This window comes from Streptomyces sp. NPDC031121 (assembly GCF_055570615.1).
The window spans coordinates 64,353-159,858 of sequence record NZ_JBVIGV010000017.1; the positions used below are offsets into that span (position 1 = coordinate 64,353).

A 95,506-nucleotide genomic window follows, 5' to 3' on the forward strand; every position below is an offset into this window, starting at 1 on the left:
AGGCACCGACCTGTCCCACCACAGCCCCGAACACCTTGTCCCCGTCGCCGGCCAGCTCAACCGCCGCCCACGCAAAACGCTCGGCTGGGAAACCCCAGCCGAGCGTCTGACTGCAACAGGTGCCAGGAAATGCTGGACAGCGCTACCTGTGAGGCCCTGGTTCAGCCGCCGGACTCGCCTGCGTGCGGGCTGAGGACATCGGTCCCGACCAGCACGAACAGCAGGATGCCCAGCAGGATCCGGTAGATCACGAACGGCATGAAGGACTTCGTTGTGATGAACTTCATGAACCACGCGATCACCGCGTAGCCGACGAGGAAGGCCACGACCGTGGCGAAGATCGTCTGGCCCCAGGCGACGTGACCCTCGCCCAAGGCCTCCAGCTCCATGCCGCCCGAGGCGAGCACGGCGGGGATCGCGAGCAGGAAGGAGTAGCGGGCCGCCGCCTCGCGCGTGTAGCCCATCAGCAGGCCGCCGGAGATCGTCGCGCCGGACCGGGAGACGCCCGGCACCAGCGCCATCGCCTGGCACACGCCGAAGATCAGGCCGTCCCGGACGCCCAGCTCCCGCAGCGTCTTGCGCTCGCGCACCGCCCGGTGCCGGCCGCCCTCCTCGTCACGGGCCGCGAGCCGGTCGGCGATGCCGAGGACAACACCCATCACGATCAGGGTGGTCGCCGTCAGCCGCAGGTCGCGGAACGGGCCCTCGATCTGGTCCTTGAGGGTGAGCCCGAGCACGCCGATCGGAATCGAGCCCACGATGACGAGCCAGCCCATCACGGCGTCCTGCTCCGAGCGCAGCGACTTGGTGTAGAGGGACCGGAACCACGTGGAGACGATCTTCGCGATGTCCTTGCGGAAGTAGATCAGCACCGCGGCCTCGGTGCCGATCTGCGTGATCGCCGTGAACGCCGCCCCCGGGTCCTCCCATCCGGCGAACGCGGCGGTCAGCCGGAGGTGGGCGCTGGAGGAGATCGGCAGGAACTCCGTCAACCCTTGGACGAGACCGAGGATTAGGGATTCGAACCAGGTCATGTCGGCGTCGCTCGTCCTTGTATTCGTCGTGCTCGTCGGACAGTTCGGTCAGATGCTAGTGCTGCTGCCCGGGAAGGTTTCCCGGTCACCGCATCAGGCCCCGGAGACGCCTGCTCCCACCACGGGAGCCTGCGCCGGGACGGGCTCCTCGGCCGGCCGCCCGGCGGGGGCCGCCAGGCGCCGCCGCCCCCGCCACCCGACGACCGCCGCGGCCGCCACGGAGACGGCGATGAACGCGAACGAGAGCAGGAAGGCGGGGGAGTCGGGGCTGTCCGCGCTGGCGCCCGCGATCACGTATGCGGCCGTGTTGGGCACCACGCCGAGGGCGGTCGCGGACAGGAAGGGCAGCCAGCCGCAGCGCGACATCGCCGCGCAGTAGTTGGCGGCCGCGAACGGCAGGCCGGGGAAGATGCGCACCGCGAGCACCGACCGGAAGCCGTGGCGGGCCAACTGGTCGTCGGCCGCCCGCAGCCAGCGGCCGCGCATCAGCGGGCGCAGCGCGTCCCTCCCCAGAACCCGGCCCATGCCGAAGGAGATCCCGGCGCCGATCACCGAGCCGGCCACCGCCGCGGGCAGCCCGAGCGGGACGCCGAAGAGCGCGCCGGCGGCGAGGTTCAGCAGGGGCCGCGGCACCAGCGCCGCCGTGCCGAGCCCGTACGCGACCGCGAACAGCACCGCGGCGGCGCCCACCGGGAGGCCCGGCGGCCAGCCCTGCGACAGCAGGCGCTGCGGCTCGTAGACCAGCACGCAGCCCCCGGCCGCGGCGAGCAGCACCACGAGCAGGGACAGCCGCGTCCACGGCGCGAGGAGGAGGGACATCCGGCGAGACTAACCGAGGCAGGCGGCGCCCCGCCGTAATCCGGGTCTCATGCGGAGGAACACCCGGTGACCGCGAGGTGGCCGCCGGGTGTTGCGCCGCAGGAGACCCCTCCGCCGACAGGCCGCGGTGACGGGGAAATCCGTTCGACGGGGGCGCCCGCCGTCCGGCAGGATCGCGGCATGTCCCGGTCCGCCTTCACCGCAGCGCCGCCCGCAGTCGCGGACGCGTCGAAGGCCGCCCTCCCGCCCCTCGGCGCGAAGACCGCCGTGATCGACGGCGCACGAAGCTGACCCTTCCCGGACAGTCCGGCGGACCCCGCAGGGGGAGGGTCGGCCCGCCCAGGGGTCCCGTCCCGGCCGCGGCCGGCGGCGAGAAGAGCGAACGACCCGGGAAGAGACACCATGGCCAAGACGGCCTTCGTACGCACCAAGCCGCACCTCAACATCGGCACCATGGGCCACGTCGGCCACGGCAAGACCACCCTGACCGCCGCCATCACCAAGGTCCTCGCCCGGCGCGGCGGAGCCTCCTTCGTGCCCCCCGACCGCATCGACCGCGCCCCCGAGGAGGCCCGGCGCGGCATCACCATCGACCTCGCACACGTCGAGTACGAGACCGACACCCGCCACTACGCCCACACCGACATGCCCGGCCACGCCGACTACGTCAAGAACATGGCCGCCGGCGCCGCCCGGCTCGACGGCGCGATCCTCGTCGTCTCCGCCCGCGACGGCGTCATGCCGCAGACCGCCGAGCACGTCCTCCTCGCCCGGCAGCTCGGCGTCGACCACGTCGTCGTCGCCCTGAGCAAGGCCGACGCCGCCGCCCCGGAGCTCGCCGACCGCGTCGAGCCGGAGGTGCGCGAGCTGCTCACCGCCCACGGCTACGGCGGCGACACGGCACCCGTCGTACGGGTCTCCGCGCTCCGGGCGCTGGAGGGCGACCCGAGGTGGACCGCGGCCGTCGAGGCGCTGCTCGACGCGGTCGACACCTACGTGCCGGTGCCCGTGCGGTCCACGGACGCGCCCTTCCTGCTGCCCGTGGCGAACGTGCTCACCGTCACGGGCCGCGGGACGGTCGTCACCGGCGTCGTGGAGCGCGGCCGGATCCGCCCCGGAGACCGGGTCGCCGTGCTCGGCGGCGACGGCCGGCCCGTCGAGACCGTCGTCACCGGCCTGGAGGCCTTCGGCAGGCCGATGGAGTCCGCCGAGGCCGGCGACACCGCGGCCCTGCTGCTGCGCGGGGTGCCGCGCGCGGCGGTGCGCCGCGGCCACGTGGTGGCCGCGCCCGGGAGCGTGGAGCCGCGGCGGCGCTTCACCGCGCGGGTGTACGTGCTGTCCGCGCGCGAGGGCGGCCGGCGGACCCCGTGGGCGACGGGGTACCGGCCGCAGTTCCACATCCGGACCGCGGACGTCGTCGGCGCCGTGGACCTGGGCGGGGCCGCGGCCGCCCACCCCGGGCAGACGGCCGCCATGGCCGTCGAGCTCGGGCGGGGCCTGCCGCTGGCGCCGGGCCTGGGCTTCGCCGTCCGCGAGGGCGGGCGGACCGTCGGCGCGGGCACGGTCGCCACCGTGCTCGACTGACGGACCCCGCCGCGCCGGCGGTGCGCGGGGTGCGCCAGACTGCCTGACCGACGGCACGGACGAGGCGAAGGGGCGGGCGATGAGCGGCACGGACGGCACGGGCGGAGGCACGGCACTGGTGCTGGGCGGCGGCGGCCTCACCGGCGTGGGCTGGGAGTGCGGGGTGCTGTACGGCCTCGCCGAGGCGGGCGTGGACCTCGCCCGGGCCGACCTCGTCGTCGGAACCTCGGCGGGCTCCCTCGTCGGCGCCCAGCTCGCCTCCGGGCTGCTCACCCCGCGGGAGCTGTACGAGCGCCAGCTCGCCGACCCGGCCGGCGAGACCGCCGCCAGGGTCGGCGCCGGCCTCCTCGCCCGGTACGCCGCCGCGATGCTGCGCTCTCGCGACGCGGCGGCCTACCGGCGCCGCATCGGAGCCATGGCGCTGGCCGCCGACACCGGAGGGGAGGCGGCGCGCCGCCGCGTGTTCGAGGAGCGGCTCGCCTCGCACGAGTGGCCCGAGCGGCGCCGGCTCGTCGTCACCGCCGTCGACGCCCTGACCGGCGAGCCGGCCGCCTTCGACCGGGACGGCGAAGCCGGGCTGGTCGACGCCGTCGCGGCCAGCTGCGCCGTGCCCGGCGTCTGGCCGCCCGTGACGGTGGGAAAGCGACGCTTCGTCGACGGCGGGATCCGCTCCGCGGTCAACGCCGACCTGGCCGCCGGGCACGAACGGGTCGTCATCCTCGCCCCGCTCACCCTCGGCTCCCGACTGGTCCCCTCGCCTGCCTCGCAGGCCGAACGGCTGCGGCGGGACGGCGCCCGCGTCCTGCTGGTCACCCCGTCGGCCGCGGCCCGCCGGGCCATCGGGCGGAACGTCCTCGATCCGGCCCGTCGCGCCCCGGCCGCCCGGGCGGGGTACGCCCAGGCCGCCGAGCACGCGGCCGAGGCCGCCGCGGTGTGGAACCCCTGACCGCCGGCGCGGACGGGCGGCGGCAGGCGCCGGGCGTACCGGCCGGCCGCCTGCCGGACAATGGTGCGGTGAGCGACGAGCAGATCCCGGTGGTCCGGGCCGTGGGGCAGGGCACCGCCAAGCTGATGCCGGACGTCGACCGGGACCGGGCGTGGCTGCTGACCGTCGACGGCGCCCCCCAGTCGTACGTCGACCTCGACGACCCGGAGCACCTGGAGTTCGAGTACGCCCGCCGCATCGCGCACGTCCTGGACTGCGCCGCGGAGCCGGGCCGCCCGCTGGACCTGGTGCACCTCGGCGGCGGCGCCCTGACGCTGCCGCGCTACGCGGCGGCCACCCGCCCCGGATCCCGGCAGTGCGTCGTGGAGTTCGACGCCGGGCTGGCCGCGCTGGTGGCGGAGCACCTGCCGCTGCCCGCCGGATCAGGCGTGACGGTGTACGTCGACGACGCGCGGGCGTGGCTGGACGCGGCGCCCGCGGACAGCGCGGACGTCCTCGTCGCGGACGTGTTCGGCGGCTCGCGGGTGCCGGCGCAGTTGACGTCCGTCGAGTACGCGCGCGGGGCGGCGCGGGTCCTGCGGCCCGGCGGGGTGTACGCGGCGAACCTGGCGGACGGGGCGCCGTTCGACTTCCTCCGCGGCCAGCTGGCCAACTTCCGCGCCGCGTTCGACCGGGTGGCGCTGATCGCCGAGCCGGGCGTCCTGCGCGGCCGCCGGTTCGGCAACGCCGTCCTGCTCGCCTCCGACCGGGAACTCCCCCTCGCCGCGCTGGCCCGGCGGTGCGCCGCCGACGCCTTCCCCGCACGCGTGGAGGACGGGCCCGCGCTGGAGCGGTTCGTACGCGGCGCCCTGCCGGTCGCCGACGCGGACGCCGTCGCCTCGCCCGAACCGCCCGACGGGGCGTTCGGCATCGGCTGAGCGCGGCCCGCCCCGAGGCCGGTCAGCGCGCGGCGGCCGCGCTGCCCAGACCCCCGTCGCGCACCCCGTCCGGCTGCGGGGCCGCCTCCGGAGCGGGGGCGGGCAGCGAGCCCGCCTTCGGGCGCGAGGGCCGGCGCGTCATCCGGCGGACGTCGGGCACCGCGAGGACCGCGGCGGTGACCGCCACGACCAGGACGGCGCAGCCCCACAGCGCGTTCGTACGGCCGAAGGCCGCCTCCGCGGGCCCTGCCAGGGCCGTCGCCAGCGGCAGCATCGACACCGAGCCGAACCAGTCGTACGCGGAGACCCGGGAGAACTTGTCCTCCGGGATCTCCTGGTGCATCGTCGCCATCCAGTTCACGCCGAAGACCTCGATGGCCGCGCCGCTGACGAACATCACCGCGCACAGGCCCCACACGGGCAGCGGCACGGCGAGCCCGGCCGACGGCAGCGCCAGCGGGAACACGCACAGGGTGCCCACCAGCAGCAGCCGGCGCGGCTTCCACACCATCATCAGGACGGCGCCGGCGAGGGTGCCGACCCCGAACAGGGCGAGCGCCAGACCCCAGGGGGCGGGGCCGCCCAGCTGGTCGCGGGCCACGAGCGGCCCGTACACGGCCTCCGCCGCACCGACGACGGCAACGACCACGGAGAACTGGAGCACGATGCTCCACAGCCAGGGCCGGGTCCGGAACTCCACCCAGCCCTCGCGCAGGTCGGCCAGCAGGCCGCCGCCGGGGGCCCGTTCGGCGACGCGGCCGACGTCGAGGGCGGCGCGCAGGGCGCCGGCGAGCGCGAATGCGGCCGCGTCGACGGCGAGGACCCAGCCGGGGCCCATAGCGGCGATCATCGCCCCGCCCAGGGCGGCCCCGCCGATGCCGGCGCCGTTCATCGCCATCCGGAAGAGGGCGAAGGCGCGGTTCGCGTGCTCGCCGGAGACACTCGACAGCAGCATGCCCTCGGCGGCCGGGTTGAAAAAGGCCGTGCCGGTGCCGCAGAGCGCGGTGAGCAGCATCATCTGCCACAGCTGCGGCGTCCCCGCGAGCACGAGGACGGCGAAGGCGGCCTGCGAGGCGCAGTTGAGGGCGTTGGCCGCCACCATCACGCGGTGGCGCGGCAGCCGGTCGGCGACGGCGCCGCCGATCAGCAGGAACAGCACCAGGGGCACGGTGCGGGCCGCCGCAACCAGGCCGACGTCGCCCCCGGAGCCCCCCGCCTCCAGGACGGCGAACGCCGAGGCGATGAGCGCCCCGTGGCTGCCGAGGTTGGTGATGACGGCCGCGCCCGTCAGCAGCGTGTAGTTGCGGCCGGCCCAGGCGGGCCTGCGGCGCCGCGGGACCGGCGCGGACGGGGCGGGAGGGGTGGCGGGAGAACTCACCCTGGGACTATCCACGCCCCGGGCCGGGATGCCAAACGGATATCCCGCCCGGGACGGACGCCGCGCCCGGGCCCGCCAGGGCGCCCGCGGCCGGCGCCGGCCGGATCGGCCCGGATCAGCCCACGGTTCCGGTGCCGTGCAGGCGGACCGAGCTGAGGACCTTGTCCATCGTCTCCTGCGGGACCTCGCCCTCGACGCCGACGGAGGTGAAGAGGATCCAGCTGGAGAAGTCGCCGTTCGCGGTCTTGAAGCTGAACGCGACGGACTTGCCGTCGCGGGAGCACTTGTTCTCCTTGGGCACGCCGAGCGCTGTCGCGGTCGCCATGTGGCCCTTGAGGCCCGAGGACGTCGTGTACTCCTTGGGGTCGGAGACCTTCACCGTCCCCTTCGGGGCCTTCTGCGCGAACGCGGCGAACGCCCAGTTGCCGGCCTCGTTGCGGACGGCCTCCGCGGTGTCCTTGGCGCCCTGGCCGCCCTTGGTGCCGCTGCCGGCCAGCTCGGTCTTCTCCTCGCGGCCGTCCTTGTCTGAGTCGATCTTGCACCAGTCCTCCTTGAGGAAGGCCGGCGCGGAGAAGCTGATGATCGGCTTGCCGTCGTTCTTCACCTCGTCGGTGAAGCTGGCGATGACGCCGGGGTTCGCGACGTTCCACTCCGGCGGCACGTCGAAGGCGGTGCCGTACTTGGGGTTGACCACGACCTTCCAGCCCGGGATCACCGGCTGGGCGTCGCCGCCGCCGCGCGGGTTCGCACCCGTCGGTGCCGGCTCGCTCGAGGCCGGGGCGGGGGCCGAGGAGGAGGCTGCGGGCTTTCCGTCCGCCTCGTTGCTCGTCCCGTCGTCCCGGGTGAGGACGAACGCCCCCGTCGCGGCCGCCGCGACGACCACCGCGGATGCGGCGACGATCGCGACGGTCTTGGTGGAGAGGCCGCCGCCCCCGCCGCTCGGCGGTGCCGGAACGGCCTGCTGGGGCTGCGTCCACGGCTGTGCCGGCTGGCCGGGCTGGCCCGGCGCCTGGTATCCCGCCTGCGGGTATCCGTATCCGGGCTGCTGCTGATACGGGTTCGGCTGCTGTCCCGGCGGCTGCTGGTACGGGTTCTGTTGCGCGTCCTGAGGGTTGGGCTGTCCCCCGGGCGGCTGCTGCTGTCCTGGCCACATGGCCGACAACCATAGTGGGAGGCACCGTCACCGGGAACGGCCGCCCCCGGCAAGAGGTCTGGTCAAGCGGGTCTACTCGCGGGTAACATCGCGGCCCATGAGCGCAGACCAGATGAACGTGGGCGAACTGCTCGCCGCGACCGTGCCCATGGCCAAGACCCTGAACCTCCAGTTCCTGGAGACCACCCCGGAGCGCGCGGTCGTCCGGCTGCCGGACCAGCCCGACTACCACAACCACGTGGGCGGCCCGCACGCCGGCGCCATGTTCACACTGGCCGAGTCCGCCAGCGGCGCCATCGTGCTCGCCGCCTTCGGCGACCAGCTCTCGCGCGCCGTGCCCCTCGCGGTGAAGGCCGAGATCGCCTACAAGAAGCTGGCCAAGGGCGTCGTCACCGCCACCGCGACGCTGGGCCGCCCGGCCGCCGAGGTCGTCGCCGAACTCGACGCCGGAGGCCGCCCCGAATTCCCCGTCGCCGTCGCCATCCAGCGCGAGGACGAGGCCGTGACCGGGGAGATGACCGTCGTGTGGACCCTGCGCCCCAACGCATGACCACACCTCCCAGGGGGAATGAGTGGGGCCGCGCCTGCCGGGCGCGGCCCCACTCGCGTCTCCCGGGCCCCGCACCCGCCCGGCCGCCGGAGCCCGCCCGTGCCCCGGCTGCGGCGCCGCGGACACCGACGACAGGGGAGCCCCCATGGCAGGCAGAGCCAAGATCGACATCAGTCTCGATGCGGAACTCGTGGTCGAGGTGATGGTCCTCGCCGGGGTCGCCTCACCGCAGGACGCGGTCGAGGCCGTCGTACGCGACTACATCGCCCGCGGACACCGCACCGAGGCGCGCGTCCAGGTGCACGACGAGCCCCGGTGCACCCCCGACCCCCTCGTGCAGCCGCCGCAGGGCTGAAACTCCGCCCCGCACCTGCGCGTCCCGCCCGGCCCGCGGCCCGTACGGCGCCACAGTGGCCCCGGGAGCGGTCCGGCGCGGGCCGCTCCCGCCGACCGGAGCCGCAGGGAGCACCATGAGCGAGGCCGTGTCATGAGCGGGGCCCCCTCCCGGCGTTCGGCGCTGCGGCTCCTCGGCGCCCTCGGCGCGGCGGGCGCGGCGGCATTCGGCGCGGGAGGCTGCGGAGCCCCGCTGCCGCCCGGCGCCACCGTCCGTACGGCCGCCCGTACCGCCCCCGCCCCGGCGGCGGGCGCAGGCACCGGGGCGGGGGCCGGGCGGCCGGGCAGCGCCGCCCGGGTCGAGGCGCTGCTGGAGCGGCTCACGCTGGAGGAGAAGACCGCCCTCCTGCACGGCGCCCCCGACCCCGCCACGCGTGGACCGGCCGGCCACCTGCCGGGCGTACCGCGCCTGGGCATCCCGCCGCTGCGGTTCGCCGAGGGACCCGCCGGGGTGCGGGCGGCCGGGCCGGCCACCGCCCTGCCCGCGCCCGTCGTCCTGGCCTCCGCCTTCGACCCGGCGCTCGCCCGCGAGTACGGCCGCACCCTCGGCCGCGAGGGCCGCGCCCTCGGCCGGGACGTCCTGCTCGCCCCCACCGCCCACCTCATCCGCAGCCCCTTCGCCGGCCGGAACGCCGAGGCCTTCTCCGAGGACCCGCGGCTGACCGCCGACCTGGTCGCCGAAATGGTCCGCGGCATCCAGGACGAGGGCCTCGTCGCCGCCGTCGGGCGCTTCGCCCCCGCCACCCGCGAGCAGGGCCGGCACACCGCCGACGCCGTCGCCGGCGAACGCACCCTGCACGAGAGCGCGCTGCGCGGCTTCGAAGCGGCCGCCGCCGCCGGGGCCGGCGCCGTCGTGGCCGCACCGCACAAGGTCAACGGCACCCGCGCCTGCGAGAGCAGGGCACTCCTGGAGGACGTCCTGCGCGGCCGCTGGGGCTTCGGCGGCTGGGTGCTCTCCCACCGGGACGCCTCCCACGGCACCGTCGCCGCCATCGGCGCCGGCCTCGACATGGAGATGCCCGACGGGACCCGCTTCGGAGCCCCGCTGGTGGAGGCCGTCCGCGCCGGCACCGTCGCCGAGGCCTCCGTCGACCGGGCGGTGCGGCGGATCCTGACCGTCATGGACCGGTTCGGCCACCTCGACGGCCGTCCCGCCGCACGGCCCGCCCGCGACGCCGCGGCCGGGGCGCGGTTCGCGCGCCGGGTCGCCACAGCGGGCGCCGTCCTGCTCCGCAACGAGCACGGCACCCTGCCGCTGTCCGGAGCCGCGGCCCGCTCCCTCGCCGTCATCGGGCCCACCGTGCGGATGCCGTCCGCCGGCGGGGGAGGCAGCCCCCACGGGGCAGCGTCCCCGCTCACCGCACTCACCCGGCGCGCCGGCCACGGGGCCTCGGTGGTCCACGCCGTCGGCGAGGACGTCCACGGCCGGCCGCTCCCCGCGGGCCTGCTGGCCCCGCCCGCCGCGCTCGACGACCGATGGGTCGCCGCCGGGCACACCTGGAGCCACGAGGGCCGCTTCACGCTCGCCGAGGACGACGAATGGACCGTCCTCGTCCACTACTCGGGCGAGCGGCCGACCGTCCGCCTCGACGGCGAGGAACTCTTCCCGCTCCGGCAGGGCGCCGCCGAGCACGACGCGGGCGGGCTGCCGGCCACCGCGCCCGACGGGCTCGCCCTCCGCCGCCGCACCGTCGCCCTGCGGGCGGGCGGGCACCGGCTGTCCGTCACCGCCCGGGGCGGCGCCCGCGGGCAGCGCTTCCGGCTGCGCCACACCACGGGCGCGACACGGGCCGCCGACGTCGCCGAGGCGGTGCGCCTCGCGAAGTCCGCCCGCGGCGTCGTCCTGTTCGCCCACGAGGACACCGCCGAGGGCGCGGACCGCACCTCGCTGGGCCTGCCCGGCGGACAGGCCGCCCTCATCGAGGCGGTCGCCGCGGCGAACCCGCGCACCGCGGTCGTCCTGAACACGCCCTCGGCCACGGCCATGCCGTGGCTGGCCCGCACCGGCGCGGTCCTCCAGATGTACCACCCGGGCCAGGAGGGCGCGGAGGCCGCCGCGGCCGTCCTCTTCGGCGACACCGACCCCGGCGGGCGGCTCACCCAGACCTTCCCGGCCGACGGACGCCGGATCCCGGCGGCCGGGGACCCGCAGCGCCCCGCGACCGGCGGGCGGGAGGAGCACACGGAGGGCGTCCACACCGGCCACCGCTGGTACGACGCGCAGCGGGTGGCGCCGCTGTTCCCCTTCGGGCACGGGCTGTCGTACACCTCCTGGGAGTACGCGGACCTCGCGGTCCGGCCCGAGGGCGGCGGGCTGCGCGTGGAGTTCACCGTCCGCAACACCGGCCGCCGCACGGGCACCGACGTGGCCCAGGTGTACGTCGGCCCCTCGCCCCGGCTCGCGCTCGACCAGCCGGTGCGCACCCTGGCCGGCTACCGGCGCCTCACCCTCGGGCCGGGGCAGTCCGAGCGGGTCGCCGTCGCCGTGGACGAGCGGGCCCTGTCCTGCTGGGATCCGGAGAAGCACGGGTGGGTCCTCGGGACCGGCCGGCGGGAGGTCTTCGCGGGCCGCTCCTCGCGCGACCTGCCGCTGCGGGCGAGGGCGGCCGTCCGGAGCGGATAGGCTGCCCGTTCGGCGCGTCACCGGGGACGCGCCGGTACGCAAACGGGAGGACGCACCGGTGCACATCCAGGAATGGCTGGAGCAGATTCCGGCGGTGGCCATCTATCTCCTGGTCGGGGTGGTCATCGGGCTGGAGAGCCTCGGCATCCCGCTGCCGGGGGAGATCATCCTCGTCAGCTCGGCGCTGCTCGCCTCACAGCACGGGGAGATCGACCCGCTGGTGCTGGGCATCTGCGCCACCACCGGAGCGATCGTCGGCGACTCGATCGGCTACGCGATCGGCCGCCGCGGAGGCAAGCCGCTGCTGGAACGGCTCGGGAAGCGGTTCCCGAAGCACTTCGGGCCCGCGCAGGTCGCCATGGCGGAGCGCTCGTTCCAGAAGTGGGGCATGTGGGCCGTCTTCTTCGGCCGGTTCGTGGCCCTGCTGCGGATCTTCGCCGGGCCGCTGGCCGGCGTGCTGCACATGCCGTACTGGAAGTTCCTGATCGCCAACGTCTTCGGCGGCATCCTGTGGGCGGGCGGCACCACGGCCGTCGTCTACTACGTCGGCATCGTCGCCGAGGCGTGGCTGAAGCGGTTCTCCTGGCTGGGCCTCGTGCTCGCGGTGCTGGTCGGCCTCACCTCGATGATCGTCATCAGGCGGCGCGCCGCGAAGGCGGCCGCCCAGGCTCCGGCGCCGGAGGCTTCGGGGGAGCCCGCGCAGCCCGAGCCGGCGGCCGCCGGCCGCTGACGCCGGCCGCGGCGGAGCAGGCGGGCCGTCCGCGCCCGCCGGCTCCGCCGGGGATCACGCGCCCGGGGCGACGGAGGCGCGGTGCTGCTGCGCCAGCTCGCGGTACATCGCCGCGTTGAGCCGGATGCCCTCGCGCTCCTCGGCGGTCAGCTCCCGCCGCACCTTGGCGGGGACACCCGCGACGAGCGAGCCAGGCGGGACCACCATGCCCTGCGGTACGAGCGCCTGCGCGGCGACCAGCGAGCCGGCGCCGATGACCGCGCCGTTCAGGACGGTCGCGCCCATGCCGATCAGGCAGTCGTCCTCGACGGTGCAGCCGTGGACGACCGCGTTGTGGCCGATGGACACGCGCTCGCCGACGGTGACGGGGAACCCGGGATCCACGTGCAGCGTGCAGTTGTCCTGCACGTTGCTGTCGGCGCCGAGGACGATCGGCCCGCAGTCGGCGCGCAGCACCGCCGAGTACCAGATGCTCGCGCCCGGCCCGAGCACGACATCGCCGACCACGACGGAGGTCGGCGCCGTGAAGGCGCCGGGGTCGATCTGCGGGCTCTTGCCCCCGACGCCCGCGACGAGTGCCCCGCCCGGGGTGTGGTCCGCGTGTTCCGCCATGTTCTCTTCCTCAGTCCTGGGTGGTACGGCCGCCCGCGGGCGGCGCGCCCGGTGGATCCGACGTGTCGCGCCAGGGGCACCGTAGGCCATGCCCGCCGTCCGGCCGGCGATGGGGTGAAGATCACGGCGCGGCCGGGGCCCCGGGCACGCTACGGTGACCCGGTGCCGAAGAACCAGAACACGTTCTCATCGCTGACCGCCCTGCGCCGCCGCCTCGCCGGCCGCGCGGCGCACGCCGCCTGGCGCTGGATGCAGCAGGCAGGCGCCGTCACCGCGCAGACCCCGGGACGGCTCCGCTTCGGGGCGATCGGGCACGGCACGCGGCTCGCGTTCCCCCAGGGCACCGTCTTCGGAGAGCCGTGGATCCGGCTGGGGGACCACTGCATCGTCGCCGAACAGGTCACCCTCACCGCCGGGATGCTGCCCGGCCTCGACCTGGGCGCGGAGCCCGTCCTCGTCATCGGCGACGGCGTGGTGCTCGGCCGCGACAGCCACGTCATAGCCGACAGCCGCATCACCATCGGGAACGACACGTTCTGCGGGCCCGGCGTGTACATCACCTCCACGAACCACAGCTACGACGACCCGAACGAGCCGGTCGGCCGGCAGTGGCCGCGCAGCGCGCCCGTCGAGATCGGGCCCGGCTGCTGGCTCGGCACCGGCGCGGTGGTCCTGCCCGGCGCCAAGCTGGGCAGGAACGTCGTCGTCGCCGCCGGCTCGGTGGTCCGCGGTGAGGTGCCCGACCACGCGGTCGTCGCGGGGGCCCCCGCCCGCATCGTCCGCCGGTGGACCGAGGAGGCGGGCTGGCAGCCACCGCTGCGCACACCGGCCCCGGTGCCGATCCCCGACGGCGTCACCCCCGGCCAGCTCCGCGCGCTCGCCGAGCTGGCCGAGGCCGAGCAGCGCACGGCCGAGGCCGCCGCCGGCGAGCCGGCCGCGGGGTGAGCAGCACTATCCGGCGGCCAGGAGAACCGTTCCTGCGAGGGCGAGGCCGGCGCCGGCCGCCTGGACCGCGCGCAGCCGCTCCCGGAGCACGGCGTACGCGGCGAGCGCCGTGACCACCGGGTACAGCGAGGAGAGCACGGCGGCGACGGTGACCGGGCCGTTCTGGGCGGCCACGGAGTACGTGCCGTTGGCGGCGACGTCGGCGAGCCCGACGAAGGCGAGCGCGGGCAGCAGCCGCCACAGCGTCCGCGGCCCGGTGCCCTCCGGGAGCGCGGGGGAGCCGCGCCGCACCTGCACCCACAGGGCCGCGCCGCCGGCGGCCACGTTCACGACGCGCTGCACGAACAGGGCGAGGAACAGGCCGGCGACGTTCGTCGACGCGTGCGAGATCAGGGCCATCACGGCGCCGAACCCGAAGGCCGCGACCAGGGTCAGCACCACCGCCCGGCGCTGCACCGGCGCGCCGCGCAGCTCGGGGCCGCCCGCGAGTACGATGCCGACGACGGCGATGGCGATCCCGGCGAACTGGCCCGCCCCCGGCTCCTCGCCCAGCGCCAGCCCGACGCCGACCGGGACGACCACGCCGAGCGAGCCGAGTGGCGAGACCACGCCCATCGGACCGAGGGCGAGAGCCTTGTAGAAGCTGAGCATCGCGACCGGCCCCACCAGGCCGGCGGCGACCGCGAACCACAGCTGCGGCCCGGCCTCCCGCCAGGCGGCGGTCCCCAGGACGACCGCGCCGAGGGCCAGCACGGCGAGGACCTGCGACGCGACGACCACCGTCAGCGCCGGCAGCCGACGGGTGAGCAGCCCGCCCCCGAAGTCGGCGAGTCCCCACAGCACGGCTGTGGCCAAGGCGAAGAGGGCGGTCATGGGCGGGGCCTCGCAGTACAGTGCGGTGAACGCGGAGTGCAGCGTCTGATACGCCGCACGATAGTTCATCCTGTTGGACTGCGGCATCCAGGATATTGGACGGAACGTGTCGGATCTCGAACAGCTCACCCACGCCCTCGCCCGCAACCTCCGGTACTGGCGCGGCGAGCGGGGCTTCACCCTGGAGGCGCTGGCCGCCCGCGCGGGGGTCAGCCGCGGCATGATCATCCAGATCGAGCAGGCCCGTACGAACCCCAGCGTCGGCACCACGGTCAAGCTCGCCGACGCCCTCGGGGTCAGCATCACCACCCTCCTGGACCGGGACCGCACCCCCCAGGTGCACGTGGTGCTCCCGGGGCAGGGCGTACGCATGTGGTCCACTGAGGCGGGCAGCCGCGCCAGCATGCTCCTCGGCGACGACCGGCGCGGACCGGTCGAGATGTGGAGCTACCGCCTGGAGCCCGGCGAGGCCGCCGACTCCGACCCGCACCCGGCCGGAACCTTCGAGATGCTCCACGTCACCGCGGGCGAGCTGAGCCTCGTCGTCGCCGACGAGCGGTACGCGGTGCCCGCGGGCGGCGCCGTCTCCTTCGAGGCCAACGCCCCCCACTCCTACCGCAACGAGGGCGGCGTACCCGTGGAGATGACCCTCGCCGTCTCGATCCCGCCCGTCGCCGGGCCATGACGGCCGGGCCGGGCTACGCCCGCAGCGCCGATCTCGATCGCGGGGCACCGGTCCATGACCATGTCCAGCCCCGCCGCGCGGGTGCGGGCGAACGCCGCCTCGTCCACCACGCCCAACTGGAACCACACGGCGTCCGCGCCCGCGGCGACGGCCTCGTCCGCGACCCGACCCGCCAGGGAGCTGTTGACGAACACGTCCACCACGTCGACCTTGAACGGGATCTCCGCGAGCGAGGCGTACCCCTGCTCGCCGTGCACGGTCTCGGCCTTCGGGTGCACGGGCACCACCCGCTTGCCGAACCGCCGCAGCTCCCGCGCCACCCCGTAGGCGGCCCGGCCGGTGTTGTTGGACAGGCCCACCACGGCCCAGGTGTCGCCGAGCTCGGTGAGGATCCTGCGGATGGTTGTCGGGTCGCCGTACACGGATGCGCCTCCTGTGCGATGCCTGCCGGTCACGGCCGCCGACGGGCCGCACCCGCACAACGGCCGGGAGGCCCGCCCGATTCCCCGCGCCACCGGCGCGGGGACGCAGGGCCGGCCGGCGGTGCCCCGGGTGGTGGCCTCGGACCGCCTCCGGGCACGGCTTAGGGTGGAGCGGTGAAGTCAGACCAGTACGCGACGGTGGCCCGCGAGGGCGTGCACGAGAGCGAGATCAACCGCTCGCGCTTCCTGTGCTCGCTCGCCCCCGCGGCGACCGAGCGGGAGGCGCAGGACTTCGTCGCCCGCATCCGCCGCGAGCACCCCGCCGCCACGCACAACTGCTACGCGTACGTCATCGGCGCCGACGCCGCCGTCCAGAAGGCCAGCGACGACGGCGAGCCCGGCGGCACCGCCGGCGTCCCGATGCTCCAGATGCTGATGCGTCGCGACATCCGGTACGCGGTCGCCGTCGTCACCCGCTACTACGGCGGCGTCAAGCTCGGCGCCGGCGGGCTCATCCGGGCCTACGGCGGGGTCGTCGGGGAGGCCCTCGACGAGCTCGGCACCGTCACCCGCCGCCGCTACCGGCTGGCCACCGTCACCGTCGACCACCAGCGCGCCGGCAAGACCCAGAACGACCTGCGCTCCACCGGGCGGACCGTCGTCGGGCTGCGCTACGGCGCCGCCGTCGAGATCGAGGTCGCCCTGCCCGAGGCGGACCTGCCCGCCTTCGAGGCCTGGCTCGCCGACACCACCGCCGGCACGGCCGTGCTCACCCTCGGCGGGGAGACGTACGCCGCCTGACACCGGGCCCGCGGACCCCGCGAGGGCGGTTCGCCCCGATTGAGACGTTCGTCTCACCGCCCTGCCCGACCACCCCCGAACGGCGGTCCGGGCCGCGGGCGAGGCGTTAGCGTAGGGGGGCCCATCGGAGGGGTCCATCCGGCGGGTTCATCGGCAGCGGGCGACCAGGGGGACGGACGGGCATGCGGTGCGCAACGGCCGGCGGAGCCGCCGAGTGAGGCTCCTGCACACCTCGGACTGGCACCTCGGCCGGTCCTTCCACCGCGTCAACATGCTCGCCGCGCAAGCCGCGTTCATCGACCACCTCGTGGACACCGTCCGCGAGCACCGCGTCGACGCCGTCCTCGTCGCCGGCGACGTCTACGACCGGGCCGTGCCCCCGCTGCCCGCCGTCGAGCTGTTCGACCGCGCCCTCCACCGGCTCGCCGACCTCGGCGTACCCACCGTGATGATCTCCGGCAACCACGACTCCGCCCGCCGCCTCGGCGTCGGCGCCGGACTCATCGGCCGGGCCGGCATCCACCTCAGGACCGACCCCGAGGGCTGCGCCGACCCGGTCCTCCTGGCAGACGAGCACGGCGACGTCGCCGTCTACGGGCTGCCCTACCTGGAGCCGGCCCTCGTCAAGGACACCGTCGGCGCCGCGAAGGCCGGCCACGAGGCCGTGCTCGGCGCGGCCATGGACCGCGTCCGCGCCGACCTCGCCGGGCGGTCCGCCGGCACCCGCTCCGTCGTCCTCGCCCACGCCTTCGTCACCGGCGGGCAGGCCAGTGACAGCGAACGCGACATCGCCGTCGGAGGCGTCGAGGCCGTCCCGGCCTCCGTCTTCGACGGGGTCGACTACGCGGCCCTCGGCCACCTGCACGGCTGCCAGACCATCGGCGAACGCATCCGCTACTCCGGTTCCCCCCTCGCCTACTCCTTCTCCGAGGCCGACCACCGCAAGAGCACCTGGCTCATCGAGCTCGGGCCCGCCGGCGAGATCACCGCCGAGCGCGTCGACACCCCCGTGCCCCGGCCCCTCGCCCGGCTCCGCGGACGGCTCGACGACCTCCTCGACGACCCCGCGCACACCGTGCACGAGCACTCCTGGATCGAGGCCGTCCTCACCGACCCCGTCCGCCCCGACGACCCCATGGCCCGCCTCACCGCCCGCTTCCCCCACACCCTCAGCCTCGCCTTCGACCCCGAGGGCCGCGAGGAGGACGGCGGCGCCACCTACGCCCAGCGGCTGCGGGGCCGCACCGACCAGGAGATCGCCGAGGACTTCGTCGCCCACGTCCGCGGCGGCGCCCCCGACGAAGCGGAGCGCGCCGTCCTGCGCGACGCCTTCGAGGACGTCCGCACCGCGGCCGCCGCCGGCGGGCAGGAGGCCCGCCGGTGAGGCTCCACCAGCTCCGCATCACCGCCTTCGGGCCGTTCGCCGCACCCCAGGAGGTCGACTTCGACGCCCTGTCCGGCGCGGGCATCTTCCTGCTGCACGGACCCACCGGAGCCGGCAAGACCTCCGTCCTCGACGCCGTCTGCTACGCCCTGTACGGGGCCGTGCCCGGCGCCCGCCAGGCCCCCGGCACCACCCTGCGCAGCGACCACGCCGACCCCGGCACCCCCACCGAGGTCACCCTGGAGTTCACCGCCGGCGGCCGCCGCCTGGAGATCACGCGGCGCCCCGAGCAGGACCGGCCGAAGAAGCGGGGCACCGGCACCACCCGCGACAAGGCGCAGAGCCTGCTCCGCGAGTACGACGGCCGGCAGTGGACCGGGCTGAGCAGGTCCCACCAGGAGATAGGCGAAGAGGTCGAGCAGCTGCTCGGCATGAGCCGCGAGCAGTTCTGCCAGGTCGTCCTCCTCCCTCAGGGCGAGTTCGCCAGGTTCCTGCGGGCCGACGAGAACGCACGCGGCCGCCTCCTCGGCCGGCTCTTCGACACCCGCCGCTTCGCCGCCGTCGAAACCCTGCTCGCCGAGCGCCGCCGCGCCGCCGAGGCCCAGGTCCGCGCCGGCGACGAGAAGGTCCTCGGCACCGCCCAGCGGATCGCCCAGGCCGCCGGCGACTGCGCCGACCTGCGCGCCCGACCGCTGCCCGGCCTGCAGCCCGGCGACCCGGGCCTGGCCGAGGCCGTCCGCGCCTGGGCGGCCGTCGCCCGCTGCTCCGCCCGCGAGCGCCTCGCCGTCGCCGAATACGCACTCGCCGCGGCCGAGGGCCGGCACGCCGCCGCCCGCCGGGCCGCCGAGGAGGCCCGCGAACTCGACCGGCTCCAGCGCCGGCACGCCGAGACGGCCCGCCGGGCCGCCCTCCTGGAGCAGGCCGCCCCCGAACGGCAGCACGTCCGCGACCTCCTCGACCGGGCCGCCCGCGCCGCCCTGGTCGCGCCCGCGCTCGACCTGCGCGAGGCCGCCTCCGCGGCCTGCCGGGCCGCCGCCGCGGCCGAGGCCGCCGCCCGCACCGAACTCCCCGCCTCCCTCGCCGGGGCGGGCGCCGAGCAGCTCGCCGCCGTCGAGCAGCGGCTCCGCGAGGACCTCGGGGCGCTGGGCGCCGCCCGCCGCGCCGAGCAGCGCTCCGCCGAGACCGCCCGCGAACGGGCCGTCCTGGAGCGCGAGGCCCGCGACGCCGAGGAGCAGCTGCGCGAATCCGCCGAGTGGCTCGACCGCTGGGAGGAGACCCGTACCGCCCTGGCCGCCCGCGTCGACGCCGCACAGCAGGCCGCCACCCTCGCCGAGCAGCTCGCCGGCCGGCTGGAGCCCGCCCGGCTGCACCTGAACGCCGCCCGGCGCCGCGACGCCCTGGACGAGGACGCCCGGCGCACCGACGCCGCACTCCTCACGGCGCGCGAGGAGTCCGCCGCGGCACGCGAACGCTGGCTGGAGCTCAAGGAGGCCCGCCTCCGCGGCATCGCCGCCGAACTCGCCGGCGCGCTCGTGCCCGGCGAGCCCTGCACCGTCTGCGGTGCGGCCGAGCACCCCGCACCGGCCCGCCCCGCCCCCGGGCACGTGGACCGGGCAGCCGAGGACGCCGCCCACACCCGCTACGAGCAGGCCGAGGAGCACCGCGCCGCGCTGGAGCGGGAGCGCGCCGCCGTCCGGCAGGCCCGCGCCGAGGCCGCGGCCGCCGCCGGCGACGCCACCACTGCCGAACTCCTCGCACTCACCCGGGACCTCGGCTCCCGGCACGCCACCGCCCACGCCGCCGCCGCGGGTCTGCACGCGGCCCGCGAGGAGCTGGCCCGCGCCGAGCGCGAGCACACCGCGCGCGCCGCCGACCGGCTCGAAGCGGAACGCCGCGCCGCCGCCCGGGCCTCCCGGCGTGAGGCCCTCGACCGCGAACACGCCGCCCTCGAAGCCGAACTGGCCCTCGTACGCGGCGACGCCCCCACCGTCGCGGCCCGCGCCGGCCTCCTGGAGGGCCGGGTCCGCATGGTCACCGCGGCCGCGGCGGCGCTGCGCCGGTCCGAGGCGGCCGCCGCCCGGCTGAAGGAGGCCGACGGCCAGCTCGCCGACGCCGCCTTCAAAGCCGGCTTCGACACCGTCGCGGACGCGGCCGCCGCCGTCCTCCCGGACCACGAGCGCAGCGCGCTGCGGCACCGGCTCGACGCGTGGCAGGCCGAGGAGGCGACGCTGGCCGACCGGCGCGCCGAAAGCGACACCGCCGCCGCGGCCGCCCTCCCGCCCGCCGACCCCGCCGGCGCCGAAGCGGAGGCCGAGCGGGCCGCGGCCCGGCTCCGCACCTCCGCGTCCGCCTTCGACGCGGCCCGGACGCGGTGCGCCGAACTGGACCGGCTCTCCCGCCAGGCCGACCTCGAACTGCGCGCCCTCGGCCCGCTGCGGGAGGCGTACGAGCGGGTCGCCCGGCTGGCGGCGCTGACCGCGGGCACCTCCGCGGACAACGAGCGGAAGATGCGGCTGGAGGCGTACGTCCTGGCCGCGCGCCTGGAGCAGGTCGCGGCCGCCGCGTCGGTACGGCTGCTGCGCATGTCGGGCGGCCGCTACACCCTCGTCCACTCCGACGCCAAGGCGAGCGGACGCGGCCGCTCCGGCCTCGGCCTCCACGTGGTGGACGCCTGGACCGGCCGCGAACGCGACACCGCCACCCTGTCGGGCGGCGAGACCTTCTTCGCCTCGCTCGCCCTCGCCCTCGGACTGGCCGACGTCGTCACCGACGAGGCAGGCGGCGTACGCCTCGACACCCTCTTCATCGACGAGGGCTTCGGCAGCCTCGACGACCAGGCCCTCGACGAGGTCCTCGACGTCCTGGACTCGCTGCGCGAACGCGACCGCAGCGTCGGCATCGTCAGCCACGTCGCCGACCTGCGCACCCGCGTCCAGGCCCAGCTGGAGGTCGTCAAACAGCGCGGCGGCTCGGCGGTCCGCCACCACACGGCGACCGTCACGGACTGAGCGGGCGGCGGGGCAGCGGAGAGGAGTACACCACACTGGTCGTGACCGAGCCGAGCCCGGAGATCCGGCCCGCCACCTCCTCCAGATGCCCCATCGAGCGGGCGGCGACCTTCAGTACGAAGCAGTCGTCGCCCGTGACATGGTGCGCCTCGAGGATCTCCGGGGTGGCCTCCAGCAGATCGTGGAACGGCTTGTAGTTGCCGTGCGGGTAGCGCAGCCGGACCAGCGCCAGAATGGACTTCCCCAGCTTCTCGGGGTCCACCACCGCCGTGTACCCGGTGATCACCCCCGCCTCCTCCAGGCGGCGCACCCGCTCCGTGACGGCGCTCGCGGACATCGACACCGCCCGGGCGAGCTCGGCGAAGCTGGCGCGGCCGTCCTCCTGGAGGGCCGCGAGGATGCGCCAGTCCGTGGCGTCAGGGGAATACTCGGTCATGGGGCACATTTAGCAGGGGAATCCGCGGCAGAACAAGGGGAGGGCCGGGGAAAGTCCCTTCCGCGGTGATCATTCGCGGCCGTAGATTCCTGTCCATGACGACGACACCGAAGCCCGCCGCCGACGCCGCCGACGCCGCCACCTCCGACGCCCAGTCGGCCGCCGCGCCTGCGAACCCCGTCCTGCGGGTTCCCCCGGCGGCGCCCGCCGCGGCCGCCGCCTACTTCGCCGCCGGCCTCGCCTTCCACGCGGACGTGGCCGACGTCGCCGCCGCCTTCCGCGCCCACCGCGAGGAGGGCGCGGACCTCGGCTTCCAGCTGGTCGACTCCCGCTCCACCGCGGCCTGGGACCAGGCGCACATCCCGGGCGCCGTCCACCTGCCCACGGCGCTCATCCCCGAGCAGGCCGAGCGCGTCCTCGACAAGTCCGTGCCCGTGGTCACGTACTGCTGGGGCCCCGGCTGCAACGGCGCCACCCGCTCCGCCCTCGCCCTGGCCCGACTCGGCTTCCAGGTCAAGGAGATGCTCGGCGGCATCGAGTACTGGATCCGCGAGGGCTTCGAGGTCGGGACCTGGCAGGGCCCGCAGCAGCGGGCCGAGGCCGACCCCCTGACCGCGCCGACCGCCGCGGACAACTGCGGCTGCTGAGCCGCCCGCCCCCCCGCCGGGAAGTGCCGGGAACGGGGCCGCCGATCACGCCGGCGGCCCCCGGCCGCTACAGGCGGGACAGCTCCTCCACCAGGTCGTCCAGGCCCAGCGAGCCCTGCGAAAGCGCCGCCATGTGCCACGCCTTCAGGTCGAACGCATCGCCGTGCGCGGCGCGGGCGTTGTCCCGGCCCAGGAGCCAGGCGCGCTCGCCCAGCTTGTAGCCGATCGCCTGCCCCGGCATCGACAGGTAGCGCGTCACCTCGCTCTCGATGAACTCCGCCGACCGGCTGTTGTGCAGCATGAAGAACTCCTGCGCCAGTTCCACCGTCCACCGCTCGCCCGGGTGGAACGGCGAGTCGGCCGGGATCTCCAGGCCCAGGTGCATGCCGATGTCCACGATGACCCGCGCCGCGCGCATCATCTGGCAGTCCAGGTAGCCCAGGCGCTGCTCGGCGTCCTTGAAGTAGCCCAGCTCGTCCATCAGGCGCTCCGCGTACAGCGCCCAGCCCTCGACGTTTGCGCTGACCATGCCGACGCCCGCCTGGTAGCGGGAGAGCCGGTCGGCGACGTGCGTCCACTGCGCCAGCTGCAGGTGGTGGCCCGGAACGCCCTCGTGGTACCAGGTGGAGACCAGGTCGTACACGGGGAAGCGGGTCTGCCCCATCGTCGGCAGCCAGGTCCGGCCGGGGCGCGAGAAGTCCTCGGACGGATTGGTGTAGTACGGGGCCGCCGCCCCGCCCGGCGGCGCGATCATCGACTCGACCCGCTTGACCCGCTCGGCGAGTTCGAAGTGGGTGCCGTCCAGGTTCTCGACGGCCTCGTCCATCAGGCCCTGCAGCCAGGCCCTGACCTCCTCGACGCCCTCGATGTGGGTGCCGTGCTCGTCCAGGTGCCGCAGCGCCTCCCACGGGCCCGCGCCCGGCAGGATCCTGCCCGCCTCGGTCTTCATCTCGGCGAGCAGCCGGTGGTACTCCGACCAGCCGTACGCGTACGCCTCGTCCAGGTCGAGGTCGGTGCCGTTGTAGTAGCGCGACCAGCGGGCGTACCGCTCGCGGCCCACCGGGTCGGGCGCTCCCGCGATCGCCGGGGCATACACCCGCACCATCCACGCCTTCAGGCCGGCCACGGCGGCCGTCGCGACGGAGGCCGCCTCCGCCAGCTCGGCGCGCAGCGCCTCGGGGCCGCCGGCCGCGAACTCGCCGAAGAAGCCCGGGGCGCCGTCCCCGTCCTCGCCGGCCCAGGTGGCGAGCTGGTCGATGAACGTGGCAGTGGCGCGCGGACCGGCGTACAGACCGCGGTCCAGGCCCAGTTGCAGGCACTCCCGGTAGCCGCCCAGGGCCGCCGGGACCGCCCGTAGGCGCCGGGCGATCGCGGCCCAGTCCTCTTCCGTGTCCGACGGGGTCAGCGTGAAGACCTCCCGGACGGCGTGCGCGGGGGAGTGGATGTTGCTGACCGCGCGCAGGTCCTCGTCCGCCTCGTACACCGCGAGCTCGGCGGTGAGGCGCTCCCGCAGGAGGCGGGCGCAGCGCCGTTCGGCGTCGCTGTCCGCGCCGGGCAGCCGCTCGGCGGCGTCGAGGCGGGCGAGGGTCGTGCGGGCCAGGTCGGCCACGGCCGCGCGGCCGGCCGGGGAGAAGTCCGGGAGCCGGTGGGAGCTCGACGCGGCGCCGAGGTAGGTGCCGGTGATCGGGTCGAGTTCGATGAGGTCGTCGACGTAGGCGTCGGCGACCTGTCGCGGCAGCCTGGACGGGACATCGCTGCGGAGGGTGTCTGACATGCGGACATCTTCGTACGGGGGGCGGCCCTGCGTCACCAGCGTTCGCTGTGGGCCTGTGGACTTCGGCCCGTCGCGCCACGGCCGTGCGCCCGGATCGCCCGCGGGGGCTGCCCCCGCGGACACCGGGGTCGGCTGCCCCGCGGACACCGGGGTCGGCTGTATGCCGGGCGCCCGGCCGCGGTGCGGCCCGGTCAGTCCGCGGACCGCTGCTGCGCCTGCGGGAGCGCGGCTGCGGCGCGGGACTCCAGCCGGGCGGTGATCACCAGGGTGCCGTCCTCGACCTGGTAGTCGAGGGGCAGCCCGAGGCCGCGCATCGCCGCGACCATGCCCGTGTTGGAGGCCTGGGTGACGGCGTAGACGCTGCCGCACCCCGCCTCGACGGCCATCGCGACGAGCCGCCGCAGCAGTTCGGAGCCGATCCCGCGGCGCTGCCACTCGTCCTCGATCAGCAGGGCGACCTCGGTTTCGTCCCCGTCCCACAGCAGGTGGCCGAGGGCGATCAGCCTGCCGGAGGCAGTGGTCGCGGCCAAGGTGCGGCCGAAGCGGGGGCCGAGCAGGTGGTCGAGGTAGCGGTCGGCGTCCGAGACCGGCCCGTGGTAGCGCAGGCCGAGTGTGCGTTCGGAGCAGCGGTCGTGCATGGCGCGGGCGGCGGCAAGGTCGGAGCCGTCGGCGCGGCGCACCGTGATCTCGTTGCCCTCGGGCAGCGTGAGGACGTCCTGGCTGCGGGGGACGCGCGGGCCGAGCCGGGCGTCGAGGTCGACCAGGGCGCGGGCACGGGCGAACTCCGTCGGGGTGAAGGGAAGGTGGGGCCGCTCCACGGTGATGGCCCCTCCCGAGGGATCCCGCAGCCGCATGACGGTGGACTCCAGGACCCCCTCGGGCGGCACGTCGGCGTCCGCGTTGGGGCGCCCGGACAGAGTGGTCGCGGGGACGGAGTGGATGGTGCAGCGTCCGAGCAGCCGGCGCAGCGACAGCGGCAGTTCGGCGGCGTCGAGGGCGGTGCGGGTGGCGAGGGCGAGCAGCCGGGTCGGCGGGTCGACCAGGTCGTGGGCGTCGGCCCGCTCGATCCAGGTGTCGCGGCCGCCGGCGGCCGCGACGGCTCGTGCCAGGCCGGCGGACGGCAGCCGGCCGGGCGCGCGCAGCAGGAACTCGTCGACGGTGCCGCCCTCTGGCAGCGGGTGCGTCTGAAGGGTGAGGATGTCCACGCCGGCCCGCGCGAGCGCCGTGCACAGCGCGGCCAGGCTGCCGGGCTCGTCGCGCACGGTGGTCCGCATCCGCCACAGCGCGGCCGCGGCCGGGGCGGGCGCGTGCGAAGCGGCGGCAGGGTCGCCGTGCGCCCCCGCGGGCCCCGTATCGGAGGGCGCCGTGCTCGCGGGGGGCGGTGCGTGGCCGTGGCGTCGCGCCCACCAGGTGTGGAACGCCGCCGTCGCGACGAGCGCCGCGGCCGAGGCGACGAGCAGGGCGGGCCCGCTCGGGCCGTGCACGACCAGGTTGGCGATGCCGTCGGCGACCGCGACGGCGCAGAACAGTGCGGCCAGCTCGACGGCGTCGCGGCGCCAGTGGTGGTGGCGGTGGTGGGGGCGGTGGTGGGAGCGGGCGGAGGCGGAAAGCTGTTCAGTCATGCACGCCACTGTGGCGGAGGGGTGTTGCGTGATCACGAACGGTCTGTGTCCGCCTGGTTAAGTGTCCATCTGGCCGATTTCGCCCTGTTTTCGGGGCGGTCGGCCCGTCCCTGCTGCCGGTCTCAGCGCGTCGGGCGGCCGTTGGTCCGTACGGTGTCCAGGACCACCCGGGCGACCAGAGCGGGGTCGTCGTTCATCGGGACGTGGCCGCAGCCGCGCAGCCGCACCAGCCGCGCGTCGCGGACGACGTGCTTGGCCCGCACCCCCTGGCGGGGCAGGAGCAGCCGATCCCGCGAACCCCAGGCGATGGTGACCGGAACGCCCGGCACGTCGTCGGTGAAGCGCACCGAGCGGCCAGCCGCCAGAGTCTCCTCGAATCCGGTGGCCTGCCGCAGGGCCAGCGTCTCGGCGACCACCGCCTCCGGCGAACGGCGCGCGGGGCGGGCGTAGATGGTGCCGGTGAGCGCGGTCCGGCCGGCGGCGCTGTGGGAGAGGCGCTCCAGCGTCGACAGCGGCAGGGCCATCGCGCCGACCCGCATCGCCCGCAGGGTGGCGAAGGCGTACCGGCGCTCGGCCTCGGTCCAGAAGCCGGCCGGGGAGAGCGCCGTCACCGAACGGGCCAGGCTGTCGCGGCCCATTTCCAGCGCGAGGAGTCCGCCGAGGGAGTTGCCGACCACGTGCGGGCGGTCGGCGCCCAGCACCGAGCAGAGTGAGCCGAGGGCGGCGGCGACCGTCGGCAGGTCGTAGGGGACGCCCTCCGGCAGGGGCTCGGAGGTGCCGAAGCCGGGGAGGTCGACGGCGATGACGTCGTGCTCGGCGGCCAGGATGTCGGTCACCGGCTCCCAGGCCTGGAGGTGGTGACCGATGCCGTGCAGCAGGAGGAGCGGTTCGCCGGAGCCCTTGCGCTCGTAGGCGACGGAGGCGGTGCGGGGGCCCAGCGGCGTGTCGACCGGGAAGGAAACCGTGGCGGTCATGCTGCTCCTCGTCGGGGGGAGACGCGTGTGAGACGGGCTGTCAGTAATGACTACGTCATGATTACCGTCCGGTAAGGCGTCACTACAAGCCTGTGGCGCGGGCGTGTCGGAGCGGGCCTGCAGGCCGGCCGGTCGGAGGGCGGCCAGGGCGCGAGTCGGCGCTGGACGCCCGGCGGGGGCGGCTCGGGACGAGCGCGAACATCGCATGAACGGCGTGATGCGAATGCCCGGTCTGCCCGGGAAAGGGGGGACCATTGGTCTTGACCAAGGTGCCGCACCGCCCTATGGTCGCAGGGATAGTGCAAGAACCTTTAATAAACAAGGGCGCGGAACTGCCGCTGGAACACGGCGATTGCAGCGATGGCAGGAGGAGTGAGGGTGGGGACCACGCAGCTGGAAACGGTGCCGGAGCCGAAGTACTGGCACCTCAAGACCGTCCTGAGCGAGGCACTCGACCGCGACTTCGCCGTCGGTGAGGTCCTGCCGAACGAGCGGGACCTCGCCGCCCGCTTCGGCGTGGCCCGCGCGACCCTGCGCCAGGCCCTGGAGCAGCTCGAACTCGAGGGCCGCCTCCAGCGCCGCCGCGGAGTCGGCACCACCGTCGCCCCGCCGCGGGTCGGCGTCGCCGTCGGCGGAGCCCGCCAGAGCTGGCCCGGCGAGGGCGCGGACGGCTGGGAGGCCGTCGACGCCGCCGAGGCGCTCCCGCCCGCAGCGGTGGCCGGCCTCCTCGGCACCGCCGCCGAGCAGCCCGTCCACACCGTACGGCGGACCCGCGTCACGCACGGCCAGTCCGTCGCCGCCGAGCTGATGTACGTCCCCGCCGCCTCCGTGCCCGGCCTGGCCGCCATCGACGCCCCGGCCGGAGCGGCCCGCGCCCGCGCCGTCCTGCGCGAACTCCAGCGGCTCATCCTGGACGGCCAGGACCGCTCCGTCGAGCTCGGCTCGGCCCGCGCCGACGACGCCAAGGAACTGGACCGCCTGCCCGGCGCCCCCGTCCTCGTGGTCACCACCCGCTACTTCACCGCCGCCGGAACGGCCGCCGTCTCCGTCGCCACGTACCGCGCCGACACCTGCCGCCTCACCTTCGGCGACTCGGGCGTCGAGATCACCCACGAGGACCGCGCCGCCTCCTGACCCCACGCGGCCCCGGGGGGGGGGGGGGGGAGGGGGGGGGGGGGGGGGGGGGGGGGGGGGGGGGGGGGGGGGGGGGGAGGGGGGGGGGACGAACCTCCCACCCCCCCCCCCCCCCCCCCCCCCCCCCCCCCCCCCCCCCCCCCCCCCCCCCCCCCCCCCCCTCCCCCCCCCCCCCCCGGGGCCGGGGGAGCACCGCGACCGCGGGACCGGGATCGGGAGTGTGACGGGGGAGGGGAGGCAGGAGGGGAGGGCGGTACAGGCGACGGGGCGCCGCGCGGCGGCCCGCCGGCAGCTCAGCGGCGGCGGGAGGTCACGGACTTCTCCACGGCGAACAGCTCCTCCTCGACCTGGTCCAGCGCCAGCCGCAGGGCACCGGTCGCCACCGCGGCCTCGCCGAGCAGGGACTGTGCGACCCGCGGCGGACGCAGGCAGTAGCGCTCCAGCTCCCGTCGCAGCGGGTCCAGGACGCCGTCCAGTCCGGCGGCCCAGCCGCCCACGACCACCAGCTCGGGGTCCATGGCCAGCACCAGCGCGGCCACGTCGTGTACGAGCCGCTGGATGAAGCGGTCCACCGCGGCCACTGCCTGCTCGTCCCCGCGCTGGGCCATGGCGAACACCTCGGCCACGGCCTGCTCGTCCAACGGGTGCAGCGGCTCGCCCGTCGTCGAGAGCAGTTTCTCGGGCGTCACTTCCCGCCCCAGCAGATGCAGCGCACCGATCTCGCCCGCCGCCCCGCCGTACCCGCGGTGCAGCCGTCCGCCGATCAGCGAACCAGCCCCCGGGCTGAGGCCGGCCATCACGAACACCATGTCGTCGGTGTCCTGCGCCGCCCCCTTCCAGTGCTCGGCGAGCGCCGCCGCATTCGCGTCGTTCTCCACCTGCACCGGACAGCGGAACGACCTCCGCAGCCGCTCGCCGAGCGGCAGCCCCGTCCACCCCGGCAGGGCCGTGCCCAGGCGCACGGTGCCGTCCGCCTCGACGATCCCCGGACTGCCCACGCCGACCGCCCGCAGCGAGTCCCGGGGCACCCCGGCCCTCCGCAGCAGATCGGCCACCGCCGCACGGACCCTGTCGAGCCGCTCGTCCGCCGGCGCCGTCTCGGCGACGTCCTTCGTACCGGCCCCGATCACCCGGCCGTCCAGCCCGGACAGCAGCACCGCGATCCGGTGCGAGCCGATCTCGATGCCGAGCAGATGCCCCGCCTCCGCCCGGAACCGGAAGCGGCGGGCAGGCCGCCCCTGGCGCCTGGCACCCTCCTCGGCCTCCGCCTCCACAACGAGCCCCGTGCCCATCAGCTGCTCCACGACGCCCTCGACGGTCGGCCGGGAGAGCCCGGTCACCCGCGTGAGATCGGTGAGCGTCGGCGACTGCGCGGCCCGCAGCGCGCGCAGCACCACGGCCGAGTTGATCCGCCGGAGCAGAGAGGGATCCCCGCCGGTCAGCTGCCCCAACGTCGTTTCCTCCCAGCCGGCGAGCCTGTCAGCCGGATCGTACTGCCCGCCCGCGGCAGCGGCGAGAAGCGCCCCCTGGCCGCACCCCGCGGAGGGCGGCTCCGCCCTCTCAGGCCGGGGCGACGAACCCCGACTCGTACGCCGCGATCACCGCCTGCGTCCGGTCCCGCGCCCCCAGCTTCGCGAGCACCGCACTCACATGGGACTTCACGGTCTCGGCCCCCACGAACATCTCGGCCGCGATCTCCGCGTTCGTCATCCCCCGCGCCATCCGCCGCAGCACTTCCTCCTCCCTCTCCGTCAATGCCGCCCGCTCCAGCCGGGCCCGCGCCGGACTCGTGCCGTACTCCGCGGCGAGCGACCGCACCGCCGCAGGGAAGAGGAGGGTCTCCCCTTCCGCGACCAGCCGCACCGCGTGCACGATCTCGGACGGTCGGGCCCGCTTCAGCAGGAACCCGTCTGCCCCCGCCCGCAGCGCCCGGTACACGTACTCGTCGTTCTCGAAGGTCGTCACCACGAGGATCTTCGGCGGTTCGTCAATACTCTTCAGCACCGCCTTGGTCGCCTCGATGCCGTCCAGCAGCGGCATCCGCACGTCCATGGCCACCACGTCCGGCCGGAGCTGCCGCACCAGCGGGATCACGGCCGCCCCGTCCGCGGCCTCGCCGACCACCTCGATGTCGGGTTGGGCGTCCAGCACAGCGCGCAGACCCGCGCGCACCAGCGGCTCGTCGTCGACGAGCAGAACCGTGACAGACATCCGCTCAGCCTATGCCCTTCAACGGCAGCCGTGCCCTGACCCTCCACCGCCCTGCATGCGGACCCGTGTCGGCGGTCCCGCCGAGCAGGGCCGCCCGCTGCCGTATCCCCCGCAGCCCGCTCCCTGTCCCGCTGGTGCCCGGCCCGGCCGCCTCCGTGTCGGCCGACAGCGGGTTGGTCACCTCCAACTCAAGTCCTCCCTTCTTCGCCTCCACCCGGACCCGCACCGGAACCGGTCCGCAGTGGCGCAGGACGTTCGTCAGCGCCTCCTGCAGGATCCGGTACGCCTCCTGGGAAACGGGCTCCGGCAGCGACTCCAGCGGCCCGGCCAATTCCGCGTCCACCTCCGCACCCGAGGCCCGCGTGGACTCCAGCAGCCGGCTGGCATCCGCGAGGGTGGGGCGCTGGGACGGCCGGGACCCCGAATGCCGCAGCACCACCAGCACGCGCTCCAGGTCCTCCAGGGCGGCGCGGCCCGTCTCCTCGATCGCGCTCAACGCCCGCTCTGTGAAAGCAGGATCACCCGCAGCGCGCGCCGCGCCAGCCTGCACCACCGCGACTGTCAGCGCGTGCCCGATCGTGTCGTGCAGCTCCCGCGCGATCCGCGTGCGCTCCAGCAGCTGCTCGGTCCGCTCTTCCAGAACGGACAGCCGGTCCGCGGCCGACGGCCCCAACAGCCGCACCGCGACGAGAGTGACCAGGTCGCCCATCAGGTGCACCACCGTGACCAGCGCCAGCGGAGGCAGCGGGACGAGCAGGGCGGCCAGCCAGCGCGGCGGCAGCACCGGCAGCACCTCCGCGTTCTCCAAGGGGAAGCCGAAGGCGAGGGCAAGCAGTTCGACGGTGGCCATCGCGAGGACGACGGTCGCGAACATCGCTGCGGCCGCAAGCAGCATGCGCACCTCCAGCCACAGGACCGTCCGCCACCGGTCCCCCCACCGCTTCGACGGGGACGCCGATATGGTGCCTTCGCCGGAGCTCCATTCGTCGGGTGTGAGCAGGAAGCGGGCCTGCAGGCCCTCGGCCATCCGCACCCGCGGCAGCAGACCGAGCGGCGCGATCACCAGGGCGGGAACCCACAGGTGCCGCGGGTCTATGAACCCCCACAGCGCCACCAGCAGCAGGGGCACGCACAGGTGCAACCAGCGCGAGTAGGTGAGCGGTTGGAGAGGCGCCCTGATCAGTCGGTTCATGGCCCCCATCGTGTCAGCGGGCAGGCACGCGGCTCCTCCCCCGCACGGGGGAGACGGTCCCCCCGCGCGGGGGAGGATCGAGGACGCCGGCCGCGGCGAACCTTGAGGCATGAACACGATCCACATACGGGCCCTGACCAAGGAATACGGCGCGAAGACCGCCGTGGACAAGCTCACCTTCGATGTCCTTCCCGGCCGGGTGACGGGCTTCCTCGGCCCCAACGGCGCCGGGAAGTCGACCACCCTCCGGCTCCTGCTGGGCCTTGACCGGGCGACGTCCGGCACGGCCACCGTCGGCGGCCACCGATACACCGACCTCGAACAACCCCTCCTGCGCGTCGGTGCCCTGCTCGACGCCCACGCCGCGCACGGCTCGCGGACCGCCCGCAGCCACCTGCGCGCCCTGGCGGCAGCCAACCGCATCCCGGGGCGACGAGTGGAGGAGGTACTGGAGCGGACCGGTATCGCGCCCGCCGCCGGCCGGAGGATCAAGACGTACTCGCTGGGGATGCGGCAGCGGCTCGGCATAGCGGCCGCCCTCCTCGGCGACCCCGGCGTCATCCTGCTCGACGAGCCCGCCAACGGCCTCGACCCGGAGGGCATCATCTGGATCCGGGAGCTGATGCGCGGCCTCGCCGCAGAGGGCCGGACCGTGCTCGTCTCCAGCCACCTGATGTCGGAGACCGCAGCCTTCGCCGACCACCTCGTCATCCTGGGCCGGGGCAGGCTGCTCGCCGATACTCCGACTGCGGCGTTCATCGAGGAGCGCAGCACGCCGCGCGTCCGGCTGCGGACCTCGGAGCCGGGCCGCCTGCGGGCGGCGCTCGCCGAAGCCGGCCTGGATCCGGTGGAGGGCGCGGGCCACTGGACCGTCGAAGGGGCCCGGGCGGAACGGATCGGAGCACTCGCAGCACGCGAGGGCATACCCGTGCTCGAACTGGCCGACGAGCAGGTCTCGCTGGAGCAGGCCTACCTCGACCTCACCGCGGACCATGCGGAATTCACCGCCGCCCACTGACACCGCCATCCCTACACCAGAGGAGACCTGCCGTGTACGGAACCGCCCTTCCCACCCGCCCCGCCCTACAGGCGGAATGGATCAAGATACGGTCGCTGCGGGGCACCGTCGGGGCCTTGGCCGCGATATTCGTCACCACTGTCGGCATTCAGGCGCTGTCCGCAGCCGCAGGCACCGTGGAGGACGGCAGCCTCGGCGAGGACCCCCTGTTCGCCGCCTTCTTCGGCATCAACTTCGGCCAGATCGCGGCCATAGCCTTCGGCGCGAGCGTCTTCGCCGCCGAGTTCCACAACGGCGGACTGCGCGTATCCCTCACCTCTGTTCCGAACCGCACGCGGTTCTACCTCTCCAAAGCGGCAGTGGCCGCCGCCCTGGCCCTTGCCGTCGGATCGGCCGCTGGGCTCGCCTCCTTCGCGGCCGTCCAGGCACTCGGCGGGGCGTCCGCGCCGGGATGGGGCACACCCGGCGCGGGCCGGGCCATCGTCGGCAGCGGCCTCTACCTGATGGGGATGGCCCTGTTCGCGGCCGGCCTCACAGCGGTCCTGCGCAGCGGGACTCTCGTTCTGGGCCTGCTCATACCGCTGATACTCGTCGTCTCCTTCGTCGTCGGCGGGCTCGTGGGAGGACCGGCGCAGTATCTGCCCGACCGCGCCGGGCAGATGGTGCTGCGGGGCGTGGAGCACGGGGCACTCGGTCCGTGGACCGGGCTGGGTGTGAGTGCGCTGTGGGCGCTCGCCGCGCTGACGGCGGGCTGGCTGGCGATCCGCCGTCGGGACGCCTGACAGGACGTGACGGCACGCCAGTTGTCAGTGGCGGCTCGGATACTGACGGGATGACCACGGCAGAGCATCTCGAGATCATCGACCGGCTCCGCGCGCAGGGGTTTTCGGAGGCCAGGGTGCGGTCCGGGGCCGTGACCAGCGGGCCCGGCTACCACCTGGCCGAGCTCGGCCCGAGCCGCTGGTACGGCGACGAGGACGCGGCCGACCGCGCGGCGCACGAGGACCAGCTGGCCGCGGAGTACGGGGCGCTGGTCCGGCGGCTGGAGGAGCGCTGGGGGGCCTCCGACGTGTTCAGCCTGGCCGGGCTGCGGCTGAAGGAGGACGGCGGGGAAACCGCCGAGCCCTGGCGGGAGATAGGCGACACCGCCGACCACCTGCACCTGTGGCGGGCCGGGGACCGGTGGGTCGCCGTGTACGCGGCCCACTGGGGGGCCGACCACTCGCCGCAGCTGATGGCGGCAATCACCGTCGTCGACCCGCCCTAGCCAGGGGCAGGGGCGTCCTGCGGAGACTCCGGGTTCCGCTGCTCGGTGGCGTGTCTTGCCAGTTCGGCCCGGAGGTCGTCCGGGGAGAGCGCCAGCAGTTCGGCGATCGACCGGTTCCAGGAGTCGGCCGCCTGCTCCACCGCCGACCGGAAGCCCCGCCGCACCGGGCGCCCGGCCACCGCCAAGGCGATGGCGGCGACCGGCCGCAGCAGCCAGCGCCCGCGCACGGTGAGGGTGACGTCCACCTGCCAGCGTCCGCCCTCCGCCCGCTGCGGCCGCAGAGACAGACGCGCCTTGCACAGCGGGTGCTGGAGCCGGGCCGTCGCCGGGGCCCGCGCCGCGGGCGCGGTGCCGGAGAGGGGCCCGGTCGCCGCCCACCATGCGGCCAGGTCGAGTCGCGCCTGTCCCGACCCGCGGCGCAGCGCCCCCGATCCCTCCGGGCCCCGCACCCGGCCTTCGACCTCCAGCAGCCGCGGCCGGTCGGGGGTGCGCAGTCGCAGAGCCATCCACGCCGTCGCATCGTCGGAGACGAGGCGCTGTTCCAGGGCGATCGCGCTGTGGCGCTGCCACTCGCGGACGAGCACGGTCACCTGGTCCGTGGTACCGGACGGCCCGGCCTCCGACAGCTCGTACCGCGCGCCGGGCCGCAGATGCCGCCCCTTGACCAGCCGCAGGTCCGGGACCGGCTGCCCGTCGTCCAGGACGATCCCGTGCCCCTCGGCCCGGGTGGAGGCGGTGAAGTCGAGGACCAGTTGCGTGAGCGCCTGGAGTCGGCGGGGTTCCAGGGCGAGGACGGATACGGAGTGTCGGAGTACGGTCATATGGCCCTCCCCGCGGTGGCCGCAGGTACCGGCCGTGCTCGTCTGTCCGACGTCGGTGTCGTCACACCCTACGTGTGTGCCTCGTCGCCGGGTGCGGGGGATGCTGCGGCGGCGCGGAGGCGGGCGAACTCCGCGGCCATGGTCTCCGCCGTCCAGTGCGCGTTGAGGCCGCTCGGGTTGGGGAGGGCCCAGATGCGGGTGCGGCCGATGGTCCGCTCCTGCGGGCCGATGAGGGCCCTGCGCTCCCCGAAAGCGGTGCGGTAGGCGGTGACGCCGACGACGGCCAGCCACTGCGGGCGGAGCCGTTCGACCTTGGCGGTGAGGATCCGGCCGCCCTCGACGAGCTCCTGCGCGGTCAGTTCGTCGGCGCGGGCCGTGGCCCGGGCGACGACGTTCGTGATGCCGAGCCGGTAGGCCGGCAGCTCCTCCTGCTCCGCCGGGGCCAGGCGGCGCGGGGTGAAGCCGGACAGGTGCAGGACCGGCCAGAAGCGGTTGCCGGGGCGGGCGAAGTGGTGGCCCGTCGCGGCGGAGAGGAGACCGGGGTTGATGCCGCAGAACAGCACGCGCAGGCCGCCCGCGACCACGTCGGGAACGACGCGGTCGCGGGCGGCCTGGAGCTCCTCCGGGGTCAGAGGATCGACCCCGGGGCGTACCCGGCGGCCTCCGGGTACTGCTTGGCGATCTCCTCGACGCGGGCGGCGATCGTCGCGACCTGGTCGCCGGCGGCCCCCGTGAAGGACAGCTTGTCGGCCATCAGGGCGTCGAGCTGGGCGCGGTCCAGCGGCATCCGGTCGTCGGCGGCCAGCTTGTCCAGCAGCTCGTTGCGCTCGGCGCCCTGCTCGCGCATGGCGAGCGCGGAGGCGACTGCGTGCTCCTTGATGACCTCGTGGGCGGCCTCGCGGCCGACGCCCGCCCGCACCGCGCCCATCAGGACCTTGGTGGTCGCGAGGAACGGCAGGTAGCGGTCCAGCTCGCGGGCGACCACGGCGGGGAAGGCGCCGAACTCGTCGAGGACCGTCAGGAAGGTCTCCAGCAGGCCGTCGAACGCGAAGAACGCGTCCGGGAGCGCCACGCGGCGGACCACGGAGCAGGACACGTCGCCCTCGTTCCACTGGTCGCCGGCGAGTTCGCCGGTCATCGAGGCGTAGCCGCGCAGGATGACCATCAGGCCGTTCACGCGCTCGCAGGAGCGGGTGTTCATCTTGTGCGGCATCGCGGAGGAGCCGACCTGGCCCGGCTTGAAGCCCTCGGTGACGAGCTCGTGGCCCGCCATGAGCCGGATCGTCTTCGCGATCGAGGACGGCGCCGCGGCCAGCTGGACGAGCGCGGTGACCACGTCGTAGTCGAGGGAACGGGGGTAGACCTGGCCGACCGAGGTGAAGGCCTGGGCGAAGCCGAGGTGGGCGGCGATCCGCTGCTCCAGGTCGGCGAGCTTCGCGGCGTCGCCGCCGAGGAGGTCCAGCATGTCCTGGGCGGTGCCGACCGGGCCCTTGATCCCGCGCAGCGGGTAGCGGCCGATCAGGTCCTCCAGGCGGTCGAACGCGACCAGCAGCTCGTCGGCCGCCGTGGCGAACCGCTTGCCGAGGGTGGTCGCCTGGGCGGCCACGTTGTGGGAGCGGCCGGCCATGACCAGCTCGGCGTGCTCGCCGGCCAGCCGGCCCAGGCGGGCAAGGACGGCGACGGTGCGGTCGCGGGCCAGTTCGAGGGAGAGCCGGATCTGGAGCTGCTCGACGTTCTCGGTCAGGTCGCGGGAGGTCATGCCCTTGTGGACGTGCTCGTGGCCGGCGAGGGCATTGAACTCCTCGATGCGGGCCTTCACGTCGTGCCGGGTGACCTTCTCGCGCTCGGCGATCGAGGCGAGGTCGACGTCCTCCAGGACGCGCTCGTAGTCGGCGAGGGCGGCGTCGGGGACGTCGATGCCGAGGTCCTTCTGGGCGCGCAGCACGGCGAGCCACAGCCGCCGCTCCAGCGTGACCTTGTACTCGGGGGACCACAGGACGGCGAGCTCCGGGGAAGCGTAGCGGCCGGCCAGGACATTGGGGATGCGGGGCTTGGCTGTCACGTAAAGGGATTCTACTTGGGCGGGTGCTGTGCGTTTACGCAGGTCGCGACCCCGTCCCTGTTTGTGGCTTGCTACGAGGGCCGCTCGGCCGGGACCGCCTCGTACGGCAGCAGCTCCGGCCGCTTCGCGGGCCGGCCGTCCCCGGAGGAGCGGCCCGTCAGCCGGCGGCCGATCCACGGCAGCAGGTGCTGCCGGGCGAAGCCGAGGTCCTGCGCGCGGCGGGCCGCCCAGCCGGGGAGCACCGCGGGCGGCAGGCCCGCCCGCCAGTCCTCCTCGGCCGGCAGGCCCAGGGACTGCCACACCGCCTCGGCGACCCTGCGGTGCCCCTCCGCCGTCAGGTGCAGCCGGTCGACGTCCCACATGCGGGGGTCGCCGAGGACCTCCGCGCCGTACAGGTCGACGACGACGGCGCCGTGCCGGGCGGCGAGCTCCTCCACGATGCCGAAGAGCTGCTCCATCCGCGGGCGGAACCGCTCCATCACCGGGCCGTTCCGGCCGGGGGAGCGCATCAGCACCAGCGTCCGGCACGAGGGGGCCAGGATACCGACGGCCTCTTCGAGGCGGCCGCGGACCCGGCCCATGTCGACCTTGGGCCGCAGGGCGTCGTTGAGGCCGCCGACGAGGGTCACCACGTCCGCCCGCATCGCCGCCGCGGCCGGGGCCTGCTCCGCGGCGATCTGGCCGATCAGCTTCCCCCGGACCGCGAGGTTCGCGTAGCGGAAGCCGGGCTCGCGCGCCGCGAGGCGGGCGGCCAGCAGGTCCGCCCATCCCCGGTAGGAGCCGTCCGGCAGCAGGTCGGACATCCCCTCGGTGAAGGAGTCGCCGACCGCGACGAAGCTGGTGTAAGACGCATTGATCCCCATGGCGATGCGAGCCTACCGCGCGGTAGCCCCGGGGTGCCGGGCACCCCGGGGCCGGGACGGGCTCGGGCTCAGGCCGACGCGGGGCGGCCGAACAGCTCGCGCAGGACGTCCTCCATCGTCACCAGGCCGGCCATCGCCCCGTCCGTGCCGAGGACCGCCGCCAGGTGCGTCCGGCTGCGCCGCATCGCGGTGAGCACGTCGTCCAGCGGGGTGTCCGCCCGGACCTGGGCGATGGCGCGCAGCGCCGCCACCGGGAACGGCTGGTCCCGCTCCGGCCCGTCCGCGTCGAGCGCGTCCTTGACGTGCAGGTAGCCCAGGATCCGGGCCTGCGCGTCGACCACCGGGAAGCGGGAGTAGCCGGAGGAGGCCGACAGCGCCTCCAGCCCCGCCGGGGTGATGCCCAGCTCGGCAGCGACGACCCGGTCCGACGGCAGGACGACGTCCGTGACGGGTCGTCGGCCGAGCTCCAGGGCGTCGTGCAGGCGCTCGCTCGCCCGGTCGTCGATCAGGCCGGCCTCGCTGGAGTCCCTGACGATCTGGGCCAGCTCGTCGTCGGAGAACGTCGCCGACACCTCGTTCTTGGCGTCGACCCGCAGCAGCCGCAGCAGCAGGTTCGCGAAGGCGTTGATCGCGAAGATCACCGGGCGGAGCGCCCGGGTCAGCGCGACCAGCGGCGGCCCGAGGAGCAGGGCCGTCCGTACCGGCTCGGACAGGGCCACGTTCTTCGGGAGCATCTCCCCGAAGAGCATGTGCAGGTACGTCGCCAGAGTGAGCGCGATCACGAACGAGATCGCGTGGACCAGTCCGGACGGCACTCCGACGAGTTCGAAGAGCGGCTCCAGCAGGTGCGCGATGGCGGGCTCGGCCACCGCGCCGAGCACCAGGGTGCACAGCGTGATGCCCAGCTGGGCCGCGGCCATCAGCGCCGACACGTGCTCCAGGCCCCACAGGACGGACCGGGCCCGCCGGTCGCCCTGCTCCGCGTGCGGCTCGATCTGGCTGCGCCGGACCGAGATCAGGGCGAACTCGGCGCCGACGAAGAAGGCGTTCACGACGAGGGTCGCGAGGCCGATCAGGAGTTGCAGCAGGGTCATCGCGCGGTCTCCCCGCCCTCGTCGCCCGCGGCGTCGCGGGTGTCGTCCGGTGCGTGCAGCAGGACCCGCGCGGCCCTGCGCCCGCTCGCGTCGACCACGTCGAGCCGCCAGCCGTCGAGGTCCAGGCTGTCGCCGACGGCGGGGATCCGGCCGAGGCCGGTCGCCATCAGTCCGGCCAGCGTCTCGTACGGGCCGTCCGGCACGCGCAGTCCTATCCGCCGCAGCTGGTCGGTGCGGGCGGAGCCGTCCGCCGAGTACAGCTCGCGCCCGGCGCCGTCCCGGCCGGCCGGGGCCAGGTCGGGTGTCTCGTGCGGGTCGTGCTCGTCGCGGACCTCGCCGACGACCTCCTCGACGATGTCCTCCAGGGTGGCCACTCCGGCCGTTCCCCCGTACTCGTCGATGACGACGGCCATCGTCTGCTTACCGGACAGCCGGTCCAGCAGCCGGTCCACGGTCAGGGACTCCGGTACGAAGAGGGGGGCGCGCAGCAGCTGCGAGACGGGGCGGCGGTGCCGCTCCTCGGCCGGCAGGGCGAGGACGTCCTTGATGTGGACCGTTCCCACCACGGAGTCGAGGCTGCCCCGGTAGACCGGGAAGCGCGACAGCCCGGTCGCCAGGGTCGCGTTGGCCACGTCCTCGGCGGTGGTCTGCACGTCCAGGGCGGTGACCTGGACGCGGGGGGTCATCACGTTCTCCGCGGTCAGGTCGGCCAGGTTGAGGGTCCGTACGAACAGCTCGGCGGTGTCGCGCTCCAGCGCGCCCGCCTTCGCCGAGTGCCGGGCCAGCGCCACCAGCTCCTGCGGGGTGCGGGCGGAGGCCAGCTCCTCGGCCGGCTCCATGCCGAGCCGGTGCACCATGTGGTTCGCGGTGGTGTTGAGGTGGCTGATGAACGGCCGGAAGATCCGGCTGAAGACCCGCTGCATCGTCGCCACCCGCTTGGCCACGGCCAGCGGGGAGGAGATCGCCCAGTTCTTCGGCACCAGCTCGCCGACCACCATCAGCACGACGGTCGAGACGGCCGTGCCGAGGACGAACGCGGTGGAGGAGGCGGCGCCGGGCGGCAGGCCCATCGCCTCGAAGGGGCCGCGGAGCAGGGCGGCGATGGACGGCTCGGAGATCATGCCGATGATCAGGCCGGTCACGGTGATGCCGAGCTGCGCACCGGAGAGCTGGAAGGTCAGGCTGCGGACGGCGGACAGGGCGCTGTCGGCGCCGCGCTCGCCGCGCTCGACGGCGCGCTCGAGTTCGCTGCGCTCGACGGTGGTCAGCGAGAACTCGGCCGCCACGAACACCCCGCAGGCAAGGCAGAGCAGCAGCGCCACGACGAGCAGGAGCACTTCGGTCATCGGTCCGTCACCTCCGTCCCATGATCGGCCAGGAGGAGGGGCAGCGCGCGATGTCGGCTACTGGGGGGCTCGCCCATGGGCGGACGCTCACACCTTTCGTCGGGAGTGCCGGTCGGAACGGGCCGGGTCGGCGGTTCGTCCGAGCCGCCGACCGGGCGGGCAGCCAGGGCCGCGGCTCTGCCACCATGGTAAAGGACCGGCAAAGTGGCGCGGCTGCCCGTGTACGGGGGCCTGCGCGCGGGGCGGCCGGCACGGGCAGGCCGCCCCCGCCTCAGGCCGTCGGCGCCCCGCCCGCGGGTGCCGCCGGGCCGGGCGCCCAGGCGGCCCGGAAGCCCTCCGCGGACCAGGTGCCCGACAGCGCCGGCGCCAGCCAGGTCGGCGCCGCCGCCCGGAACTCCGCCGGGGGGAGCGCCCCGGACCGCTCCGGGACCGCGCCGAGCAGCGGGAGCCCGGAGGAGGACGGCAGGTCGGCCAGGTTGCAGCGGCAGGCCAGGTCGGGGGCGGCGGGCCAGCTGCCCACCACGACGCCGAGTGCGGACAGCCCGCGGGTCCGCAGCGCCTCCGCCGTCAGCGTCGTGGAGTTCAGGGTGCCGAGCGCCGCCGGGGCGACGACCAGCACCGGAGCCCCGAGCAGCGCCGCCGCGTCGGCCAGGGTGCGCCCCGCCTCGTCGAAGCGGACCAGCAGCCCACCCGCGCCCTCCACCAGCACCAGGTCGTGCGAGGCGGCGAGCTTGTCCGCGGCCTCCGCGACCTCCTCGGGCGCGACGGCCGCCATCCCTGCCCGCCGGGCGGCGGTGTCCGGAGCGAGCGGCTCCGGGTACCGGGCCAGTTCGACGGCCGTCACCTGCGGGCCGGCCAGCCGGGCCGCCTCCGCGGCATCTCCCGGAACGCCCGGCTCCAGACCGGTCTGGGCGGGCTTGAGGACGGCCACGGAACGCCCCTCGGCGGCCGCCGCCGCGGCGACGGCCGCGGTGACCACCGTCTTGCCGATCTCCGTGCCCGTCCCGGACACCACGATCACGCCCATCTCAGCCCTCCCCGGCCGCAGCGCACACGGCGCGGCAGATGCGCGCCACATCGGCGTCGTCCGTCACGAACGGCGGCATCGTGTACACGAGGTCGCGGAAGGGCCGCAGCCAGACGCCCTCGCGCACCGCCGCCGCCGTCGCGGCCGCCATGTCCACCTCGTGGTCCAGCCGGACCACGCCGATCGCGCCCAGGACCCGTACGTCGAGGACGCCAGGCAGCGCCCGGGCCGGGGCCAGCCCCTCCAGCAGCCCGGCCTCGATCCGCTTGACCTCCCGCTGCCAGTCCTGGCCGAGGAGCAGCTCGACCGAGGCCAGCGCCACCGAGGCGGCCAGCGGGTTGCCCATGAACGTCGGCCCGTGGGCCAGGACCGGGACCTCGCCGCGGGAGATCCCGGACGCCACCCGCTCCGTGCACAGCGTGGCCGCGAGCGTGAGGTAGCCGCCGGTCAGGGACTTGCCCAGGCACATCACGTCGGGCGTGATGCCCGCGTGGTCCGCGGCGAACAGGGCGCCGGTGCGCCCGAAGCCCGTCGCGATCTCGTCCAGGACGAGCAGGACGTCGTACTCGTCGCACAGCTCGCGCAGGACGCGCAGGTAGCCGGGGTTGTGGAAGCGCATGCCGCCCGCGCCCTGGACCACCGGCTCCACGATGACGGCGGCCAGCTCGTCGGCGTGTGCCGCGACCAGGGACCGCAGGTGGTCCGCGTACGCCGGGTCGACGGGGGCGTCGAACCCGGCCGGCGGGACGTCCGCGAAGACCTGGCGCGGCAGGACGCCGGACCACAGCCCGTGCATGCCGCCCTCGGGGTCGCAGACGGCCATCGGCGTCCACGTGTCCCCGTGGTAGCCGCCGCGCCAGGTCATCAGCCTGGTCTTGCCGCGGCGGCCCAGCGAGCGCCAGTACTGCAGGCACATCTTGGCCGCGACCTCGACCGAGACGGAGCCGGAGTCGGCGAGGAAGACGTGCTCCAGGCCCTCCGGGGTGATCTCGACGAGCTTCGCGGCCAGCCGGACGGCGGGCTCGTGGGTGAGCCCGCCGAACATCACGTGCGCCATGCGGCCGAGCTGGTCGGCCGCGGCCTTGTTGAGCACCGGGTGGTTGTAGCCGTGGATGGCCGACCACCAGGAGGACATGCCGTCGACCAGCTCGTCGCGGCCGTGCGCCGGCTGCGCGAGGCGCAGCCGGACACCCGAGGCGGAGGAGACGACGAGCGGCTCCTGGCGCCCCGGCATCGGCCCGTACGGGTGCCAGACGTGCTGCCGGTCCAGCGCGAGCAGCTCGCCGGCCGTCAGCGGGGGGTGCCGGTCAGGCATTGGGCGCGAGGTCCGTCCCGGCGCCCCGGCGGCGCACCGCGACCAGGTCCGGGCGCACCGCGCCGGGCTCCGCCTGGGCGGGCTCGGCGGGCGAGGCCTCGGCGGCGTGCGCGTGGCCCGAGCAGCCTCCGCAGGCCGAGCCACAGCCGGCTTCGGCGGGCGCGGAACCGCACGGCCCGTGCCCGGCCGCGGCCGGCGCGGCGGCAGCGGCAGCGGCGACGTCCGCGCGGTGCGCGGGCAGGCTCGACGTGCCGGCGCCCTCCACCGTGAAGCCGGCGTCCGCGATCATGTCGAGGTCGGCCTGGCCGGCCTGGCCCTCGCTGGTGAGGTAGTCGCCGAGGAAGATCGAGTTCACCAGGTGCAGCGCCAGCGGCTGCATGGTGCGCAGGTGGACCTCGCGGCCGCCCGCGAGGCGGACCTCGACGTCCGGGCAGACGAACCGGACCATCGCGAGGATCCGCAGGCAGCGCTGCGGGGTGAGGTTCCACTCCTCGGCCAGCGGGGTGCCCTCGAACGGGATCAGGAAGTTCACCGGAACCGAGTCCGGGTCGAGGTCGCGCAGCGAGAAGACGACGTCGACCAGGTCCTCGTCGCTCTCGCCCATGCCCGCGATGAGGCCGGAGCAGGCGGACAGGCCGGCGGCGTGCGCCTTCTGCACGGTGTCGACGCGGTCCGCGTAGGTGTGCGTCTTGGTGATCTTCCCGTACGTGGCCTCGGACGTGTTGAGGTTGTGGTTGTAGGCGTCGGCCCCGGCCTCCTTCAGCCGCTCGGCCTGGCCGTCGGAGAGCAGGCCGAGGCAGGCGCAGACCTCGACGCCGTCGTTCTGCTCCTTGATCGCCTCGATGGTCTTGCCGACGCGCTCCACGTCCCGGTCCGTCGGGCCGCGGCCGCTCGCCACCAGGCACACGCGCTTGGCGCCGCCCGCGATGCCGGCCGCCGCGGCCGCCGAGGCCTCGTCCGGCTTCAGCCACGTGTACTTGAGGATCTCCGCCTTCGACCCGAGGCGCTGCGAGCAGTAGGAGCAGTCCTCGGGGCAGAGCCCCGACTTCAGGTTGACGAGGTAGTTCAGCTTGACCCGGCGCCCGAACCACTGGCGGCGCACCTTGCCGGCCGCGGCCACCACGTCGAGCAGTTCGTCGTCGGAGGTCGCCAGCACGGCGAGCGCCTCTTCGCGGGTCGGCAGCTCGCGCCGCAGCCCCTTGTCCACCAGGGTGTTCAGCAGGTCCATGACGCCGATCCTGGACCACGTGAGCACTCCCGGCCAAGGAGAGATCGCACAACATGGCCGGAACGGAGTGTGTGTATCGCCACACCTGGCACTCGAGTCGCGGCCGCTAGGGTCGGGCATCGTCTGTGGACAGCCGACAAACCGCGAGGACCCGCATGCCCCAGCCCAGCCGCGAGGCCGACGCCTCCGCCGACGTGTTCGCCTGGATCGACGAGGCCGAGCGGGCCCGTGAGCAGGCCGGACTGGTGCGGACCCTGCGGCCCCGCAGCGCCGGCTCGCCCCTGCTGGACCTCGCGAGCAACGACTACCTCGGCCTGTCCCGGCACCCGGAGACCGTCCGCGGCGCGTGCGCGGCGGCCGAGCAGTGGGGGGCGGGAGCCACTGGATCGCGCCTGGTGACCGGTACGACCGAGCTTCATGCCGAGCTCGAGCGGGAGCTCGCCGGCTTCTGCGGGTTCGAGGCCGCGCTGGTGCTGTCCTCGGGGTACGCGGCCAACCTGGCGGCCGTCACCGCGCTCGGCGGCCGGGGCGCGCTCGTCGCCTCCGACTCCGGCAACCACGCCTCGATCGTCGACGGGTGCCGCCTCTCCCGCGCCGAGACCGCGGTGGTTCCGCATGCCGATCCGGAGGCCGCCCGCAAGACGCTCGCCGCGCACACCGGCCGCGCCCTTCTGGTCACCGACTCCGTGTTCTCCGTGGACGGGGACGCCGCCCCGCTCGCCGGGTACGCCGAGGTCTGCCGGGCTGCCGGCGCGGCCCTCGTCGTGGACGACGCGCACGGGCTCGGCGTCCTGGGCGACGGGGGCCGGGGAGCCCTGCACGCGGCAGGGCTGGCGGGGGCGCCGGGGGTGGTCGCAACGCTGACCCTCTCGAAGTCCCTGGGCAGCCAGGGCGGGGCCGTCCTCGGCCCGGCCAAGGTCATCCGGCACCTGGTCAACACGGCCCGCACCTTCATCTTCGACACCGGGCTCGCGCCGGCCGCCGCGGGCGGGGCGCTGGCGGCGCTGCGGCTGCTGCGCCGCGAACCGGAGCGGGCCGCCCGGGCCCGCGAGGTGGCCGCGCTGCTGCACGGGCGGCTCACCGCGGCCGGCCTGGCCTCGGCCCGGCCCGACGCCGCCGTGGTGTCCGTACGGGCCCCCTCGGCGCCGGCGGCCCTGCAGTGGGCCGCCGACTGCCGGGAGGCCGGGCTGTCCGTGGGGTGCTTCCGGCCGCCGTCGGTTCCGGACGGCGTCTCGCGGCTGCGGCTGACCGCCCGCGCCGATCTCACGGGGGAGGAGATCGAGCGGGCCGTCGCGGTGATCCTGCGGACCGCCCCCGAGGGGGCGGCGGACCTGCCGTAGCGGCGGAGCCGCCGGGCCCGGTTCCGGTCAGGCGGGCCCGTACGCCCCTACGCAGGCGAGGAAGCCGTTCCAGGCGGGTCCGGTGAAGAGCACCGCCGGGCCGTCCGTCCGCTTGGAGTCGCGGACGGCCAGGAGGCCGCCGGAGAGCAAGGCCGTTTCCACGCAGTTGTTCATTCCGGTGCTGCGGCTGCTCCGCCGCCACGTCGCGCTGGTCAGAAGTCCGCCTGTGGAGAGGGGGGTTGCGGACACGGGGTGCCTCCTTACGCGCCGTCAGCCAGTGAGCTGATGAGATCCGACGAGTCTTCGGGCGGGAGGGCGTGCGCCTGGATGGTGCGGAACGCGGCGCTGTACGCCTCGAGGTCTTCCTTCCGCTCCAGATAGAGGCTACTCGTCAAATGGTCGAGGACCACCACATCCAGATCGGCGATGTTCGGAAATGAGAAAATGACGAACGGTCCTGTCAGGCCGAGATGACCCCCCACGCTGAACGGCAGCACCTGGAGCCGCACTTGGGGCAGGCGCGCCACCGCCACCAGGTGCCTCAGCTGCGCCGCCATCACCCCCGGCCCCCCGATCTGCCGCCGCAGCACCGCCTCGTCGAGCACCGCGCTCAGCTCCAGCGGCGGATCTGCCCGCAGCACCGCCTGCCGGGCCAGCCGTACGTCGACCAGCGCGTCCACCTTCGGCTCCGGCAGCCCGCCGAGGGCGGCCCGCGTGACCGCACGTGCGTATTCCGCGGTCTGGAGCAGCCCCGGCACGACGGACAGCTCCACCGTCCGGGCCGAGCGGGCGCCGGCCTCGAGGCTGATGAAGTCCCGGTACTCCTGCGGCAGGAGGCCCCGGTAGTCGTGCCACCACTGCCGCTCCCGGCCGGTGCCGCCGCCCGGGCCCGGGCCGGCCGCCGAGACCGACAGCGCCTCCAGCAGAGCCCGCTGCTCGGGGCGGACGGCGTCCCCGTACGCGTCGAGCAGCAGCCGGATGTCCTCCGGTTTCACGCCACTGCGGCCCGTCTCGATGCGGCTGATTTTCGACTGGTGCCACCCCACGATCCGGGCGGCCTCGCCGCTGGTCAGTCCCGTGCGGTCGCGCAGCGCGCGCAGTTCCTCTCCGAGCTTGCGCCGACGCACCGCGGGGCCATGCTGCATACCCGCCTCCTTCCACCGGCACAGCTCGCACCAGTCTGCCGTCCGAATACGCTCTTCCGTAGCAGAGTTCACCGCATTGGGCGACAGATATATGCGGATCTCGGGTGAACGGCGGCAGCGGCGGGACGATGGGTGGCACTCTGGCGTCCAGCACAGATCCGGGGCGGTGACGCCCCGGTGGGAAAGGGACCGTCGCCATGGCAGACCACCAGGAAGCATCCGTCACTCTGCCGAGCGAACCCGCCTCGGTCGCCGCCGCCCGCCGCCACGTCGCCGAGGTGCTCGCCGAATGGGGGCTGCCCGACGGCGCCGACACCGCCGACAGCGTCCGGCTGATCGTGTCCGAGCTGGCCACCAACGCCGTGCAGCACACCTTCGGGCAGTCGCCCACCTTCACGGTCGAGCTCCGCCTGGAGCGCGAGGAGTGGCTCCGCATCGGGGTCACCGACAGCCACCCCCGGTGGCCCCGGCGGCTGCCCGCCGCCGTCCAGCAGGACAACGGCCGCGGCATGGTGATCATCCGCTGGCTCACCGCGGAGGCGGGCGGCCGGCTCTCGGTCAGCCCCACCGAGGACGGCGGCAAGACCGTATGGATCGCCCTGCCCTGGCCGGTCGGGGCCCACGCCCCGGCCGGCGGGGGCAGCCGCTGAACGGCCCGCGCCCGAACCGGGCACCCGCCCGAAACACGCGTTAACGCAGCGGTAAAACACCGGCCCTAGCGTGGGCCGCCGTCGGCCGGTTCCGCCAACGACCGCCCAACCCCCGGCAAAGGGGCGGTGGTCGGGGCGGAAAGCCTCCGCCGCCTTCGGGAAAGAGCCGACCGGCTGGGGAAAGCACCGGTCAACACCGGCGGTGCGGACCGCTACCGTCGTCCGGCGCCGTCCGCACCTCCCGGAAGCTTGGTGATCACGCATGCACCTGACACCCCACGAGCAGGAGAGGCTGCTCATCCACGTGGCCGCCGACGTGGCCGCGCGGCGCAGGGCGCGCGGGGTGCTCCTCAACCACCCCGAGGCGGTCGCGCTGATCACCGTGCACGTCCTCGAAGGGGCGCGCGACGGGCGGACCGTGGCGGAGCTGATGGCCTCCGGCCGGACCGTCCTCGGCCGTGCCGACGTGATGGAGGGCATCGCCGAGATGATCCCCGACGTCCAGGTCGAGGCGACCTTCCCGGACGGCACCAAGCTCGTCACCGTCCACGACCCGATCGTCTGAGAGGCCCGCAGAGTGATCCCCGGCGAGATCGTCCACGGCGACGGCCCGGTCCTCTTCAACGAGGGCCGCCCCGTCACCCGCCTCACCGTCCTCAACGCCGCCGACCGGCCCGTCCAGGTCGGCTCCCACTACCACTTCGCCGAGGCCAACCCCGGCCTCCGGTTCGACCGTACGGCCGCCCGCGGACTCCGCCTCGACGTGCCCGCCGGCACCGCCGTCCGCTTCGAGCCCGGCATCCCGGTCGAGGTGGCGCTCGTCCCCCTCGGCGGGCTGCGCACCGTGCCGGGGCTGCGCGGGGAGACCGGGGGGCCGCTCGATGGGTGAGCTCGGGCGCGCCGCCTACGCGGACCTCTTCGGACCCACCGCCGGCGACCGGATCCGGCTGGCCGACACCGACCTGTTCGTCGAGATCGAGCAGGACCTCGCGGGCGGCCCCGGACGCTCCGGCGACGAGGCGGTCTTCGGCGGGGGCAAGGTGATCCGCGAGTCCATGGGCCAGGCCCGCACGACGCGCGCCGAGGGCGCCCCCGACACGGTGATCACCGGCGCGGTCGTCCTGGACCACTGGGGGATCGTCAAGGCCGACGTCGGCATCCGCGACGGCCGGATCTGCGGCATCGGCAAGGCCGGCAACCCGGACACCATGGACGGCGTCGACCCGGCCCTGGTCATCGGCCCCGAGACGGAGGTCGTCGCAGGCAACGGCAGGATCCTCACGGCGGGCGCCGTCGACGCCCACGTCCACTTCATCTCCCCGACCCTCGCCGACGAGGCCCTCGCCTCCGGCGTCACCACCCTCGTCGGCGGCGGCACCGGGCCCGCCGAGGGCACCAAGGCCACCACCGTCACCCCCGGATCCTGGCACCTCGCCCGGATGTTCGCCGCCCTGGAGGCGTACCCGGTCAACATCGGCCTGCTCGGCAAGGGCAACACCACCTCCCGCGAGGCCCTGCACGCGCAGCTGCGCGGCGGCGCGGTCGGCTTCAAGATCCACGAGGACTGGGGGGCCACGCCCGCCGCGATCGACACCTGCCTCGGCGTCTGCGAGGAGACCGGCGCCCAGGTCGCCCTGCACACCGACACCCTCAACGAGGCCGGCTTCGTCGCCGACACCCTCGCCGCGATCGCCGGCCGGACCGTCCACGCCTACCACACCGAGGGCGCGGGCGGCGGGCACGCACCGGACATCATCACCGTGGTGTCCGAGCCGTACGTGCTGCCCAGCTCCACCAATCCCACGCGCCCGCACACCGCCAACACGGTCGAGGAGCACCTCGACATGCTGATGGTCTGCCACCACCTCAACCCGGCCGTCCCCGAGGACCTGGCCTTCGCCGAGTCCCGCATCCGGCCCTCGACGATCGCCGCCGAGGACGTCCTGCACGACCTCGGGGCCATCTCGATCATCTCCTCGGACTCCCAGGCCATGGGCCGGATCGGCGAGGTCGTGATGCGCACCTGGCAGACCGCGCACGTGATGAAGCGGCGCCGCGGCTTCCTCCCCGGCGACGGGCCCGCCGACAACCACCGCGCCCGCCGGTACGTGGCCAAGTACACGATCAACCCGGCGATCGCCCAGGGCATCGCCCGCGAGGTCGGCTCCGTCGAGACCGGCAAACTCGCCGACCTGGTCCTGTGGCGGCCCGCCTTCTTCGGCGTCAAACCCGACACCGTCATCAAGGGCGGGCAGATCGCCTACGCGCAGATGGGCGACGCCAACGCCTCCATCCCCACCCCCCAGCCCGTGCTGCCCCGCCCCATGTACGGCGCCCACGGCCGCGCCCCCGCCCTCAACTCACTCAACTTCACCGCGCAGGCCGCACTCGACGACGCCCTGCCCGAACGCCTCGGCCTCGGCAAGCGCTTCGCGGCTGTCGACAGCACCCGCACGACCGGCAAGGCCGACATGCGGAACAACGACGCCCTGCCGCGTGTCGAGGTCGACGCCGACACCTTCACCGTGACGATCGACGGCGAGGCGGTCGAGCCGGCACCGGTGGCGGAACTGCCCATGGCCCAGCGGTACTTCCTCTTCTGATGGGCGGCCTCGCAGCCCTGCTCGTCCTCGCCGACGGCCGTTTTCCCGCCGGAGGGCACGCCCACTCCGGCGGCGCCGAGGCCGCCTGCAAGGCGGGCCGCATCCGCGACGCCGCCTCCCTGGAGGAGTACTGCCGCGGCCGCCTGCACACGGCCGGGATCACCTCCGCCGGCCTCGCCGCGGCCGCCGCCCTCGGCCTCGACACCGCGCTCCTCGACGCGGCCGCCGACGCCCGCACCCCCGCGCCCGCCCTGCGCACCGCGGCCCGCCGGCTCGGCCGGCAGCTCCTGCGCGCCGCGCGCGCCACCTGGCCCTGCGCCGAACTCGACGCGCTGGCCGCGGCGTTCCCCCGCGGTGCCCACCAGCCGGTTGTCCTGGGCGCCACCGCGCGGGCGGCCGGGCTCGGGCCCGCCGAGGCCGCGCACGTGGCGGCGTACGAGAGCATCAGCGGGCCCGCGACCGCGGCGGTGCGGCTGCTCGGCCTGGACCCGTTCCAGGCGAGCGGTGTGCTCGCGCGCCTCGCCGGCGAGGCCGACGCCGTGGCCGGCCGCGCCGAGGCGGCCGCACGCGCCGCGCAGACCGAAGGCCCCGGCGCCCTGCCCGCCGCCTCCTCGCCCCTGCTGGAGATCACCGCGCAGGCCCACGCCGCCTGGCCGGTCCGGCTGTTCGCCTCCTGACCCCTTCCCGCCACGCTCCCCGGAGACCGTATGCACCTCGACCACGGCACCGCCTACCCCGAGCGCCACACCCTCGGCGCCGGGCCCCTCCGCACGGACGGCTCCCGCCGCGCCCTGCGCATCGGGCTCGGCGGACCCGTCGGCTCCGGCAAGACGGCGACGGTGGCCGCGCTGTGCCGGGCCCTGCGCGCCGAGCTGTCCATGGCCGTCGTCACGAACGACATCTACACGCGCGAGGACGCCGAGTTCCTGCTGCGCGAAGCCGTCCTGCCGCCCGAGCGGATCAGCGCGGTCGAGACCGGGGCGTGCCCGCACACCGCCATCCGCGACGACATCTCCGCGAACCTGGAGGCGGTCGAGGAACTGGAGGAGGCCCTCGGCCCGCTGGACCTGATCCTCGTCGAGTCCGGCGGGGACAACCTCACCGCCACCTTCTCCCGCGGCCTCGTCGACGCCCAGGTCTTCGTCATCGACGTGGCCGGCGGCGACGACATCCCCCGCAAGGGCGGCCCGGGCGTCACCACCGCCGACCTGCTGGTGGTCAACAAGACCGACCTGGCCCCGCACGTCGGCTCCGACCTGGACCGCATGGCCCGCGACGCCGCCGAGCAGCGCGGCGCGCTGCCCGTCGTCTTCCAGTCGCTGCGCGGAGCGGACGGCGTCGCCCCCGTCGCCGCGTGGGTCCGCGAGCAGTACGCCGCCTGGGCCGTACGGTGACCGGCGCGCCGCCCGCCCCGGCGCCCGCGGGCGTGCGCGCCACCGCCCGGATCCGCGCCGCCGCCGACGGCCGCGGCGGCACCGCCCTGCCCGTCCTCGCCGGGGAGGGGCCGCTGGCGCTGCGCCGCGTCCGGTCCGGTGCCGGCTCCCGCGGCGAGGCCGCCGTCATGCTGGTCGGCGCGATGAGCGCCCCGCTCGGCGGCGACCGCCTCGCCGTCGACGCCGAGGCCGGCCCGGGGGCGCGGCTCGCCCTGGGCACGGCCGCCGCCACGCTCGCCCTGCCCGGCCGGGGCGGCGCGCCCGCCCGGTACGCCGTGCGCCTGGCCGTCGCCCCGGGGGCGGCGGTCCGCTGGCTCCCGGAGCCGCTCGTCTCCGTCCGCGGCAGCGACCTGCGGGTGCACACCCGTGTCGAACTCGCCACCGGCGCGCGGCTGGTGCTGCGCGAGGAGCAGGTGCTGGGGCGCACGGGGGAGGAGCCGGGCCTGCTGCGGAGCCGGCTCACCGCCGACCTGGACGGCCGGCCGCTGCTCGACCAGGAGCTGGCCTGCGGGCCGGGCGCGCCCGGCGGCTGGGACGGGCCGGCGGGGCTGGCCGGGCACCGGGCGGTCGGCCAGCTCCTCGTCGTGGACGCGGAGTTCGCCGCGGCGCCGCCGGCGCCTGCGGCGCTGGGGGAGTACGCCGTGGCGGTGCCGCTGGCCGGACCCGCCGTGCTGGTCTCGGCGCTCGCGCCGGACGCCCTCGCTCTGCGCCGGGTGCTCGATGCGGCGTGTCGTACGTACGGCCGGTGAGCGGCGGGCCAGCCTGGGACGGTGGGGTACCGCTCAGCGGTGTCCGCCTGTCCGGTTATCGGGTTGGCAAAGAACCCGACCGTGGCCTGTTGTCAGGTGCGGGTCAGGCGAAAGGATCCTGCTGGCACGCGCACGACCAACCCGACCCGGCCCGGCCGACCTCGGACGGGCCGCACGATGCAGGGGGAACGACCACGTGACAAGCAAAGCGGCGCTGGGGAGCGCCGCCTTCTCCATCACCGCGGCCCTGGCCGCCGGGCTGCTGCTCGCCCCGCCGGCCGCCGCCGCGCCGTCCGGGGGCGGCACCGTTCCGGAGGCGCTCGGCGTGCAGATCGCGGCCGCCCGCGCCGCACGCGCCGGAATCGACTGGACGGACTGCCCGGCCGACTGGGGCCTCGCCGCCCCGATCCAGTGCGGCTGGGTCAAGGTCCCGCTCGACTACGCCAAGCCGTTCGGCAAGACCATCGACCTCGCGGTCGACCGCGCCGTCAGCACCGGCACAAAGGAGGAGCGCCAGGGCGCCCTCGTCTACAACCCGGGCGGCCCGGGCGGCTCGGGCATGCGCTTCCCCCGCAGGTCGACGACCAAGTCACCGCTCTGGGTGAACACCGCCAAGGCGTACGACTTCGTGGGCTTCGACCCGCGCGGCGTCGGGCACTCGGCGCCCATCTCCTGCATCGACCCGCAGGAGTTCGCCAAGGTGCCCAAGGCCGACCCGGTCCCGGACACCGAGGCCGACAAGACCGCCCAGCGCAAGCTCGCCGCCGAGTACGCGGACGGCTGCAAGGAGCGCAGCGGCGAGATGCTGCCGCACATGACCACCCCGAACAGCGCCCGCGACCTGGACGTCATCCGGGCCGCCCTCGGCGAGCCGAAGCTGAACTTCCTCGGCGTCTCGTACGGCACCTACCTCGGCGGGGTCTACGCCACGCTCTTCCCGACCCACGTGCGCCGCATGATCGTCGACAGCGTGGTCGACCCGTCCCGGGAGAACATCTGGTACGAGGCCAACCTCGGCCAGGACGTCGCCTTCCAGACCCGCTGGAACGACTGGCTCGACTGGGTCGCCCAGAACGACGCGGCCTTCCGCCTCGGCGCCACCCGCGCCGCGGTCGAGGCCAAGTGGCAGCAGCTGCGCGCCCAGGCCAAGGCCAACCCCCTCGGCGGGGTCGCCGGCCCGGCAGAGCTCATCAACTTCTTCCAGGCCGCCCCCTACTACGACTCCTCCTGGGTGCCGGTCGCCCAGGCGTTCAGCGCCTGGGCCGCCGGCGACCCGCAGCCGCTGATCGAGGCGATCACCCCGGACATGTCCGACGCCCAGGGCAACGCCGCCGCGGAGAACGGCAACGCCGTCTACACCGCCGTCGAGTGCACCGACGCCAAGTGGCCGACCAGCTGGGCCGGGTGGGATCGCGACAACACCGCGCTGCATGCGAAGTACCCGTTCCTCACCTGGTCGAACGCCTGGATGAACCTGCCCTGCGCGACCTGGGGGTCCAAGCAGCACACCCCGATCGAGGTCGGCGCCCGCCGCGGCCTGCCGCCCGTCCTCGTCGTCCAGTCCGAGCGCGACGCCGCCACCCCGTACCGGGGCGCCGTCGAGCTGCACCGGCGCCTCGCCGGCTCGCGCCTGATCACCGAGCGGGGTGCCGGCTCGCACGGCGTCACGAGCCTGGTGAACCCCTGCATCAACACCCGCGTCGACGCCTACCTGCTCCACGGGAAGACCGACGCCCGGGACGTGGTCTGCGACCCGCACGCCACCCCGGTCGCACCGGCCCCGGCCGCCGCGCGGTCGCTCGCCGAGGACCCCGCGGCGCAGTTCCCGCCCCGCGAGGAGCTGCCCGCCGTCCGGTGACCCCGGCCCGGCCCCGCGGCGGCGGTGCGGTCCGCCGCCGCGGGGCGCGGCGCCCGCACGGAAGCGGCTCAGCGCGTCCTGCGCCGGGCCGTCTTCCGCGCCTCCTCCGCCTCCGCCTTCACCTCGGCGGCGTACCGGTCGACGTACTCCTGGCCCGACAGCTCCAGGATCGCGTACATGATCTCGTCGGTCACGGCGCGCAGCACCGCCCGCTCGCCCTCCATCCCGGCGTACCGGGAGAAGTCCAGCGGCCGGCCGAAGCGGATGGTGACCCGCCGGATCCTCGGGATCCTCCGGCCCGGCGGCTGCACCTCGAAGGTCCCGACCATCGCGCACGGCACCACGGGCACCCCGGCACCCAGCGCCATCGCCGCCACCCCGACCTTGCCCTTGTACAGCCGCCCGTCGTGCGAGCGGGTGCCCTCGGGGTAGATCCCCAGCAGCTCGCCGCGGGAGAGCACCTCCAGCCCCTCGCGCAGCGCGGCCCGGCCGGCCTCCTTCCCCGACCGGTCGACGGGGATCTGGCCGGCGCTGCGGAAGAAGAAGGCGGTCAGCCGCCCCTTCAGCCCCGGCCCCGTGAAGTACTCGGCCTTCGCGAGGAAGGTGATCCGCCGCCTGAGGACCGCGGGCATGAGGAAGTGGTCGGAGAAGGACAGGTGGTTGCCCGCGACGATCGCGGCCCCCTCGTCCGGTACGTACTCCAGCCCCTCGATCCGCGGCCGGAACAGCAGCCGCAGCAGCGGACCCAGGAACACGTGCTTGAGCAAGAGGTAGAACACCGGCAGCTCCCGTCGCCCCGTCCCGTCGTCACCGCCATCGTACGGAGGGACGGGCGCCGGACCTGCGCCCGCGCGGCGGCACGGCCGCGGGCACGGCGGCGGGCACGGCCGCGGCGGGCCGTTGCCGTGGCGCGCGGGCGCCGCTCAGCCGCTGCGGGAGGCGCCCATGGCCGCCGTGAGGAGCACCAGCACCACCCAGCCGAACCACAGCCAGCCGTTGCTGCCGAGGGCCACGGAGTAGGTGGCGACAGCGACGAGGGCGGCGAAGGTCATGGCGGCCATCGCCTTGACGGAACCGGTCATGCCCCATGGTGGCGCGCGAAGGCGCCCGCGCGCTACTGACGCGCGCGGAGCGACGCCAGATAGGCGTTGTACGCCTCCAGCTCGGCGTCGCCGTCCCGGTCCGCGGCCCGGTCGGCGCGCTTCGCCGCCCGCTGCTCGGAGTGGTACCACTGGTACATCAGGGCGATCAGCACCAGCACCGAGGGGATCTCGCTGAAGGCCCACGCGATGCCGCCGCCCCACTGCTGGTCGAGCAGCGGGTCGATGCCGAGCGAGGCCGGCGGGTTGCTGTAGGTCTTGATCATCGGCTCGCTCGCCATCATCAGCGCGATGCCGAAGAAGGCGTGGAACGGCATCCCGGCGAAGAGTTCCAGCATGCGCATCACGTAGCCGGGGCGGTGCGGGCCCGGGTCCACGCCCATGATCGGCCAGAAGAAGACCAGGCCGACGGCCAGGAAGTGGACCATCATCCCGATGTGACCGGGCTTGCTCTCCATCAGGAAGTCGAAGAGCGGGGTGAAGTAGAGGGCGTAGAGGCTGGCGATGAACATGGGGATGGTGAACGCCGGGTGGGTGACCACCCGCATGTACCGGCTGTGCAGCAGCGCCAGCAGCAGTTCGCGCGGGCCCTTGCGGCCGCGTCCGGCCGGCGGCAGCGCGCGCAGCGCGAGCGTCACCGGGGCGCCGAGCAGCAGCAGGATCGGCGACAGCATGCTGATCACCATGTGCTGCACCATGTGCACGCTGAACATGACCATGCCGTAGTCGTTGAGCTTGGTGCACATCACCAGCGCCACGCTCAGCACGCCCGCGCAGAAGGCGACGGTCCGGCCCGCGGGCCAGGCGTCCCCGCGCCGCTTGAGCCGCACCACGCCCCACAGGTAGAGCGCGAGGCCGGCGAGCGAGCCGATCAGGAAGAACGCGTCGAAGGAGAACTCCAGAGCACGGCCCAGCGTGAACGGCGGCAGGTCCATGTGCGTGTGCATGCCCGAGCCGTGACCGCTGTGATCCATCTGTTCACTCCCTTGACCGTGGTGCCCCACCACAGTAGTGCCGCCCCCGTACGCGCTTGCGTCCGGGGGCGGCGACAGAACGGGAGAAACGTCACAGGACGGTCTGCGCCTCGTCGTAGCGCTCCGCCGGGACCGTCTTCAGGCTCTCCACCGCACGGGCGAGCGGCACCATCTCGATCTCCGTGCCGCGCAGCGCGGTCAGCATCCCGAACTCGCCGCGGTGCGCGGCCTCCACCGCGTGCCAGCCGAAGCGGGTGGCCAGCACCCGGTCGTACGCGGTCGGGGTGCCGCCGCGCTGGACGTGGCCCAGGATGACCGGGCGGGCCTCCTTGCCCAGGCGGCGCTCCAGCTCCACCGCCAGGATGTTGCCGATCCCGGCGAAGCGCTCGTGGCCGTACTGGTCGGTGCCGCCCTCCGCGTACTCCATGGTGCCCGGCCGCGGCTTGGCGCCCTCGGCGACGACGACGATCGCGAACCGCTTGCCCGCGGAGAAGCGCTCGCCGACGATCCCGGCCAGCTCCTCGATGTCGAAGGGCCGCTCGGGCACGACGATGGCGTGCGCGCCGGCCGCCATGCCGGAGTGCAGGGCGATCCAGCCGGTGTGGCGGCCCATGACCTCCACGACCATCACGCGCTGGTGGGACTCGGCGGTCGTCTTCAGGCGGTCCAGCGCCTCGGTGGCGACCCCGACGGCCGTGTCGAAGCCGAAGGTGACGTCCGTCGACGCGATGTCGTTGTCGATGGTCTTCGGCACGCCCACGATCGGCAGGCCGGCCTGGGAGAGCAGGTTCGCCGCCTTCAGCGTGCCCTCGCCGCCGATCGGGATGACGGCGTCCAGCCCGAGGTCCGCGATGTGGCCGCGGGCCCGCTCCACGCCGTCGCGCAGGTGCGCGGGCTGGACGCGGGAGGAGCCGAGGATGGTGCCGCCGCGGGCGAGGATGCCGGCCACCGCGTCGAGGTCGAGCTTGCGGTAGTCCGCCTCCAGGAGCCCGCGCCAGCCGTCGTGGAAGCCGATGACCTCGTCGCCGTGGTCGACGACGGCGCGGTGCACGACGGAACGGATGACGGCGTTGAGGCCGGGGCAGTCGCCACCGGAAGTGAGCACACCAATGCGCATGGCAGGAAGACCTTTGCAACGTGGGCCGACGACCGGACCACGTCGTCCGGTTGGAACTACCCGTCACCCTACTAGCGGATCGGCGCCGGACCGAACCATCCTCCGCATGGTGGTCGGCTTCCTCGTACGAACGCACATCGGCCCGGACCCCCCGAGGGGAATCCGGGCCGAACGCCGGGCGTACCCGGGGTTACGCAGCCGGGGTCACGCGGGCTGCGTCGCCGCGGCGATGCGCTCCGCGCGCAGCGCGTCGTACCAGCGGTCGTCGATGGGCGGCAGCGCGTTCACGTCGAGGGCCAGCTTCAGCAGCAGGTCCGCGATGAGCGGGTTGCGGGCCATGACGGGGCCGTGCATGTACGTGCCGAACACCGTCTCGTTGTACGCGCCCTCGGTGCCGTCGCCCGTGCCGTTGCCGCGGCCCAGGCGGGTGCGGGCGAACGGCTTGGCGCCGGGGCCGAGGTGCGTGACGCCCTGGTGGTTCTCGAAGCCCGTCAGCTGCGGCAGGCCGAGCTGCGGGTCGATGTCCGCCAGGACGTCGCCGACGCAGCGCTCGCCCTCGCCGCGGACGGTGACGACGTCCAGCAGGCCGAGGCCCTGCTGCCGCTCGCCCACGTCGTTGACGAACTCGTTGCCCAGGATCTGGTAGCCGGCGCACACGGAGAAGACGATCGCCCCGTTCGAGACGGCCCGCTCCAGGCCGCCGTCGCGCACCAGGCGCTCGGCGGCGAGCCGCTGCGGGCGGTCCTCGCCGCCGCCGATCAGGTAGATGTCCCCCGAGGTCGGGATCGGCTGGTCGCTGCGCACGTCCACGCGCTGGACGTCCAGGCCGCGCCGGCGCGCCCGGCGCTCCACCACGAGAACGTTGCCCTGGTCTCCGTACGTGCTGAGCAGGTCGGGGTAGACCCACACCAGGCGCAGGCTGTTGTCGCTCATGCTCTTGGTCCTCTACGGGTGGCTAGTTGCCGACGCGGCGGCGCACGTCCTGGAAGGCGGTGTAGTTGGCGATGAGCTCGATCTGGCCGGGCGGGGCGAGCTGCACGGCCTCGTCGAGGGTCTCGCAGACCCGGAAGTCCAGGCCGGCGACCTCCAGGCGGACGGCCAGGTCGAGCCGGCGGTCGCCGATCACGAAGATCGGGTGTCCGGCGAGGCGGGGGTAGTCCACGTCCCACAGCCAGGAGGTGTCCGTGCCGTCGGCGCCGCGGGCGTTGACCGAGAGGATCACCGGGGCCGGGGGCTGGTCGATCAGCGAAAACGTTTCGAGCCAGCCCGCCGGGTTCTTGGCGAGCAGCAGCCGCAGCTCGCGGCCCTGGAACTGCACCACGTCGTACCGGCCGGCGACCGCCTGCACCTGGTACATCCGCTCCAGCGCGACCTGCGGCGGCACGCCGAAGACGGCGGCGACGGCGGCCGAGGTGGCCGCGTTCGCCTTGTTGGCGCGACCCGGCAGCTGGAGGCTGATCGGCCACGCCGAGCCGTGCGGGTCGAGGACGTGGTCGCCGGAGAGCACCCAGCTGGGGGCGGGCCGGCGGAAGCCGCACTCGCCGCAGAACCAGTCGTCACCGGGGCGCTGCATCACACCGCCGCAGGAGGGGCACGACCAGGCGTCGTCCTTCCACTCCTGGCCGGCGGCCACCCACACCACGTTCTGCGAGGAGGACGCCGACCACACGATCAGCGGGTCGTCGCAGTTGGCGACGATGACCGCCTTGGAGCCGGCCAGCCCCTCGCGCCACTTCTCCGCGAGCATGCGGGTCTCGGCGGCGCGGTCCAGCTGGTCGCGCGAGAGGTTCAGCAGCGCGATCGCCTTCGGGGTGACGTCCCGGGCGACCCCGGCCAGGTACTTCTCGTCCACCTCGATGACGCCGTACTTGGCGTCCGAGCCGCCCGCGAGGGCGGAGGTGATGCCCGCCGGCATGTTCGCGCCGAGGGCGTTGGAGACCACCGGGCCGCTGGCCCGCAGGGCCTCGGCGATCAGGCGCGTCGTCGTGGTCTTGCCGTTGGTGGCGGAGACGAGGACGACGTCGAGGTGCTGCGCGAGTGCTCCGAGGAGGTCGGGGTCAAGTTTGAGTGCGACCTTGCCGCCGATCACCGATCCGCTTCCGCGCCCCGCGGCCCGCGACACCGCCGCCGCGGCCCTGCCCGCCGTCACGGCCAGTTTGGCGCGCGGCGAAAGCGGCTCTGTGTTGCCTGCCATCGTCCCTAGTCCTCCTTGCGTCGACCGGCCCCAGCCTATCCAGTACCGGCCGGGGCCCTGACCGCGGCGCCCCCGGACCGCCGCGGATCTCCTCATATATTCGCCCGTCGTAGGCTTACGGCCATGCGACAGCGCGTCATCCCCGGGACCTCCGGCACCGTCCGCACCATGAGCCTCCTGGGCGATCCGGTGCTCCACTCGCCGTGCGCGGAGGCGACCGATTTCGGCCCCGCCCTCGGCGCGCTGGTCGAGGACATGTTCGCCACCATGTACGCCGCCCAGGGCGTCGGCCTGGCCGCGAACCAGATCGGCGTGGGGCTGCGGGTGTTCGTCTACGACTGCCCTGACGACGAGGACGTCCGGCATGTGGGCCACATCGTCAACCCGCGCCTCGTGGAGGCCGGCGGCGACGAGTACCTCGGCCCCGAGGGCTGCCTCTCCCTCCCGGGCCTGGAGGCCGGCACGCCCCGCTTCGACCGGGCGGTCGTCGAGGGGACCACCGCGGACGGCGCCCCGGTGCGGATCACCGGCACCGGGTTCTTCGCCCGCTGCCTCCAGCACGAGTGCGACCACCTCGACGGCACCGTGTACGCGCAGCGGGTCACCGGGATGCGGGGCCGCCGGCTGCGCCGGGCGATCCGCAGGACGCCCTGGGGCGCCCGCGGGCTGCACGCCCTGGAGGGCTGACCCCGGGGCCGGACGCCGTCCCAGTGCTGTGACCGGGCCGCAGCACTAGAAGCCGGGGCCGTCGGCGCGGTCGCCGGCGGTGGCCAGCCGGCCCCACAGCAGGTCGGTCAGGCCCGTGACCAACTCCTCGCGCGTGCACGGGCGTTCACCGAGCCACCAGTCGCCTGCCGCGTGCATCATGCCGACGATCCCGTGCCCCCAGATCCGGGCCAGCTGCTCCCCGCCGGGGCCGAGGTCGACGCGCTCGCCGACCACCTCGGCCAGCTCCTCGCCGAGCCGGCGCAGCAGCGGGGCGGAGTGCCGGCCGACGTCGAATCCGGTCTCGGCGCTGTGCGAGTCCTCGGTGGGGTGCATCAGGAAGCGGTAGACCTGCGGGCGGGCCTCGATCGCCGCGAGGTAGGTGTGCAGGGTGGACTCCACCCGGCGGCGGCGCTCGGCGGGTGCGTCGAGCGCGGCGCGCAGCGAGCTGAGCAGGGCGTCGGTGTGCCGTACCGCCAGGGCCTGGTAGAGCCCGGCCTTGTCGCCGAAGTGCCGGTAGAGGATCGGCTTGGTGATGCCGGCCTCGGCGGCGATGGCGTTCATGGACGCCTTGGGGCCGTCCCTGAGGACGACGCGGTCGGCCGCTTCGAGCAGTTCACGGCGGCGGCGTTCGGCCGCTCCCGGTTCGCCGGCCTGCTGCGTGGTGTCCATGACGTGTTCTCTCCCCGCCCTTGCGATGGTGCGTGACGCCCACGCAACGTAACACCCCGGGCACCTCGGCAGATGAACCGCCCGGAGCGGGCCGGGTCGCGCTTGACACTGACTACTCGCCGGTAACAGACTGTGGCCACCGTAGAGGTTACCGCCAGTAACGCACTGGCGGGTGCGCTGTTGGAGGGGACATGGCGGAGTTCACCATGGAGCTCAACGAGGACCAGAGGCAGGTCCGGGACTGGATCCACGGCTTCGCCGCCGACGTCATCCGGCCCGCCGCCGCCGAGTGGGACGAGCGCGAGGAGACGCCCTGGCCCGTCATCCAGGAGGCCGCCAAGGTCGGCATCTACTCCCTCGACTTCTACGCCCAGCAGTACTTCGACCCCACCGGCCTCGGCGTCCCGATGGCCATGGAGGAGCTGTTCTGGGGCGACGCGGGCATCGCCCTGTCGATCGTCGGCACCGGCCTGGCCGCCATCGGCGTCCTCGCCAACGGCACCGAGGAGCAGATCGGCACCTGGATCCCCCAGATGTACGGCACCCCGGAGGACGTGAAGGTCGCCGCCTTCTGCTCCTCCGAGCCCGACGCCGGCTCCGACGTCGGCTCCATGCGCACCCGGGCCGTCTACGACCAGGCCAAGGACGAGTGGGTGCTCAACGGCACGAAGACGTGGGCCACCAACGGCGGCATCGCCAACGTCCACATCGTCGTCGCCGTCGTCGACCCCGACCTCGGCACCAAGGGCCACGCCTCCTTCATCGTCCCGCCCGGCACCCCGGGCCTCTCCCAGGGCCAGAAGTTCAAGAAGCACGGCATCCGCGCCTCGCACACCGCCGAGGTCGTCCTGGAGGACGTCCGGGTGCCCGGGTCCTGCCTGCTCGGCGGCAAGGAGAAGCTCGACGAGCGGCTCGCCCGGGCCCGCGAAAGCGCCCGAGCCGGCGGCGAGCGCGTCAAGAACGCCGCCATGGCCACCTTCGAGGCCTCCCGCCCGGCTGTCGGCGCCATGGCCGTCGGCACCGCCCGCGCCGCCTACGAGGTCGCCCTCGACTACGCGCGGACCCGCACCCAGTTCGGCCGGCCGATCATCGACAACCAGGGCGTCGCCTTCCAGCTGGCCGACATGCGCACCCAGATCGACGCGGCCCGCCTGCTGGTCTGGCGCGCCTCCTGGATGGCGGTCGCCGGGCGGCCGTTCACCTCCGCGGAGGGCTCCATGTCGAAGCTCTACGCGAGCGAGGTCGCCAAGAAGGTCACCGCACAGGCCGTGCAGATCCTCGGCGGCAACGGGTACACCCGCGAGTACCCGGTGGAGCGGATGCACCGCGACGCCGCCATCTACACCATCTTCGAGGGCACGAGCGAGATCCAGCGCCTGGTCATCGCCCGCACCCTCTCCGGCATGCCGATCCGCTAGCGGGTCGGCCGGTCCAGCGGCCGCAGGCAGCGCAGGGAACCGTTCTCCGGGGTGTACTCCAGGGCGGCGATGTAGTCGCCGCCCGCGCAGGGAGCCGCGTGGACCCGGTACTGGGCGTCGGGCGAGGAGCAGTCCACGGCCAGGAGCTTCTGCTCCTTCCAGTCGCCGACGTTGCGCACGCACTGGCCCGTGGCCAGCGGCTGAGGCTTCCCGTCGCCGCCGGCCAGCAGGCCGACGACGATCAGCGTCGGCAGGGCGAACGACACCAGCACGACCGCGGCGAGCACAAGCAGGGCCGGCGGACGGCGCCACAGGGGCTTCCCCGGGTCCAGCGGCCGCAGGATGCCGTTCGCCGGGGGCGGGAGCCGGTAATAGGCCGCCCGGGGGCCCAGGTTCATCAGCAGGGTCAGCGGGGTGATGAACAGCGACAGGGGGCCCCACCAGCCCTGCCACAGGGTGTCCGACTGCATCCTGCGGTACGTGGCCAGCCCGCAGTCGCGGCACAGCGGCCCCTCCGTCCGCAGGAAGCGCATCAGCACGACCATGCCCTGGTGTCCGCGTACCGTCCCGCGGGCCGCGGGCACCGAGCCGCACATCCGGCAGTCGGGAACCCCCGCCGGGCCGACCGGCATCCCGTACGGGCCCTGCGGCGCCACCGGGGGCGGCCCGGGCACCGGCGGGTACGCGCCCGGCCCCTGCTGCGGGACGTAAGGGCCGTACGGCGGCGGCCCGTACGCCGGCCCGTGCTGCGCGTACGGGCCTGCGCCGTGCTGCGGGGGCGGTGTGGCCACGGGGGTTCCTCCTCGGTGCTGCGGCGGTCGCCGGAAGCGGTGATCACGAAACCCTAGCCCGGAATGTCAGGTACGCAGCAAACGTACGAGGGTGCGCCCGAACAGCAGCCGTCCGGCCGCCGCGACCAGCGGGTCGAACGGCCGCCCGAGCCCCCGTACCCGCAGCTCCTCGACCCACAGGACCTCGGACCCGCCGCCCTCCAGCGTGCGCACCTCGATCTCCGCCCAGCCGAGCACCACCCGCCCGCGCTTCACCAGCCGGACCACCCCGGCCCGCCCGCCCGACGGGGGCCGCCACCGCTCGACTTCCATCGGATCGTCGAACGTGATCCGGCCCACACCCGTCCGCGCGGTGAAGCGGGTCCCGACCCCTGTCGGCGGCGGCGTCTCGACGGTCGTCCGGGTCAGCGGCACGTGCGCGCCGTGCCGCTCCCAGTCGGTGAGCCGCCGCCAGGCCTCGCCGGCCGGCAGACCCGTACGGTGAACGATCCGGATACCGGGCATGAGCGCATGGTAACCGGGCATACACGCCCTGAACCGGACGCCCGAAACGGGTTCCGTCCGGGGGTGGCCATCGGCAATACTCACGGCCACCGTGGATCGCGGAACCGACCGGGTGACCGCCGGCCTCCCGCGCCACACAGCGAGGAGGTGCGCCATGTGCTCCCACCAGCCCCCCTGCCCGTCCGCCGACAGCGCAGACCACGATGCCGCCCGCGTGGTGGCCTCCCACCCCGAACAGGGCTGGAGCCTGCTGTGCAACGGCCTCCTGGTCTTCGACGACACCGGCGAACTGCTCCCCGACGGCCGTGTGGTGGGACCCCGCCGCCCGGTCCTGGTCTGAGCGAGGAGGCCGCATGCGCCAACAGCTGATCCGCAAGCCCGTCCCGAAGCCCGCCCCCCGAGACCTTGACCTGCGCACGCCGTCGGGAAGACCGCTCCCGTACTGACGGGAGCCCGCCGCCGCAGCACGTCCGCCGCAGCACGTCCGCAGCAGTCCCTCCGGCTCCCGCCGGCTGCCGGTCAGCCGGTGGGAGCCGCCGCGCCGCCCAGGAAGGCGCTCTCGTAGGCCGCGTCGCCGATCGCCGCCCGCGCCTGCCGCTCGCCCTGCTCGCGCAGCGCCGTCAGCGAGGGCGAGCCCATCTGGGGCCGCCCCACCGTCCGCCACCAGGCGTGTCCCGCGCCGAGCAGCCGGGCCGCGAGTTCGCCGTCGCCGAGCGCCGCCACCGCCGCCGCGAGCAGGTCCAGGCCCAGCGCGATCCCGATGCGGTCGCCCAGCAGCCGCTTCCCCGACAGCATGGCCCGCACGTGCCGGGCGGCCTCCTCCGGGTGGCCGAGCCCGAACGCCGCGACCGCGAGGACGTAGTCCGCGTACGCCCGCAGCCAGCGCTCGTCGAGGTCGGCGCACGCCTCGCGCAGGCCGCGCGCCTCCTCGGCCGCCTCCTCGTACCGCCGCAGATCGCACAGGGCGTAGCCGGTGACCAGCCGGCACAGCAGCCGGCCCGGCCCGTCCTCCGGCCCCCCGTGCCCGGCCCGCGCCCGCGGCCCGGCCACCTCCAGGGCCCGCGGCGCGTCCCCGGGCATCATCACCGACGCCGCGTACAGGTGGGCGGCCCGCAGCGCCCGCTCCGGCTCCTGCGACCCGTCCGCCAGGCGGGTGCACTCCTCGCCCAGCCGCCGCGCCGTGTCCATGTCGCCCTGGAGCAGGGCGGTCAGCCCGAGCGCCCACACCGCCTGCGCCCGGTCCGCGCCCGCGTCCGGGGCCTGCTCCAGGGCCCGCTCCAGGAAGCCGCGGCCCTCGTGGACGTGCCCGCAGGAGAACCAGAAGAACCACAGCGCCCCCGCCATCTCCAGGGCCGCCGCCGGGTCGGTGCGGAGCAGGTGCTCCAGCGCCGTCCGCAGCTGGGGGTGCTCGGCGGTCATCCTGCGGTACCAGTCGACCTGCCGCGGTCCGATCCAGGCGCGGTCGGCCGCCCGGGAGAGCGCGGCGTACCAGTGGGCGTGCCGGTCGGCAACCGCCCGCACCTCGCCGAGCTCGCCCAGCCAGTCGTGGCCGTACTCGCGGATGGAGTCGAGCATCCGGTAGCGGGCCCCGGCGCCCCGCTCCTGCATCCGCCGCACCACGGACTTGGCGACGAGCCCGGAGAGCACCCGCTCGACGCGGGCCGCGGACAGCGGGCCGCCCGAGCAGACGGCGCGCGCGGCGGCCACGTCGAAGTCGCCGGTGAAGACGGACAGCCGGGCCCACAGCAGCCGCTCCAGCGGCTCGCACAGCTCGTGGCTCCACCCGATCGCGGTCCGCAGGGTGCGGTGGCGGGGCGGCCGTCCGGGCCGGCCGCCGGAGTCGGCCAGCACCTCGAAGCGGTCGCCGAGGCGCTGGGCCATCCGCTCCAGGGTCCACGTCCGCAGGCGGGCCCCGGCGAGTTCCAGGGCGAGTGGGATGCCGTCGAGGCGGCGGCACACCTCGGCGGCGAGTGCCGCCCGGGCGGGGTCGTCGAAGGCGGCGGCCGTGCGCGGGGAGGCGGTCAGGGCGCGGCTGCGGAAGAGGGCGAGGGCCTCGCTGTCGGGGCCCTCGCAGGGCAGCGGGGACAGCTCGACGAGTTTCTCGCAGGGGCTGCCCAGCGGTTCGCGGGAGGTGACGAGGACGGTCAGCGCCGGTGCGGACTGCAGGAGTTCGCCGACCAGGTGGCGGCAGTCGGCCACCATGTGCTCGCAGGTGTCGAGGACCAGGAGCAGCTCCTTGTCGGCCATCCACGCGCACAGCTCCTCGTCCAGGGGGCGTGCGGAGTGGTCGGCGAGCCCCACGGCGTGCGCGACGGTCATGGTGAGCAGCGCCGGGTCGCGCAGCGGCGAGAGGTCCACCCACCAGACGCCGTCGGGGCGGGCCTGCTCGGGGTCGGAGACGGCGCACAGGGCGAGCCGGGACTTGCCGACCCCGCCGACACCGGTGAGGGTGACCAGTCGGCGGGTGTGCAACAGGAGGTGTAACGCGGTGAGTTCCTCCTCCCGGCCGATGAAGCCGGCGGGTTCCGGCGGGAGGTTGCCCGGTGGTGCGGAGGCTGCGGGACCGGGGTCGCCGTCCGCGGAATCCGCCGGTCTGTTGTTGAACGAGTACTCTCCGAACACGGGAGTATTGTGCGTGATCTTCGCGATCCGACGTGCCGTTACGCCCGGATCGCTGTCACCTCGCCCGTGTCCTCCCGGCCCGTTCATCCCGCCAGTTCGACGCGCTGCCGCTCGGAGAAGGCGCCCCAGGTGCCGTCGGGCAGCCGGGCGCGCAGCCGCAGTTCCCACACGGTGCCCGGCGGCTCGGTGACGGTGAGGCGGTGCCGCGCCTGTCCGGCCGGCACCGCACCCGCACCGAATTGGATGACGGTGACGGGCCTGCCGTTGACGTGGAGTTCGTACGCCTCGACGGGCCGGCCGGTGCCGGGGGCGGTCCAGGCGAGGTCGACGGCGCCGGGGGAGGGCGTCGCGGTGAAGCCGGCGGGCGCGGTCGCCGGGCCCTGCTCCGCCGAGGGCGGGGTGGTCACCGCGGCGGGCGGGCCGTCGGGGGAGGAGTTGTCCGCGCCGTCGCGGGCCCGGACGGTGAAGGTGTAGGCGGTGTCCGGCCGGAGGTCCGCCAGGGTGGTGGAGGTCTCGGCGGGGCCGGCCGTGTGGATGCGGATGCCGGACTGGTAGACGTCGTAGGCGGTGACGCCGTTGTCGTCGTCGGCGGCGGACCAGGTGAGGGTGACCGTACGGGGGCCGTCGGCGCGGGCGGCGGTGCGGGCGGGCGCGGTGGGCGGCCGGCGGTCCTCGGCCGCGGCGGCGGGGGTGGCGGTCCGGGCCGGGGCGCTCGGGGCGGAGGTGTTCCCGGCGGCGTCGCGGGCGCGGACGGTGAAGGTGTAGGAGGTCTGCGGGGCCAGGCCGGTGATGTCCGTCATCGTCTTCTCGGCCGGGAGGTCGCGGACCAGCCTCCCGTCCTGGAAGACCTGGTAGTTCGTCACCCCGTCGGCGGCGGCCGGGGCGTTCCACATCACGTGGACGGAGGTGGCGCTGCCGGCCTGTGCGGTGAGGCCGGCGGGCGCCGCGGGGGCGGTCGTGTCGCCGCCCGTGCACCCGGCGAGCGCGGCGGCGAGGGCGGCGGCGGCCAGGCCGAGGCGGAGCAGGGGGGCGGTGCGGGGCACGGGCCCTCCTCGGCGGCCGTTCCTCGTAAAGGTCTAGACATATATGGCACGCGGGCGGGCGGCCGGGCAAGACCCGGGCGGCCCCGGCCTCCGGAGCAGCCCCGTTGTGCCCGGTTCGTCTTCTTCTGCGCGCCTCTGGCATTATTGCGATCTCTTTGCAACAGCAGTCGATCACAAACTGCTGGTCAGTCGGCAACACAGGGAAGTGCACAGCATGACGGCCCGGACAGCACGGGGAGCGGCCGCCGCGGCGCTCGCCGCCGCACTCATCGCAGGCGCGGCGGCCTGCTCCAACCCCGCCGGAACCGCCGCGGCGTCCGGGGCGGCCGACTCGGTCGTCGTCGGCATCGCCAACGAGCCGGAGACCCTCAGCCCCCTCCTCGGCTACGGCAAGGACGGCAACTCCAAGGTCTTCGACGGACTCCTCACCCACGACGCGGACATGAAGCTCCGGCCCGCGCTCGCCGAGTTCCTCCCGGAGGTGTCCGCCGACGGGCTCACCTACACGTACCGGCTGCGCCGCGGCGTGACCTTCAGCGACGGCGCGCCCTTCTCCGCCAAGGACGTCGTCTTCACGTACCGCACCATCCTCGACGCCCGGACGAACAACGCCTCCAAGGCCGAGCTCGACGCCATCGCCGCGGTGGAGCAGCAGGGCGACGACACCGTCGTCTTCACCCTGAAGTACCCCTACGCCCCCTTCGCCGAGCGCACCGTCCTCCCCATTGCCCCCGAGCACATAGCCGGCCGGCAGGACGTCAACGCCGGGGACTTCTCCACCCGGCCGGTCGGCACCGGCCCGTACGTCCTCACCGGCTGGTCCAGGGGCGAGAAGCTCACCTTCCGGGCCAACCCCTCGTACTGGGGCGGCGAGCCCGCCGTGAAGAAGTTCACCATGGCCGTCGTCAAGGACGACGACGTCCGCGCCACCCGCCTGCGCTCCGGCGACCTCGACGCCGCCGTCCTCCCCCCGAACCTCGCCAAGGGCTTCGCCGGGGACAAGGCCCGCACCACCCTCGCCGCCAAGTCCTTCGACTACCGCAACGTCACCCTCCCCACCCACAACCCGGTCACCGGCGACCCGGCCGTCCGCCGCGCCCTCGACGCCGCCGTCGACCGCAGGGCCATGGTCGACCGGCTGCTGGAGGGCGCCGGCAAGCCCGCCTACGGGCCCGTCCCCACCGGCAGCCCGTGGTTCGCCGCCGGCACCGAGCGCCCCCACGACCCCGACAAGGCGAAGAAGATCCTCGACGACGCCGGCTGGAAGCCCGGCGGCGACGGCATCCGCACCAAGGACGGCGTCCGCGCCTCCTTCCCGCTCTGGTACCTCTCCGGCGACAAGACCCGCCAGGACCACGCCCTCGCCTTCGCCTCCGACGCCAAGAAGGCCGGCATCGAGGTCAGGACCGAGGCCGGCACGTGGGAGGCCATCGAGCCGCGGATGAAGACCGACGCCGTCCTCGCCGGCGGCGGCTCCCCGGCCGACCCCGACTTCGACCAGTACCTCCTGCTCACCTCCTCGCTCGGCGGGGACGGCTTCAACAACATGGCGCGGTACGACAACAAGACCGTCGACCGCGCCCTGGAGGAGGCCCGCCGCAGCGCCGACCCCGCCGTGCGCAAGGCCGCCTACGACACCGTCCAGCGCGAACTGGCCCAGGACCCCGGCTACGTCTTCCTCACCCACATCGACCACCTCTACGTCGTCGCCGACAGGTGGGAGGGCCTCACCACCCAGGTCGAACCGCACGACCACGGCCTCGGCGCCGGCCCCTGGTGGAACGTCGAGGACTGGAAGCCGAAGCAGAAGTGACCGCCCGCCCCGGCCGCACCCCGTGGAGGCCGATGGCGCGCATGGCGGGCCGGCGGGCCCTGCTCGCCGGCCCCGTACTGCTCGCCGTCACCTTCGGCGTCTTCGCCGCCGCCGACCTGTCACCCCTCGACCCCGTGAAGGCGTACGCCGGCACCGCCAGCCTCACCGCCCCGCAGGCCGAACTCGACCGCCTGCGCGCCAACCTCGGCGCCGACCGCCCGCTCGTCGAACGCTGGTGGGACTGGCTCACCTCGGCGCTCGGCGGCGACCTCGGCACCTCCGCATCCCTGCGGCAGCCCGTCGCCGACGCCATCGCCGAGCGCGTCGGCTGGTCCGCGCTGCTCGCCGCCACCGCCTTCGCCGCCGCCCTGCTGGGCGGCACCGCCCTCGGCGTCCTCGCCGCCCGCCGCCGCGGCGGCCTCCTCGACCGGGCCGCCACCGCCCTCGCCCACACCCTCCAGGCCGCCCCCGCGTTCTGGCTCGGGCTGCTCGCCGTGTGGCTCTTCTCCGTCCAGTGGGGCGTGCTGCCCTCCGGCGGCCTGACGGACCCCGGCAGCGACACCGCCACCCCCGGCCAGGTCGCCCGGCACCTCGTCCTCCCCGCGCTCGTGCTCGCCCTCTCCCAACTGCCCTGGTTCTACCTGTACGTCCGCCAGGGCGTCCGCGACGCCCTCGCCGAGGACCCCGTCCGCGGCGCCCGCGCCCGCGGGCTGCGCGAGCGGCGGGTGCTGCTCGGCCACGCCCTGCGCTCCGGACTGCTGCCGGTCCTCACCCTGATCGGCTCCCGCGTACCCGAGCTGATCACCGGCGCGCTGCTGGTCGAGACCGTCTTCAGCTGGCCCGGCATCGCCGCCGCCACCGTCCAGGCGGCGACCTCCGTCGACTTCCCCCTGCTCGCCGCGCTCACCGTCCTCGGCACGGCCGCCGTCCTCGCCGGGAACCTCCTCGCCGACCTCCTCCAGGGACTCGCCGACCCGCGGGTGGGCTTCGATGGCTGAGGCGCACACCGCCCCCGCATGGCGCCCCGCCGGAGGCCGCCGAGGCCGGCGCCCCGTGCGGCGGGCCCCCGGCCTGCGGCTGTGGGCCTGCGCCGCCGTCGCTGCCGCGGCCGTCCTCGCCGTGCTGCTCGTCCCGCCGCTGGTCCGGCTCGACCAGCAGGCCGTCGACCTCTCCGCCCGCCTCCTACCGCCCTCCACCGCCCACCCCTTCGGCACCGACGACCTCGGCCGCGACCTGCTGCTGCGCTGCGTCTACGGCCTGCGGGTCTCCCTGCTCACCGGCGTCGCAGCCGCGCTCGCCGCCACACTCGTCGGCACCGCCGTCGGAGCGGCCGCCGCCGCACTCGGCGGGTGGACCGACCGGCTCACCATGCGCGTCGTGGACGGCTTCGCCTCCGTCCCGCCCCTGCTGCTCGGCATCTTCGCCGTGGCGCTGTTCCGGCCCGGAGTCTGGCCCGTCGTCGTCTCCGTCGCCCTCACCCACTGGCTCTCCACCGCCCGCATCGTGCGCGCCGAGGTGCTCTCCCTGAAGTCCCGGCCCTTCGTGGACGCGGCCGTCTCCGGAGGCGCCTCCCGGTGGCGGGTCGCCGTACGCCACCTGGTGCCCGGGGTGCTCCCGCAGGCCGGACTGGCCGCCGTCCTGATGGTGCCGCACGCGGTGTGGCACGAGTCCGCGCTGTCCTTCCTGGGCCTCGGCCTGCCCGCCCACCAGGCCAGCCTGGGCGGCCTCGTCCAGGCCGGGCGGGGCCCGCTCCTCGCCGGGGACTGGTGGCCCACCCTCTTCCCCGGCCTCTTCCTGATCCTGCCCACCCTCGCGGCCGCGGGGCTCGCCGCCGCCTGGCGCGACCGCCTCGACCCACGCCGCGGCTCGGAGCCGACGCTGTGACCGACACCGCCCCCGCCCTCGACGTACGCGGACTGAGCGTGCGCTTCCGCATGCCCGGCGGCCGGTACACGGCCGCCGTCTCCGACGCCTCCTTCCGGCTCGCCCCCGGCAGCTGCCTGGCCCTGGTCGGGGAGAGCGGCTGCGGCAAGTCCGTCCTCGCCTCCGCCCTCCTCGGCCTGCTGCCGGCCAACGCCGAAACCGCCGGCTCCGCCCTGCTGCCCGACGGACTCGACCTGCTCACCGCCGGAGAGCCGGTCCTCGCCCGCACCGTCCGAGGCCGCCGCATCGGCCTGGTCCCGCAGAGCCCCGCCGCCCACCTCACACCGGTCCGCACGATCCGCTCCCACCTGGAGGAGGCCGTCCGCGAACTCGCCCGCCCGGCCGCCCCCGCACGAGGCCGCCGCGCCGCCCGCGAGGCCGTACGCGCCGCCGCGGAACGGGCCGCCGCACGGGCGGCGTTCCCCGCGAGCCACCTCGACCGCCACCCGCACGAACTCTCCGGCGGCCTCGCCCAGCGCGCCGCGACCGCCCTCGCCCTCATCGGCGACGCCCCCCTGCTGCTCGCCGACGAGCCGACCACCGGCCTCGACCGCGACCTCGTCCACCGCACCGTCGACGAACTGCGCGCCCGCACCCGCGACGCCGGCCGCGCCCTGCTGCTGATCACCCACGACCTGGCCGCCGCCCACCGCATCGCCGACACCGTCGCCGTCATGTACGCCGGCCGCATCGTCGAGACCTCCCCCGCGGACGCGTTCTTCGCCGCGCCCGGCCCCCGCCACCCCTACGCCCGCGGCCTCCTCGACGCCCTGCCCGAGCGCGCCTTCACCCCCATCCCCGGCGCCCCGCCCGAACTCGGCGCCCTCCCGCCCGGGTGCGCCTTCGCCGCCCGCTGCCCGGACGCCGACGCCCGGTGCCGTACCGAACTCCCCGCAACCGTCTCCGGGGTGGCCTGCCACCATGCTTGACCTCCGCGACATCACCGCCGGGTACGAGCGGCGCCGGCCGGTCGTCGAAGGCGCCCGCCTCACCCTGCGCCCCGGCGAGTCCCTCGGACTCCTCGGCCCGAGCGGCTGCGGCAAGTCCACCCTCGCCCGGGTCGCCGCCCTCCTGCACCGCCCCGACCGCGGCACCGTCACCATCGACGGGCGCACCGCGACCGGCTTCCGCCACCGGGCCCCCCGCTCCCTGCGCACGGCCGTCGGCCTCGTCTTCCAGCAGCCCCGACTCGCGGCCGACCCCCGGCTGCGGCTGCGCGACCTCATCGCCGAACCCCTGCGCGCCACCGGACGGCGCGCCGAGGCGGCCGACGCCGTCGCCCGGCTGGCGGAGCGGGTCGGCCTCGGAGCGGACCTGCTCGACCGACGCCCCCACGAGGTCAGCGACGGCCAGCTCCAGCGCGCCTGCCTGGCCCGCGCCCTGGTGCTGCGGCCCCGCTGGCTGGTCTGCGACGAGATGACCGCCATGCTCGACGCCTCCACGACCGCGGCCCTCGTCGGCGTCGTCGAGGAGTACCGGGCCGACACCGGCGCCGGGCTGCTCGCCGTCGGGCACGACCCGGTCCTCCTGGAGCGCTGGTGCGAGCGCACCGCCCACTGGAAGGACATCACCGGGCCGACCTGACCGCGGACGCCGGTCCGCTGGTGGTTCACTGGCCGCATGCCCCTGGAGAACTACGGAGTGCTGTCCGGCACCCTGCACCGCCACTTCCGCGACCGGCCCGACGCGCAGGGCCGCTGGTACCACGTGCACCTGGAGGTGGACACCCCGGAAGGCCGCTACGCGTGCGCCGTCGACGTGGACAGCAAGAAGTCCGCGGTCGGCGTCCAGTGGAAGGTGTTCACCCTGCACCCCTCGGTCCTGGAGCCCGTGGACGCGCCGTCCCCCGGCTACCACGACCTGGCGCGCACCTCCGGATCCGGCGCGATCGACTACCAGCGCCACCCCGCCCTGGCCGAGCGCACCGGGTGCCTCTTCGTACGCCGCCCCCCGGGCTGGGTGCAGCGGATCCTCGACCGGATCGACCCGCCCCGCCCGTGGACCGCGGGCAGCCACCTGGAGGCGTCGGCGGCGCTGGAGCCCATCCTCGTCCCCGGCCGGCCGGTCCTCGTCTTCGGCGAGCCCTTCGACGAGGGGCTCGGCATGCACAACATCCACCAGAACCAGGGCGATCCGGCCGGCAGCCAGTGGTGGGACGAGAACGGCACCTGGCAGGACGGCGCCACCATGACCCGCCGCCCCGACGGCCTCTACGACGTGTTCCTGTCCAAGTTCACCACCCAGGCCGACACCACCGACGCCGGCGGGCACCCCTTGTAGGGCGTCCGCCGGCGTCGGGTGCTGCGGCGGGTGCAGGGGTCAGCCGCGCGGCGGCACGTGCGGCGGGCGGCCCCGGCCGCGCGTGAGGGAGTACCCGAACACGCCCGCCAGCGCGGCGAGCACGCCGCCCGCGGCCGTCCACACCCAGCGGTCGGACCAGCGGCCGCCCGACCAGCCGCCGTCCGGCTCGCCGACCGCGGCCGGCCGGTCCTCGGCGGAGCCCGCCCCGCCGCTTCCGGCCTCGGCGGCGAGCCGGGCCGTGATGCCGGGCACGAGCGGCTGGGCCAGCGCCCCGTCCACCGCGAAGGCGCCGCCGGTCTCGCGGGTCTCGGCGGAGACCTCCACGCGCACCGGCTGGCCGAGGTCCTCCTTCGCCAGCTCCGCCGCCGTCAGGCGCACGTAGTAGCTGCCGGGCAGCGGGTCGTCGGCCCACGGCTCCGCGCCGGGGCGCACCGTGCGCAGCGTGCAGGACAGCTCCACCGAGGCGGCGTCCTTGGCGGCGGCCGCGCTCTGGGCGCCGTACGTGCAGGCCTGGCGGCGGCGCAGCCCGTCGTAGACGTCGATCCGCCAGGTCGAGGCGGCGTGCCGGGAGGCCGCGGGCGGCAGCTTCACCGACGCCTTGACCGTGGCGCGCTGCCCCGAGTCCAGCGGCAGCACCCAGTACAGGTAGTCGCCGGTCGACGCCTCGGCCGTGGCCCGCTGTCCGGGCTTGACCGGCGTGGCCGTGCGGAACGCCGTACCGGCCTCGGTCGGTCCGGCCGTGTCACCGCCGCCCGGACTCGCGCTCGCGGAAGGGGAGGCGGCGGCGGCCGCGCCGGCCCCCGCGAGGAGGCCGCCCGCGGCCAGTGCCACGGCTGTCAGCATCCGTACGGTACGCATCAGTTGGCCCTCCAGACCGAGACACGCCAGCGGGAGATCCAGCCCCACACCAGGCCGGCGGCGAGGCCCGCGAGCGCCAGCACGCCGAGCAGCCACCAGCCGCGGCCGAGGCCGAACGAGGCGGCGTCGGACGCGCCGTCGGGGCCGTCCACCAGGTCGATCACCAGCTCCACCGGCATGCCCGGGGTGGTCTTGACGGAGGCGGGCGCCGAGAAGGAGTTGGATACCTGGAGGCACACGGTCTCCGCGGCCGGCTTGCCGTCGCCGTCCGCTCCGTCCACCTCGCCCTTGGGATAGCGCAGACCTGTCGAGATGGCGTCGGTGCGGCCGTCGCCGGCCTCCGAGCCGCGGACGATCTCCCGCCCGTGCACGGTCACCGCGCGCAGCAGGACCCCGTAGTCGTTGTCGACCGCCCGGTCCGCGGCGATGCTCACCGAGGCGCGCAGCTCCTGGCCGGGCAGGACGTCCACCTGGTACCAGCGGTGCTCGCCGAACGACTCGCGGTCGGTGTAGAGGCCCGCGCCGAGCTTCGGCGCGCCCTGGCACTGCTTCGCGCCCTGGGTCGCCACCGGGGTGGCGACGGGCGTCGCGGCGCGGTCCACCAGCTGCTTGACGCGGCCCGACAGCTCGGCCGTGTGCTGGACGGAGGTGTACGTGCCGCCGGTCGCCTCGGCGATGCAGACCAGCTGCTCCCGCGTCTTGGCGTCGGGCACCAGGCCGAGGGTGTCGATGACCAGGTGGATGCCCTGGGCGGCGATGTCGCGCGCGACCTCGCACGGGTCGAGGGGGGCGCAGGTGTCCTCGCCGTCCGTGATCAGCACGATCCGGCGGGTGGCGTTGCCGCCCTTGAGGTCCTCCGCCGCGCCGAGGAGGGCGGGCCCGATCGGGGTCCAGCCGGTGGGCGCCAGGGTCGCCACCGCCGCCTTCGCCTCGGTCCGGTCGAGCTTGCCGACCGGGTAGAGCTGCTTGGTGTCCTTGCAGCCCAGCTGGCGGTCGTCCCCGGGGTAGTCGGCGCCCAGCGTGCGTATCCCGAGCCGCACCTCGTCCGGGGTGGCGTCGAGCACCTCGTTGAACGCCTGCTTGGCGGCCGCCATGCGGGACTTGCCGTCGATGTCCGCCGCCCGCATCGAGCCGCTGACGTCGAGCACCAGCTCGACCTTGGGGGACTCCTTCGCCGCCGGTTCGCCCGCCGCCGCGCTCGCCGGGAACAGCCCGGCCGCGAGCACGGCCAGCAGGCCGCATGCCCCGGCCGCCGCCCATTTTCTTGTGATCATCGCCGGATCGTATTGAGGATCGTGCGGCAATCCAAACCCCTGCCGGCGGCCCGCGGCCTGCGAGCCGCACACGGCGCCACTATCCTTGACGCAGCGGCCCTGACCCCGGGCGCGTCCGGCCGGAGGCGACCCCATGAGACGACGCCATCACTTCCACATCGACCACGCCGGCCACTCCGTCAGCGCGACCGTCGAAACGGGGCACCGCGTCGAGGTGGAGCTCCTCGTCGACGGCAAGGAGACCGGCCACGGCACCACCCGCGGCGACCGGCCCGTCGCCGTCCACGTGGAACTCCCGACCGAGCCGGCGACGCCGGTGACGGTGCGCGTCACCCCCGGGCCCGGCGTCCCCCGCTGCGTGCTGGTCGCGCCGGGAGCCGACCCGCTGGTGATGTCGCCCCGCCCCTACTGAGGGCCCGACGCGGCCGGCAGGTGCGCGGGGAGCGGCGCCCCGGTGCCCTCGACGAGCCCCGCCACGTGCTCGGTCACCACGGCGAGGATGCCGGCGGCCGCCGGTCGTCGCCGCGGACGAGGAAGTTCAGAGTGAGGCCGTCCGTCATGGCGGCCAGGCAGCGCGCCAGCAACGGCACCGGGACGCGCAGCCCCAGGCCGAGCGCGCCGCGGACCTCCTCGACGAGGCCGGCGTAGACGTCGCAGTACAGCTCGTGCTGCCATGGCGCGGATCGCCGCTTCGGTCAGCTGGCGGCGCCGCTCGGCCAGCGGCATGCGGGCACGGGTGTCCTTTCCTGTCCCTGCGTGCGCGGTCCGGCGTGCGCGGTCCGGCGGGGGCGGCCGGTCGCATGCGCCGGACCGGCCGCCGCCGGGCGTCAGCTGCCGAACACGCCGAGTTCGTACAGGGAGTAGCCCCACTGCGTGCCGCGGCCGAGGCCGTGGACGCGTACGTGCCGGGCGGTCACGCCGTCGAACCGGGCGGTGTCGAGGCCGCCGTCGCCGGCGGTGGTGGACCACACGGTCCGCCACTGCGCGCCGTCGTCGGACACCTCGATCCGGTACTCCCGGCCGTGGGCCCGCTCCCAGTCGAGGGTGACGCGCTTGACGAGGGCGGGGGAGCCGAGGTCCACGGCCAGCCACTGGTCGTCGCTCCAGCCGCTCGCCCAGCGGCTGGAGCGGCTGCCGTCCACGGCGCGGCCGGCCGCGTAGCTGACGAACGGGTTCCACTCGGTGGAGCTCGCCGAGGCGGACGCGCCCGCGGCGAGGTTCACCCCCGCCTTGTGCCGTTCGGAGGCGCCCCAGGTGCGCAGGTAGGACTCGGCGCCCTTGAACAGGTCGTCCACGACCCCCTGTCCGCCGACGATCCGGACGTCCTCGATCCAGTCGGGGACCATCCCGTAGTGCGCGGCGCCGTCGGTGTTGAGGTCCCACGTGCGCTGCCCGGTGGCCTGCCGGTCGATGACCGAGCCGCCGTCGGTGCTGCGGAAGGGGTAGCGCACCGGGTTCGGGGTGTCCGCCCCGCGGGGCCCGGGCCAGCCGCCGACGCCGTTCATGTCGGTGCCGAAGCCGTAGCCCACGCCGTACTTGTCGCGGAGGGCGTCGGTGCGCTTGGCCTCGGCGCTGAAGCTCTCGGCGCCGTTCATGTAGCCGGTGGCGAAGCCGCCCAGCTTGTAGAGGCGCTCCAGCCAGCCCATGTCCATCCAGCTGTGCGAGGAGATCACGCCCGGGTAGGACTCGGACTCCAGGATGTCGAGGGCCCGGCCGGCGGCCTTGACGCTCATGTGGTCCACTTCGAGCATCATCTTGCGCTTCATCATGCCGCGCAGCGCGTACTCCCCGAGCTGGGTCAGGCCGCGGGTGTTGCAGCGGGCCTCGGAGGAGTACGAGGGCACCGCCACGCCCGCCGGGAGCTGCTTCTGCGCCGAGGGGGCCGCCGCCAGGCCGATCGGGTTGTCGTGCTGCGGGCCGGTGCACTGCTCCGTCTGCCAGAAGGTGCCCGTGGACAGGAACTGGCCCACGTTGATCGCCGTGCCGAGCGCGCCCTCGTCGAAGCGGACCCCGCACAGGGCGTTGTCGAACTTGTGGCACAGGAACATGCTGCGCACGCCGAGCCGGTGCAGTTCGTCGAGGCCGCGGTCGATGTCCTCCCGGCTGCACTGGGCGACGTCCAGGATCTGCTTGCAGCCGAACGGCTCGGAGGTCTCCACGCCGAGGACCACGGCGAGCTTGCCCTGCTTGACCACCTCGCGCGCCTGGTCCGCGTCGGTGACGATCCGGAACCAGCCCTTTCCGGGTCCGCCGTACATCTTGTCGATGTAGGCCTGCATGTCGTACGTCTTCTGCGCCTCCAGGCGGATGGCGGTCATCTCGTCGCAGCCGCGGTCCTTGAAGAAGTAGACCGAGCAGATGACGCCGTTGGTGACGAGGTCGTTGACGAGGACGCGCTGGCCGCCGCGCCAGGCCCGCTCGATCCACGCGTAGTAGTTCTGCTGGTGGGTCAGCGAGTCGTGCGCGGGCCAGTCCTTGAACGTGGGCCAGCCGTTGGGGTCGTGCTTGCCGTCGCCGCCCTTGGTGATGAAGTCGAAGACGGCGAGGGTGCCGTCGGGGTAGTGCTCGGGGCAGTCCTTCAGCGCGTCGGCGATGCCCTGTTCGGAGAACGGCCGGCCGCAGATGAGGCGGCCGCCGAAGCCCTCGTTCGACATGATGTGGTCGTGCGCGTCGACGAACCCGCGCACGTTCCCCTGGGCGTCGGTGCCCTTGAAGGGCTCGCCGGTGACGTTGATCTGCGAGTCGGGTGCGGGCCGGGCGGTGGGGGTCCACCACTCGGCGTCGGCCGAGGCGCCGGGCGCGGGGCCGAGGGACACGGCCAGCACGGCGGTGAGGAGCAGGGCGAGCAGTGTCAGTGGTCGGCGGCGGACGGGGCGGCGTCTGGTCATGGTCACACTCGCGTCATCGGGAGTCGGCTGGCGCGGTCGAGGACGCAGGCCGCGTCCGGCCGATTGTCATGTCCCGCGCGAATGGTGCGTCGAGAATCCCGACTGCCGCGTGGAGAGTCAAGAGTCCGGGTCAGGCGACCTGATGAAACGTCAGGTCCTTCTCGGGCGGGCCGCCGACCGCACTCCGCACGCACCGGGTTGCGCCGGCGCGGTCATCGTCACCCCGGCGCCCCGCGCCCCCCGCCTGCCGGCGGTGAGCCGCCCTCAGGCGTCGTCCTCGCCGAGCACCCCGGCGACGCCGCGGGCGACGCAGGCGATCCGGTCGGCGGGCAGCCCCGCGATGTTGATGCGGCCCGCGGTGGTGCCGTAGACCGCGTACCGGCTGCGCAGCCGCAGCATCTGCGGCGCGGTCAGCGGCAGCATCGAGAACATGCCCTTCTGCCGCGCGAGCGCAGCCGCCTCCGCGGGTCGGCCGAGGGCCGCCAGCTGCTCGGCCAGGCCGGTCCGGTTGGCCTCGACACGGGCGCGCATGCCGTCGAGCTCGGCCCGCCACAGGGCGCGCAGGCCGTCGTCCTCCAGGATCGCCGCGACCACCGCCGCGCCGTGCTCCGGCGGCATCGAGTACAGGGTGCGGGCCGCGTTCTGCAGGGCCGTCTCCACGTGCCGCAGGGACGCGCGGGAGGCGCCGAGGACGATCGCGCAGCCGGTGCGGTCGCTGTAGAGCCCGAAGTTCTTGGAGCAGCTCACCGCGACGAGCATCTCCGGCACCCGGTCGGCGAGCAGCCGCGTGGCCGCCAGGTCGGCCTCCAGGCCGTCGCCGAGGCCGTGGTAGGCGAGGTCGACGAACGGGACCCAGCCGTTCCGGGCGGCCAGCCCGGCCAGCTCCTCCCAGGCCTGCGCGGAGGGGTCCACGCCGGTGGGGTTGTGGCAGCAGCCCTGGAGCAGCACCACGTCGTCGCGCTGCGCCCGGCCCAGGTCGTGCAGCAGCCCCGCCGTGTCGGAGCGGCCTTCGGCATCGACCCAGCGGTACGTGCGGACCGCCAGGCCGGCGGCCTCCAGTATGGGGCGGTGGTTGACGTAGGCCGGGTCGCTGATCCACACGGTCGCGCCGGGACGGGTCCGGCACACCAGGTCGGCCAGCAGCCGCAGGGCGCCGCTGCCGGCAACGGTCTGCACCGCGACCGCCCGGTCGGCCGCCCCGCCGCCCTCGCCCAGCACCATCGACAGCATGGCCCGGTTGAATGCCGTGTTCCCCGACAGCCCGCGGTACTCCTTCGACGCGGAGCGCTCTGCGAGGCGCAGCTCCGCCTCGCGCACGGCGGCCATGACCGGCGTCGTGCCCGAGTCGTCCCGGTAGACGCCGAGGACGAGGTTGAGGCGTTCGGGCCGGGCGTCGGCGCCGTAGGCCTCCGTCAGGTCCCACAGCGGGTCGACGGGCGGGGGGAGGAGGAGCTCAAGCATCTGCGGGAACCTCGGACTGGGCGGGGCGGGAGCGGAAGGGGAGTGGAAGCGGGGGCCCGTCAGGGCCGGGAGGGCGGCGCCGGCGCGGGGGCGGCCCGCCCTGCCGTGCGGTTGGCGAGGAAGACGCCCCCCGCGATGAGGGGGACGCCGACCAGCACCGCCGCGGTCGGCGACTCGCCCAGCAGCGGCACGGCGAGCAGGACCACCAGGACCGGGCTGAGGCTGCCGACGGCCGAGCTGCGCTCGGCGCCCAGCCGGCGGATCGCGAAGGCGTACAGCAGCCCGGCGCACAGCCCGACCCCGAGGCCCTGCACGACGGTGAACACGGCGATGTCGGACGCCGTTGCCGAGGCGAGGCCGCTCGGCAGCGCCCCGGTCAGGACGAGTGCGGCCAGCACGGCGAACGAGGGCAGGCACAGCAGGCCGATCGAGCCGACCGGGTCGAGCCCGACCTCCTTCAGCCCGACCGTGTACAGCGCCCACAGGCCGCTCGCGGCGAGCAGGATCCCCGACCCGGCGATGACGGAGGCGTTGAGGGGGAAGACGTGGCGCCACACCAGCGCGACCACCCCGGCCGCGATCAGCACGAGCCCGGCTGCCTGGGTGCCGCGCGGGAGGCCCCGCCCGGCGGTGGCCGCGAGGGCCGCGACGAACAGCGGCACCATGCCGGGCACGATGGAGCCGACGAACGCCGCCGACGTGAGGGAGCCGCCGTACATCGCCGCGAGGAAGAACGGCACCCCGGCACCGCAGGCGACCTTGAGTGCGACGGCGGGCCGGACGGCGGCCAGGGCGCGGCGGCGCCGCCACAGCGCGGGTGCCAGCACGGCGAGCGGGACGCCGAAGCGCAGCAGTCCGGCGTCGGCGGGCAGCAGGGTGGAGGAGCCGAGCGCGCGGGCGCTCAGCGCGAACGCGGCCCAGATGAGCACGGTCAGCGCCAGGGCCGCCATGCCCTGGGCCTGCGGGCTGAGCCCGCGCAGCCCCGCCGCCCGGCCCTGCGGGGGCGCTGCGGCGGGGGCGGTGTTCACGGCGGCCACGGTTTCCTCCAACCAGAAGAGGGCCGTATCCGGCCACGGGGCAACGCTAGACCTTCAGCCGGGGCAGCCGATTGCCACTTCTGCCCTCCAGGCGTACGTTGAGGGCAGAATCTGCCAAGGAGGGGCCATGGACGCCGTGGATCTGCAAATCATCAGGGAGTTGCAGGCCGACGGCCGGCTCTCGAACCAGGAGCTCGCCGACCGGGTCCGGCTCTCGCCCTCGCCCTGCCTGCGCAGGGTCCGGCGGCTGGAGGAGGCCGGGCTGATCAGGGGCTACACGGCGATGGTCGACCAGGTGGCGTTCGGGCTGCCGATCACCGTCTTCGTCCGGATACGGCTGGAGCGCCACACCGGCGAGGCGGTGCGGGTCTTCGAGGAGCACGTCGCCGTCATCGAGCACATCCAGGACTGCTACCTCATGGCGGGAAGCAGCGACTACCTCCTGCGGGTCGTCATCGAGAGCCTGGAGGCGTACGAGGCGCTGGTCCGCCACCGGATCCACGCCATCCCCGGCATCGCCTCCATCGAGTCGAGCTTCGCCTTCGGAAGCGTGAAGCAGTCGAGGATCTACCCCGCCCCGAAGTGACGCCGCCGGCCCCGCCCCGGCGGGGGCGGACGGGCCGCATGCCCCGTCCGGCGGGCTTGCCGGGCCGTCCGCGGCGAATCCGACACGGGTGCCCCTTGAAGGATCAAAGTACGAGGGGGTTAGCATATGAGCGCCGCCTAGCTCGAAAGATAAACCTGTGACTGTCAACGAGGACTCGTTCACCAACTGGAAGAACCGCGAGGAGATCGCGGAGTCGATGATCCCGATCATCGGGAAGCTGCACCGCGAGCGGGACGTCACCGTCCTGCTGCACAGCCGCTCCCTGGTGAACAAGTCGGTGGTCAGCATTCTCAAGACCCACCGGTTCGCCCGGCAGATCGACGGCGAGGAGCTGTCGGTCACCGAGACGATGCCGTTCCTCCAGGCCCTCACCGCGCTCGATCTCGGCCCGTCCCAGATCGACATCGGCATGCTGGCCGCGACGTACAAGACCGACGACCGCGGCCTGTCCGTGGCCGACTTCACCGCCGAGGCCGTCGCCGGCGCCACCGGCGCGAACAAGATCGAGCGCTCCACCGGGCGGGACGTCGTCCTCTACGGCTTCGGCCGCATCGGCCGCCTCGTCGCCCGCCTCCTCATCGAGAAGGCCGGCTCCGGCAACGGCCTGCGCCTGCGCGCCATCGTCGTGCGCGGGGGAGGCGAGCAGGATCTCGTGAAGCGTGCCTCGCTGCTGCGCCGCGATTCCATCCACGGCCAGTTCCAGGGCACCATCACCGTGGACGAGGCGAACAGCACGATCATCGCCAACGGCAACGCGATCCGCGTGATCTACGCCAACGACCCCTCCGAGGTCGACTACACGGCGTACGGCATCAAGGACGCCATCCTCATCGACAACACCGGCAAGTGGCGCGACCGCGAGGGCCTCTCCAAGCACCTGCGCCCCGGCATCGACAAGGTCGTCCTGACCGCCCCGGGCAAGGGCGACGTCCCGAACATCGTCCACGGCGTCAACCAGGACATGATCAAGCCGGACGAGCGCATCCTCTCCTGCGCCTCCTGCACCACCAACGCGATCGTCCCGCCGCTGAAGGCCATGGACGACGAGTACGGTGTGCTGCGCGGCCACGTGGAGACCGTCCACTCGTTCACCAACGACCAGAACCTGCTGGACAACTACCACAAGGCCGACCGCCGCGGCCGCTCCGCGCCGCTCAACATGGTCATCACCGAGACCGGCGCCGCCTCGGCCGTCGCGAAGGCGCTGCCCGACCTCAAGGCCCCGATCACCGGCAGCTCGATCCGCGTCCCCGTCCCGGACGTCTCGATCGCCATCCTCAGCCTGCGCCTGGGCCGCGAGACCACCCGCGAGGAGGTCCTGGACCACCTGCGCGACGTCTCGCTGCACTCGCCGCTGAAGCGCCAGATCGACTTCACCACCGCGCCCGACGCCGTCTCGATGGACTTCGTCGGCTCGCGCCACGCGTCGATCATCGACGCCGGCGCCACCAAGGTCGACGGCGACAACGCCATCCTGTACCTGTGGTACGACAACGAGTTCGGCTACTCGTGCCAGGTCATCCGCGTCGTCCAGCACGTCTCCGGGGTCGAGTACCCGACCTTCCCGGCGCCGCAGGCCTGACGGCCGCGCCGCCTCCGGCAGTACGGGCGCCCGCCCCGGGAGCGATTCCCGGGGCGGGCGCCCGTTTCCTATAGTGGCGCCGTGTGAGCACCCAACCGCGGCCCGACGGCCGCATATTCGACGCCCTCGACGCCACCGCCGTGCGGGACACCGCCGCCCTGCGCGACCTCTACGAGCAGCCCGGCGAGCTGGTCCGGCGCAAGGAGGTGGATCGCCTCCACGACGTGGCCCGCGACTTCATCGCCCGCGCGTCCCTCGTCTTCATCGCCACCGCCGGCGCCGACGGCCGCTGCGACGTCTCCCCGCGCGGCGGGCCCGCGGGCTTCGTCTCCGTCCTGGACGAGATCACCCTCGCCCTGCCCGACGCCACCGGCAACAAGCGGCTCGACAGCGCGCACAACGTCGTCGAGACCGGCCGCGCCGGGCTCGTCTTCATCGTCCCCGGCCGCGGGGCGACCCTCCGCGTCAACGGCCGGGCCTGCATCTCCGCCGACCCGAGGCTCCTGGAGCAGCTGACCCCCGTCGGCAAGCCCCCGCGCAGCGCCCTCGTCGTCGAGGTGGAGGAGGCGTACCAGCACTGCCCGAAGGCGTTCCTGCGCGGCAGTGCGTGGAAGCCGGAGGCGTGGCTGTCCGAGGACGACGTGCCCAGCTCGGCCGAGATCACCCTGTCGCACGTGGGAGTGCCCGGCCTGACGCTGGAGCAGATCCGGCAGAGCGAGCGGGAGTCGCTGCTGTACCGCTACGAGTGACCCCGGCCCCGGCGGCGCTCAGTCGAGGGTGACGTCCTCGCCGCGGGCGTGTGCGGTGACGCCGTCGGGGCCGACCGACACCTCGGAGGCGTGCAGCCCCATCGGCAGGGCGGGCAGCCTCCACTGCCGCTCCGCGAGCGCCTGCTTGATCATCGGCATCGCCGGGTCGACGGGTGCGCCGGCCAGCGTCGCCGAGGTCGCGTGGAGGGTCACCGTGTCGCCTTGGAGCCGGAGTTCGGCCGTGACGGCGACCGGGATGCCGAGCGCGCGGCGCTCGATCCTGAGCCGGCCGTTCCCGGCGTCGGACAGGGTGGCCTTCCCACCCGCCTCGCCGGCCAGCGCCTCGAAGGGGACGGTGAAACGGGCGTCGACCGCCGACGCCGTGTAGCGGTCCTTCTGCCGTGAGACATCCTTCAGCTCGACGTCGGCCTTCACCGGCCGGCGGTCCGGAGCGTGCCCGTCGGCCGTGACCCGCACCTCCGGGTGGGCGCCGCGGGCCGCCCCCAGCAGGAACGGGTAGCCGCCTATCTCCACCTGCGGCTGCGACCGCAGGTCCGGGTGGCGTGCCGCGATCCGGTCGGCGAGCCTGCCCTCGCCGCGGTGGCGGGCGAAGGCGTCGGCCGCGGGCAGGGCGAGCAGGACCGCCAGGGCGGCGGTGGCGGCGATCAGCGTCCGCCGGCGCCGGTCCGGGCGCGGGCGGTCGGCGGCGGGTGCCGCAGGAGCGGGGGCGGTCGGCGCGTCGGCGGGCATGGGCCTCGGATTCCTCACGGTGCGGGGGCGGGCTCGTGTGCCCGGCGGCGGCATGCCGGACGGGACCGGCAGCCCGCGGACGGCCGCGGCGTCCGGCGCGACGGCCGTGGCCGGCGCCGCAGGCCTCCACCGCGGGAGCCGCGGACAGCAGGCCACCCGGGAACACGCACCCCATGATCGCTGCTGCCGGAGCGCGCACCTACCCCGGAGGGGCGCCGGCGCCCGCACGGCAGCCGCCGGGCAGCGCCCGCACGGGCCGTCAGGCCGGCGCGGGCTCCGCCGGGGCGCCCCTCCCGGGCGGGGCGAGGCGCCCGGTGCGGTCCAGGGCCAGCAGCGCGGCCGCGCACAGCACGCCGAGGGCGAGGAGCGCGAGCCACGGCAGCGACGGCACGCCCGCGGCCCGGGCCGCGTCGAGCGCCGCACCGGTGAGGAGGTTCCCCACGGTGATGCCGACCCCGCAGACGGTGTTGTACAGCCCGTAGTGCGTGGCGACGAGCCGGTCCCCGGACAGCCCGACGAGGGTGTCCATCTCGAACGGGTACGCCACCATCGTCCCCACCGCGAGGAGCAGCGCGGCCAGTACGGGCACCGCCGCCGCGTGCAGCCACCGCCACGCGCCCCCCTCCGGCAGCGGCAGCGCCGATGCCAGCAGCAGCGGGGCGAACGCCGCGGCCATGGCCAGCAGCCCCCACACGAGTGCCCGCCCGGATGTCGCGCGGGCCCGGCACCAGGCGGTGACGCGGGTCTGGAGCAGGATCGTCAGCAGCCCCGGTACCGCGAACAGCGCGGCCGTCGCGGCCGTCCCGAACGGCCCCGGGCCGCCCAGCCGCCGCACCTCCAGCGGCAGCGCCAGGTACACCTGGTAGGAGAGGACGTACGAGCCGGCCATGGCGGCCGAGAACAGCACGAACGACCGGTTCGCCAGGATCCCCCGCCACTGGGCGAGGACCGACGGGCGCCGCCCGTCCCCGCCGCCGGCCGGGCCGTCGGCCTTCCGGGCGGGCAGCCGGCGGATCTGGACGGCGCCGAGGACGGCGAAGATGCCGGCCGCGGTCAGGCAGGTGAGGCGGAAGCCGGCGCCGGTCAGCAGCATGCCGACCGGCGGTCCCAGCAGGATGCCCGCCTGGTAGAAGACATTGAACAGGGCGAACGCCTCCACCCGCCGCTCGCCCGCCTCGACGGCGAGGTAGGCGCGCGACGCCGGGTTGAACAGGGCGCCCGCGAGGCCGACGGCCGCCGACGCCGCGAGCAGCGCGGGCAGCGAGCCGACCAGCCCGAGCGCCGCGAACCCGGCGGTCCGCAGCAGCAGCCCGGCCACGATCAGCGGCTTGTAGCCCAGCCGGTCGGCGAGGGTCCCGCCGACCAGGAACATGCCCTGCTGGCTGAAGTTCCGCACGCCGAGGACGAGGCCGACCGTCCAGGCGGCCAGCCCGAGCGTCCCGGACAGGTGGACCGCCAGGTACGGCATCAGCATGTAGAAGCCGAGGTTGATGGCGAACTGGTTCACCATCAGCAGCCGGACACCCGTCCCGTACGAGCGGAGCGGCGCGAGAGGCCCCTTCACCGGGACGCCTCCCGCACCGCGTCCGCGGTCCCGGCCAGGGGGTCGGCGACGGCGGTGCAGCGGGTCCAGCGCACGACCTCCTTCTCGTCGGCCCGGCCGACGACCTCCGGCTCGGCGGCCGGCGGTCCGTCGAGGAGCCCGTGGGCCGCGCAGTAGTCGTCGTCGTAGACGGTCCCCAGGTAGCGCTGCGGCCCGTCGGGGAAGACCGCCGCGATACGGGTGCCCTCCGGGCGGGTGCGGGCCAGCCAGCCGGCGACCAGCGCCACGGCGCCCACGCTCCAGCCGCCCGTCGCGTAGTGGGAGGACGCCAGCCGCCGGCAGGCCCACACGGCCTCGGCCGGCGCCACCCAGTGCACCTCGGCGAAGCTGCCGTAGGCGACGTTGCGGGGGTGGATGCTCGACCCGAGGCCCCGCATGAGCCGGGGCCGGGCCGGCTGCCCGAAGATCGTGGAGCCGACGGTGTCGACGCCGACCAGCTCCAGCCGCGGATAGAGCTGCCGCAGGACCCGCGAGAGGCCCGCGGAGTGCCCGCCGGTGCCCACACTGCACACCAGGACGTCGATGTGCCCGATTCCGGCGGCGAGTTCGAGGGCGAGCGGGGTGTAGGCGGTGGTGTTGTCGGGGTTGTTGTACTGGTCGGGGCACCAGGCGACCGGGTCCCGGTCCAGCAGCCGCCGCACGCGGGTGCGGCGGGCCTCCTGCCACCCGCCGACCGGGTGGGGCTCGGAGACGACCTCGACCCGGGCGCCGTAGGCGGTGAGCAGCCTCGTCATGGAGGGCTCCAGGCCCGGATCCGTGACCAGGGTGACCGGGTGCCCGTACACCATCCCGGCGAGGGCGAGGCCCAGGCCGAGGGTGCCGCTGGTGGACTCGATGACGCGGGCGCCGGGCCGCAGCTCCCCGCGGGCGCGGGCCCGTTCGACCATGTGCAGGCCGGGGCGGTCCTTGATGCCGCCGGGGTTGAACCCCTCCAGCTTGGCCCAGAAGCCGCGGCCGCGGGGCGCGAACGGCTCGGACACGCGCAGCAGCGGGGTGTTGCCGACGAGTCCGGTCAGGGCGGCGCCGGGGGAGGGCGGCGGGGCGGCCGCAGGGCGGGGGACGGGGGAGGACATGCGGGAACTCCGTTCGGGGTCGGTACGGCCTGGGCGGGGCGCGGCGGAGGGGATTGCGGACGGCGGTCGGCCGTGGATGCCGGTCCGCGCCTCCGGCTTTCCGGCGGTTTTCGGCGTCGATGGGCCGCGGCGGTGTCTGCGCAGGGGAATGCGCGGCGCGGCGCTCGGCAAAGAGCCGCGAAAGGGCGCGCGAATTCGGTGCCGGGCAGGCCGGCGAACTCCCGGGGCGGACAGGACGGAGAACACGGAATCGATTCCCGCCCCTTCCGGGCGCACCCGGCATTCGCCGCGGGCAGGGTGCCGTATACGCCGGCGGCCTAGATGCGGAGCACTCCCGGGGTGGGGGGCGGCGCGGCGCCGTACGTCTGCGGCCGACCCGGGGCGGCGGGGGCCGTGGCGGGGTCCGCGGGGGCGGCCGGCCGGCCGGCGGGCGCGTCCGGGCAGCCCGCGAGCACCGCGCCGCCGTCCGTACGGCCGGGCGCACAGTGCTCGCCCCGGTGTCCGGCGCCGCCCCCGCCGTGTGCCCGGTCCCGGTCCGCGGCCCGGGCCACTGACCCGGCCGCGGAACCCGGCACCGAAACCGCGGCCGTTTCGGCGGCGGGCCGGAAATGGTGTGCGGTGCTCGCGGTTTCCCCGCCGTGCGCGCAGAGGAATCCCACCAGCAGCAGGACCAGCCAGAGCGGCGCCGACGCAATCCGGCGGACCCGGACCCGCGGCGTGCGAAAGGCGGTTCCCGCTGCTGTCACGCCGTCATGGTAGCCGCGCTTTCGGCGCTTTCGGCAGGTGCGCCCCGCACGATGGCCCGAACCTTTCCCCGAAAAGGGATGCGGTCCGGATACCGGTGAATGCGCGGCCCGGCCCGTTCCGGCGATGACTGCGCCGGGCGCCGCCGCGGCCGGCCCGTCGTGGCGTTTCGCCGTGCACGAGGGGCCCGCGTGCGACCGTGGACGGACCGGACACGCCGGCCCCGCCCCGAGGAGGCACCCTGCCGTGAACTGGACCCTGGAAGTCGTTCCCGTCCCCGTCACCGACCTCGACCGCGCCAAGGAGTTCTACGCGCAGAAGGCGGGCTTCAGGGTGGACCTCGACAGCGAGGTGGCCCCCGGCATGAGGATCATCCAGCTGACCCCGCCCGGCTCGCGCTGCTCGATCGCCATGCTGCGGGGCATGCCCGCAGCCCCCGGCGCCAAGGAGATGGCCCCGGGCACCCTGCACGGCCTCCAGCTGTGCGTGACGGACATCGAGGCGGCCCGGGCGGAGCTGGTCGCCCGCGGCGTCGACGTCTCGCCGGTGCGCCACGTCGGCGAGTCCGGCTGGGAGGACGGCAAGGGCGACACCTGGAACTCGTTCATGGTCTTCCACGACCCCGACGGCAACGGCTGGGTCGTCCAGGAGGCCCCCTCGGAACTCTCGGAGCGCTGACCGCGGCCCGTCGCATGGCGATCAGCGGGGGGCGTCTCATGGAATGGGGGAGCGCGCCCGGACGGTGCGCGGCCCGGACTCCGGAAAGCGTTCGCGGTGCATCGCGCGGGCCCCTCCGCACGTTCCCGTTCCCGGCCGCCGCCGACGGCGTCTGCACCGCCGCCTGCCGGACGGCGGACGGGCGCAGCGCCCGGGCGGCCGTCACCGTCGGACCCGCGGGGGCCCCGCCGGTCGACCGCGCCCGGTGTGAGGCCGCTACCAGCCGAAGCGGCGGTCGACGACCGCGGCGAACTCCTCGAAGCTGAGGACGCGGTCGCCGTTCTGGTCCGCGGCGTCGAAGAGGGCCGAGGAGTCGTCCGCGCCGCCCACGCCCCACACCGGGATCACGCCCTGCGCGGCGAGCGTGGGGCCCTTGGCCCGCAGGGCGGTGATGACCTCGGCCCGCGTCAGCGTGCCGTCGCTGTCGAGGTCCAGTGCGTCGAAGAGGGTGCGGGCCTTGTCGCTCATCACGTCGTCCTGCTTCCTGGTGCTGCCGCGCGTCCGCGCCGGACCGGCCGGCGCGTCTTCCTGCCAGGAGTGACGCGGGGGCGCGCCGCGGGGTTGCCCGTACGGGGCGCCCGTACCGGCCCGAGCCGGAGGAAGGGGTGTACCGGCCGTGGCCGGCCGGTACACCCCTCGGGAGACGCCGAGGCGGGGCGGTCAGGGCCGGCCCGCGGGCTCCGGTTCCTTCCCGGCCGCCCCGGCACGCTGGGTGACCTGCGGGTTCCGGGACTTCAGGACCGCCCAGCCGGCCGCCAGGCAGACCGCCCAGACGGCGCCCACGTAGAGGGACACGCGGCTGTCCGGGTCGATGGCGATCATGCAGGTGACCAGCAGGAGGAACGCGACGGCGATCCAGCTGCACACCGTTCCGCCGGGCGCCGGGAAGGACGAAGCGGGCAGCCGGCCGGCGACCACCTGGCGGCGGTAGCGGATGTGGCTGACGAGGATCATCATCCAGGTCCAGATGCCGGCCGCGGTGGCGACCGAGGTCACGTAGCCGAAGGCCTTCTCCGGGACGACGTAGTTCAGGACCACGCCGATGCCCATCAGGGCGACGGAGAGCGTGATGCCGAGCGCCGGGGTCTTGGTGGAGCTCAGCCTGCCGAGGACCTTCGGGGCCTCGGCGTTGGAGGCCAGGTCGCGCAGCATGCGGCCGGTGGAGTACATGCCGGAGTTGCAGGACGACAGGGCGGCGGTCAGCACCACGAAGTTGACGATCGCCGCTCCGGCCGGGATGCCGATCTTGGCGAAGGCCGCCACGAACGGGCTGACGCCGGGCTCGAACTCGGTCCACTTGACGACCATCAGGATCACGCTGAGGGCACCGACGTAGAAGACGATGATGCGCCACGGCAGGGTGTTGATGGCCTTGGGGAGGGTCTTCTCCGGGTTCTCGGACTCGCCCGCGGTGACACCGACCAGCTCGACCGCCAGGTAGGCGAACATGACGCCCTGCAGGGTCATCAGGCTGGAGCCGACGCCCTTCGGGAAGATGCCGTCGAAGGCCCACAGGTTCGAGACGGCGGCGGTGTCGCCGGCCGCGCTGAAGCCGAACGTGACGACGCCGATGCCGATCACGATCATGCCGAGGAGGGCGGTGACCTTGACCATCGAGAACCAGAACTCGATCTCGCCGAAGATCTTCACGGAGATCAGGTTGGCGAGGTAGAGGACCACCAGGAAGACGAGGGCGGTCACCCACCGGGGGACCTGCGGGAACCAGTAGTTCACGTAGATCGCCGCGGCGGTCAGCTCGGCCATGCCGGTGACCACCCACATGAGCCAGTACGTCCAGCCCGTCGCGAACCCGAAGAACGGGCCGAGGAACTCGCGGGCGTACTCCGCGAAGGAACCCGACACGGGCCGGTAGAGCAGCAGCTCGCCGAGTGCTCGCATGATGAAGAAGACGATGACGCCGGCGAGGGCGTACATCAGGATGAGGCTGGGCCCGGCCTTCGCGATGTTCGCGCCCGCGCCGAGGAAGAGGCCGACGCCGATGGCGCCGCCGATCGCGATCATCTGGACCTGGCGGCTGCCGAGTCCGCGCTCGTACCCCTCCTCGGGTGTGCCGCCCTTGGCCGGGCCGTCGCCGTGCTGCTTGTCGACCTGCGTCGAGGTCATGCTGTGGTGCGCCTTTCCGCTCCATGGCCGATCCGCGCCGCGCTCGGCCGCAGATCGGGTTCCGATCCCCCGGATGCTGATGGAGTTGCATACCGGCGATCGGCCGGCTCCAGCGCCCCTGCGCGGACGTGGGTGGTGTCCGGCAGGCGGTCGTGAAGATGTACCACGGGGCCGACGCGCCACCGTGGTGAGCATTGCGGGCATTCCGGTCATTCACTAGCGATCAGGGGGAAAGGCCCCTTGTGTGGTGACTTGATCGTTATCCGGATCTGAGCGTCCTCTGAGCCAACACCCAATGACACCGGGACAACACGTGCCAGGTCTGACACGCACCATTGCGTCACGGTTGCGCACCGTGACCCCCTGCACGTCAGCCCTCGCCGCGCCGGTCCGGGTCCTGCCCGGTGGCCGTGTCGTCCCTGCGCCTCCGGTCCAGGGCCGTGTCGCCGGGGCCGTGCGGCGTGCCGGCCGGCTGCGGGCCGTCCGCGTCCGGCGAGCGGTCGCCGACCTGCTCCTCGCGCCCCTTTCCCGGCGCCTGCTCCTTGTCCCCCATGCCGCCGCCGTCCTCCATGCCGCCGCGCCGCCTGTCACCGCTCATCGCCGCACGCTCCTCGGCTCGGCTCCACCCGGCTCGCTCCGGCCCGTGCCGGCCCGGTGGCCACCAGGCGGCTAACCCCGTACGCGCCCGCCAAACGCTCCCCGGCGGCGTCTGCCCGCGGCGGCGCGCCGCCGCGTTTGCCGGGCCCCGCCCAGGGCAGCCGCGCCCACGAGGGCGGAACCGGACACACCGGGGACGCCGGAAGGGAGGAAGCCATGTCCACCAAGGTCCGAGAGGTCATGACGAAGCGCCCGGCGACCGTCGCCGTCCAGGTCACAGTGGCCGAGGCCGCGCGCCGCATGCGCGACGAGGACATCGGCGACGTCCTGGTGGTCGACGACGGCACCCTCAAGGGCCTCGTCACCGACCGCGACCTCGTCGTCCGCGTCATCGCCGAAGGCAGGGAGCCCGAGAGCACCAGCGTCTCCGACGTGTGCAGCCCGAACCCCGTCACCGTCGGCCCCGATGACGACATCGACAAGGCGGTCGACCTGATGCGCTCCCGCGCGCTGCGCCGCCTGCCCGTCACGGAGGGCGGCCGCCCGGTGGGCGTCGTGTCCCTCGGCGACCTGGCCGTCGACCGCGACAGCTCCTCCGCCCTCGCGGACATCAGCCAGGCGCCGCCCAACACCTGAGCAGCCGCGGCGGCTCAGGGCAGGAGCTGGCGGATCAGGGCGTCCGCCGCCCACCGCTCCCAGCGGCCCGGGGACCAGCCGCGCCGTCCGACGAGCAGGCCGTAGGTCTCCGGGCCGAGGACGGCCAGAGCGGTGTCCGCCGCCGAGTCCGCGTCGTGGCCGTCGCGCAGCCGCCCGCCCGCCTTGGCCGTCAGGGCCGAGGCGAACCGGTGCTGCACGGCGTGCCGCTGGTCCACGTTGGCCAGCCACAGCGCGGCGAGTTCCGGATCCGCGGCGGCCGCCCCGCGGACCACTTCCAGGACTGGCGCGGCGCGCTCCAGGATGCGGCGGGCGCCGGCCGCCTGGAGGGCGAGCTGCGCGGCCGGGTCGGGTTCGGCGAGGACCTCGCGCGCCCAGGGGCGGTCCAGGGTCGCCACCGGGTCGTTGTCGCCGGCGACGGCCGTGTCGAGGAGCTCCTTCAGCAGGGCGCGCTTGTTGCCGAACGTGAAGTACACCGTCTGGACGCCGACGCCGGCCGTGCGGGCGATGTCCGCGACGCTCGTCGCGGCCCACCCCTGCTCGGCGAAGAGCCCGGCGGCGGCGTCGAGCATCCGCTGCCGCGTACGGCGGGCCTTCTCGGCCCTCGTCGTGGGGGCGGCCACCGGCCCTCCTCGTCTGCCCGGCACCTTTGACTGTAGTGACACTACAGTGTATTTCACTGGAGTATGACTACAGTGAAATCGGGCCGGATCCTGGTCGTCGGCGGCTACGGCGCCGTCGGCGGTGCGGCCGCCTCCGCCCTCGAAGGCCGCTTCCCCGGCCGCGTCCTCGTCGCCGGCCGCGACGCCGCAAAGGCCGCCCGGCTCGGCGGCGTCCGCGCCGACATCAATGACCCGGACGGATTCGGACGCACGCTCGACGGGCTCGGTGACGTGGCCGCCGTCGTGATGTGCGTGGAGCCTCCCGGCGCGGACGCCGCCCGCGCGTGCCTGGAGCGCGGCATCGGCCTCGTCGACGTCGGCGCCACCCGGAAGCTCCTCGAAGACATCGCGGACCTGCACCCCCTGGCGGCAGAGGTCGGGGTGACCGCCGTACTCAGCGTCGGCGTCGCCCCAGGACTGACGAACCTCCTCGCCCGGCGCGCGCACGAGGACGTCGGCGGTGCCGAGCGCATCGACCTGACGGTCCTCCTCGGCAGCGGCGAGCGCCACGGCGCCGACGCCGTCCGCTGGACGGTCGACCACCTCGCCGCACCCCCGGCCGCCGGCCCGCTGCGCACCCGGCTGCCCGGCTTCGGGCCGCGCACCGCGTACGCCTTCCCCTTCTCCGACCAGTACACGCTGCCCCGCACCCTCGGAGCCCCCCGCGTGGCCACCCGCCTCTGCCTCGACTCCCGGCCGCTGACCGCCGCCCTGTTCGGGCTGCGGCGGGCCGCCCGCCGGCCCGCGGTGCGCCGCGCACTCAACGGGGCGTTCCGCCGGATCCACCTCGGGGGCGACGGCTTCGCGGTCCGGGCCGACGCCCACCGCGGCGGCCTCCACTCCGCGTACGCGCTCACCGGGCGGGCGCAGAGCCGGGTCACGGGCCTGGTCGCCGCCCACGTCACCGTGGAACTCCTCGGCGGGACCCTGCCCGCCGGCGTCCACCACATCGAGGAGCTGCCCGTGTTCGCCCGCCTGCCCGAGTCGCTCGCCGGGGACGGCGTCGCCCTCCACCGGATGGTGCCCGGCCGGAGCCCCGTCAGGGGGTGAGGAGCGTCTTGACCATGCCGTCCTTCTTCGCCTGGAAGCGGGCGTAGGCGTCGGGGCCCTCATCCAGGGGCAGGATGTGCGTGGCGAAGCCCTCGACGCCCAGCGGGTCGCCGTCGGTGAGCAGCGGCAGGATGTGGTCCGTCCACGCGCGGACGTTCGCCTGGCCCATGCGCAGCTGGATCTGCTTGTCGAACAGGGTGAGCATCGGCATCGGGTCGACGGCGCCCCCGTACACCCCGGACACCGAGATCGTGCCGCCGCGCCGCACCAGCTCGATGGCGGTGTGCAGGGCCTCCAGCCGGTCGACGCCCGCGTGCTCCAGCAGCGGCCGGGCCAGCGCGTCGGGGAGCACGGCGGTCGCCTTCTGCGCGAAGGCGGCGACACCGCTGCCGTGCGCCTCCATGCCGACGGCGTCGATGACGGCGTCCGTGCCCCGTCCGTCGGTCAGCTCGCGGACCGCCTCGACGAGCGCCTTCCCCGAGTGCTCCCGCAGGTCCAGGGTGTGGGCGCCGTGCTCGCGGGCCCGCTGCAGGCGCTCGTCGACCAGGTCGATCCCGATGACGAGGCGCGCCCCGCGGTGCCGGGCGATGCGGCAGCACATCTGGCCGATGGGGCCGAGCCCGAGCACCGCCACCGTTTCGGCGGCCGGCACCCCGGCGTACTCCACGGCCTGCCATGCGGTCGGCAGGACGTCGGAGAGGTACACGAACCGCTCGTCGGGCGGGCCGTGCGGGACCTTCACCGGCAGCGTGTCCCCGAACGGCACCCGCAGGTACTCGGCCTGGCCGCCGGGGACCTGCCCGTACAGCTTGGTGTAGCCGAACAGGGCCGCGCCCTTGCCGTACTCGCGGACCTGCGTGGTCTCGCACTGCGAGTGGAGCCCCTGGTCGCACATGAAGCAGGCCCCGCAGGAGACGTTGAACGGCACCACCACCCGGTCCCCGGGGTGCACGGTGCGGACGTCGGGGCCCGTCTCCTCCACGACGCCCATCGCCTCGTGGCCGAGGACGTCCCCGCGGTCGATGTACGCGCCGAGCACGCCGTACAGGTGCAGGTCGGAGCCGCAGATCCCGGTCGACGTCACCTTCACCAGGATGTCGGAGGGCTCCTCGATGCGGGGGTCGGGGACGTCCACGACCCGGACGTCCTCCCGGCCCTGCCAGGTCAGTGCGCGCATGACGGGTTCCTCCTCGGGCAGCTGGGTTGTCAGACGGCGGCCGGCTGCGGCAGCGGGTGCCGCAGGGCGCTGCGCCCGTCCGTCCAGGCGGTCAGGATGTGGTCGGCGAGGCGGTCCTCCAGCAGGACCGTGGCGTCGCAGCCGAACGCGATCCGCGGCTCCAGCGCCGGATCGTCCTCCAGGAGGCCGCCGATGACCTCCCGGCGGACGACCTGCTCGTGGACGGCGTCCGCGGTGACGTGTTCGGCGTAGAAGCGGATCGCGGCCGGGCCCGCCCCGCAGGCGGTGAGGGCGTCGACCATACGCGCGGACCCCGGCGGCGACGTGGTCTCCACGCAGGCGAAGTGCCCGACGAGCGCGGCCCGCCAGGCCCGGTGCAGTCCGAACAGGGACATCAGGTTGACGGTGGCCAGGGCGGCCGCGGGAACTGCGGACAGGTAGCGGTTGTAGCCGGTGTCCAGGCCGAGGTCCTCCATCAGGTCGGCGAACAGCCGGGCGTGGACGGCCTCCGCGCGGCCCGCGCCGAACTCGTCGTACTCGATGGCGACGAAGGCGGCCTTGGCCCGGCCGGTCAGCCGCGGGATGGCCCAGGCGTGCGGGTCGGCCTCCTTCAGGTGGTACGGGGAGCGGAGGACGGCGTACTCCCGGGCCCGCCACAGCTCGCCGGTCTCCGCGATGCGGCCGCTGACACCGCCGGCCCGGGCGGCCGGGGTCGTCAGCAGCGGCCCGAACGCCTCCTCGACGGTCCGCGGCGAGGGGACGGCCTCCCGGAGCGCGGCCAGGAAGCGCTGTTCGAGCGCGGCGCGCACGCGCAGCAGTCCCGGATCCCACTCCCGCTCGTCCGACACCCCGTCAAGTCCGCGGTAGTGCAGCTCGTACAGCAGGTACAGGGCGAAGTGGAGGTCGTCGCCCCACGGGTCGACGGCCGCGCCGCCGGCGGCCCGCTCCAGGCCGGGCGGCGCCTCCCGCCCGCGGCGCAGGCAGTCCGCGAGCGCCGACGACACCTCGCCGCGCGGCTCGGCGTACCAGGGGGCCTCCGCGGGCCGGGGGCCGCTCACCGGCGCCGCTCCCGGGGGCGGTGGCTGGTGTCGCACCACGGGAGCGTGCGGCTGCGCCGGCAGGTGCACAGGGCGACCATGAAGCGGTCGCTCCGCCGGATCCCGTCAGGTGTCTCAACCTCGACGGGGCCCTCGACGAGGACCGGCCCGTGCGGGTCGACCACGACGCGCCGGGGGGTGCGGGGTTCAGGGGCGTTCGGCACGGATCACCACCAGCTTCTCCCTCGTTGCCGTTGCGGGGGCCAGACCGCGCTCGTGGAGCCACGACCTGCGGGACGACAGGACCGGCCCCCAGGGGATGTCCGCCCGCAGCACGATGCGGGCGGACAGGCCCTGCTCACGGAGCTTCGCCACGGTGGTGGCCGCCCCGCACAGCGCCGAGTGGACCAGCAGCAGGACCCCGCCGGGCCGCAGCAGCCGTGCGGCCCGCGCGCAGATCCGGTCGACGACCGCCCGGCCGTCGGTTCCGGCGTCCCAGGCCAGCGCCGGGCCCGACCCGCGGCTGCTGCGTGCCGGCACGTACGGGGGATTGCTGACGACGAGGTCGAAGCGCCGACTGGGGGCGCAGGTCGCGGCGTCGGCCAGTTCCACCCGCACGGGAAGCCGGGCCCGGTGGGCGTTGAGGCGGGCGGTGCGCACGGCCGGCCACGACACGTCGACGGCGGTGACGGCGGCGCCGCGCGCGGCGGCCAGCATGGCGAGGACGCCGCTGCCGGTGCCCACCTCGAGGACGCGGCTGCCCGGCGCTATCGGTTCGGCCTTCAGGGCCTGGGCCAGGAGCCGGGTGTCGGCCTGGGGGCGGTAGACCCCGGGCAGCAGGACGAGTGCGGTCATACGCTGCGGCTGCCCGGCGGCCGGACCGGTATGCCCCGCTTCCCCGCGCGGTTTCGTCGAGCGGGCCCTTCCCGGGGCTGTCAAGCCCCGAGTTTCCGGAACGTGTCCGGGGTGGGCCGTCTCGGGCCTACTGGTGATGCGCCCCCCACCGGAGCAAGGGAGAC

General features: G+C 74.8%; 93 protein-coding genes and 2 pseudogenes (1 of these 95 running past the window's edge). 43 read left to right on the forward strand and 52 right to left on the reverse strand.

The features are described from left to right. Positions 1 to 193: pseudogene (locus tag ACZ462_RS27890) on the forward strand (IS30 family transposase); its annotated part reaches 371 nt to the left of the window's first position; the annotation flags it as partial. On the opposite strand, the gene ACZ462_RS27895 reads toward ACZ462_RS27890, so the two are convergent. Further along, positions 162 to 1,034, reverse strand: coding sequence for an undecaprenyl-diphosphate phosphatase (locus ACZ462_RS27895; RefSeq protein ID WP_467805244.1), 873 nt, complete (start codon positions 1,032 to 1,034; stop codon positions 162 to 164). The pseudogene ACZ462_RS27890 and the gene ACZ462_RS27895 sit on opposite strands and share 32 nt — an antisense overlap. A 93-nt stretch (positions 1,035 to 1,127) precedes the next feature. Beyond that, positions 1,128 to 1,853, reverse strand: a complete 726-nt coding sequence (locus tag ACZ462_RS27900; protein ID WP_467805245.1) for a TVP38/TMEM64 family protein — start codon at positions 1,851 to 1,853, stop codon at positions 1,128 to 1,130. A 402-nt stretch (positions 1,854 to 2,255) separates the two neighbouring features. Here ACZ462_RS27900 and ACZ462_RS27905 point away from each other — a divergent pair, with 402 nt between their 5' ends. From ACZ462_RS27905 to ACZ462_RS27915, 3 genes are all read left to right on the forward strand, one after another. Then, complete coding sequence (locus tag ACZ462_RS27905; RefSeq protein WP_467805246.1) at positions 2,256 to 3,437, forward strand: elongation factor Tu; 1,182 nt, start codon at positions 2,256 to 2,258, stop codon at positions 3,435 to 3,437. 79 nt (positions 3,438 to 3,516) lie between these two features. Continuing rightward, positions 3,517 to 4,383, forward strand: a complete 867-nt coding sequence (locus ACZ462_RS27910) for a patatin-like phospholipase family protein (RefSeq protein WP_467805247.1) — start codon at positions 3,517 to 3,519, stop codon at positions 4,381 to 4,383. Between the two features lie 125 nt (positions 4,384 to 4,508). Beyond that, positions 4,509 to 5,300, forward strand: a complete 792-nt coding sequence (locus tag ACZ462_RS27915; RefSeq protein ID WP_467805363.1) for a spermidine synthase — start codon at positions 4,509 to 4,511, stop codon at positions 5,298 to 5,300. 22 nt (positions 5,301 to 5,322) lie between these two features. Here the strand turns inward: ACZ462_RS27915 and ACZ462_RS27920 are convergent, their stop codons facing one another. Both ACZ462_RS27920 and ACZ462_RS27925 read right to left on the reverse strand, forming a co-directional pair. Beyond that, on the reverse strand, positions 5,323 to 6,678 hold the full coding sequence (locus tag ACZ462_RS27920; protein ID WP_467805249.1) for an MFS transporter: 1,356 nt from the start codon (positions 6,676 to 6,678) through the stop codon (positions 5,323 to 5,325). 115 nt (positions 6,679 to 6,793) lie between these two features. Continuing rightward, positions 6,794 to 7,831 (reverse strand): DUF8017 domain-containing protein, encoded by a 1,038-nt coding sequence (locus ACZ462_RS27925; protein ID WP_467805250.1) that lies wholly within the window; start codon positions 7,829 to 7,831, stop codon positions 6,794 to 6,796. Positions 7,832 to 7,928: 97 nt separating this feature from the next. On the opposite strand from ACZ462_RS27925, the gene ACZ462_RS27930 reads away from it, so the two are divergent. The 4 genes from ACZ462_RS27930 to ACZ462_RS27945 all read left to right on the forward strand — a co-directional run bounded on the left by ACZ462_RS27930 (position 7,929) and on the right by ACZ462_RS27945 (position 12,127). After that, a complete protein-coding gene (locus tag ACZ462_RS27930) occupies positions 7,929 to 8,381 on the forward strand; it encodes a DUF4442 domain-containing protein (RefSeq protein WP_467805251.1) in 453 nt (150 codons plus the stop codon). Between the two features lie 145 nt (positions 8,382 to 8,526). Then, a complete protein-coding gene (locus ACZ462_RS27935; protein ID WP_467805252.1) occupies positions 8,527 to 8,736 on the forward strand; it encodes a type II toxin-antitoxin system VapB family antitoxin in 210 nt (69 codons plus the stop codon). Between the two features lie 132 nt (positions 8,737 to 8,868). Continuing rightward, a complete protein-coding gene (locus tag ACZ462_RS27940) occupies positions 8,869 to 11,397 on the forward strand; it encodes a beta-glucosidase (RefSeq protein WP_467805254.1) in 2,529 nt (842 codons plus the stop codon). Positions 11,398 to 11,455: 58 nt separating this feature from the next. Next, entirely contained in the window at positions 11,456 to 12,127 is a 672-nt protein-coding gene (locus tag ACZ462_RS27945; RefSeq protein ID WP_467805255.1) for a DedA family protein, read from the forward strand. 54 nt (positions 12,128 to 12,181) lie between these two features. Here the strand turns inward: ACZ462_RS27945 and ACZ462_RS27950 are convergent, their stop codons facing one another. Then, positions 12,182 to 12,739 carry a gamma carbonic anhydrase family protein gene (locus ACZ462_RS27950; RefSeq protein WP_467805256.1) on the reverse strand — a complete coding sequence of 186 codons (558 nt, stop codon included), beginning with the start codon at positions 12,737 to 12,739 and terminating at the stop codon, positions 12,182 to 12,184. A gap of 162 nt (positions 12,740 to 12,901) precedes the next feature. On the opposite strand from ACZ462_RS27950, the gene ACZ462_RS27955 reads away from it, so the two are divergent. Beyond that, positions 12,902 to 13,684: an acyltransferase gene (locus ACZ462_RS27955; RefSeq protein WP_467805257.1), complete on the forward strand. Its 783-nt coding sequence runs from the start codon at positions 12,902 to 12,904 to the stop codon at positions 13,682 to 13,684. Positions 13,685 to 13,690: 6 nt separating this feature from the next. Here the strand turns inward: ACZ462_RS27955 and ACZ462_RS27960 are convergent, their stop codons facing one another. Beyond that, the gene (locus tag ACZ462_RS27960) at positions 13,691 to 14,557 is read right to left on the reverse strand and encodes an EamA family transporter (RefSeq protein ID WP_467805365.1); all 867 of its coding nucleotides are present in this window, start codon (positions 14,555 to 14,557) and stop codon (positions 13,691 to 13,693) included. Between the two features lie 106 nt (positions 14,558 to 14,663). Here ACZ462_RS27960 and ACZ462_RS27965 point away from each other — a divergent pair, with 106 nt between their 5' ends. Next, positions 14,664 to 15,242, forward strand: a complete 579-nt coding sequence (locus tag ACZ462_RS27965) for a helix-turn-helix domain-containing protein (protein ID WP_467805258.1) — start codon at positions 14,664 to 14,666, stop codon at positions 15,240 to 15,242. 17 nt (positions 15,243 to 15,259) lie between these two features. Here the strand turns inward: ACZ462_RS27965 and ACZ462_RS27970 are convergent. Beyond that, a pseudogene (locus tag ACZ462_RS27970) lies at positions 15,260 to 15,664 on the reverse strand (CoA-binding protein); the annotation flags it as partial. Between the two features lie 174 nt (positions 15,665 to 15,838). Here ACZ462_RS27970 and ACZ462_RS27975 point away from each other — a divergent pair. The 3 genes from ACZ462_RS27975 to ACZ462_RS27985 all read left to right on the forward strand — a co-directional run bounded on the left by ACZ462_RS27975 (position 15,839) and on the right by ACZ462_RS27985 (position 20,857). Continuing rightward, positions 15,839 to 16,465 carry a YigZ family protein gene (locus ACZ462_RS27975; RefSeq protein ID WP_467805260.1) on the forward strand — a complete coding sequence of 209 codons (627 nt, stop codon included), beginning with the start codon at positions 15,839 to 15,841 and terminating at the stop codon, positions 16,463 to 16,465. A 214-nt stretch (positions 16,466 to 16,679) separates the two neighbouring features. After that, positions 16,680 to 17,849 (forward strand): exonuclease SbcCD subunit D, encoded by a 1,170-nt coding sequence (locus ACZ462_RS27980; RefSeq protein ID WP_467805261.1) that lies wholly within the window; start codon positions 16,680 to 16,682, stop codon positions 17,847 to 17,849. After that, positions 17,846 to 20,857 (forward strand): AAA family ATPase, encoded by a 3,012-nt coding sequence (locus tag ACZ462_RS27985; protein WP_467805263.1) that lies wholly within the window; start codon positions 17,846 to 17,848, stop codon positions 20,855 to 20,857. The genes ACZ462_RS27980 and ACZ462_RS27985 overlap by 4 nt, the downstream gene beginning before the upstream one ends. On the opposite strand, the gene ACZ462_RS27990 is transcribed toward ACZ462_RS27985, so the two are convergent. Next, positions 20,847 to 21,293, reverse strand: a complete 447-nt coding sequence (locus ACZ462_RS27990) for an Lrp/AsnC family transcriptional regulator (protein WP_344331736.1) — start codon at positions 21,291 to 21,293, stop codon at positions 20,847 to 20,849. The genes ACZ462_RS27985 and ACZ462_RS27990 overlap by 11 nt on opposite strands. Before the next feature lie 95 nt (positions 21,294 to 21,388). Here ACZ462_RS27990 and ACZ462_RS27995 point away from each other — a divergent pair, with 95 nt between their 5' ends. Continuing rightward, positions 21,389 to 21,940 (forward strand): rhodanese-like domain-containing protein, encoded by a 552-nt coding sequence (locus ACZ462_RS27995; RefSeq protein ID WP_467805264.1) that lies wholly within the window; start codon positions 21,389 to 21,391, stop codon positions 21,938 to 21,940. 67 nt (positions 21,941 to 22,007) lie between these two features. Here ACZ462_RS27995 and ACZ462_RS28000 read toward each other — a convergent pair whose 3' ends face one another. From ACZ462_RS28000 to ACZ462_RS28010, 3 genes are all read right to left on the reverse strand, one after another. Continuing rightward, positions 22,008 to 23,714 carry a DUF885 domain-containing protein gene (locus ACZ462_RS28000; RefSeq protein ID WP_467805265.1) on the reverse strand — a complete coding sequence of 569 codons (1,707 nt, stop codon included), beginning with the start codon at positions 23,712 to 23,714 and terminating at the stop codon, positions 22,008 to 22,010. A gap of 191 nt (positions 23,715 to 23,905) precedes the next feature. Continuing rightward, on the reverse strand, positions 23,906 to 25,336 hold the full coding sequence (locus tag ACZ462_RS28005) for a GNAT family N-acetyltransferase (protein ID WP_467805267.1): 1,431 nt from the start codon (positions 25,334 to 25,336) through the stop codon (positions 23,906 to 23,908). 122 nt (positions 25,337 to 25,458) lie between these two features. Further along, on the reverse strand, positions 25,459 to 26,310 hold the full coding sequence (locus tag ACZ462_RS28010) for an alpha/beta fold hydrolase (RefSeq protein ID WP_467805268.1): 852 nt from the start codon (positions 26,308 to 26,310) through the stop codon (positions 25,459 to 25,461). A gap of 378 nt (positions 26,311 to 26,688) precedes the next feature. Here ACZ462_RS28010 and ACZ462_RS28015 point away from each other — a divergent pair, with 378 nt between their 5' ends. Beyond that, entirely contained in the window at positions 26,689 to 27,444 is a 756-nt protein-coding gene (locus ACZ462_RS28015) for a GntR family transcriptional regulator (protein ID WP_467805270.1), read from the forward strand. 293 nt (positions 27,445 to 27,737) lie between these two features. Here the strand turns inward: ACZ462_RS28015 and ACZ462_RS28020 are convergent, their stop codons facing one another. The 3 genes from ACZ462_RS28020 to ACZ462_RS28030 all read right to left on the reverse strand — a co-directional run bounded on the left by ACZ462_RS28020 (position 27,738) and on the right by ACZ462_RS28030 (position 30,847). Continuing rightward, on the reverse strand, positions 27,738 to 28,895 hold the full coding sequence (locus tag ACZ462_RS28020) for an ROK family transcriptional regulator (protein ID WP_467805272.1): 1,158 nt from the start codon (positions 28,893 to 28,895) through the stop codon (positions 27,738 to 27,740). Positions 28,896 to 29,004: 109 nt separating this feature from the next. Next, positions 29,005 to 29,655 (reverse strand): response regulator transcription factor, encoded by a 651-nt coding sequence (locus tag ACZ462_RS28025; RefSeq protein WP_467805273.1) that lies wholly within the window; start codon positions 29,653 to 29,655, stop codon positions 29,005 to 29,007. 4 nt (positions 29,656 to 29,659) lie between these two features. After that, entirely contained in the window at positions 29,660 to 30,847 is a 1,188-nt protein-coding gene (locus tag ACZ462_RS28030; protein WP_467805274.1) for a sensor histidine kinase, read from the reverse strand. A gap of 109 nt (positions 30,848 to 30,956) precedes the next feature. Between ACZ462_RS28030 and ACZ462_RS28035 the strand changes: the two genes are divergently transcribed. The 3 genes from ACZ462_RS28035 to ACZ462_RS28045 are packed head-to-tail and all read left to right on the forward strand — an operon-like array spanning position 30,957 to position 33,132. Next, entirely contained in the window at positions 30,957 to 31,865 is a 909-nt protein-coding gene (locus ACZ462_RS28035) for an ABC transporter ATP-binding protein (RefSeq protein WP_467805276.1), read from the forward strand. A 32-nt stretch (positions 31,866 to 31,897) separates the two neighbouring features. Beyond that, positions 31,898 to 32,647 carry an ABC transporter permease gene (locus tag ACZ462_RS28040; protein ID WP_467805277.1) on the forward strand — a complete coding sequence of 250 codons (750 nt, stop codon included), beginning with the start codon at positions 31,898 to 31,900 and terminating at the stop codon, positions 32,645 to 32,647. A gap of 50 nt (positions 32,648 to 32,697) precedes the next feature. Continuing rightward, a complete protein-coding gene (locus ACZ462_RS28045; RefSeq protein ID WP_467805278.1) occupies positions 32,698 to 33,132 on the forward strand; it encodes a hypothetical protein in 435 nt (144 codons plus the stop codon). Here ACZ462_RS28045 and ACZ462_RS28050 read toward each other — a convergent pair. The 9 genes from ACZ462_RS28050 to bioB form a co-directional block, all read right to left on the reverse strand. Next, on the reverse strand, positions 33,129 to 33,953 hold the full coding sequence (locus ACZ462_RS28050; protein ID WP_467805279.1) for a hypothetical protein: 825 nt from the start codon (positions 33,951 to 33,953) through the stop codon (positions 33,129 to 33,131). The genes ACZ462_RS28045 and ACZ462_RS28050 overlap by 4 nt on opposite strands. A gap of 68 nt (positions 33,954 to 34,021) precedes the next feature. Next, positions 34,022 to 34,585 carry a G/U mismatch-specific DNA glycosylase gene (mug, locus tag ACZ462_RS28055; protein ID WP_467805366.1) on the reverse strand — a complete coding sequence of 188 codons (564 nt, stop codon included), beginning with the start codon at positions 34,583 to 34,585 and terminating at the stop codon, positions 34,022 to 34,024. Beyond that, a complete protein-coding gene (purB, locus tag ACZ462_RS28060) occupies positions 34,582 to 36,015 on the reverse strand; it encodes an adenylosuccinate lyase (protein ID WP_467805280.1) in 1,434 nt (477 codons plus the stop codon). The genes mug and purB overlap by 4 nt, the downstream gene beginning before the upstream one ends. A 71-nt stretch (positions 36,016 to 36,086) precedes the next feature. Beyond that, positions 36,087 to 36,878 (reverse strand): SGNH/GDSL hydrolase family protein, encoded by a 792-nt coding sequence (locus ACZ462_RS28065; RefSeq protein WP_467805281.1) that lies wholly within the window; start codon positions 36,876 to 36,878, stop codon positions 36,087 to 36,089. Between the two features lie 68 nt (positions 36,879 to 36,946). Next, positions 36,947 to 37,972, reverse strand: a complete 1,026-nt coding sequence (locus tag ACZ462_RS28070; protein WP_467805283.1) for a hemolysin family protein — start codon at positions 37,970 to 37,972, stop codon at positions 36,947 to 36,949. Beyond that, positions 37,969 to 39,318 (reverse strand): hemolysin family protein, encoded by a 1,350-nt coding sequence (locus ACZ462_RS28075; protein ID WP_467805284.1) that lies wholly within the window; start codon positions 39,316 to 39,318, stop codon positions 37,969 to 37,971. The genes ACZ462_RS28070 and ACZ462_RS28075 overlap by 4 nt, the downstream gene beginning before the upstream one ends. Before the next feature lie 271 nt (positions 39,319 to 39,589). After that, entirely contained in the window at positions 39,590 to 40,345 is a 756-nt protein-coding gene (bioD, locus tag ACZ462_RS28080; RefSeq protein ID WP_467805285.1) for a dethiobiotin synthase, read from the reverse strand. A gap of 1 nt (position 40,346) precedes the next feature. Continuing rightward, positions 40,347 to 41,660 (reverse strand): adenosylmethionine--8-amino-7-oxononanoate transaminase, encoded by a 1,314-nt coding sequence (locus ACZ462_RS28085; protein WP_467805287.1) that lies wholly within the window; start codon positions 41,658 to 41,660, stop codon positions 40,347 to 40,349. Beyond that, positions 41,653 to 42,888, reverse strand: coding sequence for a biotin synthase BioB (bioB, locus tag ACZ462_RS28090; protein WP_467805289.1), 1,236 nt, complete (start codon positions 42,886 to 42,888; stop codon positions 41,653 to 41,655). The genes ACZ462_RS28085 and bioB overlap by 8 nt, the downstream gene beginning before the upstream one ends. Before the next feature lie 155 nt (positions 42,889 to 43,043). Between bioB and ACZ462_RS28095 the strand changes: the two genes are divergently transcribed. Further along, positions 43,044 to 44,228: an 8-amino-7-oxononanoate synthase gene (locus tag ACZ462_RS28095; RefSeq protein ID WP_467805290.1), complete on the forward strand. Its 1,185-nt coding sequence runs from the start codon at positions 43,044 to 43,046 to the stop codon at positions 44,226 to 44,228. A gap of 27 nt (positions 44,229 to 44,255) precedes the next feature. On the opposite strand, the gene ACZ462_RS28100 is transcribed toward ACZ462_RS28095, so the two are convergent. After that, positions 44,256 to 44,477 (reverse strand): DUF397 domain-containing protein, encoded by a 222-nt coding sequence (locus ACZ462_RS28100; RefSeq protein WP_467805292.1) that lies wholly within the window; start codon positions 44,475 to 44,477, stop codon positions 44,256 to 44,258. Positions 44,478 to 44,488: 11 nt separating this feature from the next. Then, entirely contained in the window at positions 44,489 to 45,373 is an 885-nt protein-coding gene (locus ACZ462_RS28105; RefSeq protein WP_467805293.1) for a helix-turn-helix domain-containing protein, read from the reverse strand. Between the two features lie 197 nt (positions 45,374 to 45,570). On the opposite strand from ACZ462_RS28105, the gene ACZ462_RS28110 reads away from it, so the two are divergent. From ACZ462_RS28110 to ACZ462_RS28145, 8 genes are all read left to right on the forward strand, one after another. After that, the gene (locus tag ACZ462_RS28110; protein ID WP_467805294.1) at positions 45,571 to 46,023 is read left to right on the forward strand and encodes an ATP-binding protein; all 453 of its coding nucleotides are present in this window, start codon (positions 45,571 to 45,573) and stop codon (positions 46,021 to 46,023) included. Between the two features lie 262 nt (positions 46,024 to 46,285). Further along, positions 46,286 to 46,588 carry an urease subunit gamma gene (locus ACZ462_RS28115; RefSeq protein ID WP_467805295.1) on the forward strand — a complete coding sequence of 101 codons (303 nt, stop codon included), beginning with the start codon at positions 46,286 to 46,288 and terminating at the stop codon, positions 46,586 to 46,588. Positions 46,589 to 46,600: 12 nt separating this feature from the next. Further along, complete coding sequence (locus ACZ462_RS28120) at positions 46,601 to 46,912, forward strand: urease subunit beta (RefSeq protein WP_467805296.1); 312 nt, start codon at positions 46,601 to 46,603, stop codon at positions 46,910 to 46,912. After that, positions 46,905 to 48,626: an urease subunit alpha gene (locus ACZ462_RS28125; protein WP_467805297.1), complete on the forward strand. Its 1,722-nt coding sequence runs from the start codon at positions 46,905 to 46,907 to the stop codon at positions 48,624 to 48,626. Before ACZ462_RS28120 ends, ACZ462_RS28125 begins: the two co-directional genes overlap by 8 nt. Beyond that, complete coding sequence (locus ACZ462_RS28130; RefSeq protein WP_467805298.1) at positions 48,626 to 49,303, forward strand: urease accessory protein UreF; 678 nt, start codon at positions 48,626 to 48,628, stop codon at positions 49,301 to 49,303. Before ACZ462_RS28125 ends, ACZ462_RS28130 begins: the two co-directional genes overlap by 1 nt. 30 nt (positions 49,304 to 49,333) lie before the next feature. Next, the gene (ureG, locus tag ACZ462_RS28135; protein ID WP_467805299.1) at positions 49,334 to 50,020 is read left to right on the forward strand and encodes an urease accessory protein UreG; all 687 of its coding nucleotides are present in this window, start codon (positions 49,334 to 49,336) and stop codon (positions 50,018 to 50,020) included. After that, entirely contained in the window at positions 50,017 to 50,808 is a 792-nt protein-coding gene (locus ACZ462_RS28140; protein ID WP_467805368.1) for an urease accessory protein UreD, read from the forward strand. The genes ureG and ACZ462_RS28140 overlap by 4 nt, the downstream gene beginning before the upstream one ends. 196 nt (positions 50,809 to 51,004) lie before the next feature. Beyond that, positions 51,005 to 52,666 (forward strand): alpha/beta hydrolase, encoded by a 1,662-nt coding sequence (locus ACZ462_RS28145; protein ID WP_467805300.1) that lies wholly within the window; start codon positions 51,005 to 51,007, stop codon positions 52,664 to 52,666. 68 nt (positions 52,667 to 52,734) lie between these two features. Here ACZ462_RS28145 and ACZ462_RS28150 read toward each other — a convergent pair whose 3' ends face one another. The 6 genes from ACZ462_RS28150 to ACZ462_RS28175 form a co-directional block, all read right to left on the reverse strand. Next, positions 52,735 to 53,445, reverse strand: a complete 711-nt coding sequence (locus ACZ462_RS28150) for a lysophospholipid acyltransferase family protein (protein WP_467805301.1) — start codon at positions 53,443 to 53,445, stop codon at positions 52,735 to 52,737. A 144-nt stretch (positions 53,446 to 53,589) separates the two neighbouring features. Beyond that, positions 53,590 to 53,748, reverse strand: a complete 159-nt coding sequence (locus tag ACZ462_RS28155; RefSeq protein WP_467805302.1) for a hypothetical protein — start codon at positions 53,746 to 53,748, stop codon at positions 53,590 to 53,592. Positions 53,749 to 53,780: 32 nt separating this feature from the next. After that, on the reverse strand, positions 53,781 to 54,740 hold the full coding sequence (locus tag ACZ462_RS28160; RefSeq protein WP_467805303.1) for a cytochrome c oxidase assembly protein: 960 nt from the start codon (positions 54,738 to 54,740) through the stop codon (positions 53,781 to 53,783). 91 nt (positions 54,741 to 54,831) lie between these two features. Then, positions 54,832 to 55,857 (reverse strand): 6-phosphofructokinase, encoded by a 1,026-nt coding sequence (locus tag ACZ462_RS28165; protein ID WP_467805305.1) that lies wholly within the window; start codon positions 55,855 to 55,857, stop codon positions 54,832 to 54,834. Between the two features lie 204 nt (positions 55,858 to 56,061). Beyond that, a complete protein-coding gene (locus ACZ462_RS28170; RefSeq protein ID WP_467805306.1) occupies positions 56,062 to 56,790 on the reverse strand; it encodes a type 1 glutamine amidotransferase in 729 nt (242 codons plus the stop codon). A 22-nt stretch (positions 56,791 to 56,812) separates the two neighbouring features. After that, a complete protein-coding gene (locus ACZ462_RS28175; RefSeq protein WP_467805308.1) occupies positions 56,813 to 58,051 on the reverse strand; it encodes a MurT ligase domain-containing protein in 1,239 nt (412 codons plus the stop codon). Between the two features lie 123 nt (positions 58,052 to 58,174). Here ACZ462_RS28175 and def point away from each other — a divergent pair, with 123 nt between their 5' ends. Further along, complete coding sequence (def, locus tag ACZ462_RS28180; RefSeq protein ID WP_467805309.1) at positions 58,175 to 58,738, forward strand: peptide deformylase; 564 nt, start codon at positions 58,175 to 58,177, stop codon at positions 58,736 to 58,738. Between the two features lie 45 nt (positions 58,739 to 58,783). On the opposite strand, the gene ACZ462_RS28185 is transcribed toward def, so the two are convergent. Next, positions 58,784 to 59,428 carry a TetR/AcrR family transcriptional regulator gene (locus tag ACZ462_RS28185; protein WP_467805310.1) on the reverse strand — a complete coding sequence of 215 codons (645 nt, stop codon included), beginning with the start codon at positions 59,426 to 59,428 and terminating at the stop codon, positions 58,784 to 58,786. A 191-nt stretch (positions 59,429 to 59,619) separates the two neighbouring features. Here ACZ462_RS28185 and ACZ462_RS28190 point away from each other — a divergent pair, with 191 nt between their 5' ends. Next, positions 59,620 to 60,846 carry an acyl-CoA dehydrogenase family protein gene (locus tag ACZ462_RS28190; RefSeq protein ID WP_467805312.1) on the forward strand — a complete coding sequence of 409 codons (1,227 nt, stop codon included), beginning with the start codon at positions 59,620 to 59,622 and terminating at the stop codon, positions 60,844 to 60,846. Here the strand turns inward: ACZ462_RS28190 and ACZ462_RS28195 are convergent. Both ACZ462_RS28195 and ACZ462_RS28200 read right to left on the reverse strand, forming a co-directional pair. Further along, positions 60,843 to 61,637, reverse strand: coding sequence for an LppU/SCO3897 family protein (locus tag ACZ462_RS28195; protein WP_467805314.1), 795 nt, complete (start codon positions 61,635 to 61,637; stop codon positions 60,843 to 60,845). The two genes, ACZ462_RS28190 and ACZ462_RS28195, sit on opposite strands and share 4 nt — an antisense overlap. A 66-nt stretch (positions 61,638 to 61,703) precedes the next feature. Beyond that, positions 61,704 to 62,141, reverse strand: a complete 438-nt coding sequence (locus ACZ462_RS28200; RefSeq protein ID WP_467805315.1) for an SRPBCC family protein — start codon at positions 62,139 to 62,141, stop codon at positions 61,704 to 61,706. A gap of 154 nt (positions 62,142 to 62,295) precedes the next feature. On the opposite strand from ACZ462_RS28200, the gene ACZ462_RS28205 reads away from it, so the two are divergent. Next, a complete protein-coding gene (locus ACZ462_RS28205; RefSeq protein WP_467805316.1) occupies positions 62,296 to 62,481 on the forward strand; it encodes a DUF5999 family protein in 186 nt (61 codons plus the stop codon). A 179-nt stretch (positions 62,482 to 62,660) separates the two neighbouring features. On the opposite strand, the gene ACZ462_RS28210 is transcribed toward ACZ462_RS28205, so the two are convergent. Both ACZ462_RS28210 and ACZ462_RS28215 read right to left on the reverse strand, forming a co-directional pair. Then, positions 62,661 to 64,763, reverse strand: a complete 2,103-nt coding sequence (locus ACZ462_RS28210; protein ID WP_467805317.1) for an ATP-binding protein — start codon at positions 64,761 to 64,763, stop codon at positions 62,661 to 62,663. Between the two features lie 83 nt (positions 64,764 to 64,846). After that, entirely contained in the window at positions 64,847 to 65,806 is a 960-nt protein-coding gene (locus ACZ462_RS28215; protein ID WP_467805318.1) for a fibronectin type III domain-containing protein, read from the reverse strand. A 214-nt stretch (positions 65,807 to 66,020) separates the two neighbouring features. Here ACZ462_RS28215 and ACZ462_RS28220 point away from each other — a divergent pair, with 214 nt between their 5' ends. From ACZ462_RS28220 to ACZ462_RS28245, 6 genes are read left to right on the forward strand one after another with little or no spacing between them, the layout of a single operon-like run. After that, positions 66,021 to 67,619 carry an ABC transporter substrate-binding protein gene (locus tag ACZ462_RS28220; protein WP_467805319.1) on the forward strand — a complete coding sequence of 533 codons (1,599 nt, stop codon included), beginning with the start codon at positions 66,021 to 66,023 and terminating at the stop codon, positions 67,617 to 67,619. A gap of 32 nt (positions 67,620 to 67,651) precedes the next feature. After that, complete coding sequence (locus ACZ462_RS28225; RefSeq protein ID WP_467805321.1) at positions 67,652 to 68,617, forward strand: ABC transporter permease; 966 nt, start codon at positions 67,652 to 67,654, stop codon at positions 68,615 to 68,617. Further along, entirely contained in the window at positions 68,610 to 69,503 is an 894-nt protein-coding gene (locus ACZ462_RS28230) for an ABC transporter permease (RefSeq protein ID WP_467805322.1), read from the forward strand. The genes ACZ462_RS28225 and ACZ462_RS28230 overlap by 8 nt, the downstream gene beginning before the upstream one ends. A gap of 50 nt (positions 69,504 to 69,553) precedes the next feature. Beyond that, complete coding sequence (locus ACZ462_RS28235; protein WP_467805370.1) at positions 69,554 to 70,471, forward strand: ABC transporter ATP-binding protein; 918 nt, start codon at positions 69,554 to 69,556, stop codon at positions 70,469 to 70,471. Beyond that, positions 70,464 to 71,126: an ABC transporter ATP-binding protein gene (locus tag ACZ462_RS28240; protein ID WP_467805323.1), complete on the forward strand. Its 663-nt coding sequence runs from the start codon at positions 70,464 to 70,466 to the stop codon at positions 71,124 to 71,126. The genes ACZ462_RS28235 and ACZ462_RS28240 overlap by 8 nt, the downstream gene beginning before the upstream one ends. 36 nt (positions 71,127 to 71,162) lie before the next feature. Then, complete coding sequence (locus tag ACZ462_RS28245) at positions 71,163 to 71,822, forward strand: DUF2278 family protein (RefSeq protein ID WP_467805325.1); 660 nt, start codon at positions 71,163 to 71,165, stop codon at positions 71,820 to 71,822. Between the two features lie 39 nt (positions 71,823 to 71,861). Here ACZ462_RS28245 and ACZ462_RS28250 read toward each other — a convergent pair whose 3' ends face one another. Both ACZ462_RS28250 and ACZ462_RS28255 read right to left on the reverse strand, forming a co-directional pair. Then, on the reverse strand, positions 71,862 to 72,701 hold the full coding sequence (locus tag ACZ462_RS28250) for a hypothetical protein (protein ID WP_467805326.1): 840 nt from the start codon (positions 72,699 to 72,701) through the stop codon (positions 71,862 to 71,864). Then, entirely contained in the window at positions 72,701 to 73,975 is a 1,275-nt protein-coding gene (locus ACZ462_RS28255) for a VWA domain-containing protein (RefSeq protein WP_467805327.1), read from the reverse strand. Before ACZ462_RS28255 ends, ACZ462_RS28250 begins: the two co-directional genes overlap by 1 nt. A gap of 133 nt (positions 73,976 to 74,108) precedes the next feature. Between ACZ462_RS28255 and ACZ462_RS28260 the strand changes: the two genes are divergently transcribed. Then, positions 74,109 to 74,387, forward strand: a complete 279-nt coding sequence (locus tag ACZ462_RS28260; protein WP_467805328.1) for a hypothetical protein — start codon at positions 74,109 to 74,111, stop codon at positions 74,385 to 74,387. Between the two features lie 415 nt (positions 74,388 to 74,802). Here ACZ462_RS28260 and ACZ462_RS28265 read toward each other — a convergent pair whose 3' ends face one another. From ACZ462_RS28265 to ACZ462_RS28275, 3 genes are all read right to left on the reverse strand, one after another. Further along, a complete protein-coding gene (locus ACZ462_RS28265; RefSeq protein ID WP_467805330.1) occupies positions 74,803 to 76,863 on the reverse strand; it encodes a galactose-binding domain-containing protein in 2,061 nt (686 codons plus the stop codon). 264 nt (positions 76,864 to 77,127) lie between these two features. After that, entirely contained in the window at positions 77,128 to 78,324 is a 1,197-nt protein-coding gene (locus ACZ462_RS28270) for an amino acid aminotransferase (protein ID WP_467805331.1), read from the reverse strand. 59 nt (positions 78,325 to 78,383) lie between these two features. After that, positions 78,384 to 79,361, reverse strand: a complete 978-nt coding sequence (locus ACZ462_RS28275; RefSeq protein WP_467805332.1) for an EamA family transporter — start codon at positions 79,359 to 79,361, stop codon at positions 78,384 to 78,386. A 127-nt stretch (positions 79,362 to 79,488) separates the two neighbouring features. Here ACZ462_RS28275 and ACZ462_RS28280 point away from each other — a divergent pair, with 127 nt between their 5' ends. From ACZ462_RS28280 to ACZ462_RS28290, 3 genes are all read left to right on the forward strand, one after another. After that, positions 79,489 to 79,947: an Lrp/AsnC family transcriptional regulator gene (locus ACZ462_RS28280; protein ID WP_467805333.1), complete on the forward strand. Its 459-nt coding sequence runs from the start codon at positions 79,489 to 79,491 to the stop codon at positions 79,945 to 79,947. 157 nt (positions 79,948 to 80,104) lie between these two features. Continuing rightward, positions 80,105 to 81,550 (forward strand): glyceraldehyde-3-phosphate dehydrogenase, encoded by a 1,446-nt coding sequence (locus ACZ462_RS28285; RefSeq protein ID WP_467805335.1) that lies wholly within the window; start codon positions 80,105 to 80,107, stop codon positions 81,548 to 81,550. Positions 81,551 to 81,633: 83 nt separating this feature from the next. Next, complete coding sequence (locus ACZ462_RS28290; protein WP_467805337.1) at positions 81,634 to 82,299, forward strand: MSMEG_1061 family FMN-dependent PPOX-type flavoprotein; 666 nt, start codon at positions 81,634 to 81,636, stop codon at positions 82,297 to 82,299. Positions 82,300 to 82,317: 18 nt separating this feature from the next. Here ACZ462_RS28290 and ACZ462_RS28295 read toward each other — a convergent pair whose 3' ends face one another. The 3 genes from ACZ462_RS28295 to ACZ462_RS28305 all read right to left on the reverse strand — a co-directional run bounded on the left by ACZ462_RS28295 (position 82,318) and on the right by ACZ462_RS28305 (position 85,725). Beyond that, entirely contained in the window at positions 82,318 to 83,049 is a 732-nt protein-coding gene (locus tag ACZ462_RS28295) for an LmeA family phospholipid-binding protein (RefSeq protein ID WP_467805338.1), read from the reverse strand. Between the two features lie 259 nt (positions 83,050 to 83,308). Continuing rightward, positions 83,309 to 84,559 carry an MFS transporter gene (locus ACZ462_RS28300; protein WP_467805371.1) on the reverse strand — a complete coding sequence of 417 codons (1,251 nt, stop codon included), beginning with the start codon at positions 84,557 to 84,559 and terminating at the stop codon, positions 83,309 to 83,311. Positions 84,560 to 84,609: 50 nt separating this feature from the next. Then, a complete protein-coding gene (locus tag ACZ462_RS28305; RefSeq protein ID WP_467805339.1) occupies positions 84,610 to 85,725 on the reverse strand; it encodes a PLP-dependent cysteine synthase family protein in 1,116 nt (371 codons plus the stop codon). 990 nt (positions 85,726 to 86,715) lie between these two features. Between ACZ462_RS28305 and ACZ462_RS28310 the strand changes: the two genes are divergently transcribed. Next, positions 86,716 to 87,147 carry a VOC family protein gene (locus ACZ462_RS28310; RefSeq protein ID WP_467805341.1) on the forward strand — a complete coding sequence of 144 codons (432 nt, stop codon included), beginning with the start codon at positions 86,716 to 86,718 and terminating at the stop codon, positions 87,145 to 87,147. Positions 87,148 to 87,402: 255 nt separating this feature from the next. Here the strand turns inward: ACZ462_RS28310 and ACZ462_RS28315 are convergent, their stop codons facing one another. From ACZ462_RS28315 to ACZ462_RS28325, 3 genes are all read right to left on the reverse strand, one after another. Then, positions 87,403 to 87,654: an EF-hand domain-containing protein gene (locus tag ACZ462_RS28315; RefSeq protein WP_467805342.1), complete on the reverse strand. Its 252-nt coding sequence runs from the start codon at positions 87,652 to 87,654 to the stop codon at positions 87,403 to 87,405. 192 nt (positions 87,655 to 87,846) lie between these two features. Further along, a complete protein-coding gene (locus ACZ462_RS28320) occupies positions 87,847 to 89,310 on the reverse strand; it encodes an amino acid permease (protein ID WP_467805344.1) in 1,464 nt (487 codons plus the stop codon). Between the two features lie 370 nt (positions 89,311 to 89,680). Continuing rightward, positions 89,681 to 89,908, reverse strand: coding sequence for a hypothetical protein (locus ACZ462_RS28325; RefSeq protein WP_467805345.1), 228 nt, complete (start codon positions 89,906 to 89,908; stop codon positions 89,681 to 89,683). 215 nt (positions 89,909 to 90,123) lie between these two features. Between ACZ462_RS28325 and ACZ462_RS28330 the strand changes: the two genes are divergently transcribed. Further along, positions 90,124 to 90,543, forward strand: a complete 420-nt coding sequence (locus ACZ462_RS28330; RefSeq protein WP_467805347.1) for a CBS domain-containing protein — start codon at positions 90,124 to 90,126, stop codon at positions 90,541 to 90,543. A 14-nt stretch (positions 90,544 to 90,557) separates the two neighbouring features. Here the strand turns inward: ACZ462_RS28330 and ACZ462_RS28335 are convergent, their stop codons facing one another. Continuing rightward, positions 90,558 to 91,184 (reverse strand): TetR/AcrR family transcriptional regulator, encoded by a 627-nt coding sequence (locus ACZ462_RS28335; RefSeq protein WP_467805348.1) that lies wholly within the window; start codon positions 91,182 to 91,184, stop codon positions 90,558 to 90,560. A 63-nt stretch (positions 91,185 to 91,247) separates the two neighbouring features. Between ACZ462_RS28335 and ACZ462_RS28340 the strand changes: the two genes are divergently transcribed. Next, positions 91,248 to 92,273 carry a saccharopine dehydrogenase NADP-binding domain-containing protein gene (locus ACZ462_RS28340; RefSeq protein ID WP_467805349.1) on the forward strand — a complete coding sequence of 342 codons (1,026 nt, stop codon included), beginning with the start codon at positions 91,248 to 91,250 and terminating at the stop codon, positions 92,271 to 92,273. Here ACZ462_RS28340 and ACZ462_RS28345 read toward each other — a convergent pair. The 4 genes from ACZ462_RS28345 to ACZ462_RS28360 are packed head-to-tail and all read right to left on the reverse strand — an operon-like array spanning position 92,263 to position 95,342. Further along, positions 92,263 to 93,450: a zinc-dependent alcohol dehydrogenase gene (locus ACZ462_RS28345; RefSeq protein WP_467805350.1), complete on the reverse strand. Its 1,188-nt coding sequence runs from the start codon at positions 93,448 to 93,450 to the stop codon at positions 92,263 to 92,265. The genes ACZ462_RS28340 and ACZ462_RS28345 overlap by 11 nt on opposite strands. A gap of 29 nt (positions 93,451 to 93,479) precedes the next feature. Continuing rightward, positions 93,480 to 94,508 (reverse strand): iron-containing redox enzyme family protein, encoded by a 1,029-nt coding sequence (locus ACZ462_RS28350; RefSeq protein WP_467805351.1) that lies wholly within the window; start codon positions 94,506 to 94,508, stop codon positions 93,480 to 93,482. Beyond that, positions 94,505 to 94,711 (reverse strand): CDGSH iron-sulfur domain-containing protein, encoded by a 207-nt coding sequence (locus ACZ462_RS28355; RefSeq protein WP_365508226.1) that lies wholly within the window; start codon positions 94,709 to 94,711, stop codon positions 94,505 to 94,507. The genes ACZ462_RS28350 and ACZ462_RS28355 overlap by 4 nt, the downstream gene beginning before the upstream one ends. Beyond that, positions 94,695 to 95,342, reverse strand: coding sequence for a HemK2/MTQ2 family protein methyltransferase (locus tag ACZ462_RS28360; protein WP_467805353.1), 648 nt, complete (start codon positions 95,340 to 95,342; stop codon positions 94,695 to 94,697). The genes ACZ462_RS28355 and ACZ462_RS28360 overlap by 17 nt, the downstream gene beginning before the upstream one ends. Positions 95,343 to 95,506 lie beyond the last annotated feature (164 nt).

Coding starts and splice junctions, on each gene's coding strand:
- ACZ462_RS28345 (WP_467805350.1), bottom strand. CDS start 93,450: ATGCGCGCACTGACCTGGCAGGGCCGGGAGGACGTCCGGGTCGTGGAC.
- ACZ462_RS28165 (WP_467805305.1), bottom strand. CDS start 55,857: ATGCGCATTGGTGTGCTCACTTCCGGTGGCGACTGCCCCGGCCTCAAC.
- ACZ462_RS28235 (WP_467805370.1), top strand. CDS start 69,554: ATGCCCGGCGGCCGGTACACGGCCGCCGTCTCCGACGCCTCCTTCCGG.
- ACZ462_RS28025 (WP_467805273.1), bottom strand. CDS start 29,655: ATGTCTGTCACGGTTCTGCTCGTCGACGACGAGCCGCTGGTGCGCGCG.
- ACZ462_RS28125 (WP_467805297.1), top strand. CDS start 46,905: ATGGGTGAGCTCGGGCGCGCCGCCTACGCGGACCTCTTCGGACCCACC.
- ACZ462_RS27935 (WP_467805252.1), top strand. CDS start 8,527: ATGGCAGGCAGAGCCAAGATCGACATCAGTCTCGATGCGGAACTCGTG.
- ACZ462_RS28035 (WP_467805276.1), top strand. CDS start 30,957: ATGAACACGATCCACATACGGGCCCTGACCAAGGAATACGGCGCGAAG.
- ACZ462_RS28305 (WP_467805339.1), bottom strand. CDS start 85,725: ATGTCCTCCCCCGTCCCCCGCCCTGCGGCCGCCCCGCCGCCCTCCCCC.
- ACZ462_RS28300 (WP_467805371.1), bottom strand. CDS start 84,559: ATGGTGAACCAGTTCGCCATCAACCTCGGCTTCTACATGCTGATGCCG.
- ACZ462_RS28065 (WP_467805281.1), bottom strand. CDS start 36,878: ATGGGGATCAATGCGTCTTACACCAGCTTCGTCGCGGTCGGCGACTCC.
- ACZ462_RS28255 (WP_467805327.1), bottom strand. CDS start 73,975: ATGATCACAAGAAAATGGGCGGCGGCCGGGGCATGCGGCCTGCTGGCC.
- ACZ462_RS28360 (WP_467805353.1), bottom strand. CDS start 95,342: ATGACCGCACTCGTCCTGCTGCCCGGGGTCTACCGCCCCCAGGCCGAC.
- ACZ462_RS28160 (WP_467805303.1), bottom strand. CDS start 54,740: ATGGATCACAGCGGTCACGGCTCGGGCATGCACACGCACATGGACCTG.
- ACZ462_RS28200 (WP_467805315.1), bottom strand. CDS start 62,141: ATGCCCGGTATCCGGATCGTTCACCGTACGGGTCTGCCGGCCGGCGAG.
- ACZ462_RS28320 (WP_467805344.1), bottom strand. CDS start 89,310: ATGACCTCGACGCAGGTCGACAAGCAGCACGGCGACGGCCCGGCCAAG.
- ACZ462_RS28130 (WP_467805298.1), top strand. CDS start 48,626: ATGGGCGGCCTCGCAGCCCTGCTCGTCCTCGCCGACGGCCGTTTTCCC.
- ACZ462_RS28085 (WP_467805287.1), bottom strand. CDS start 41,660: ATGCCTGACCGGCACCCCCCGCTGACGGCCGGCGAGCTGCTCGCGCTG.
- ACZ462_RS27940 (WP_467805254.1), top strand. CDS start 8,869: ATGAGCGGGGCCCCCTCCCGGCGTTCGGCGCTGCGGCTCCTCGGCGCC.
- ACZ462_RS28075 (WP_467805284.1), bottom strand. CDS start 39,318: ATGACCGAAGTGCTCCTGCTCGTCGTGGCGCTGCTGCTCTGCCTTGCC.
- ACZ462_RS27960 (WP_467805365.1), bottom strand. CDS start 14,557: ATGACCGCCCTCTTCGCCTTGGCCACAGCCGTGCTGTGGGGACTCGCC.
- ACZ462_RS27995 (WP_467805264.1), top strand. CDS start 21,389: ATGACGACGACACCGAAGCCCGCCGCCGACGCCGCCGACGCCGCCACC.
- ACZ462_RS28250 (WP_467805326.1), bottom strand. CDS start 72,701: ATGCGTACCGTACGGATGCTGACAGCCGTGGCACTGGCCGCGGGCGGC.
- ureG (WP_467805299.1), top strand. CDS start 49,334: ATGCACCTCGACCACGGCACCGCCTACCCCGAGCGCCACACCCTCGGC.
- ACZ462_RS27930 (WP_467805251.1), top strand. CDS start 7,929: ATGAGCGCAGACCAGATGAACGTGGGCGAACTGCTCGCCGCGACCGTG.
- ACZ462_RS28325 (WP_467805345.1), bottom strand. CDS start 89,908: ATGAGCGGTGACAGGCGGCGCGGCGGCATGGAGGACGGCGGCGGCATG.
- ACZ462_RS28280 (WP_467805333.1), top strand. CDS start 79,489: ATGGACGCCGTGGATCTGCAAATCATCAGGGAGTTGCAGGCCGACGGC.
- ACZ462_RS28030 (WP_467805274.1), bottom strand. CDS start 30,847: ATGAACCGACTGATCAGGGCGCCTCTCCAACCGCTCACCTACTCGCGC.
- ACZ462_RS27905 (WP_467805246.1), top strand. CDS start 2,256: ATGGCCAAGACGGCCTTCGTACGCACCAAGCCGCACCTCAACATCGGC.
- ACZ462_RS28115 (WP_467805295.1), top strand. CDS start 46,286: ATGCACCTGACACCCCACGAGCAGGAGAGGCTGCTCATCCACGTGGCC.
- ACZ462_RS28050 (WP_467805279.1), bottom strand. CDS start 33,953: ATGACCGTACTCCGACACTCCGTATCCGTCCTCGCCCTGGAACCCCGC.
- ACZ462_RS28000 (WP_467805265.1), bottom strand. CDS start 23,714: ATGTCAGACACCCTCCGCAGCGATGTCCCGTCCAGGCTGCCGCGACAG.
- ACZ462_RS28260 (WP_467805328.1), top strand. CDS start 74,109: ATGAGACGACGCCATCACTTCCACATCGACCACGCCGGCCACTCCGTC.
- ACZ462_RS28045 (WP_467805278.1), top strand. CDS start 32,698: ATGACCACGGCAGAGCATCTCGAGATCATCGACCGGCTCCGCGCGCAG.
- ACZ462_RS27900 (WP_467805245.1), bottom strand. CDS start 1,853: ATGTCCCTCCTCCTCGCGCCGTGGACGCGGCTGTCCCTGCTCGTGGTG.
- ACZ462_RS28265 (WP_467805330.1), bottom strand. CDS start 76,863: ATGACCAGACGCCGCCCCGTCCGCCGCCGACCACTGACACTGCTCGCC.
- ACZ462_RS28175 (WP_467805308.1), bottom strand. CDS start 58,051: ATGGCAGGCAACACAGAGCCGCTTTCGCCGCGCGCCAAACTGGCCGTG.
- def (WP_467805309.1), top strand. CDS start 58,175: ATGCGACAGCGCGTCATCCCCGGGACCTCCGGCACCGTCCGCACCATG.
- ACZ462_RS27950 (WP_467805256.1), bottom strand. CDS start 12,739: ATGGCGGAACACGCGGACCACACCCCGGGCGGGGCACTCGTCGCGGGC.
- ACZ462_RS28155 (WP_467805302.1), bottom strand. CDS start 53,748: ATGACCGGTTCCGTCAAGGCGATGGCCGCCATGACCTTCGCCGCCCTC.
- ACZ462_RS28340 (WP_467805349.1), top strand. CDS start 91,248: ATGACTACAGTGAAATCGGGCCGGATCCTGGTCGTCGGCGGCTACGGC.
- ACZ462_RS27910 (WP_467805247.1), top strand. CDS start 3,517: ATGAGCGGCACGGACGGCACGGGCGGAGGCACGGCACTGGTGCTGGGC.
- ACZ462_RS28190 (WP_467805312.1), top strand. CDS start 59,620: ATGGCGGAGTTCACCATGGAGCTCAACGAGGACCAGAGGCAGGTCCGG.
- ACZ462_RS28270 (WP_467805331.1), bottom strand. CDS start 78,324: ATGCTTGAGCTCCTCCTCCCCCCGCCCGTCGACCCGCTGTGGGACCTG.
- ACZ462_RS27925 (WP_467805250.1), bottom strand. CDS start 7,831: ATGTGGCCAGGACAGCAGCAGCCGCCCGGGGGACAGCCCAACCCTCAG.
- ACZ462_RS28330 (WP_467805347.1), top strand. CDS start 90,124: ATGTCCACCAAGGTCCGAGAGGTCATGACGAAGCGCCCGGCGACCGTC.
- ACZ462_RS27895 (WP_467805244.1), bottom strand. CDS start 1,034: ATGACCTGGTTCGAATCCCTAATCCTCGGTCTCGTCCAAGGGTTGACG.
- ACZ462_RS28205 (WP_467805316.1), top strand. CDS start 62,296: ATGTGCTCCCACCAGCCCCCCTGCCCGTCCGCCGACAGCGCAGACCAC.
- ACZ462_RS27915 (WP_467805363.1), top strand. CDS start 4,509: ATGCCGGACGTCGACCGGGACCGGGCGTGGCTGCTGACCGTCGACGGC.
- ACZ462_RS27990 (WP_344331736.1), bottom strand. CDS start 21,293: ATGACCGAGTATTCCCCTGACGCCACGGACTGGCGCATCCTCGCGGCC.
- ACZ462_RS28225 (WP_467805321.1), top strand. CDS start 67,652: ATGGCGCGCATGGCGGGCCGGCGGGCCCTGCTCGCCGGCCCCGTACTG.
- ACZ462_RS28070 (WP_467805283.1), bottom strand. CDS start 37,972: ATGACCCTGCTGCAACTCCTGATCGGCCTCGCGACCCTCGTCGTGAAC.
- ACZ462_RS28095 (WP_467805290.1), top strand. CDS start 43,044: ATGCCCCAGCCCAGCCGCGAGGCCGACGCCTCCGCCGACGTGTTCGCC.
- bioB (WP_467805289.1), bottom strand. CDS start 42,888: ATGGACCTGCTGAACACCCTGGTGGACAAGGGGCTGCGGCGCGAGCTG.
- ACZ462_RS28230 (WP_467805322.1), top strand. CDS start 68,610: ATGGCTGAGGCGCACACCGCCCCCGCATGGCGCCCCGCCGGAGGCCGC.
- bioD (WP_467805285.1), bottom strand. CDS start 40,345: ATGGGCGTGATCGTGGTGTCCGGGACGGGCACGGAGATCGGCAAGACG.
- ACZ462_RS28005 (WP_467805267.1), bottom strand. CDS start 25,336: ATGACTGAACAGCTTTCCGCCTCCGCCCGCTCCCACCACCGCCCCCAC.
- ACZ462_RS28220 (WP_467805319.1), top strand. CDS start 66,021: ATGACGGCCCGGACAGCACGGGGAGCGGCCGCCGCGGCGCTCGCCGCC.
- ACZ462_RS28110 (WP_467805294.1), top strand. CDS start 45,571: ATGGCAGACCACCAGGAAGCATCCGTCACTCTGCCGAGCGAACCCGCC.
- ACZ462_RS28185 (WP_467805310.1), bottom strand. CDS start 59,428: ATGGACACCACGCAGCAGGCCGGCGAACCGGGAGCGGCCGAACGCCGC.
- ACZ462_RS28315 (WP_467805342.1), bottom strand. CDS start 87,654: ATGAGCGACAAGGCCCGCACCCTCTTCGACGCACTGGACCTCGACAGC.
- ACZ462_RS28295 (WP_467805338.1), bottom strand. CDS start 83,049: ATGCCCGCCGACGCGCCGACCGCCCCCGCTCCTGCGGCACCCGCCGCC.
- ACZ462_RS28105 (WP_467805293.1), bottom strand. CDS start 45,373: ATGCAGCATGGCCCCGCGGTGCGTCGGCGCAAGCTCGGAGAGGAACTG.
- ACZ462_RS28010 (WP_467805268.1), bottom strand. CDS start 26,310: ATGACCGCCACGGTTTCCTTCCCGGTCGACACGCCGCTGGGCCCCCGC.
- ACZ462_RS28245 (WP_467805325.1), top strand. CDS start 71,163: ATGCCCCTGGAGAACTACGGAGTGCTGTCCGGCACCCTGCACCGCCAC.
- ACZ462_RS28170 (WP_467805306.1), bottom strand. CDS start 56,790: ATGAGCGACAACAGCCTGCGCCTGGTGTGGGTCTACCCCGACCTGCTC.
- ACZ462_RS28240 (WP_467805323.1), top strand. CDS start 70,464: ATGCTTGACCTCCGCGACATCACCGCCGGGTACGAGCGGCGCCGGCCG.